This window comes from Archangium minus, assembly GCF_044360475.1.
Lineage (GTDB): Bacteria > Myxococcota > Myxococcia > Myxococcales > Myxococcaceae > Archangium > Archangium minus.
The window spans coordinates 12,042,433-12,153,050 of the sequence record NZ_CP043494.1 but is presented as its reverse complement, the minus strand read 5'-3'; the positions used below and the strand labels follow the sequence as shown (position 1 = coordinate 12,153,050).

Genomic DNA, 110,618 nt, shown 5'->3' with positions numbered 1-110,618 from the left:
GGCCGGAGCGCCGCGGAGGTGCTCGGCGAGGCCCTGGAGTGGTTGGACCTGGCGCAGCGCCAGTGCGGTGAGTGCTCCGCGCCGCTATGGGACTGAGCCGCGTTTCTTGGGCACCACGTGCACGGGGGCCTCGATGAGCCGGGGCTCGGTGGCCTTGGGATCATCGGGATCATAGGCCGGCGCGAAGGGGCCGGCGTGCGTCTCCTTCCACTTGCGAGGCACGCGCTCGAGGCCCACGGGGAACACGGTGAGCTGCCCGTCCTTGTCGATGCGCAGCCGCAGGAAGTTCTTCCAGTCGGGGATGGCCAGCGAGATGAAGGCCTCGTTGGAGTGGGCCTGGAAGCCGTTGACGCTCACCGTCAGGTACAGGCCCATGATGAAGGGCCCGACGAGGAAGCCACCCACGAAGGTGAAGAGGGCGCCCAGCAGGAACTTGGCCCACACGTGATGCCATCCGGCCGAGCACAGCGCGACCCCGGGGACCAGCGACGCGTTGCTCTGTATCACCTCGGGACAGAAGCCCATCACGCTGACGGTGAAGTACACCGAGCCCCACGCCAAGAAGAACGCGGCGAGGATGTGAGCCAGGCCGTGCAGTCCGCCAATGAGCAGGCGCCAGCGGCCGAGGGCCTTGTCCGCGAACCCTATGAGCCCTCCGAGGGTGGCCAGCCCCAGCGTCAGCGACCACGGGCGTGTCACCACCGAGGAGGCCACCGCGCCGACGGCCTCCGTGAACTGCGACATTCCGAAGGTGCCAATCTCCGTGTACGTCGCCAGCGCGAGCAGCAGGTAGAGCGCGCCCGTCATGAGCCCGAAGAGCGGGCTGTGGCGGATGAGGAGGAGGTTCTGGCGCGCCAGCTTCCGCGACGTCTTCTCGTCTGGGAAGCATGTCTTCTGCACGTACCCGTCGCGCAGCCGCGGCGCCGCCGGAGCATGGGTGGGCGCGAGGAAGGCTCCGCCGCCGCCCGCGGTGATTTTGTGTCGGCCATCGGGGCCCTCGTGCCGCCGGTAGTGGTGCAGGTCTCCCGCGAGGAAGAGGCAGATGCGCCGGCCGAACACCTTCTCCTGGAGGTACTCGAGGTTGTTCTCCAGGTAGCCGCGGCGCCGCTTGGAGGCGGCGGCGAGAATCCACGCGGGCTCGGCGTTGCAGAGGATGATGCGATCCCCCTGCTTCATGTGCGTGGCCACCTGACGGAAGTACTCGACTTGGGGCACGTCGATGTCGCTGTCGAGCTGCACGTCCGTGCCGATGAGCCACCACCCGTGCGGGAGCTTGAGGGCGAAGTAGCTGCGGCTCTGCCGCGTGCGTCGTCCCGCCACCCAGCGGTTGGCGCAGAACAGCCGCATGAAGGCGGCCAGCCCGTCGTACCAGTCGTGGTTGCCGGGGATGGCGAACAGATCCGGGCTGGGCGCCTTGGTGCGCGCCATGGCCTCCTCGTACGGGAGAATCAGACGCTCCTCGTAGGTGTCGCGGCTGGCTCCCGGGTACACCTGGTCTCCGCCGAGCACGAGGATGCGTCCGCGCTCGAGCGTGTGGGGCTGGTTCTCGGGGTCCTTCACCTCGAGCGAGGGCAGCGCCATCAACCGCGCCACGGCGTAGGTGGAGTTCCACCCGTCACCGGTGTCCGCCACGTAGTCCAGCCAGAAGTCCTCGTTGGGGGACTCCTCCGAGTAGTCGAAGTAGGGCGGCTGCGGGCGCACCACGGCTTCGATGAGCCGGTGGTCCGCGCGAGCACCGAACACGGCGGCCACCAATGCATCGAGGCCTGTGCGGATGAGCATGCCCGGGTGGAGCCAGCGCACCATGTCCGCGTGCTGCTGGGGCTTCGTCGCGGTCCCCGTGTCGCTGGGGCCCACCTCGTGGAGGGCGAAGTCGCGGGCGGGCTCTTCGTGCGTCTGCGGAGATTGCGGCTTCGTCGCGGTGCCAGGCTCGTTCGGTGTCACTGTGCGTGACGGTCTCCCAGCCTCGTGTTCCGGTCAACTCCGCGTACTTCCGTGCTCGCTCTCCGAGTAGGCGAGCAAGCGGATGATTCCGGTTGCTGAGGGGCCTGGGTCGTGGTGCATGGGCGCTCCATGAACGAATTTCCCATCACCGTGCGCTTCCCCATCCATTGGAGTGAGATGGACGCGTACGGTCACGTGAACAACGCGCGCTACTTCACCTGGTTCGAGTCGGCCCGTATCGCCTACATGAATCGGGTAGGGCTGGTGAGCCCGGAGATGCAGAAGCCCGAGGGCGGCGTGGGCCCCATCGTCGCGGCGACGAACGCGGAGTACCTGCGCCCCGTCGTCTTCCCTGCGGACCTGGTGGTGGGCGCGCGCGTCACGCGCATTGGAACTACGAGCATCACCATGGAGTACGCGGTGGAGGATGCTCAGAGTGGCGTGCGCTACGCGCGCGGTGGCGCGGTGCTCGTCACCTTGCAGTACCCCACCTACCAGAAGGTGGCCGTGCCGACGGAGGTGCGCGCCGCCATCGAGGCGCTCGAGGGCCGCATCTTCGAGTGAGGCCAGCGCGGCCCGGGCGGGCTATGGCGAGGGCTGGCTGGAGGCGCGGGGTGTTGGCTCGCACCTCCAGGGCTCCTGGGCGGTCTTGCGATGGCAGGCGAAACCCGGCTCACAGGAGGAGGGATCCTCGGGGGTACAGGCCTCGAGGCATTGGCGCATGTGACAGACGGTGCCGTCGGGACAAACAGGTGTCTGCTCGTCGCAGATCGAGACGCACTCCATCCACACCGTCTCCGGGTGCTCCGGGTACTCGTGGAGCCTGCAGAGTTGTCCCTCGGGGCAGGGGTTCTGTCTGCAGTCCTGCCCATACACCCTGGCGCAGAGGGAGACCTGTCGGCCCTGGGGGCTGGGTCTCCGGACGACGCACTGCTGGTCCTCGGGGCAGCTCCGGCCCTCGCAGGTGGGCTGACAGAGGGGTCCATCCTCCGCGCCTTCATGGCAGAAGAACCCCTCGGGACAGGAGGCGGGGTCATCCAGCTCGCAGGGACGGCCACACCGGAGATGGCAGAGCAGTCCGTCCTCACACGCATAGTCGCGGGTAGAGGAATGCGCCATGCATACCTCGCCCTCCTTGCGCACGCCCACCAATGCGCAGACGCGGAGCGGGTCTCCCCGGGAGGTGGTGGTCTGGGTGCGGCAGACGAACCCCTCACGGCAATGCTGGTCCGTCATGCATCTGCTGTCCGAGCAATAGCGATTCATCGTGTGGGTGCTGAAGAAGCAACGCAGGGGAGGCTCGCAGTCCGCCTCCCTGTCGCATGGGTGCCCGTAGGTGAGCAGACCCCGGCGTTCCTCGGGTGAGAGCATGGGAACGAGGGGCTTGTCCTGGGCGTGTGATACTTCCGCCCTGTGTCCGGACATGGCGATGTGGAGCAGCCCTGCCAATGGCAGGGTCAGGAGGAGCCCCGACGAGGCAGCCAGGAGCGTGTGCCATCTCATTTGAGGAGTCCCCCGGCTCATCGCCTGGCTTCATCAGGTGGGCGACACTCCGTGGGGCAGTGTCGCTGCTTATCGGGATTGCTCGGGTCGTTGCAGAGCTCCATCCACGACTTCTCATCGAGCGAGCACTCCTTCATCGAGTAGTACTCGATCATGTCTTGCTCGAGGGCCCTGTCGATCGTGCCTTCCCTGCCCCATGCATGTGGGCACGCGGTCTCGACGGTGAGCAGCAGCACCAACGCCAGAACTCGTCTCATGTGACCCCCCTGACGATGGGGTCACATCATACGCGTGTCCCTCGTACCCGGCGCTATCCGCGGCGCGCGTCCGCGGGGGCGTTGGGATGGCGCTGGAGCAGCATGCGCAGCTGCGGCTGCCTCCGGACGGCCTCCTGCTTGAGCAGGTGGACGATGAGCGCCGGTGGCGCTGCGCTCCAGCGCGCGATGTTCTGGATGAGCATGGGCGAGCGGTAGGTGCGCCCGCACAGCAGCGCCGCCGTCTTGCCGTCCACCCCCAGCCCCACCAGCGAGGCCAGCACTCGCCCCTCGGTGTTGATGATGAGCTCCACGCGCTCCTCAGCCGGCGCGGTGTTGAAGCGCGTGCGCATCACCTCACGCGCGGTGCGGCGGGTGCCCTCGGGCACGTCCCGGTCCATCGCCACCTTGTACTGCTCCATCAAGCGGCGGCCGCTCCACAGCCGGCGGTAGAGCCCCGAGGGCAGCTGCGGGTTGCGCACCAGCCATCGGCGCACTCCCACATCCGACGCGAAGGCCGCCCGGCCACAGAGCGCCTCCAGTCCCACCGGGTTGTGATGGTGCCTCGCGATGAGCCGCGCGTGCCCCAGGCCCACCCGCATGTTCTCCAGCACGGACTTGATGACCGCCGGCACCGGGTCGAAGCAGAAGGCGGACAGCTCGGGATCCTCGGCGGAGCGCGCGAGGCTTGCTCGCTCGTTCTCCGGGAGAGGGTGCAACCGCCGCTCGAAGATCTGCCTCCAGTTCCCCGCAGCGGCCTCGGCCGAGGCGTCGTCTTCCTCGGGGGCTTCCTCCTCGGGGCTCAGGGGCTCCTCACTGTCGGCCAGGAGCGGTTCGCTGTCCTCCGGGGACTCCTCCGGGGGAGGTGCCGCGCTCCGAGGGGGGGTCGCGGAAGGTGGGGGCGCGGAGGCGCTGGTGGGCGAGGGGAGCACGGCGCCGTGTTCGACGAGGCGCGTCAGAATGGCCTGGATGCGCTCGGGTGGGAGTCCGGTGAGGGCCGTCAGGTGCCGCACCGGCGTGGCGCCGTCCAGACGCGAGAGGACGAAGCCTTCCTCGGGGGTCAGAGGAAGCTTGGCGAGCGCGGTGGCGGAATTGAGCTTGGGCGTCCAGTCGTTCACGATCCGTCCTCCCGCATCCCTACAAAGTTAGGCCGAATGATACCGGAGCATCAAAGACGTGTTGCAAAGGGTTGACGGAAGGGGAGGCTCCGGAAGCACAATTCACCTATGACCGAGCGCATCCCGACCTACGCCGAATTCTGGCCGTATTACCTGCGTGAGCACTCGCTGCCGATCACCCGCTGGCTGCACTTCCTGGGCACCTCGGTGGCAGTGAGCCTGGGGGTCACTTCCGCGCTGACGGGCAACGCGGCGCTGCTGCCGGCCGCGGTGGTGGCGGGCTACGGCTTCGCCTGGGTGAGCCACTTCACCCTCGAGAAGAACCGCCCGGCGACCTTCAAGTACCCGCTGTGGTCGCTCTTCTCCGATTTCCGGATGGCGGGCCTGATGCTCGTCGGCCGCCTGTCCAAGCACCTCGCGCGCGCGGGCGTGCGGGACGAGGACGATCAGTCCGGCGGTCACCTCCGCCCCATCCCCGTGCCTGTGCGCAGCCGCCGCAACGGCCGCTGAGCCACCGTCGGACTTCAGCAGGCGAGCAGGCAGGCGGTCCCCCAGGGATGGGCCGCTCCTGATGGGCGTGTGCCAGCGCGAACCGGTGCTCCTCGCCGTAGCCCGGGACACGCGCCACGCCTGGGTGTACACCGGGGCGCGATGCGAACCCGACTGCTCGCCGCCCTGTGCTTCCTGCTTCCCTCCCTCGCGCTCGCCGGTGATGCCCGGTGCAAGGGCACTCCCAAGGCCCGCGCCGCGCGCTTCTCCGACAAGGCCTTGAAGGGCAAGTCCCCTGCGGAGCGCTACGCCGAATACGTCAAGGCGTGCGCGCTCGACGAGGTGGTGGACATCACCCAGTCGCTGGTGCGCTTCAAGACCGTGAGCAGCGAGCAGCCCGCGGCGAAGAGCCCGGAGGTCGCCGCCATGCGCCGCTTCCTGGAGAAGTGGGCCCGTGAGCACGGCCTTGGCTTCCGCGCGGTGGGCGAGAACGACGTCTTCGAGCTGGCCTGGGGCGAGGGCGAGCCGCGGCTGGGGCTCGTCTTCCACGGCGACGTTGTCCCCGCGCCCGCGCACGAGTGGAAGAAGCCTCCCTTCGAGCCGTACGTCGAGAAGGGCCGCCTGTATGGCCGCGGTGTCGAGGACGACAAGGGGCCGCTGGCCTCCGCCCTCGTGGCCATCTCGCTGGCGAAGGAGCTGGGGTTGAGCCCTCGTCAGGGCAAGGTGCTCGTCATCATCGGCAATGGCGAGGAGAGTGATTGGAGCGGGATGCAGAAGTACGCCGAGACGCAGAAGCCGCACCCCACGCATGTCATCTCGGTGGACTCGGACTTCCCAGTGGTGGCGGCGCAGGGCGGCTTCGTCGCGTGGCAGCTCGAGGCCGAGCTCGGGATAGCGCCCGCGCAGCCCACCGCGGGACGGATGCGCGCCGTGGACGTCACCGCGGGAGAGTTTCTCACGCAGGTGCCTGGCGCTGCCGTGTTGAAGCTGGAGCCCGCGGGCCTGGCGCCGGACAAGGCGCTCGCTGCCGTGAAGGACGCTGTGGCGGCGGTGCACAAGGCGCGTCCCTCTCTCCAGGCGGAGGTGAAGCAGGAGGGCACCCAGGTGGTCCTCACCACTCACGGCAAGGCGGTGCACGCCTCGGTGGCGGAGGAGGGGCACAACGCGATGTGGGACCTGGCCGCTGTGGCCGCGAAGCTGCCCTTGGAGCCCAACGGCATCGAGGCCCTGCTGGGTGTGGTGGCGAGCCGCTTCGATGGGGACCACTGGGGTGAAAAGCTGGGCGTGGCCTACCAGGACACGCTGATGGGCCGGCTCCTTGTCGCGCCCACCGTGCTGCGGGTGAAGGAGGGCAAGGTGAGCCTGAGCATCAACATGCGCCGGCCTCAGGGCAAGGACTCCGCGACCTTCAATGCCTCGCTCGACGAGGCCGCGGCTCTGCTCTCTCGGGACTCCGGCGGACGGGTGAAGGAGCTGAAGGCGGTGAAGGGCGGAGAAGGGGGCCGGTACGTGGGGGACCCGCACGTGGCGGACACCTCGGGGCCGCTCGTCACCACGCTGCTCGACATCTACAAGCGGCACATGAATGAGCCGGAGGCGACGCCCACGTCCGTGCGCGGTGGCACCTACGCGCGGCTCTTTCCGCGTGCCGTCGACTTCGGGCCCGCCTTCCCCGGCGACCTCTACACGGGCCACGCTCCGGACGAGTCCATCTCACTCGACAACCTCGACGCCGTCACCCGCATGGTCGCCGAGGCCCTGCACACCCTGGCCCTCACTCCGCCGGCGAAGTGAGGCCGGGAGGGCGAGGGCGCCGGGCTCAATGCAGGGGCCCGATGGCGTCGCGCGGCAGGCGCACCGTGAAGGTGGTGCCTTCGCCTTGGGTGGAGCGCACCTCCACCTCGCCCCCGTGCGCGCGCGCGATCTGCCGGACGATGTAGAGCCCCAGCCCCACGCTGCGGGTGGCTGCTTTACCGGTGGTGCCTCGGCGAAAAGGTTGGAAGAGCACCGCCTGCAACTCGGGAGGAATGGGCTCGCCTTCGTTGTGCACAGAGAGGCGCACCTCCTCGCTCCCAACGTCGCGCACCTCCACGCGCACGGGACTGTCCGGCCGCCCGTGTTGCAAGGCATTGCCCACCAGGTTGCCCACCACCTGCGCCAGCCGGTCCGGGTCCCACCATCCCCAACCGTCGCCCTGCGCGTCCAGCTCCAGCCGGCGGCCTGGGTGGGCCACCTGGAGTTCCTCCAGCGTGCTCCGGCAGATGTCGTGCAGGTTCGCCCGCTCGCGGTGCACGGGCAGGCCGCCTCCCATGCTGCTGCGTGCGAAGTCGAGGATGTCGCTGAGCATCCGCGCCATCCGCGCCGCGCTGTTGCGGATGCGCTCCACTGCGCGCTGGGAGCTGTCTTCCAGCTCTTCCGTCCGCTGCAGCAGGAAGGCCGAGGCGCTGATGGCGTTGAGCGGGTTGCGCAGGTCATGCCCGAGCACCCCGATGAGCTGCTCGCGTAGCTCACCCGAGCGGCGCAGCTCGGCTTCCACCTCCTTCTGCTTGGTGATGTCCACCACCACGCAGCCCAGCCCCAGCACCTCGCCGCTCTCGGAGCGCACCGGGTAGTAGTTGCCCAGCCAATGGTGCGTGGGACCGGCGCCGTCTTGGTTTTGGCTGATGAACTCGTGGTTGGACACCGGCTGGCCCGTCTCCAGTATCTGGCGCAAGAGGCGTTCATGGCTGTCGGCGAGCTCTCCGGGCAGCACCTCGCGCACCGTCTTCCCCAGGTGGAAGGCCACCGGCTGGCCGTTGATCTTCGCCAGGGTTTCGTTGACGCGGAGGTAGCGCAGCTCCCGGTCCAGGAAGCCAATGCCTACCGGAGACACCTCCAGCAGCGTGTTGAGCTGCGCCAGCGAGCGCTGGGCCTCGTCCCGGGCGAGCCGCTCGCGCTCCGCCAGCCTCGCCTGAACGATGAAGCCGGTGGCGCGGGTCGACATGGCGCGAAAGAGCAGCTTGTCGGACTCGCTGAAGTCGAAGACGGTCCGCGAGCTCATGTGCGCTACGCCAATGAGTGTCTCTCCATGCAGCAGCGGGACGCTGTAGACGGCGCGCAGGCCGAGCTCGCGGGGGAGGTCGTAGCCCAGCCGCGGGTCGGTGGCGCCCGAGCGCACCTCGAGGGGCTTCCGTCCGCTGAGCACCTCACCGGAGAAGCCTCGGTCCATGGGGATGCTGAAGCCTTCGGCCAGAGCCCTCCGCGCCCCGACTCCCTCCGCCGCGCGCATCCGCAGCAGGTCTCCCTCGAGCAGGAGGATCATGGCTCCGTCCACCGCCACCGCCGCCTCCATCAACACGCGCAGCAGCTTGGGCAGGAAGGTGTCCACGTCCTCGCTCTCGAGCGCCGCCTCGGAGACGCGCTCCAGCGCGTGCAGCATCCGTTCACGCACCTGGGCGTAGCGGGTGATGGCGTGGATGACGCCCTGGTCGATGGATTCGTCGAGCAACTCCAGCTCCGCGAGGCTCAGCTCATGGCTCTCTCTCGCCAGCCGCCGGAGGATGCAACCGCGCAGCAGCCTGTACTCGAAAGCCACCTCTTCTGGAGTGTGGCCCTGCTCCAGCCTCTCCAGGGCGTGCTCCCGGGTGATGACCTGGGGAGCCTGCACGCTCTGTTCATCGTGGGCGTTCTCCGCCGCGTCCGCCAGCAGCTCGAGGAAGCCAGGGAGATGGTCTCGCGACAGCACGCCTTCCGGGGGTCGCTCCGGGTCATGCGCGTGCAGGGCGTGCTCCCAGTCGGAGAGGATGTCCTCCCGGTGTAGACGGAGAAGGTCCGCCAGCCGGTGTTCACCCCGCTCCGGCTCGGAGGTCCGGAGCGGTTGAGGTGGATCCTGGTCCCGCATGAGCGCGCTCCCCCGAGGCTGCCCCCCGCCGCCAGCCTCGAGTCTGCTCATGGTGGGCAGCCCCCGCCTCGTACCAGAGATCGTGCACGGAGCATCGGAAGAGCGCCTGGAGTTCCCCTCGTCATGCGACGGAGCCCCCCGACGCTCCTCGCGCAGGCCGTTCCTCCCTAGGGGGCAGGCTTTTTGCCGGCCATCGAGCGCGACATAGCCCCCCGGACGGAAGGGGAAGGGTTAGGTTGGGGGCAAGATGAGCACGCTCCTTCTCTCACGCACCGACGTCATCCGCCACATGGAGGCCCTCACGCTGCTCTCGGAAATGCGCGAGGCCTTCCGCGCGGACGCCGAGCACCGCTCGGTGGAGCCCCAGCGCGCCCGAGCGCCCCTGCACGAGCGCGGCACGGCCATGGTGATTTTCCCCGGCACCCTGCAAGGCATCCCCGCCTATACCGTGAAGGTCCACGCGAAGTTCCCCGGACGGACTCCGGCCATCCAAGGCGTGGTGCAGCTGCATGACCTGGAGACGGGGGCGCTGCTGGCGGTGATGGACTCGGGGCACCTCACGGCGCTGCGCACCGGGGTGGTGGGAGCGCTGGCCGCGGACGTGCTCGCCCGGCAGGACGCCTGTCGCGTGGCGCTGATTGGCGCGGGGGCCCAGGCCTCGATGCAGCTCAAGAGCCTGCGGCTGGTGCGCAGCCTCAACCACGTGCGTGTGTATGACGTGGACGTGGCGCGGGCCGTGGACTTCTCCACCCGCATGTACAAGGCGTTGGATTTGCCGGTGCGGCCCGCCATGTCGGTGGAGGAGGCGGTGGAGGACGCGGACATTGTCATCACGGCCACGCCCTCGCGCGAGCCCTTCCTCTACCCGGGGATGATTCGCGGAGGCACGCACATCACGGCGCTGGGGGCGGATGAGCCGGGTAAGGCCGAGCTCGCCGCCGGGTTGCTGCGCCAGTCCACCTTCTTCTGCGACCACCGCGCGTTGAACGTCGCCATGGGCGCGCCCGCGGGCGTGGGGCTCGGCGATGAGGTCATCCACGCGGAGCTGGGCGAGGTACTCGCCGGGACGAAGAAGGGGCGGACCGACGCGGGGCAGGTCACCCTGTTCGGCGCGGTGGGCCTGCCCTTCCAGGACCTCGTCGCGGCGTGGCACGTCTATCAGGTCGCGCGGACGGACGACACGGTGCAGCGCGTGGACTTCGGGGCCTGACGCCTCGCCACGCGTGCGGACTCAGTGCGTGGTGCGCCGGGCCGTGCGGGAGATCTCCCGAGGCCCGGAGAGCAGGCTGTCTGGACCATGGCGCAGGTGCACCTCGTCCGCGATGATCTCCCGCACGTCATCGAGCGGCACGACGTAGTCCTTGCGCCAGACGAGGAGGCCCTTCTCGACGATGAGCTCCTCGTCGGTCACCTCGACGACATGGCCAAGCTTTTCGCCCCGGTGGGTCCACACCGTCATCCCCTCATGCAGCTCCGAACGTTCCACCATGTGCTCTTCCCTCCTCCACGAGCGGGGCAGCGGGCGGCGGCCCCCGGAATTCAACCTAGGAACGTGGAAGTCGCCTGGCACCGAGCGAGCAGCCAGACAGGGGTGGAGGGTTCGCCGGTGCACGAAGGTGGCGAGCAACCTGGGGACGCTGGTGTCGTCTGCCCTCGCATGCCCATCTTCCTCGGGCCTGGGAGGTGCACATGGTGGGATTCATGGCTTCGAGGACGGGACGCTGGACGCGCATGTTGGCGGGCGCGGCCCTGGTGGTAGGCGGGCTGTCCTCGGGCTCCGGTAAGGGGAAGCTGCTGTCACTGGTGGGGCTGGTGCCCCTGCTCGCCGGAGCGTTCGATGTTTGTCTTTTTGGTCCATTCTTTGGCCTGCCCGTGAAGGGCGAGGCCATTCGTCGCAAGGTGGGGCTCATCGGCGAGGACTCGCTGCTGCCCCACCCGCCGATGGCCCACACGGAGCGTCCGACGCTGCTGCACTAGGAGCGCACGACAAAGGGGATGGAGAGCGTGCCGAACTGCTCTCCGGTACGCGCATCCACCAGGCTCGCCTGGAGGGTGACGTGTCCCTCACGCTCGCTCACGTTCTGGAAGTAGAGGAAGCCGGTGACGGTGCCGCCCGTCTCGAGCGTGCCCTCGGGCAGGGACCTGCGCACCATGTCTCGCGTGGGCAGTGGCTCCGGAGGACGCCAGGCGTAGGGCCCATAGAAGGGGTCATACCAGCCCGGTCCGTACCAACCCGGGCCCCAGCCTGGGCCCCAGCCCCAACGTCCCCAGCCGTACCCGGAGCGGAACGGACTCGGGCCCCAGCCCCACCAGGAGCCGATGCCCACGCCCAGGGCGACGCTGCCCCCTCCTCCCGAGCCGCCCACGGCGGAGAGCCCTTCCTCGCGCAGCTCGAAGGGCGCGAGGGCGGCGTATTCAAAGCGCGAGGCGCCCACCAGCACGAAGTGGTCGTAGTCGATGCGCAGGGCCCGGCCGCTCTGGTTCTCGATGCGGACCTGGACCGGGGTGACGATGTTCTCCAGGTTGGAGGGAGTGCCTCGCCAGGCATCTCCATCCGCCACCAGGCGCACGCCTTCGGCCTCGCTCACGGCCGAGCCCGCCTGGGTGGTGGGAGTCGTTGGAAGAGGTTGTAGGGTCGTCTGGCTCACGCAGCCCGCGGCGAGCAACAGCGCCGCGAGCACGGGCCACGAGGCACGCGTACGCATGGGGGGTCTCCTGCTGGAAAGTTAGGAGGGACCCCGGACGCGTGCGCGAGGGCGGACGGTGACTGCCCGGTGGACGGGCTAGGTGGGCGAGGGCTCGGCGGCGATGGGGCCTCGCCAGGTGGTCCCCAGCAGCGCGTCCCAGTCCTGCGCGCGAGCCCAGTCCTCGAAGGTGTGCCAGCCCACCTCAGGGTAGTCCCGGCGCATCAGCGAGACGTCCACGTGGTAACCCTCGCGCTGGAACCATTCGAACATCAGTCCCATGTCCTCGCTGCGCGAGCGGACAGCCTCCAGCGGAATCTCCTCGTAGCGCAGCTTGTGCCCGCTGACGTAGGAGATGAGGGCGGCCGCCTGTTCGCCTGTCACCTCGTCCGAGGCGATCTCAATGCGCCGGCCGAAGAGCTCCTCGGGCCACTCCATCACGCGAGTGCAGAAGGCGGCGATGTCCGCCACGGGGACCATCTGCAGCCCGCGGTGGGGCGGCAGCGCCATGGAGAGCACGCCCTCGTGCAGGCGCTGGGCAAAGGCGGGCCCGAGGAAGTTCTCCATGAAGAAGACGGGAGCCACGATGGTGTAGGGCAGCCCGCTGTTGCGCAGGTGCTCCTCCACCACGTGCTTCGTCTCGAAGTGGGGGATGCCCGTGTTCTGGTCCGCGCCGGCCACTGAGGAATAGATGAAGTGGCGCACGTGGGCGAGCTTCGCGGCGTCGATGAGGTGGCGGCCGTAGCGCACCTCGCCCTCGAGGCCTCCCGCGTTGAAGGGCGTAGCCATGGCGAACACGGCGTCCACGCCTTGCATGGCGCGCTCAATGCTGTCCGGGTCATCGAAGTCACCGAGGGTGAGCTCCGCGCCGCGTTGCTGCAGGTCCTTCGCCATGGGCGAGTCCGGAGAGCGGACGAAGGCGTGCACGCGGTGACCTCGTTTCAGGAGCAGTCGTGCCAGCGCGCCGCCCTGTTTTCCGGTGGCACCGGTCACCAACACTGTCAGGGGTCGGAACATGCGATTCCTCCGGAGAGATGCTTCTCCCCAAGGTGGGGATGGGCGGCGCGCGGGGCGAGGGTGAGACGACGGTGCTAGCGCTTCTTGCCTGGTCCCTTCTTCTCGGCCTTTCGGGCGGAGACCTCACGTGCGACCCGGAGTGCGCCCGACAAGGCGTCACCAGCCAGCTTCCGAGCCCCCGATAGAGGACGGCCCTTGGCCGCCTCGCGAGCCGCCTCCACCACGCTCGCCACCGCGTCCTGCGCCAGGTCCTTCAAGCCCTCGCGTCCGGACTCCTCCGGCTGGGCGGCGGCAGCGGGCTGCTCCTGAGTCTCCACCTTCTGAGCCTCCATCGGTGGGGCCTCTGCGCCCATGGGCTCCTGCTGGGCCTCGGAGACGCGCATCTGTTCGGCGCGCTCCCGCTCCTCGCGGCGCTTCTGGTACAGCTCGGCCGTCTGTGCATGCTGGCGGCCGTAGTGCAGCTGTCCCTCTTCCGAAGGAGGCACCGAGTGCTTCGCCTGCTCCGCCGGAGGAGTTTGCTCGGCGCCGCCCGGGTTGGTCGTGCTGGGTTCCGGCTTGTCTGCCTTGAAATGATCGAAGCTGTAGGTCCGCATCCCTACCTCCTGAGCTGTCGGCCGGTTGTCCGGCGCGTGTTCGCGGAAGGTAGGGAGCACCCCACAGGGCTGGAACCGTGGTTGGGGGCAGGCGGGGAGGCGAGGCCCACGTCGCCAGGCCGATGGGGCTCACGAGACCCGGGGTTCAGCTCAGATAGGTAGTCGCGAAGTCCTGGACGTCGACGATGGGCTGTCGTCCTGCGAAGCCTCCGTCCATTTCGTGCCAGTGCCGCACGGCCGGCTCGCCAAATCGCCAGCAGAGGTAGACAGGTCGCCCGCCCTTGAGGGCCCGGAAATCCACCAGGCCATCTGCGGCTTTGAGCTCCACGCCCAGGTCCTGGAAGTACTCCAGCTCGGCGCGGATCTGCTCGAGGAGTGCGTCGCGCTCGGCACGCAGGGGCGCGGTGCGCTCCGGCCCGGCCCCGTTCCCTAGGAGAAGCTCCAGCTCGCGGACGGTGGCGTGCGCGCGCTCCACCCACGGGCGCACCTTCTCGAAGGTGCGGGTGAGCAGCGGGATGAGACGGTTGGCCTCTTCCACTCCGAAGTAGCGCATGGCGACCTGGAGCTTATCGCCCGAGGTGCACCTGCGGTGAGTCTCAACGCTTCTTGGTCGGCTTGCGCGTGGTGGCTGTTTTCACGGCGCGCGCCACGGTCTTCTTCGCCGCAGCCGCGGCGCGTGTCACCACCTTGCGTCCGATGGTCCCGACCAGCCCGGTGGCAGACATCGGCTTCCGTGCGGGGGCCCTCGACGTCTCCGCCACCTCCGGCTTCCGGGCAGGGGCCTTGGGTGCTGCCGCCTTGGATGCTGCCGCCTTGGGGGCGGCCGTCTTGGCTGTCGTCTTCCGCGCTGGCGCACGCTGAGTCTTGGCCTTCTTCGCCGCAGGGCTCGCCTGCGCGGGCGTCTTCGCCGCCGAGCGCTTACGCGCCTGAGCCCGAGCCTTGTAGCGCTTCACGGTCTCGGCGTGGGCCTGCCCGTATTCGGTGGGCGCCTTGGGCAGGGAATCCTTCTCCTCATCCTTGGTGAGGGCGATCTTGTGCTCTTCGTTCCCCAGTCGCGGACCGGAGCCTTTGTAGGTCTGCGCGGGCTGCTGTGCCAGGAAGGGTTCGAAACTGTAGGTCCTACCCATGGATCTCTCCGTGCCTGCGTGCCTTGGATGTTTCAAAGGTATAAGGACGCCTGCCGGGTTTCGGAATGGTCCTGGAGACCGGTGCAGGCAGGGGGACGGGTCCTGGCGCACCTACCGGCTTCGGTCTCGGTGCGGACTCCCCGTGCGGCTGTGTGGCGCGGAGATCCACTCCATCCACTCAAACGCAAACACTCCACAGCAGATGAATGGGTTTCCGTGCGGGTCTGAAAACTTCCAGTCACCCCTGTTCACACAGTGAGCGGGGTGCGAATGACCTACCGGGTCGATTTGACCTCCTAGTAAAGCACGAGAAAACGGGAAGCTTGAGAAGCGTTGGATAGAATTCTACGCCTCGCTCCCTCTAGACGCTCGCTCCCCCTCCCGGTGGGGTTGTGTGTGTGTTGACGACTCAAAGCGTGGGTCCGCGCCTTGCACGACACGTGTCGGGTTGGATTCACAGGTCGTCGTTGGGGGAGCGAAAATGAACGACTTTCATCTTCCGAGGTTGTACTGCCCATTTCCGCAAGAGCTGAACCCCCTCATGAATGTCATCGAGGGCGAGGCGCTGGAGCGATGGGCGAAGTACCTGGGGGTGCATGCGAAGCACGCGGTCTTCCGCAAGCTGCAGCGCAGCCACTTCCCCGTGCTGCTGGGTCGGTGCCACCCCGAGGCTTCGAAGGAGGCGATTCGCGGGGCGCTCGACTTCCTCATCTGGAACTTCTCGTGGGATGACCAGGTGGACGTGGGCGAGGTGCCCGCCGAGTGGGTCCGCCAGCAGAGCGAGCTGGCCCTGGCGGTGCTCAAGGGGGCCATTCCCTACAACGACGCGCCGCCGCTGCTCTGGCTCCTGGCGAGCATCCGCGAGCGCATCGCCGAGCGCATGCCGGCGGAGTGGATGGAGCGCTTCATCCAGTCCTGCGCCTGCTACTTCAAGGGCACCATCTGGGAGGCGGAGGTTCGCAGCAACCGCGTCTGTCTGGACGTGGACACGTACATTGAGCTGCGCCGCCTGTCGGTGGGCACGTACATGGGCTTCACCCAGGTGGAGGCCATTGAGGGCTTCCTGCTGCCCGAGGAGGTCCTGTCGCACCCAGCCCTGACGCAGCTCATTGAGACGGCCACGGACATCATCGCCTGGGCCAATGACTTGTTCTCGCTGGCGCAGGACCTGAAGGACGACTTCCACCCCAACCTGGTGTTCTCCCTCCAGAAGCAGTACGGGCTGGAGCTTCAGGCGGCCATCGACAAGGCGGTGGAGATGCACGACGCGGCCGTGCGGCGCTTCATCGAGCAGGAGAAGAACCTGCCCTCGTTCGGCGAGCACGACGCGAACGTGGCCACGCTCGTCACAGGGGTGCGCCGGTGGATTCGCGCCAACGTGGACTGGTCCATCCAGACGGGGCGCTACGAGGAGGGCAGCGAGGTCGAGTCCGCCCCCCAGCGCTCGCGCGTGGCCTGAGCCCCCGCGCGCCGGGCGCGCCTACTCCCAGGAGAAGTCCACCGTGAACTCGGTGAGGCTCGTCTGCCGGCCAATGGCCTGCGCGTTCTTGAGCTGCGCGGCCGAGAGAATCTGCAGCACCGAGCCGGAGAAGTAGGCGACGGGCACGGCGTTGACGTAGGTGAGCCGGCCACTCTTGGGCCCGTTCCACGTCAGCGAGCAGGTGCCGTGGTCCCACGCCGCCTTGTAGGCGCTGGGCATGCTGTCGATGAGCCGCTTGGGATCCTTCCCCACCAGCGACAGCAGCATCTTGCCCGTGGTGGACTCCAGGAAGCGGGGCGCGGCGCGGAAGCCCAGTTGCTGCATCGCGCCATCGAAGCCGTTGTACTTGCCGCTCAGCTCCCGCGCGGCGGCGTAGCTCAGCTTCAACATGGTGGCCACAGGGTAAGAGAAGAAGGCCGTGAAGTTCGTGTTGCCCGCGGCCTCCATGCAGCGCTTCAGGGCGTCCGCGCTCCCCTCTGCCTTCACGAGCTCCAGCGCGGCGACGAAGAGGAACCCTCGCGTGGTGTCCTTGGGTCCAACCACTGCCAGTCGTTGCTCAAGCTCCTTCTGCGAGCCGAGTCCCTGGGCAGACTGCGCCGTCGAAGTGCTGTTCATTGGGGGTTCTCCCACGCGTGTTGCGGTGTTCCTGCATTCTTATCATGGAAGTCATTGTTGTGTGGGCGCCACGATGGGAGAGTGTTCATGGCGCCAACAGTGAAGAATTACAATGACATGCGGTGTCTGATTCTAGAGGTCGAGAAACGTAAGCAAGGCACCCAGGTCCTCGTCAGACATGGCTTCGCGGCTGTAGGGCGGCATGTTTCCACCCACGCCGAAGAAGCGGCCGTGTCGTACCTTCTCGATGAACACCAGCCCCGGGGGCACGTTGGGGAAGAGCGTGCCGTACTCCTGAGAGACCTCGGGGAGGATGGGGGAGAGCTCCGAGGGCCTGCCCTTGCCGGTGTGGGCCTCCCCGTGACAGTCCTGACAGGCGGCGCGGTACACGACCTCGCCTCGCTGGCGGTTCCCCCGGGGGACGTCGGTGATGTCCTTGACGAGGGTGAAGGGCTGCGCGGGCGCGCTCGCGTCCGGGCTGAGGCTCACCAGGTACTCGTAGAGGGCGCGGCTCTTGGGGTCCTCGGGCGCGAGCGGGGTGACGCCGCGCATGAAGGCCGTGTAGCAGAAGTTCACCGCGTCCAGCAGGCGCGTCTCGTAGCCGCCCCACCAGTGAGGACGGGAGGCCACGTTGTGCAGTGAGAGCCCTGAGTACACCTTGTCCGAGGGAGGCGTGGCCGTCGTGGCGTGGCACGTGGCGCACGAGAAGGTGTTGTACTGACTCGTCGAGAGCGTCGGGTCGTTGAACAGCTCCTCGCCGTACTCCGCCGCGGGTGTGGGGCCACAGCCGACTGCGAGCAGCGCTGCGCCCAATCCCAGCCACCTCATGGCGTCCCCCGCAGGATGGCCACCGAGTCCGGGAAGATTCCCACCGTCACCGTCTTCTCCACAGTGCCTGCCTCCAGGTTCAGCACATGCAGCGTGCCCGGGCCCTGGTGGTCGCCCTCGCAGACCGCGAGCGCGTGCTTGCCGTCGGGTGTCAGCTCCACCTGGTGCACGTTGATGCAGCCCTCGGTCGAGAGGTGAATCTCCTGCGTCACCTTGGACGTGGCGGTGTCGATGACGGCCACCGCGTCCACGCTCTGGTAGGGCATGTAGAGCGTGCGGCCATCCGGGCTGACGACGCCAAACATGGGCGAGCCTCGCAGACCGTAGATGGCCCGCTCTGGCACCACCTGGAGGGTCACGGGGTCCAGGTAGTGCACCGTGCGGCTCTTGAGCGAGCTCACCCAGACCGCGCCATCCGTGGGCGACAGGGTGAGCGCGTACGGCTCGTGCTTCGGCGCCAGGGCAGAGCCTGCGTTGGGCATCTTGATGGGGGTGACGAGGTTGTCCTTGTCCAGTTGCACCACGGCGACCTCGTCCGAGATGCAGGCGACATAGGCCCGCGTCCCGTCCGGGGACAGCCGCACCGCATGCGGCGCGGGGCACACTGGCACCATCGCCTTGCGCGTCAGGGTGTCCGCGTCGAGGATGGCCAGGCGGGCGTTCATTTCGCTCTCGGGGCCGCCGCGGCTCGCCACCTCGGTGATCTTCAGCATGTCGAAGTGCGTCTGGTACAGCGTGCGGCCGTCCGCGCTGATGATGAGATCTCCCGGGTTGCGGTCCACGCGCACCGAGCCCACCAGCCGGTTGGTCTTCGCATCCAGCTTGAGGCAGTAGCCATCCGCGGTCCCGCTGCCGTGTGCCCCGTGCGGACCCGAGCCCGCGCCGGGCACGTAGTAGGAGAGGCCCACGTAGTAGTAGTCCCCGCGCGGAGAGATGGCGGAGTGGTGCGGTCCCTCCAGCTCCACGGGGTTGAGCCCCACCGGGAGGCGCGCCAGCTCGCCCCAGCTCGGCGAGAGCATCGTGTCCAGGTCCAGCAGGCTCAGCGTGTCGTCCATGCTGTTGGTGATGATGATGCGCCCGTTGCCCACCGGGGGCAGCTCCGGTCCCGAGGGCCACGGCTGCTCAATGGAGTAGTCGAGCTCCGGCACCTCCGAGCTCGTGCACGCCCCGAGCGCGAGTGGGGCGAGCAGCGTGAGCAGGCGGCGCTTCACTGTGCACCTCGGCGGAACTTGCGCGGCGTGGCGAGGCGGAAGGGGCCCTCGGTGACGCGGTTCTGCACGAGGTAGGCGCTCATCACCTGCACGGAGAGGTCCTTGCCCGCGTGCTTACCCAGCTCGGCCCACGTGTTGGCGTCGAGCTGCCACGACAGCTCCGAGGTCAGCACCTGGGCCACGGGGCACTCGGCGCCGGGAGTGGAGATCTCCACCCAATAGAGGTCACCCGTGTACGGAGGCAGGTGCGCATGGGCCGTGGGGACGAGCAGCTCGCCGAGCCACGCGGTGAAGGAGCGGGAAGGGCGGGGGGCGGCCTGGAAGGCGAGTGCACCCTGGGCGTGAGGACGCGAGAGTGAGGCCTCCAGTGGAGAGGTCCACTGCCAGGTGGGCGGGGCGGAATCGGCCGCGTACACCTCACCCTCGGAGGGCGAGAGGAGGGTGACGGCGCGGGAGGAGTCGATGGGCTTCGTCTTCACATCCACCATGGCGTGCCAGGCCTCGTCGGTGGCCCCGCCGCCATAGAGGGGCTCCGGGCACTCGACGGGGTCCTTCCCACAGGCAGACGTGACCAGGGCGAGGGCGGCTACACAGGCAGTGCTCAGGTGTCTCACGTTCATGTCGTCAGTTCTCCGGGTTGCGCCGCCGCGAGCGGCGGAGGGTAGTGAGCACGAAGAAGGCGGCCGCGGGCACGAGTCCTCCAGTAGACGAGCACCCAGGCTTCTTGGGGGGATCAGTAGGCGTCACGGGGGGAGGCTCGGACGGGCCCGCGTCCGGGGTGCCCGAGTCCGGCGAGCCCGCGTCCGGGGGGGTCCCGCCATCCGTTCCCGGGATGCTCGGGTCGGCGCCGATGTCGGGCTGAGATGCGAACTGGGGCCAGCGCGGCATGCAGATGTCATGCGCCGGAGTTCCAGCGGGGCAAGAGGGGGGCTTGAGGTCGGGCAGGTTGAGGAGGGTCGTGTACGTATTTCCCTCGTCCCGAGTGGTGGCCAGGGCCCAGTCGTGTACCCGGGTGGCGCCGCAGACGAAGAGGACATCGCCTTGGCGCTCCACGCAGGCGTTGCCGTCAGGCAGCGACAGGAGGGTGGCGACGGTGTCTCCCTCGCGCAGGCGGAAGAGGCGCGTGGGGGTGGCGGCCCAGAGGGTCTTCGCATCGGCGGAGACCTCGATGCCCATGAGGTACTCGTCGATGCCGTCGTGTTCCTGGTTCTTCGGGTGGAGGATGGAGCGGAAGGTGTGGCCGCCGTCCCGGCTCTCCAGCACGTACGTCCAGCCCTGCCAGGAGACGCGCGCCCAGAGGTGGTCCGGATCATTGTCGGCCACCCGCAGGACGAAGAAGTCATACGCCCGCGAGGGGCTCGAGTACTCGGGGAAGGGCTGGGGAATTTCCTCCCAGGTCACGCCCTCGTCCGCGCTGCGATAGAGGCGCAGACCCTCGGGGGTGCTGCCGGAGACGTAGAGGCGCCGCGTGTCCGAGGGCGCCACCTTCACGGAGGTGAAGACGGCGTTGTCATTCTTGTCGGGGGTGTTGCTCTGCAGGGTGGTGGGGATGAACGTCTCGCCGCTGTCGTCGCTGCGGTAGAGGCCATTGGGCGAGGCGGCGCGGCCCGTCGACACCCACAGGCGCGAGGGGTTGGACGCCGGGGACGCCAGGCTCATGGGCCACAGGCCCTTGGGCTTGAAGAAGGGGTGCGACTCCCAGGTGCAGCCCCCATTGCGCGAGCGAATGAGGTCCGCGCCAGTGGCCGCGAGCAGGGTGCCGTCGGGCTGCCAGAGGAAGGTCTCGGGGCGCCAGCCGCCGTAGCCCATGGCCTCGGGGCAAACCCAATTCCAGCTCTTGCCGCTGTCACGGGAGACGACCGCGCCGAAGGTGGCGCCGACGAACATGTCCTCGGGGTGGTCGCGGCGGATGCTGACGCTGGTGGTGTCAGGGTACCCCAGGTGCGCGAGAGCGGAGGGGGCGTGTAGCGCGAGTGGCAGCAGCACCCATCCGCGGCAGAGCGAGGTCAGGCGTTTCATGGCGAAGCACTCCGTGGACGGAGACCGCACGATAAACGTCGCAGGGCCCACGGTATACCGGCGTCTCTTTTGGAGGACCCGATATGTGTCCGTCGCTCGCTCGTTGTCCGGGCATGCGCCGGGGCCGGGCGCTGCGGGTCACAGGGAGCGGTATCGTGTACGACCGGAGCCACGAAGGGGGAGCGCACACATGAGAGGAATGTGGAGCACCTGGGCTGTCCTGGTCATGGGAAGCCTGTCGTTGTCGGGTTGCCGCGAAGAGGAGAAACCGACGCCTCCGGTGTCGTCCGAGACGGACTGGGTGGATCCCGGCCGTTACGCCGTGTGCGGACTGTCTTATGACTCCGCGCACACCTGTGGGGATGAGGCGTCCTTCGAGCGCATCGGGTGCGACACGGCCTCATTGGCCAGCCTCCCGCGAGACGGCATCTACACCGTGGTGTACCGGACTGATCACGAGCCGCCGTACATCGACTCGGGCTCCTTCCGCATTTCGGGAGACGGGAGCCTCGACTCCTTCCTGGGAGGAGCGCCGACAGAGCGTCGGGTGGAGGCGGACCGCTTCTTCCTGTCGATCACGCGGAGGCCCTCCTTGAATGTGTCCAGGCGCACCTCGCTGGTGGGCTGCCGCGCCGAGAGCAACCGGCTGTACGGCTGCTACGTCACGTGCCGCAATGGCAGCCTCTCCGGCGTGGGCACCTTCATGGCGGTGAAGTGGGAGCGGCGAGCGGGTGAGGCGGAGTCCTCCGGGTTGCGGCTGGTGTCCGAGTCGTTCGTGGAGCAGGGCAAGCCCGTGGACATCTACGTGACGCAGGGCCATGCGTACGTGGTGTCCACCTCAAAGGGGGACGAGCCGGGGGGCCTCACGGTGTTCGACGTGAGCGACAAGTCAGCCCCGGTGTTGAAGAAGCGGATCAGCCTGCCGACGGATAACTACTGGAATGGGGCGTGGGCGAAGGGGAACGCGCTCTACGTGGCGAGCGCGGACACGGGGGTGGTGGTCTTCGACATCACGAACCCCGCGGAGCCGCAGCAGGTGCGCAGCTTCCCGGGGACGGGGCCGATCGACGTGCACACCGTCTTCGTGGAAGGGGACCGGCTGTACGGCATGTCGCCGAGCCCGCAGCCGAAGACGCTCATCTTCGACATTCAGGAGCCCACCGCGCCGAGGCTGCTGGGCGAGTACGCGGTGCCGGGAGCGGTCGAGAGTCCTTATGAGGTGGGCTACCCGCATGACGCGCTGGCCTTCGAGGGGCGGCTGTACATCAACCACTGGTCGAGCGGGTACCTCATCGTGGACGTGAGGGACCCGGAGCACCCGAAGAGACTGGGCTCGTTCGCCTACGCATACGCAACGAGTCACGCGAACGCAGTGGGGAAGTTCGGGGAGCGGCTCATCGCGTTCGAGGGAGGGGAGAACTGGGGAGCGCACTTGAGGGTGCTGGACGTGACGGACCCGACGAGCCCGAAGCGGATAGGCGAGTACAAGCTGGAAGCGAACGCCTCCATCCACAACATGGTGTTGAAGGGGGAGCGGCTCTACATCGCGCATTACCAGCACGGGGTGAGGGTGCTGGACGTCTCGGAGCCGGAGAACCCGAAGGAGGTGGCGTACTACAACACCTATCGGGAGACGGATCCGGGCCGAGGAGAAAGCTTCTACGACGGGGCGATCGGGATGCGAGTCCCAGGAGACGGGTACATCTACGTCATCGACACATCGAGAGGCCTGCTCATCTTCCCAGAGCCGTGACCCCGCGAATCCCCTCCCTCTCCCTCTGGGAGAGGGTCGGGGTGAGGGTATATCCATCGCTGTGGCCTCACGACCCGTGGACACAAGCGAGCAGAGGACTAGGCTCGGGCGCCCCTGAGAATGGAGGCAGCCAAGATGACCGCGAGCATCATTCCCCCCCGAGCCCTGCGAGCCCTTTTCACCGCGGCGCTCCTGTCGCTCACCGCCTGCAAGCACGGAAGCGACGCCCAAACCCACACCCAGCACGGGCAAGGACACGGGCACGGGCACGGGCAAGGACACGGACACAGACACGGGGAGCACCACGGAGGGATGCCGCACCGCTTCGAGGACGCGGAGGAGTGGGCGAAGCGCTTCGATGACCCGGAGCGAGACGCGTGGCAGAAGCCGGACGAAGTGGTGAGGGCGCTGGAGCTGCCGGCGGACGCGAAGGTAGCGGACATAGGAGCGGGGACGGGCTACTTCGCGGTGAGGCTGGCGCGGGCGGTGCCACAGGGGCGCGTGTACGGCGTGGACATCGAGCCGGACATGGCGCGTTACCTGGGCGAGCGCGCGAAGCGCGAGGGCGTGAACAACCTGGAGCCAGTGCTAGGCGAGCCAGCGGATCCAAAGCTGCCGGAGCCGGTGGACGTGGCGCTCATCGTGGACACGTACCACCACATCAACGACCGGGTGACGTACCTGAAGAAGCTGGGGGAGAAGCTGAGGCCCGGGGGCCGTGTGGTGGTCATCGACTACCGCGAGGACTCGCCGAAGGGGCCGCCGCGGGAGCACAAGCTGACGGCCGAGCAGGTGCGGAAGGAGCTGGAGGCGGCGGGCTACCAGCAGACCGGGACGCACGACTTCCTCCCGGACCAATACTTCCTGGTGTTCGCTCGCCAGGCCTCCTGACGGAGCGCTGTCACATCGCGATGGGGTGAGCGCGCAACCACTCCTGGGCGCGGCGGATGCGCTCGGTGGGGGCGGGCAGCCCCATGCGCTCGAGCAGCTCGCGATAGGGCTCGAGGTCCTCGGCGGTCCACCGCGCCTTGGCCTCGAGGTCCGCGCGAACCACCTGCTCCTCGGCGGAGCGCGCGTGGGGCTCGCTGCGGGAGGTGAGGATCGCGGCGAGCACCATGCGCACCGGCTCCGCTTCGAAGGCCACAGCGGCGTCGGTGTAGAAGTCGAGCGTCATCTGGTTCAGCGACGCATCCTTCGACAGGATGCGCAGCCGATCCAACAGGCTCGCGAGGAACTCCTTGTCCGAGTCCAACGCGGTCCGCACGGCGGCGAGGAAAGAGGACACGGCAGCACTGCGGGCCTGGGCGTCCAGGCTCGGCGACTTCAACGTGCTCAAAGGCTGCCAGAGGACACTGGTGAGCCACACCAGCTCCTCGGGGGCGAAGACGGAGGGCGTGTTGGGCTGACGCATCGCGGCCTCCACCCGCTCCGCGCGCTCGCGAGCCTCCTGGGCGATGCGCGCCGCGAGCCGCGGATCCGACTCCACATACTTCACCAGGGGCTCCATCTCGCCCTCGCCGGCCTTGCGGAGCACCTCGCGTGCCTCATCGGAGAGGTCCGCGCTCTCGGCGAGCGTCCCCAGCTTCGCGGCCAGCTTCTGCCCCTGGCTCGCACCCCACTCGCGGAACTGGACGCCGAACACCACATCCAGCACGGGCCGGTCCTCAGGCTGGAAACGGCCGTTCTTCGGGGTGGAGGAGAGCAGCGCGCCCAGGCACAGCGCTTGACGTTCCTCCGAGGAGAGCCCCGCCGTGGTGGCCCGAGCCAGCAACGTGGCGCGCAGCTTCTCCAGGAACGAGCGCGTCCCCAGCTCGCGCACCGTGCTGAGCCTCAGCATGTGACGCGCCTGGCTGGGGTCGCGCTCAACGGCGGACTCCAGGCGCTCGAGCTCGCGAGACACATGGGTGTCAAAGGCCTCGGCATCGAAGCGCAGGCCCGGGGCGGGGCCCCATTGGGTCAACAGCTCGCCGAGCCTGTCCAGCGTCTCCGAGACGCGCGTCAGGTCCGCCTCGCCGAGCATGTTCATCGCCGCCTGCAGATCATTCGCGAGCGGATGCTGGGGGGGAGCCGAGGGAGCCGCCGCCGCTTCGCGCGCCCGGTCCTCTGCGGCATGACAGGCCTTGTACTTCTTGCCGCTGCCGCAGGGGCAGGGGTCGTTGCGTCCGGGCTTCTCGCGGCTCATGTCCTTCAACCTCTCGAGGAAATGACGAAGCCCGGCACACGGTGGTGCCGGGCCCCATCCTCACCCGAGTCCTCTAGCAGGCTGCGCGCGTCACTGCGAGTAACCCAGCGTCAGGCCAATCACATGGGCCGAGCCGCTGTAGGTACCGGGCAGCTCCTCGGCGGTGCTGCGCTGGTCCTGGAGCATGACGAACTGGTAGCCCAGGTCCGCCCGGAAATTCGAGAGGGCGTAGCCAAGGCCCGCCGAGAAGTTCAGACGGTCGGCGTCCGGCAGGTCCGGCGTGAGCGTCTCCTCGGGGGTGGGGGTTGGGTCGTAGATGAAGCCCAGGCGCAGCGCCAGGGCGTCCGTGGCCTTGTACTCCCCGCCGATGTGGAAGTTCCACCTGTCGCTCCACCGCTTGGGGGCCGGCTCGCTGAGCGCGGGGACTGTCTGGAACTGGAACAAAAGCTCCTGGATGGTGGACCACTCCACCCAGTTGGCATCGAAGGCCAGCGTCAGCCGTTGGGTCGGGGTGAAGGCCAGACCGAGCCCCACCGTGGCTGGCATGGTGACGTCCAGGGTGACGGGTTGATCCACGAGCGACGCGGCAATGGGTGCTGGGAGGCCCGGCGGGACGCCCTCGAAGTCCGCGTCACCCTCCGTGTCCATCCCCACCCGGCTGCGGTATGTGGCGCCGAGGGTGAGCATCCCGGGCACCAGGTCTGCCTGCACGCCCGCGTTGAAGCCGAAGCCCCAGGTGTCGGTCGTCAGCTGCAACGAGCCCTCGGGGATGCCGGCGCCGAAGACGAGCCGGCGCTCGACCTCCACCATGCCGTAGACGATCTGCGCGCCCGCGCCAATCCGCAGCCACTTCACGGGCGCGAAGCCCAGTGTCGGATTGATGTCGAAGGTGGTCACCGACGACGCGATGGCGATCTGCCGCCCCACGAAGTCATCGGGCCACCGGCTGTTGGCACCGAAGGGCGTGAAGACACCCACGCCCGCACCCAACTGCTCGGTGAACTTGTAGACAAAATAGGCGTGCGGCGGAGGGGAGACGGTGTTTTGGCTTTGCTCCGCGCCCCCTTCAGGGGTGAATCCCAGGTTGACGAGGATGAGCGCATCTCCGAGCTGGGCGTCGAGCTTGTTCACGCCCAGGATGCCTGCCGGGTTGTAGAAGATGGCCGAGGAGTCTTTTGCGCTCGCCACCCCCGTCGAGCCCATGCCAGTGGCTCGGCCACTCTGGGTGTCGATGGCGAGGCCCGACGCCTGACTGGCGCCGGCGGCGAGCAGGGTCACTGCCATGAGTGTCTTCTTCATACGCGAGTCCTTATTTCGCGGCGTCTGACTTCAGGGGGTAAGCGTGTGTCTTACCCAGGTGGGCCGCATCCCCGTCGCGCGGGCCATGGCGCGTGTGCTCGCAGACAGAAAGCGTGCGATGCCAGGGGGCCGGGCTCGGTATAGGTTGGGCCCATGAAACGATTTCTCGGTGTGATGACGATGATGGCTGCCGTGGGCATGGCCCAGGCCCAGACGCAGCAGACGAACCCCCATGCACCGCCGGCGGCGCAGCAGGCCCCGCAGGGGGCGGCCGAAGCAGGCGGGCTCACCTGGACGGCGCCCACGGGTTGGGAGTCACAGGGCTCCCGGCCGATGCGCGTGGCCACCTACCGGATTGCTCCCGCGAAGGGGGACTCGGAGGGCGCGGAGCTGGCCGTCTTCTATTTCGGCGCGGGCCAGGGCGGCGCGGTGGACGCCAACGTGAAGCGCTGGCTGGGCCAGTTCCAGAAGGCGGACGGCACCCCCGTGACGGAGAAGGACGCACGCACCAAGAAGGAGACCGTCAACGGCCTCGCCGTCACCACGGTGGATGTGAAGGGCACCTATACCGGCGGTGGACCCATGATGGGCCCCTCCACGCCCAAGCCTGGCTCTCGCCTGCTTGGTGCCATCGTCGAGGGCCCCGAGGGCCCGGTCTTCTTCAAGCTCACCGGCCCCGAGCGCACCGTCGCCAGCGCGGAGAAGAACTTCCGCAAGCTGCTCGAGTCCATGAAGAAGAAGTAACGGAGCACCCATCCAGAGGGCCGCGTCCATCCGTGGACACCCTTGGCTGTCGTGAGGCAGACGTGGCCCTCTTCCGGGTGTTTTTGGATTCACACGCAACCCCGTTCCCTCTGCACGGCGCTCAAGGCAGACACACGTTGAGCGCCGAGCCGGGGCGTGTGCATTCCGACCCATCATTGAGCAATCCCTCGAGAGATCACGCCACCAGGGCTCCCCCTCCCTGTGGACAGGGGAGGTGCGTCGTCATCCCCATGCCCTTGGAAAAAGCCCCATGAGAAGTCCCTCGAAGATGATGTTGGCGATGATGTTGGCCGCGCTCGGTGCCGGGTGTAGCCAGCAACGGCAGGCTCCCGAGGACTCGCGCGCCATGGCGCAGTACTACGCGCAATGGCAGCAGTCGCTTCACGCTCAGTCGAAGAAGGGGGGCGCCAACGCGCAGATGCCGATCGAGCTCTCCGATGAGGTGCAGTACCGCTTCGTGAAGAACCGGCTGAAGGCCGCGGGGCTCAACGCCCAGAATGCCCCTCGGCTCTTCGCTCGCCTGGAGGAAATCCGCAGCCGGGGGAAGCAGGCCGCGGGCGTGTCGGGGTTGGGCGGCACGACGCAGGGAGCGTGGTGCGGGCACATGATTCCGCTCGGTGGCGTTGGCCGCGACGTGGCCCAGGCGCGCTTCCAGGGGACGGGCCTCACCTCGTGCTTCAACGGCTCGGACTATGCCTTCGTGGACCTCAACGCCTTCATCACGGATGGGGCGCGGATGGTCTTCGAGCCGGTGGGCTCCGAGTCTTATGAGGAGTACGGCGGCAAGGTGTTGGAGACGGCGCCGCTGTCCCTCTCCCTGCCCAGGCTGGCAGGCAAGGAGCTGCTCGCTGACTCGCTCGCCATCGCCTTCAACGAGGTGACCGGCCAGGAGCACCTCACCTATACGTCGGTGACGGCCACGCTGCACCCGCCCGTCGGCGAGGGGGACATCCTCGTTGACCACCCGCGCGAGCTACTGGATGAGACGCCGTCGGACCAGGCCATCCGCATCTGCCTGGAGCGCGGGAGTGCGGAAGGCTTCCTGGACTGCGACTACGGCGCGGTGCGTGTCCTGCCGGATGGCGGCTGGAAGCCGTTCGCGGGCGCCGCGACGGGCATTGCCGCGGTGGACGTCGAGGCCTCGAAGGCCTTTGCCCTGGACGGGGGCACGCCGACGTGGATTCCGGACAGGAGCGCGTACTGGGAGCCTGAGGTGAAGCCTTTCGACCCCACGCGCTTCCAGGTCCCCACGCGCGGGAAGTTCGTGCCCCACGTCCTCGAGGAGTGCCAGGTGACGAAGGTGACCAGCAAGGTGGCGGCCATCCTGCTGGACACGGGCGGGCTGTGCGAGGCGGGTGGCACGCCCGGCACCACGGTGGCCCAGGGCGAGCTGCCCTTCAAGCCGTCCACCGCGCCCGGCGAGTTTCCCTTCGACGGCATCATGGACTTCGGCACGGGCAACTGCCTGAACAACGCGCAGAATGTCCGGTTGGAGATTTGGGTCTACGCAGAAGGGACCTGTCCGGACCCCTTTGGCGGCGAGCCCGAGCCCTTCCGCTGCCCCTCGAAGGCGGAGGTGCAGCCGGTGGACTACAAGCGGGGTTGCCTGGCGGAGGGGACACAGGTGACGCGGGCGGACGGGAAGGCCGTGCCGGTGGAGCAGGTGAAGGTGGGCGACACGCTGCTGGCCAACGGCAAGGGATTGGCGCTGACGGTGACGACGGTGCACCGCGGGGGCGAGCGCAAGCCCCTGGTGAAGCTGCGTGACGACCACGGGGGCGAGGTGCAGGTGACGGACACGCACCCCCTGGTGACGGTGGCGCGGGGTGTGGTGCCGGCCGGCGAGCTGAAGGTGGGCGAGGCCGTGCTCACGCGCGCTGGGGCGAGGAAGCTCGTCGCCGTGGAGCGCGTCCCGTACGAGGGGCGTGTCTACAACTTCTCTCTGGGTACGCCCGAGGAGCTGGCCCACGTGGGGCTCGAGTCGAGGTCGCTCTACGCCAATGGCTTCCTGGTGGGGGACAGCCAGCTGCAGGCGGAGCTGGAGAAGCAGAAGCGGCTGGACGCGCGCGAGGTGCTGGCTCGGCTGCATGGCGCCTGGCACGAGGACTTCCGCCTCTCCAGGGCCCGGCTCACGCGGAAGTAGCGCGCGCCGGATAGGGAAAAACTTTACCCAATCCTTTCTACAGACATCCGCTGGGTCGACATCGTGTTCGTCCCGGCGGACGAAAAGGATTGTCTGCTGCTTACGAGATTTCTCAGGGGGATGTCTGTGTTTGGACAGGCGGGGAGAGTCTTTTCTCTTCTTGTCTTCACATCCAGTGAGGAATCCCCACTTTGTTGGACGAACCGGCGACCACTTCCGCTCGCCCCGTGTTCCTCCTTCTCGCGTCGAGAGGAGTCGAGTGTTGTTGTCGTCCCGCAAGGTGGATTTTATGAACGTGCTGTCGAAGGCATCGTCCCGGAGGATTTCGCGTCTTGTCCCAGCCCTGGTGTGCCTGTCGATGTTCGGCACCGGCTGCAGCCAGCAGAAGCTCCCGTCGCGGCAGGAGGTGGATCGACAGGCGTTGGCGGCCGAGTCGCTCCACATGGCCCGGCTCTATGCGCGGTGGCAGCAGGAGGTCCAGGCTCAGGGCAAGGGGGACCGGAAGAACGGTGACGGCAGGCAGATGCCCATCGATCTCTCCGATGACGCTCAGTACAGCTTCGTGAAGAACCGGCTCGAGGCCGCTGGCAACACGCCGGAGAACTCGCCGCAGCTCTTCCGCCGCCTGGAGAAGGCCCGTAAGGACAAGAAGACCGGCACTCCGGGCTCGGCGACCCGCGAGGCCCTGCTCCACTCGACGACCACCGATGAGTCCTCGGAAGGCTCCCGGTGCGGCCACCTGCTGCCGCTCACCGACGTGGCGACCACGGATGCCTCCGTGGCTCGCTTCCAGGCATCCGGCCTCGTGACGTGCTTCAACGGCTCCGACTACTCCTATGCCGACGTCACGGCCTTCGCCACCAACCCCGAGCGCACGCAGTTCCGCGTGCTGGACACCCAGTCCCTCGAGGAGTACGCGGGCGCGGTCCTCGAGACGCCGCCGGTCGACCTCAGCCTGACGGTGGGCACGGGGGAGGAGCTCTTCGTGGACTCGATGGCCGTGGCCTTCGACGAGTCCACCGGCGAGGCGCACCTGTCCTATACGGCGGCCGAGTCATCCATTGTGGCGCTGGGGGCAAGGGACTACAACACCTTGAGCATCACGCACCCGCGTGAGCTGACCGGCAAGCACTACCAGGACAACCCCATCCGCACCTGCCTCGAGCGGGGTTTCCTCTCGGGCTTCCTGGATTGTGATTACACGTCGGGGCACAAGGACCCTGTCACCGGCGTCTTCACGCCGTTCGCCAAGCCCTTCACCGGCATTGCTGCCGTGGACCCCGAGGCGAGCAAGCCCCCCATGGGCGAGTGGATTTCCGCCCAGGGCCAGTACTGGGAGCCCGTCGGTGGTTATGACATCTCACACCTCTATGTGGTGATGAGCGGTGAGTACCTGGTCTCGCTGCCTCCCTATTGCACGGTCGACACTCTCACCAGTGACGTGAACGTCGTCCTGATGGAGCGGGGCGGTAAGTGCACCGCGGGCACGGCCCCGGGCTCCAGCGTGCTCAAGGGGGGCATTCCCTTCCAGACGCCCTTCTTCGACACCTCCACCCCCTTGCTGCTGCACGTGCCCTTCAACGGCGTGGCGGACTTCGGAAAGGACTGTTTGGATCCGTTCCAGAACGCGCGCCTCATGCTGCGCGCCACCGTGAAGGCCACCTGCACCAACCCCATCAACAACAGGGTCACCACCTATACCCGCTCGCGCTTCCAGGACATCGTGAACATCGACTGGCGCAATGCCTGCCTCGCGGAGGGCACGCAGGTGACGACGGCGGACGGGAAGACGGTGCCGGTGGAGCAGGTGAAGCTGGGGGACAAGCTGTTGACGAATGGAAAGGGTGTGGCGCTGACGGTGACAGCGGTGTCGCGCGGCGGCGAGCACAAGCCCCTGGTGAAGCTGAAGGATGAGCACGGGGGCGAGGTGATGGTGACCGAGACCCACCCGATGGTGACGGCGAAGCGCGGTGTGGTGCAGGCCCGGGAGCTGAAGGTGGGCGAGGCTCTGCTCACGCGCACTGGAACGGCGACGCTGGTGGGCGTGGAGCGCGTTCCCTTCTCCGGTCAGGTGTTCAACTTCGCGCTGGGCACGCCGGAGGAACTGGCCAGCGTGGCTCCTGAGGCGCGGACGCTGTACGCCAACGGGTATCTCGTGGGTGACAGTCACATGCAGGCCACGCTGGAGAAGCAGCGCACGCCGGATGCCCGCGAGCTGCTGACGCGGCTCAATGGCGCCTGGCATGAGGACTTCCGGCGGTACCAGGCACGCCGGTAAATCCTCCAGGGTTTCCTTGGTGATTCAAGAAGGGGTCATCCCGGCTGTACGGGGTGGCCCCTTCGCCTTTCTGTGATTGGCAGGCAGCTTGCTACGGACGGGACAGCCTGGATGGCTTTCTTCCTGGAGGTACTCGTGTCGCGCCGGATCGTCGAACCCCAAGTTGTTGCAATGCCTGAGATCATCCTCTATCCGCGGGATACGGTGATGCGCGCGCTCGAGGTGATGCACCGTTATGGCGTGCACCTGTTGCCAGTGGTGGATGAACGACACGGTGAGATCCTCGGACACGTCAGCGAGGAGGAGCTGCACCGCATCTGGTCCACGCTTCCCCTGGCCCGTATGTCTGAAATTCTGACCGCCCGCGCGACGATCGCCTCGGAAGGAATTGCAGGTGAGTCGTCCGCTGATCGCTCCTCACGCCTGAGCTTCGTGCCGGGCGGGCAGGGCACTCGCTCGAACTGGGTGCACTAGCGCCCGTCCGCCACCTCATAGGGTTGGCGGGCAATCGGGTCCAGGTGCTCCCCCCGGTGAGTCCTGTCACCGGAGGGATGCTCCCAGGGAGGGTATGGGTCCCTCCACTTCGCGGCGTGTGCGTGTGGACAACTCCCGGGGTGTATTGCTCAGCCCCAGGTCGAGGCCGTCTCTGGCGCCGAGCACCTCCCTGCTCAGGGAGGACTCTGGGTAAGAAGTTTGCTCATGAGCGGAATGGCGTTGCCTTTCCGTGTCTGGTGAACAGTGATCTCCTCCCAAATGCCTTGTACCAGACGCCTAGCCCCCGGGATCGAGGCCAGAATGCTCGACGCTTGCCAGCCTGTAGCGGGTCGCTCCCACGCCAACCGGTGGGGGCTCGAGGAGGCGTGGCATGAAGGCAGTGGCAATCATCCTCGCCGCGGGGGAGTCCAAGCGGATGGGCTACCCCAAGGCGCTCATCGAGCATGAGGGGGGTAAGAGCTTCCTCCAGTCGCTCGCATCGACGTTTGGCAAGGCCGGCTGCTCGGTCATCGGCATCATCGGCAAGGAGGCCGATGCCGTGAGGGAGCAGCACCCCGCGGTCCACCTGGTAGAGAGCGAGCGCTGGCAGGACGGTCAGCTCGCCTCGGTGAAGGCCGGAGTGGAGGCCGCTTTCGAGGAAGGCGCGGACGTGGTGCTCCTTCACCCCGTGGACATGCCCGCCTTGAGGGCGTCTACCCTCAAGTCGCTCATGAAGGGGCTGGGGGACTCGCTCGAGGCCCTCCGTCCCGAGTTCGAGGGCGCTCCGGGCTACCCCATCATCCTGTCGCGTGCCGCCGCCGAGCGGCTGCGAGACAAGGAGGTCTCGGGCGACACGTCGCTGGAGGGGGCTGTGCGGGGCATGCAGGTGCGCCGCGTCCCGGTGAAGGACCCGGGCGTCGTCGTCAACATCAACACCCCGGAGACGTATGAGCGGCTGTTCGGCTCCGCGCCGCGGCTCGCTCCGCCGCCCAAGCGCCGGGGCAAGAAGGCCGAGTCCACCACGGCGGGAAGCTCGGCTCCGGCCTCGCTGGAGGCTGCGTCCGAAGGCATCTCCGGCAAGTGAGTCCGGAGCTGGCTGGAGACCCTCCCCGCTTTCCTCCGTGGAGGGAGTGGGGAGTGGCTGTCAGATGCTCAGGCCGAGGCCCACGTAGGGCCCGCTGAAGGTGTCGCGGTGCGCCTGGCCGTCGACATGGCCTCGGTCGTCCAGCAACAAGTAGCGCCAGCCGCCGCGCAGCGCCACCACGCCCAGGTGCAGCGCGAGTCCCGCCTGCGAGTCCAGTTGCAGGTAGGGCACCGGCACGAGCTGCGCGCGGGCCTCCACATCCAGTGCTCCGCCCAGGCAGTGTTCGAAGGACAGGCCGAGGCTCGGGCCCACGAAGGTGATGTCCGGCGCCTTCGCCGCCGCCACGCCCAGCTCCCCGCGCAGCCGTCCCCGAGGGCTCGAGTACATCGCCAGGGTCAGGTGCGCCGCGTACAGGTCGATCTCGTCCTCGCCCTCCGTTCCATCATCGGTGGGCAGGGTGAGTGACAGCGCGGAGCCGTTCACGCCCACCACCTTCCCCTCAAGCCCCACGTTCAGCGCGAGCGCGGAGCCCTCCATATCTCCCAGCGACTGTCCCTCGAAGCCCAGCCGGAACAGCACGGGGTTGCGGCTGCCTCCTTGCGGTGCCGGTTGTTGCTGCTGCTGCTCAACCTCCGGCGGCCGGTACGAGTAGGGATACATCGGCGTGTGGCCGTCATCGATGAGGGTGACGGGCGTGCTCTCGTAGGTGGTCGTCTCGTAGGTCCGTACCCTGTCGGCGGTGTCCGCGACGAAGAGGAGGACGTCGAGGAGGGTCGAGACGGTATCCACGGTTCTGGAGACGGACGCGCTGCTCGAGCTACTGGAGCTTGAGCTGCTCGAGCCGCTGTATCCGCCCGAGCCACTGGAGCTGTCATCGTCGTCGTCATCGCTCGAGCCCACCGGCGAGGCGTCGTGGACCTTCCCACTGCCAGAGCTGGAGGACTTGGAGGAGGAACTGGAGCGCTTACCGAAGCGCGCCTCCGCCACACCAGGGTCGAGCAGCAGGCCAGTCGCCAGGGCCGCACACAGCAGTTGCCTCAGGTTGGGCACGAGGAGTCTCCGGGGCGGAAGAGGAGGGTCAGTGGTGGGTGACCCGGCGCTCGGACGGCTGCTCGCTTTATTTATTCAAAGGATTTTCGAAGGCCCGCGTCAGCGGGTGTGACCCGGGCGCTTCTTGGCCAGCCGTTGCTCCGCGGGCGGGGTTGGCGGGGGCGCGGGCTTCAGCGGCGGGGGCGCGGGCATGAGCTGCAGCTCCAGTCTTCGGTTGCGCTCCCGAGACTGCGGTCCGTCATCCAGCACCACCGGGTGGGCGGGCCCGTACCCTGCCGCCACCAGCTTCTCTGGAGTCAGCTTCGTCTTCTCCCCCAGCAGGTGCACGACTGCTACCGCGCGGGACGCCGACAGCTCCCAGCTCGTCGACGCGGAGGTGGACTCGGGTGTCTCCGGCGTTGCGTCGGTGTGCACCGCCACCTGCACCTGGTGTCCCTCTACCGCCAGCTTCGTGCCCACCCGCGTCAGCAGCTCCGTGCCCCCAGGGGTTAGCACTGCCTTGCGCGGCTCGAAGACAAGTCGGTCCGCCAGCTCTACCCGCAGCCGGCCCTCCGACTCCTCCAGGAAGGCCTCGCCTCTTTCCAACTCCGCCTTCAGCAGTTGCTCCAGCTCTGCGCGCACCGCCTCTCGCCGCGCGAGCAGCACATTCTGGTCGCCGGTCCGTTTGTTGAGGGTCGCGTTCTGGCTGGTGAGTCCCTGCTGTTGTTGCTCCAGCAGGCGCAGTCGCCGAATCATGCTGTCGCGCAGCACCTGCAGCTCCGCGACCCGAGCCTCGGACTCGTTGGCCTCGCGCTCGAGTTGCTCCACCCGCGTCAACAGCGAGGAGATGGAGCGCGAGGCCACCCAGCCGCCCAACACCGACACCCCCAGCGAGCCCGCGAGCAACACCCATGGCAACCGCACGCGCCGGCGTTTCTCCGCGTCGCTCGTTGCTCGCTCCATCCGGGCCTCTCCTCGGCGCTCGTGGTTGGTTGGAGCTCAGAACATATTCAGGGCGCTCGGGTAGGTCTCAAGGAGCAAGGGGTGGGCACGTGCGCGTGCCGTTCAGTGCAGCAGGTTCGCCAGCGCCCACGCCACCAGTGCTAGCGGTGTCAGGGAGAGCGCCACGCCCAGTGCGGAGGTGAGCAGTGCCGCGAGCGACCAGCCCACGAGGGTCCACCGGTCCTTCCACGTCGGGGCGGGCACCGGCTTGTCCATTCCGAGCGCGCGCTTCATCTCCTCCACCGTTTGTCCCAGCAGGGCCTCGCCGTACTCGGCGCGGTAGAGGTTGCGCGTGTGCAGGCCCCGCTGGAAGGCCTTCGCCACTCGGCGCGGCATGAAGAACAGCCCTGCGCCCATGCCGGAGAGGTTCAGGAGCCACGCGACCCAGTGGTTCGTGCACCCGCCCGCCACCTCCCAGGCCGAGATTTCGCACTCGCCCGGAAAGTCCGTCCGGTAGCCCGTCAGCACATGGTGCAGGTCATGGAAGCGCAGCGCGCGCACCCGCTCCGCCGAGTTGGGAAACCACACCGGCACCGGGCCCACGTCCACTCGCACCCAGCGCTCGTCGTAGTTGCCTCCCGTCCCGAAACCGTTCTCCTCGAAGTAGCGCTCGCGCGCCTGTCTCAGTGTCAGGGTTGCCTCGTGGCTCATGACTTCCTCCGGTTGCTCTTGGATGTGGGGGGCTCGCCCGGCCCGAAGCCTCGGAGCTGGAGCGCGAGCGCGCGCTCGAGTGCCACCCGCCAGCTCTCCCCGGGACCCAGCGCCCCGGACAGCCAGCCCATCAGCGTCGTGATGTACAGCGCGAAGAGGTTGAACCCGGCCGTCTCCAGGTCCACGTCGGGCGCCACCTCGCCGCGCTCGCGAGCGGTGGCCACCAGCTCCGCCAGCCGGGCCGCGAAGGTCCGCTCCAGCTGGAGCCGCTCGCCCGCGGGAGCCGGCTCCAGGAAGAGCAGCTCCCGGATGAACATGCGCGCCAGCTTTGGCTCCTTCGCGTAGAAGGTGAAGAAGCCCTCGAAGACGTGCAGTAGCTGCTTCAACAGCGGGGCCTCCCGAGGCAGCGTGCGGAAGCGCTCCTCCTGCACCGCCTCGACTCGCTCGGAGAGCACCAGCATCAGCAGCTCCTCCTTGGTGCGCGCGTAGAGGAACAGCGTCCCCGTGCCCACGCCCGCCCGCTCGGCGATCTCCCGCGTCGTCGTCTCCGCGAAGCCCTTCTTCGCGAAGAGCTCCCGCGCTGCTTGCTGGATGCGCTCCAGCTTCTCCTGCTTGTTGCGCTCCCTCAGTCCGGGGGCCTCGGTGGGCTCCGGACGGGCGCGACTCTTTCGAGAAGTGACCATGCTCAAGAATGATCATGCTCAGTTTTTGGTCGCGGCGCAAGGGAATCGTCCCGGGTGGGGCTCGGGGGAGGGGTGCTCAGCCGAGCGGGAGGCGGAGGATGAAGTGCGAGCCCTGGCCGGGCGTGCTCTGCACCGCCAGCTCACCGCCGTGGGCGCGTGCAATCTGCCTGGACACGTAGAGGCCCAGCCCCAGGCTCTCGCGCGAGTGCCGGCCCGAGGCCCGTTGGTAGCGCTCGAAGATGCGTGCCTGGGCCTCCGGGGAGATGCCCGGTCCGTGATCCCGCACCCCGAGCACTGCCTCCTGCTGCTCGAGCGCCACGCTCAGCTCTACCGGTTGGCCGGGGGCGTACTTCATCGCGTTGGAGAGCAGGTTCATCAGCACCTGCTCCACGCGCAGCCGATCCACCTTCGCCACCACCGGTGCGTCCGCGCGCACCACCGGCGTGCACCCGGACTCCGCCAGCTTGTCCTCGAAGCGCAACACCAGACGCTGCACCAGTTCCGAGAGGTCTACCGCCTCCGGCTCCAGCTCCATGCGTCCGGTGGAGATGCGCGACACGTCCAGCAGGTGGCTGACGAGCTGCTCCAGCCGCTCTGTCTGCCGCCGGGCTGTCAGGAGGGATTGCCTCAGCCGCTCCTCGGTGGGTGGGCGCCCCGTGTCCACCGCGCGCTGGAGCGCCGTCAATTGCAGACTCAGCGCGGACAGGGGAGTGCGCAGCTCGTGCGTGGCGATGGCCACGAACTCGTCCCGCGCGGCCACCGCCTGCTCCGCCTGCTGGAAGAGCCGCGCGTTGTCCACCGCCAGCGCCGCGCGCCAGGCTAGATCTTCGAGGAACGCGAGGTCGCGTTCGGTGTAGCGGCGCGCCGGGTCCTGGCTCACCACCGACAGCACCCCCAGCGTGCGCTCCCGGGCGATGAGCGGCACCATCATGACGGAGCGCGGGCGCAGTTGCTCCAGCACGGCCCGGGGCTCGGGGTCCGTGATGCGGTCGTTCATGAAGGTCTCGGGCACCTCGGACATCAGCGCCGCCCGGCCCGACTCCAGGACCTGTCGGATGGGAGAGCCCGGCTGGTTGAGGGTCGAGAAGCGCGAGGACTCATCGAGGAGTCGCTGTTTGCCGGGTTCACGCGACACCGCCGCGACCCGCTCCAGGTGCTGCCCGTCCGCGGAGAGCACGTCCACCAGGCAGTAGTCCGCCATGTGCTCGGCCACCAGCCGCGCGGTGTTCTCCAGCGTGGTGCGCAGGTCCAGCGACGCGGACAGCTGGGCGGTGGCCTCGGCGAGGAAGCGCAGTCCCTCCTCCACCCGCTTCTGCTCGGTGATGTCCAGCACTACCATGCCCACGCCCAGCGTCTCCCCCTTCGCCATCACCGGAAACAAGGAGGTGCGCACCAGGCGTGGCGGGGTGTCGGAGCGCGCAGACACCGTGTCGTCCAAGTTCAGCAGGGGCGCGCCGCGCTCCATCACGGAGCGCAGCATCCGCTCCACGTCACGGGTCTCCGCCAACTCTGGCAGCACTTCGTGCACGCGGCGTCCCAGGTGCTCCTCGGGAGGCTTGCCGTTGATGGTCGCCAGCACCGGGTTGATGTGGACGTAGCGCAGCTCGCGGTCCACGAAGCCCATGCCCACCGGTGAGGCTGCGAGGAAGGACTCCAGCACCGCCAGCGAGGTGTCACGTGCCCTCAGCGCTCCCTGGGTCTCCCGGAGGAGCCGGGCATGCTCCACCACGAAGGCCACGCGCCGGGCGAGCTCCTCGGCGTACCCCAGCTCTCGCTGTGTGTAGTGCCGGCCCGGCGTGGCGTGGATGAAGTTGATCATCCCCACCCGGCGCGCGCCCACCGACAGCGGCACCACCATGCAGGCGCGTGGCCCCATCAGCTCCATGGCCCGCAGGTGCTCGGGCGAGCGCGCGAGCGCGGCCAACGTCTCGTGGGAGAGCTCCGGGATGAGCAGCGAGCGGCCCTCGATGAACACCTTCGCCAGTGGACTCTGGCTGCCCACCTTGGGCGGGAAGTGCATCAGCCCGGGGATCAACGCCTGGTGGTGGGGCTCCCGGGCGGTGGCGGCCAGGCGGTGCAGCTCGCCGTCGTCGCCCACCACGTCAATGAGGCAGAAGTCGGCCAGCTGGCGCGTGGCCAGCCGCGCCATCGCCTGCAGCGTGCTCTCCCAGTCCAGCGACTCCACCAGCAGGCGCGTGGCCTCGGCGAGGAAGGCCTTGGCGTGCTCCGCCTGCCGCCGCGGGGTGATGTCCACCTTCACCGCCACTGCCCCGAGGATGGTGCCCTGCTCGTCTTTCAGGGCCGTGGTGGAGTGCAGCACCGTGCGCCGCACGCCGTCGAAGCCGATAATCTCCACCTCCTCGTTCACCACCGGCTGCCCGTCCCGCAGCGTGCGAGCCAGCGCCCACTCCTGTGGCTTCAGCCGCTGGCTGCTTCCGGGCCAGTAGCCCTCGAAGACGCCGTAGCCTTCCAGGCCCACCTGGGGCAGCGCGCCTCCCCAGATGGTCTCCGCGGCGGGGTTGGCCTCCACGAGCCGACCCTGCGCGTCCACGATGAAGACTCCCACGGGCATCATCCGCAGCAACGCTCGCAGGTGTTCGCGTTCCGCGAGCAGGGCTGATGCTTCCGGAAGACCGGGTAGGTTGGTGTCGGGCATGCCTGCGTGGATTCCCCCCCGCTCACACAATAGTGGCGCGTCCGGAAAAGGCGCGGGGGCGCGGAGCCCTGCGTCGTCCACTGCGCGTTTCTTCCGTCAGCCTGGCGGCGTGTGGCGGGGGCTTCCCACAAAGCGAGAAAGAGGCCGTGCGAGAAGGGGCCCGCAAAAGAAGAGGCGGCGCGCCCGGGGAGGGGATCCGGACGCGCCGCCCCGCCGCCAGCACCCGAAGGTGCCCGGCGGAAGTGCAGCCCTACTGCATGGATGTTCCAGTAGCCTTCCCAGGGGACTACCGGAGCATGTGGCGCCACGTCGCGCCGACACCGTGAGTTCTATCGGGGGGGTCTGACATGCCCGTGGGCCCCAGCGTCTCCCCAACGCCGGGGCCCACGGTTCCTCCGCCGACCGCGACCCTCGTTCTACACGGAGGGTCTGACACGCCTACGCCCCCAGTGGTTCCACCGCCTGGACTGACGCGCTCCGGCTTGATTCCGGTGCTGGAGGGAGCCTAATTCCCACTTCCTGCGACAGAGAGGACTCAGGACGATGGCGATTCGATGCGTGGTGCTGGATTTCGACGGGACCTTCACCGACGTGGCGGCGGAAGGCGCGCCCTTCGTCCAGCACTTCCGCAGGCGCCTGTCCGAGGAGCTCGGCCGGGACGTGATGGAGGCGGGGTGGGCGGAGGTGGAGGCGCAGGTGGTGACCAGCACCGAGGAGCACGGCTGGGAGGTGGGAGGCCGCATCGTGGCGCCGGCCACGGCGGACCCGTACCTGCTGTCCAACTTCGTGGCGCGGCGGCTGTGTGAGCGGCTCGGGGTGCTGCCGGACAAGGTGGAGCGGGCGGCGCTGCTGGACAGGCTCTACCGCGAGGCCTACGCGCAGGTGGGCATGGCCTTCAAGCCCGAGGCGAAGGAGGTGCTGGAGGCGCTGCTCGACACGGGGCTGCCCATCCACGTCGTCACCAACGCGCACACGGACACGGTAGAGGCGAAGCTGACGAAGCTGGCGCCGCGTGGCCGTGAGCGCCTGCAGGTGTCCGGCGATGCGCGCAAGTTCCTCATCGAGTCTCCCGCTGCGCCCGATGCCGTCTTCGACGCCCTGCCCGAGACGATGCGGGTGGAGGGTTCGCTGGTGCGTCCCATCTTCCTGCGCCGCGGCCGTTACTACGAGGCGCTGCGCCGCATCTGGAATGAGACGGACACCTCCCCGGAGACGACGCTGGTGGCCGGCGACATCTTCGAGCTGGACCTGGCGATGCCCGCGGCGCTCGGGGCCAGCGTGCAGTTCGTGGCCCGCACCAACACGCTCGAGTACGAGCGCCAGGCGATCGCCTCGCTCGGGGCGCGCGGCGGTATGGACACGAGCCTGCGCGCCATCCTCCCGCGCCTGCGCGGCTGAGGCGCGTCAGGCGCTGCCCAGGCCCAGCTCGCGCACGCGGCGCTGGAGCGCGCGCTTGGAGACCTCGAGCCGCTGCACCATCTGGTCCAGGTCTCCCTGGCACTCGTGGAAGCAGCGGGAGATCTCCTCCGGGCTGAGGTCCCCGGCGGTGCGCAGCAGGGAGCTCTTCTCGATGAGCATGTAGACGGAGGCGCGGGAGATCCCCAGCCGCTCCGCGGTCGCCTTGAGATCCCAGTCGCTGGCGCGCAGGGCCGTCAGCAACTCCTGCTCCCCGACATCGGAGGGCTTGCGCCGGGTGGGGGACGTCTCCTCGGGGAGCGGTGTGTCCGCGGCGGTGCGCGCGGGGAGCGGGGTCGGAGCGTAGCCAGGGAGGGGGAGGACGGAGGCGTCCAGCTCCTGCTCGAGCCGCGCATCGACACGCAGGCCCGGCAGGCCGCGGCTGCCGATGACGAGCTGCCGGGTGACGTTGCGCAGCTGGCGGATGTTGCCGGGCCAGGCGTAGCGCACCAGGCGAACGGCGAGCGAGGCGGGCAGCCACGGCTCGGTGTGAGGGCCCGCGCCCGACAGCCGCTGCAGCTCGCCCGTGGCCTTCAGCTCTTGGCGGGCGAAGTGGAGGAAGAGCGGGCCGATGTCCTCGCGGCGCTCGCGCAGGGGCGGCACCTGAATTTCAAAACCCGCCAGCCGGTGCAGCAGCGGCGCCTTGAAGACACCCTGACGGATGCGTTCCTCCAGGTTGGCGTCCGTGGCGGTGATGAGCCGCACGTCCACGGGCACTGGCGCGTGACTGCCCACGGGGAACACCTCGCCCGTCTCCAGCACGCGCAGCAGCGCCACCTGCACCTCGGGCGGAGCCTCGCCCACCTCATCCAGGAAGAGGGTGCCCCCGTGGGCGGCGCGGAAGAAGCCCTCGCGATTCTTGGCGGCGCCCGTGTACGCGCCCTTCTGCGCGCCGAAGAGCTCGGCGGAGACCAGCTCCTTGGAGAGGGCGCCCAGGTTGACGCTGATGAAGGGGCCGCCGCGGCGCGGGCTGTTCTGGTGGATGGCGCGCGCCACCAGCTCCTTGCCCGAGCCCGTCTCTCCTCGGACGAGCACCGGCACATCCAGGTCGGCCACGCGGAGGACGTCCTCGCGCACGCGCCGCACGCCCTCGCCCTGACCCACCATGCCCAGGTCCCCCGTGGGAGGCAGCTCGGGCGCGAGCGCCAGGTGGAGCAGCACCACCACGCGCTCGGCGAGCACGATCGGCACACCCGCTGCCACCTCCGCGGGAGTGAACTCTCGGCTTCCTCGGACGGGCTGACCCGCCACCCGCACCGGCGTGCCGTCCTCGGGCGCGAGCAGCCGCAGGCGCCCACGCGTTCCAGGCTCGAACTGCACGGGTTTGCGGCTGAGGAAGGGATCTCCCAGGGGCCGCGCCAGGAGGCTTCCGGGGTGGGAGAACTCGGGGGCATTGCGTGACAGGGACGCCGTCCTGCCCACGGCGGCCAACATCTCGAGCAGCAGGCGCTCTCCGATGCGCTCGGGTTGTGGATGGGAGACGAGTGTCAGGGCCGGCACGGTGCTCTGGGCGGGTCTCTCCCAGCCACGAAAGTGCGTGGCCGTCGTCGCCGAATCGTCGGAAATCTTCTTCTGCATGGAGCGCCCCCTGGGTACGGCGATCAACGTTCGTGAGTCTACACCGCTGGTTGGATGGGCCGAGGCCACCCGCCGGCGAGGGGGCGGGACTGGCCGCTCCCTTGGGAGCCGACCCCCATGCTGATGGACGTCTCCCCTCCAGAGCGCATCCGCACCTACGAAGCGCGCTACACCGTCTACACGGACGTGCCGCCGCCGCCGCCGGAGGTCCTGGCGGAACGTGAAGCGGCCAACAAGCCACCCCCTCCCCGGCCTCCCATTCCGGGCACCGTGGTGATTCCCTCCTCGGAATGGACGGAGGATGTGGAGGGCACCTCCATCACACAGGAGAACTCGTCCACACAGGAGAAGTAGGCTCGGGAAGTCGTAGCCACTCAGTCTCGGGGAGAGTCGATGAGAGGGATGCGAGGGTGGGTGCTCGGGTTGATGCTGCTGCTGGCGGGCTGCAAGACGCCGGGCAGCTACCGCGAGCCTGTCGCCTTGTTCCAACAGGGCAACACCAAGGCCAGCACCGCGCTGGGCCAGTACTACTCGGAGCTCAACCGTTTCGAGCGGGATGTCTACCTCGACGAGCGCCTATACGACCCAGCGCTGGAGGTGCTCGCCGCGGACGCGGCCGGTCAGCCCACGCCGCTGGTGGGGACGCTCTTCTCGCCGGAGTCCATTCAGGCGCGCATGGACGCCATCGCCCTGCTGGGGGTCTACGCCGAGCGCCTGGCCACCCTGGCTGGCGCGGAGAACGCGGGCAAGCTGCCCGAGGGGGCCACCGCCCTGGGGACGCAGCTCGGCTCCCTGGGTCAGCAGTTGCAGACGCTGGCGGGCAAGGGTGACTCCACGGCCAGCAAGTACGTGGAGCCGGTGACGACGCTGGTGGGCGTGGTGGGCTCACTCTTCCTCGAGGCCAGGCAGGGCCAGGCCCTCCAGAAGGGAATCGAGCAGGGCTCGCCGCAGGTAAACGCCATCATTAACCTGCTGGAGAAGGACATGGTGGAGGTGCTCGGGCCCCAGCGGCTCACGGGTGCCAAGCAGGCGCTGGCCTTCCGGGTGATGTACTACAACCTCCAGCGCGGAAAGCTGACGCTCGCCGAGCGCCGCGCCGTGCTGGACGACATCCGTCGCGCCTCCGAGTCCTACGAGGCGCTGGTGGTGGCCAACCCCGTGGAACTGGCCCGCGCCCTGCGTGACGCACACGAGGCCCTGCTGCGCTTCGCCCGCGCGGATCGCAAGCCGGAGTCCTTCGAGGAGCTCTCCGCCGCCATGCAGTCCTTCCGGGGCCGGGTGGAGACCGCCGCCGCCGCTGTCCAGCGCATCCGCGAGCCCCAGAAGGAGTGACGCCATGGTCTTCGACACCCAGACGTTGACCCGTATTGTCGAGCGCAGCTTCGACCTGTCGATGAGTGGCGCCCTTCCGCAGGAGACCCGTGCCGAGTACCTCGCCCACGGCAAGCGGCTGCGCGAACTGCTGATGCGGCTGTTGGGCGCGCGCTTCGACGCGGAGTCGGCCGAGTTCAAACAGGCCACTGACGCCATGCACGAGACCAACCACGCCCTGACCGAGGCGGCCGAGGACCTGCACAAGGTGACCCAGGCGGTGGGCCGGCTGACCGAGCTCGCGGGCTACCTGGATCAGGCGCTCAAGGTGGCCGGGCGGGTCCTCACCTGAAAACACGAAGCCCCGCGTCCCTCAAGAGGGAGCGCGGGGCTCGGGTGAAGCTTCAGTCCGAGGTGACGCGGATCAGATCTTGGCGCCAGCCGTGGGCTGGAACATGTCGTTGAACTCGGCGAGGGCCTTGTTCAGCGCGGCCTTGATCTCATTGGTCAGCTCGCGCTTGGCCGCGATGTCCTTGGCGATCTGCGGGTAGCGGCCGTCGGCGAACTCGATGAACTCGCGCATCCAGCGCACCACGTCGGACACGGGCACCTGGCGGATCCACCCGCGCTTGTTGGCGTCGTCGCGGTTGGTGGCGGCGTAGAGCTGCATGACCTGCTTCTCGACGGGCATGGGCTCGTACTGGCCCTGCTTGAGCACCTCCACGAGGCGGGCGCCGCGCGCCAGCGTCTCCTGGGTGGCCTTGTCGAGGTCCGAGCCGAACTGGGCGAAGGCCGCCAGCTCGCGGTACTGGGCCAGGTCCAGCTTCAGGGTGCCGGCCACCTGCTTCATGGCCTTGATCTGCGCGGCGCTGCCCACGCGAGACACGGAGAGACCGACGTTGATGGCCGGGCGGACGCCGGAGAAGAAGAGGTCCGTCTCGAGGAAGATCTGCCCGTCGGTGATGGAGATGACGTTCGTCGGGATGTAGGCCGACACGTCACCGGCCTGCGTCTCGATGATGGGGAGGGCCGTGAGGGAGCCGGCGCCCTCGGCGTCGGACAGCTTGGCGGCGCGCTCGAGCAGGCGGCTGTGGATGAAGAACACGTCGCCCGGGTAGGCCTCGCGTCCCGGCGGCCGGCGCAGCAGCAGCGACAGCTGGCGGTAGGCCACGGCCTGCTTGGACAGGTCGTCGTACACGATGAGCGAGTGCATCTTGTTGTCGCGGAAGTACTCGCCCATGGCCACGCCGGCGTACGGCGCGAAGAACTGCATCGGCGCGGGGTCCGACGCGTTGGCCGTGACGACCACGGTGTACTCCATGGCGCCGAAGCGGGTGAGCTTCTCCACCACCTGGGCCACGGTGGACTGCTTCTGGCCGATCGCCACGTACACGCAGAAGACGTTCAGGCCCTTCTGGTTGATGATGGCGTCCACGGCGACGGCCGTCTTGCCCGTCTGGCGGTCACCGATGATGAGCTCGCGCTGGCCGCGGCCGATCGGCACCAGGGCGTCCAGGGCCTTGATGCCCGTCTGCAGGGGCTCGTGCACGCTCTTGCGCTTCACGATGCCGGGGGCCTTCACCTCCAGCTTGCGCACCTCGGTGGCCTGGATGGGGCCCTTGCCGTCCACCGGCTCGCCCAGCGCGTTCACCACGCGGCCCAGCAGGCCCTTGCCCACGGGAACCGAGGCGATGGTGCCGGTGCGCTTGACCAGGTCACCCTCACGGATGTCCTTGAAGTCACCCATGATGGCGACGCCGACGTTGTCCTCCTCGAGGTTGAGCACCAGGCCCTTCACCCCGTTGGTGAACTCCACCAGCTCGCCGGCCAGCACGCCCTCGAGCCCGTAGATGCGGGCGATACCGTCGCCCACGGAGAGCACGGTACCGGTCTCGGCGACGGTGACCTTCTTGCCGTAGTCCTTGATCTGCTCCCGGATGATTCTGCTGATCTCGTCGGCGCGGATTTCCATCTTGCGTCCTTGCACAGGGGCGGCCGGTGGGAATGCCGCCAGAGAAACTTGAATTGGCCGGGCCCCCTTACCACGCGCACCCCCCCACCGCAACGCGCAAGGGCGCCCAGAGGCACGCAGTGTCATCGGCGCTGTAAGGGGCACTAGGGGGAGGGATTTCCCTCTAAGCGCCCGGAGCATGCCGGGGCAGCCACACGATGAAGCGCGTCCCCAACCCGACGCCTGACTCCACCGAGATGCGGCCCGCATGGGCCACGACGATCTGCCGGGCGATATATAGGCCCAGCCCCAGGCCATCGCCACTGGCGCGCTTGCCACGCTTGAAGGGCTCGAACAGGGTCGCTCGCTCCTCCAGCGGGACGGGCGGCCCCTCGTTCCGTATCGTGAGGGTGATGCCATCAGCCGACCCGGACACCTTCACCTCCACCGGGGTGTCCGCGGGGCTGTGTTGCACCGCATTGCCCACCAGGTTGTCCAGCAGCTGACCCAGCCGCGACTCGTCCCAGCTTCCCCGGACGTCGCCCTCCACCTTGGAGACGACGAGCCGGGTAGGGTGCGACACCTGGAACTCCTCCACCACCCGCTCCACCAGCTTCTCCAGGGAGAGGGGCGTGGGGCGCACAGGAAGGCCTCCGGCCAGCCGCGCGCGCGTGTAGTCCAGCAGCTCACGGATCATCCGCTCCATGCGCCGAGCGGCGGTGTCCACGTGCATCACTTGGCGAGCCTGGGTCTCCGTGAGCCCGCCCGCGCGCTGGAGCGCCCCCACGCTGAGCTGGATGGCATAGAGCGGGGAGCGCAGGTCGTGCCCCACCACGCCCAGGAGCTGCTCCCGGAAGGCGTCAGCGCGGGCTGTCGCCTCCTCGGTGGCCTTGCGGGCGCTGATGTCCCACACGGCGGTCATCCGCACGTTTCGTCCGGCGTACTCCACCATCCGTCCCAACACCTCTAGGAAGAGCCGCTTGCCGTCGGAGCGCAGCCCCGTCAGCTCATAGGGAGACTCCACCTGCCGGGACGTGGCTTGCTGGACCGCTTCGCGCGACTCGGGTGCGACCCAGCGCGTGATCGGCTGACCCACCATCTCCTCGGGCGTACTGGCAAACAGGCTGGCCAGCGAGCGGCTGGCCTCGAGGATGATGCCTGCCTCATGAAGGAAGAAGCCATCGCAGGACACGGCTACGAGGCCTCGCAGCCGCTCCTCGCTCTCGCGCAGGGCCAGCTCCTGCGTCACGCGCTCCGTCTCGTCCTCTAACGTCAGACTGACGCCCGAGCGCATCCCGCCCGAAGAGGCTGGAAGCACTGACACGCGGAAGTGGCGCACGCTGCTGCCCAGCGAGCCCCCAAACACCCCCGACACCCGCCCGCCCAACACCGTCTCGCCCGCGAGGGCCCGGCTCAGCAGGGGGGCCAGCGCCGACGCGAGTCCGGGCCAGACTTCTCCCGTCGTGCGGCCGTCATACGAGGTGCCAGGCACCCCGCTCAGCGTGATGAGCGCGTTGTTGACGAAACGAAAGCGCAGCTCCCTGTCGAGGAAGGCCAGTCCAAGGCCTGGTGCCTGGAGCAGTGCCCCAAAGCAGTGCAAGGCCTCCTCGGGCAGAGAGGGGACCGGACTGACTGCGTGAGGGCGGTTGAGGACTGGCTGCGCCATGGATGGAAGAAGGCACGGGAGAGAACCCGTGCGGTCACCATACCCGTTCCATGGCCTGCTGGGAATACCGGGCTTGCCGGGAAGTGGGGAGGACCCGACAACACTGCTTCCTCCCGAGTAGGACAGCCGAGCAGGCTAGCGCTGCTTGAGCTCGCGGCGCATCTGCTCAAGCTGGGTGCGCAGGGTGCCGTCGTAGAGGGTGCTGCCCACCTGGGCGGACACGCCACCGAGGACGGTGGGGTCCACGCGCGCCTCCAGCACGACGTTGCGCTGGGTGAGCGTCTTGAGGGTGCCGGCGAGCTGCTGGAGGGTGTCCGCGGGGAGGGGCACCGCGCTGGTGACGTGGCCGCGCAGACGTCCAGCCTGGGCATCCGCCATGTCACGGTAGAGGCGGGCGATGTCCGGCAGGTAGATGAGCCGGTTGCGATCCACCAGCAGGCGCAGGGTGTTGCCCAGCACGGGCTCCACCGGGCCGAGCGCCTTGAGGAGCGCCTCCATCACGCGGGTGCGCTGCTCGCGGGAGTAGGCGGGGTTGAGCAGCACGTCCTCCAGCTCGCGGTTCTGCGCGAGCGCACCGGAGAAGGTCGAGAGCTGCTCGGACACGGCGTCGGCGCGGCCAGTCTCAGTGGCGACGTCGAGGAGCGCGCGGGCGTAACGGCGGGCGATGGACACGTTCACCATGACGCGGCGGCGCTTAGCACGCCCCCCGTCCAGGGGCAATGCTGGGAGTGTACCCTGTGCGGGGTCTCCAATAAGTTCCCCTGGGGTTGTTCTCCGGGAGAGGAGTGAAGGGGGCCTCTGGAATCGTGCATCTCCGGCGTATCATGGGAACACGGGCCTCCGCTTGCAGCCCCCGGACTCCGGCCCCTCCTTCAATGCGCGACCCCGTCATCGGCATCGACCTGGGCACCACCAACAGCGCCGTGGCCTCCGTGGAGGAGGGGCGGCCCCGCATCATCCCCTCGCGCTCGGGAGGGCGGCTGACGCCCTCCGTAGTGGGACTCACCCCCAAGACAGCCGAGCGCTTAGTAGGCGCCAAGGCTCAGGCGCTCGCCGAGGAGCACCCCGAGTGCGTGGTGTGGGCCACTAAGCGTTTCATCGGGCGGCGCTTCACCCCGGAGCTCGTGCAGGCGGCCAAGGCGGTGGTTCCCTACCCGCTGGCAGGCGGCAACACCGGGGACGTGCGCGTGAAGATGGCGGGGCGCACCGTGCCTGTCACCCAGGTGGCGGCCATGATTCTGGGCGAGCTGAAGCTGGACGCCGAGGCGTACTTCGGTCGCGCGGTGAACAAGTGCGTCATCACCGTCCCGGCCAACTTCGATGACGGCCAGCGCCAGGCCACGCGCGAGGCGGCCACCATCGCCGGGCTGGACGCCATCCGCCTCATCAACGAGCCCACTGCCGCGGCGCTCGCCTACGGGTTGTCGCGCGGCTTCCAGGGCCACGCGCTCGTGTTCGACCTGGGCGGCGGCACCTTCGATGTCACCGTCTTGGAGATAACGGATGGCGTCTACGAGGTGAAGGCCACGGGGGGAGACCCGTCGCTGGGCGGCGAGGACTTCGACCTGAAGATTGTCGACTGGCTGCTGGCGCAGGTGGACGACAACCACCGTGAGCTGGTGCACCGCGACGCGGTGTCCATGCGCAAGCTGAAGGTGGCCGCGGAGCAGGCCAAGCGCGAGCTGACGGATTACGAGGAGACGCTCATCTCGCTGGCGGGCCTGGGGGACCACACCCAGCCGGCGCGCAAGCTGACGGGCCTGGAGACGGCGCTCACGCGCGACTTCTTCGAGCAGCTGTGCGAGTCGTTGTCCAAGCGCTGCATCGCCGTCTGCGAGTCGGTGATGAAGGACGCGGGGATGGATCCACGCTCGGTGGACACGGTGCTGCTGGTGGGTGGCATGACGCGCGTGCCCCTCATTCGCCGGCTGGTGGGGGACTTCTTCGGCAAGAAGCCCTCCACGGAGGTGAACCCGGACGAGGCCGTGGCGTTGGGCGCGGCCATCCACGCGGATGAGCTGGCGCGTCAGTCAGGCGCGGCGCTGCTGCTGGACGTGGTGGGCAGCTCGCTGGGCGTGGGCGTGATGGGCGGGCGGGTGAAACACCTCATCCCCCGCAACAGCGCGGTGCCCGTGGTGGCCAAGGACGTCTTCCATCCGAGCACCCATGGGCAGACGGAGGCGCGCATCCCCATCTACCAGGGCGAGAGCGAGCTGCAGGACGAGAACCGCAAGCTGGGCGAGGTGGTGCTGCGCGACCTTGAAGTGGGCTCGCGCGGGGACACGCCGCTGGAGGTGACGTTCGAGCTGTCGAACGAGGGTACGTTGTCGGTCCGTGCCACGGACCTCAAGACGGGGCTGAGCGAGGCGGTGCGGCTGGAGGCACGTCCAAACCTGCCGGGACAGGAGGCCGAGCGGCTCGTGAAGGAGCAGGCCTCGTACGCGCAGAGGCAGGCGCAGGCGGACGCGAAGAAGACGGAGGAGACGTTCCGCAAGCTGCTGGAGCGCGGCGAGAAGCTGGCGAAGGTGTTGCAGCGCACCGCGGAGGAGAACCCCAGCGATCAGGCGGACGCGGCGATGGTCAACGTGAGATCGCTGCTGGCGTCCGGTCACGCCGCCCTGGAGGCCCGCGATGCCGAGCAGTGCGCCCAGGTGGCGCGCCAGCTCACGCAGCTTCTGTCGGGCCGCTGACGACGCACCCACGGAAAACAGAGGGGCCTCGACTTTTCGAGACACTTCTCGCCCGCCGCGCGCCTCCAACTCCTTGGAATCCCGAGCGTCTGGTGGTGCTCCTGCTTCTGGCACACGGGTGGCACTGCCCGCGCCGCGGCCGGAAGATGATCCAAGGAGTCAGGGATATGCGGAAGAACCACGGTGGGTTGGCGCTCGCACTGCTGGGACTGATGGGGTGCTCTGACAAGAGCGACATCCCCGAGAACCAGCCGGTGCAGATGCAGGCACGGATGGAGGCCTTCGGCAGTTGCGAGGCGCTCGAGTCCTATATCGAGGATGCCGCGGTGCTCGACATGCGCACCTCGATGGAGCGCTCCAAGCCGTCCTATTGGAAGGGGCGGGGCGGGGGTTGGTGGGGGGGCGACCCCATGCCGGTGGATAATGCGGCCCCCCCGGGGGCACCCGCGGAAGGCGGGGGCTCGTCCGGGCCGAACAACCACACGGGCACCAACAACCAGGTGGCCGGCGTGGACGAGGCCGACTTCGTGAAGAACGATGGCACGCGCATCTTCGTCCTCTCCGGGCAGAAGCTGTACGCGCATCGCTCCTGGCCGGCCGAGTCGCTGCGCGCGGAGTCCTCGCTGCAACTCGAGGGCTGGCCTCGGCAGATGTTCCTGCGTGGCGACAGGGTGATCGTCTTCTCCGAGGTGTACCAGCCCCTTCCGGGGACGAGCGGAGGTGGGTGCTCGTACCTGGGGCCCTGCTACTCCTCTTCTTCCAGTATCGCCTTCACCAAGGTGACGACGGTGGACGTGTCCAACCTGGCCGCGCCCCAGGTGACCGGCGAGCTGTTCCTGCCAGGCGGCTACCACGACGCACGGCTCGCGGGCAGCTCGGCGCGGCTGGTGTTGCGCGATGCCTTCCATTGGCCCGCCGGCCTGCGCTGGTGGCCTGACTACTCGCAGGAGCTCTGGGAGGACCAGGAGCGGCTGGAGAAGGAGATCGACAAGCTCATGGCGAGCAACGAGCAGCTCATCCGCTCGAGCTCCCTGTCGAACTGGTTGCCCGAGGGTCGGTACAAGCGTCCGGATGGCTCCGAGGCGACGGTGGGCCACGACTGCCGGAGCTTCCACAAGACGAACGCGCCCACCCGGCTGGGCTTCGTCACCGTGGCTTCGCTCGACCTGGATGCGCAGGTGGCGCAGTTCCCGGGCCGCACCACGCTGGTGACCGAGCCGGGCGAGGTGTACGCCACCGAGAGCGCGCTCTACCTGGCGGCGCGCCACTGGTGGTGGTGGCCCGAGGTGGGGCAGTCGGATTACACCTACGTGCACAAGCTCGACCTGACCCAGCCGCACCGCGCCACGTACGTGGCCAGCGGCACGGTGGAGGGCACCCTGCTGAACCAGTTCAGCATGGACGAGCACCAGGGGGTGCTGCGCGTGGCCACCACCCTCTCTTCGCTGGTGGCGGAGCCGGGGAATAACTGGGGGCGCATCGAGACGAGCAACCGCCTGTCCACCTACCGCGAGGAGAATGGCCAGCTGAAGCTGCTGGGGCAGAGCGAGGAACTGGCCAAGGGCGAGCGCATCTACAGCGCGCGTTTCCTCGGCAACAAGGGCTACGTGGTGACGTTCCGCCAGGTGGATCCGCTCTTCACCTTCGATCTGTCCGACCCGGCGCACCCGCGCAAGGTGGGCGAGCTCAAGGTGCCGGGCTTCTCCTCGTACATCCACCCGCTGGGGGACAACCACCTGCTGACCGTGGGGGTGCACATGGCGGAGAACGGCGACTGGCGGTCGCGCGCCATCAAGCTGTCCCTCTTCGATGTGTCGGACCTGGCCAACCCGCGCGAGGCCTTCACGCAGGTGGTGGGCACGTCCTCCGGCTTCAGCGAGTCGCTCTATGACCACAAGGCCTTCAACTACTTCCCGGCCAAAGGCACGTTGGCCATCCCCTTCGCGGACTGGACGCAGCAGTACTACAACGGGGACTACTGGAACGGCTTCGTGAGCGAGCTGCGCGTCTTCCACGTGGACCCGGCCACCGGCTTCACCCCCGTGGGCGCGATCTCCATGAAGGACGTGTTCCAGACGGTCAATTACAACCAGTGGAGCTATAGCTACGTGCCGTACGTGCGCCGCAGCGTGATGGCGGATGACTACGTGTACGCCATCACCGATGCCGGCGTGCGCGTGTCACACGTGAGCAACCTCTCCCAGCCCCTGGCCACCTCGCGCTTCGCTCCCATCACCTACCCGTGACGCGGCGCACCTTCTCAGGCGTGGACTGACGAAGGCGCATGGCCGGTCGCTTGGCGCATGAGCGGCCGGCTGATGGGTCAGGGGAGCGGGGGTTGGGGCGTCGGGGGAGACGACTCGGCATTCGCCGTGGAAACCCGCTATAGGGCACCGCTCCCATGTCCGCCTCAATCCCCAGCCGTCGCGAAGAGTTCCGAGAGCTTTGGAAGCTCGCCCTGCCCATCGCCATCGCCCAGGCGGGCCAGTCCCTCATGAGCTTCGTGGACACGGCGGTGGTGAGCCGGGCGGGCACCGAGGCGCTGGCGGCGGTGGGCCTGTCCACCGCCGTCTTCTTCGCCATCAGCAGCTTCGCCATGGGGCTGATGATGGGCGTGGACCCCCTGGTGTCTCAGGCCTTTGGGGCGGGCAACGCATCGCGTGCGCGGGCGCTCCTCTGGCAGGGCAGCTATCTGGCCGTCATCGTGGGCCTGGTGCTGGCGGTGCCGCTGATGGTGGTGCCGAGGCTGCTGCCCTATTTCGGGGTGGAGTTCGCCGAGCGGTCCCAGTTCCAGGACTACCTCGACTGGCGGGCGCCGAGCCTGCCCTTGATGCTGCTCTTCATCAATACGCGCTCCTATCTCCAGTCGGCGGCGCTCACTCGCCCGCTGGTGGTGGCCACCGTGGTGGCCAATGTCTTCAACCTGGGCGCGGACATCCTCTTCGTCTTTGGAGGAGAGGTGCTGCCGGAGTGGTGTGGGCCGCTGCGCCTCATCCCGGCCATGGGGGTGAAGGGCTCGGCTATCGCGACGCTGCTGTGCTGCATCTTGCAGTGGGCCCTCGTCGCGTGGGCCGTGCGCCAGGTGCCGGTGCCTGGGGGAATCCCCTCGGTGCGGCCGGTGCGCTCCGACATCCTCCAGGCGCTGCGGGTCGGTGTGCCCATCGGCCTGCACATCGCGGCGGAGGTGGGCGTCTTCTCGCTCGCCGGAGTGCTGGCGCGATGGCTGGGTCCGGAGAGCATGAGCGCGCACCAGATTGCCATCTCCTTTGGCAGCCTCTCCTTCACGGTGGCCGTGGGCATCGGCAATGCGGGCAGTGTGCGGGTGGGGTGGGCCGTGGGCTCGCGCAACACTCCGCGGGCGCGGCTGAGCGGGTTGATGGCCTTCGTCTCGGGCGCGGGCTTCATGTCGCTGAGCGCGCTCATGTTCGCACTATTTCCCCGGCAACTGGCGGAGCTCATGGGCACGCCGGCCGAGGTGATGCCCCTGGTGGTGCCGTTGTTGATGGTGTGCGCCGTCTTCCAGATTTCCGACGGCATCCAGGGCGTGGGCGCGGGCGTGCTGCGCGGGGCGGGGGATACGCGCTTCACCTTCTACGCCAACATGGTGGGGCACTACGGGGTGGGCCTGCCCGTGGCGCTGCTGCTGGGCTTCGGGTTGAAGCTCGGCGTGTTCGGCATCTGGTGGGGCCTGTGCGCGGGGCTCACCGCCGTGGCGCTCGCGCTCTTCTGGCGCTTCTATCGCCAGAGCGCGGGCACCTTCCAGCCCTTGGAGGCGTAATGCTCCGAGCGCTGCTGCTCGGACTTCTGTTGGCGGTGGGGGCCGTACCCCGTCCGGTCTGGGCCACATCGCCTTCTTCGGTGGTTTCCCCGGTGCAGGCCAGCCTGCTTGCTGCGGACTCCATCCGATTCAAACTGCTGGCGTACCTGGCGCGTGGTGACATCGTCGGCGCCATTGCGTTGTACGAGGCCGAAACGGGACAACCGGCGCCTGCGTGGTTGATGGACCTGCAAGGGGCCTACAGCGTCGCGAATCAGGCAGCCGGCAAGTGCCAGCAGGTGGCTCGTATCATCTACACCGCCTTCAGCAAGCTTGGCCAGACGCCGCAGTACATCGCGTTCAAGGCCAATCAGCGTGAGCAGTACATGGTCTTTGAGCTGGCGAATGGAAAGGACGCTCCCGTTACACGCAGTGGCTACCATGTGGCTGTCAAGGTTGGGGACGTGATCCATGACGCCTATACAGGGCCGCTTGGGATGACGCTTTCCGATTATCTGTCCCGGCTGCATGCTCGCCAAGGAGTTGCTTGGGAGATGGTGTCTACGCCATGAGTGACGGCAACGCTTCGGAGGGGCAGGCTCCTCGCCCCGCTGTGTACCTGCTCGATTATTTGATGCGCATGCGGCAGGACAATCTGAGAAGGCAATTACTGCTGAACATGGGCGACATCGACATCACCCGGATGGTGGCCTTCGTCGATGGCTACCGCGCCTGTCAGTTCGCCAACGGCCTCGAGGATGTGGAGTACGGTCTCTTCTGCGACTGGCTCCGCGACGTGAAGCAAGAGTTCCCCACGGACGGCTGGGCCGCCAAGTACCTCCGGGATTGTGATGGCGACCACGAGTGTGCCATCCGGAAGTTCTTCGACTTCATCGCAGAGTTCGTCGCCCTGCGCGAGCGTGAGCGGCAGGGCAGCTGAGTCCTCACCACGGCAGGTAGTGTTGAATCATCTGCCGCCACACCGGCCAGTCGTGCGTGCCTCCCCACCAGATGGCCAGGTGGTTGCCGATGTCCTTCGACCACAGCAGCTTCGAGAGGTTCTCGTTCGACGGCCGGCAGAAGTCGTGCTCGCCCACCGCCAGCACCATCTCCACCCGCCTCAGCGCCGTGAGCTGCGCCGTGTCGCTCACCCCCGGCAGCCACTGCATGCACGAGTGGTAGTACACGCTCTCGTCCTGGTGGCCGTCGAGGAAGTCCTCCGCCTCGAACTTGCCTCCCATCGACAGCAGGCGCCGGAAGGTGTTCGGGTGCCGCAGCCCAATGTTGTACGTGTGGAAGCCGCCGAAGCTGCATCCTCCCAGCGTCAGCCGGCCCCCCGTGCTGCGTGACATCAGCAGCGGCACCACCTCGTGTACCAGGTACTGCTCGTACGCGTCGTGCCTCGCCACGCGCTCATGCGGGTGGATGGACGTGTTGAACCAGCTCTCCTCGTCCACCGAGTCCGGGCACACCACGATGTAGCGCCCCGCCTGGATGCGATCCGCGAGCGCCCCGATGAGCCCGAAGTCCTCCGCCTGGTAGAAACGGCCCTTGCTGGTGGGCAGCAGCAACACCGGTTCCCCGGAGTGTCCGAAGAGCAGGACCTCCATGTCCCGGCCCAGGCGCGAGCTGTACCAGCGATGGTATTCGCGATTCATGGCCCCACCTTACCTTCCGTCCACGGGCCGCAAGCGGATTCCCACCCCGAGGCACGGGGTGTCGCGCGACAGTGAACAGCTGGTGGGGAACCCACCCGCTCAGAAGCGCAGCGTGGGGCCCAACAGGATGGAGTGCAGGGGCTCGGCGCACTTCTCGAGCGTGTCTGATTCGATGCTGTCCACGCGCACGTCGCACCACTGCCAGGCCGTGGAGACCGTGAGGCCCAGGTGGTCTCCAAACCACGCGTCCACGCCGAGCCGCAGCGCCGTGCTCAGCCCGTCATGCAGCATCCGCCGCGGTGAGCCCTCCTGCTCCGCGGGCAGCGTCAGCGGCGTTGAGCGGCTCTGCGCCACGCGCAGCCCGACCCACGGGTTCACCCCACTGTCCCGCAGGAAACGCAGCCGCAGCTCCAGTCCCAGCGAGCGGTAATCCAATTGCAGCTGTTGCTCCTGAACGCTCCGCGCGCTCCACGTCTCGGCACCCTCACCCACCACCCCCAGCGACAGCCCGAAGGGAGTCTCGACTCCCAGGTAGGCCTGGAGCCCACCTCCCATGGCCCTGATTCCCGAGGTGTGATCGATGATGAAGCCGGTGCTGGCCGCGGCATAACCCCGCCACCCTCCGGCTGCCGATGTTCCCGACCACAACGCCACCACCAGGCTTCCGAGGCTCGCAACGCGTCGCATGAGGCGCCGGAGCTTAGCCCAGACCCGCCCCATCAGGTCTACCCGCACAATGTGTACGTTGGGCGGCGGGCATTCGGCGGGGCGGAGAGCCGAGTAGAGTCCACCTTATGTCTCTCTCCTTCGATGTGGCTGCTGGCTCCGTGCGCGACGCCCTCTCTGACGCCGGACGCGGCTTGGTGGAGCGTGAGGCCCTGGTGGAGCTGGTGGCGCTGTGCGCCGTGGCCGGCGAGCACCTGCTCGTGGTTGGTCCGCCGGGTACCGCCAAGAGCGAGGCCGTGCGCCGCACCGCGCGGGCGCTCGGGGGCACTTACTTCGAGTACCTCCTGGGTCGCTTCACCGAGCCCTCCGAGATTTTCGGCCCGGTGGATCTCCGCAAGCTGCGCGAGGGCCTGGTGGAGACGGAGACGGCCGGCATGCTGCCGGAGGCCGAGGTGGCCTTCCTCGACGAGGTGTTCCTCGGCTCCACTGCCATCCTCAACACGCTGCTGGGCCTGCTCAACGAGCGCGTCTTTCACCGCGGCCACACCCGCATGCGCTGCCCCCTGCGCGTGTGCGTGGGCGCCTCCAATGCTCTGCCCGACGACGAGGCGCTCGCCGCCTTCGCCGACCGCTTCCTCGCGCGCACCTTCGTGGAGTCCGTGCCCGATCCGCGGCTGGAGGACCTGCTCGCCGGCGGCGCCTCGCTGTGGAAGGCGGAGGAGGCGCGCACCGCGTCCTTGGAGGCCCTGGATGTGCTCGCCCAGGCGGCGCGTGAGGCGGACCTCGGGCCGGTGCGTCCCCACCTGGCCCACGCGCTGCGCACCCTGCGGAGCGCCGGCATCGGCCTGAGCGATCGGCGCATGGTGAAGGTGCAGCGCCTGGTGTCCGCCGCCGCCGCGCTCGCCGGGCGCCGCGTTCCGGGTGTGGCCGACCTGTGGCCGCTCATCTACGCCGTGCCTACCCGCGAGGCCCAGGCGCTCGCGCGTGACGTGCTGCGCGAGCTGCTGGCTCACTCGGAGAACCCCGCCCTGGCCGCCGCCGCCCTCGAGGCCAGCGCCGGGCCTCTCGCCCGGGCCCAGAAGATTGCCCAGGCCGGGCGCCTCGCGCTCGCCGAGCGGCCCAAGGATGCCGATACCGAGGCCCTCTCCTCCTGGCGGCTGAAGCTGGAGGGCGTGGCGCGCGAGATGGACGCGGGCTTCGCCCCCGAGGCCCTGCCCGAGGAGCTGCGCACCGTGCGCGAGGAGCTCCGCGCGGCGCTCCTGTCCTCGGCCCCAGTCGAGACCGCGTCCGAGGCCGCCTAGGCGCGCACCCATGGAGTCTCAGGAACGACAGCCGGTGGCGTGGAGGCCTCGGAGCCAGCCGCTGCCCGCGCTCGCGGTGGCGGGCGTGGGGCCGGTGGCGCTCGCGCTCGCGCGCCGGGTGCTGACGGCGGAGGACGCGGTGCTTGCCCGGTGGAGTGGCGTGGCCGGGCCGGGCGTGCTGGTGCTGCTGGGAGACACGGAGTCGCTCCCGTGGGTGGATGGCGTCGTCTACCTCGGGCGAGACGCGGCGGCGCCCTCGCTGCTGCTGCCGTGCACGCTCGCACCGGAGGTGGCTCCCTCGCTGCTCGAGCGAGCACTCATCTCTCGGGCTCAGGTGGGGACTCCGCTCGCTGTGCTGCCTCGCGCGGGGCGCCTCGTGCCCGTGGGCGCGGCGCGTCCCGTCTCCCGCGTCACCCTGGGCTCGTGGTTGGCCAGGCAGGAGCGCCCATGAGCACGCTGCCCGAGGCGCTGCGTCCCTGGGCCGCGCAGCTCTCCCTCTTCCCGGAGGACCTCGCGCTCAGCGTGGGCGCCCACGTGGCGCGGCTGGCCGCGGCGCTCGGGCCTCTGCGCGCGCGCAACGAGAGGGAGGGCGGTGAGCCCCAGGGTTATGACGGCCTCTCCCGGCGCGGCTCTCCCGAGCGGCTGCTCATGAGCGAGTGGCTCATGGCCCTGGAGGCCCCAGACGAGTTCGTGCGCCGCGCGGCTTTTGGTGAGCAGGCCTACCTCCGAGTCGCGTACCGTCAGCCCCAGGGCGGGCGCCGCACCGTCGCCCTGCTGGATGCCGGGCCGGAGCAGTTTGGCCCGCCTCGCATCGCGCACCTGGCGCTGCTGGTGGTGCTCGCCCGGCGTGCCGAAGCCGTGGGCGCGAGCTTCGCCTGGGGCGTGCTCCAGTCCGATCCCCGGCAGAAGCCTTTCTCTTCCGTCGACGCCGCCTCCGTCGGTCAGTGGCTGAGGGCTGTCAGCGCTGTGCCTCCCACGGAGGCTCGGCTCGCCGAGTGGCGTGAGGCGCTCGAGGTGGGGCACGCGCCCGACGACGTGTGGCTGGTGGGCGGTGCGCGGTTGTCACGGCTCCCGGGCTCCGAGCGCCTGTCGCGTGTGCTCGTGGACGAGGTGGTGGCTCCCGGCGCGAGGCGGCTCTCGGTGGAGGTGCGGCCCGCGTCCCGGCCCGCGCGTCAGGTGGTGTTGGAGCTGCCGCCTGTGCCCCAGTGCGTGAGGCTGCTGCGCGATCCCTTCGAGGCGGCCGTCGCTGCTCCCGTGCTGGACACGGGCACTCGTGCCATGGGCGCCATCCGCTTCTCCGCGGATGGGTTGCGGCTGATGCTGGTGTCCTCGGATGGCAGCGTCGCGGCACAGGCTCTCCCCCATTCGCCTCGCGCCACCACGCCCAAGCCCAAGCAGTACCCTCCCGTGCCTGGCGAGCCCCTGGTGGCCGTGGGCTGGCGCCGCAGCGGAGGGTTGATCTCCGTGACGCTGCGCGAGCGCTCCCTGTGCGTGTATGGCGCCTTGAAGGGCTACAAAGGTCGCGGCGTGACCTTCCCCCTGCCGGATGGGATGGCTCCACCCCGGTTGCAATGCCATGCCGGCGGGTTCCCCTTGGTGCTGACGCAGCCGCATCAGGACCGAGAGGTCGTGCTCCTGCTGGATGCCGCGGGCGTGCTCTACCAGCTCGATGGGGAGGCAGGGCGGGGCCGTACTGTCTCCATCCTCGACGAGGGTGTGACCGCGCTCGCCGAGCGCCGGGGTGCCCTCTTCTACGTGGCCAACCACAAGCCAGAGCCAACGACTGGGCACTCGCTGCAACTCGGGTTCTGGTCGCCGGAGAAGGCCTGGCTGCGGCCGTTGGAGGTGGGGGGTGATGGCGCCGCCTGGTTTGGCCATGTGAATGAAGCCGTCGAGGGCGAGGCGGGCCCGCTCTTGGTGCGCCCCCGCGGGAGCGGTCGCTTGCTGCTGATGCAGAAGCTGAGGTGCCTGGGTGAGCAAGACAAGAGCCCCTGGCGCACGGAATTCCTCACCCGGTTGGTGAACGTGGTGGGACCAGGCCCCTGTCTGCCGGGCTCGATGCGCTCGCTCGGACTGGTGATGTTGGAGGAGGACGCGCGCACCTTCTCCCTGGTGGCCGAGAATGGCACCGCCGAGAGACTGGTGTCGGCTCCGGCCCGGGTCGTCACCGCGTCCGTCAGTCACGCCCAGCCCGTGCTGGCCTGGCTCACGGAGACGGGAGAGGTGGGGGTGTGGAACTTCCAGTTCCGAGCCCTCGTCTTCCGCTCCACTTGGGGAGGAAGGTCATGAGCCTCGCGAGAGCGCAGCGGCCTCGCGCCCATGTCCACCGGGGCTCCGTGGACGTGGAGGCGCTCTGGTTCGACCCTGTGCTGCTGGGCGAGGCCGAGGTGCGCCGTCGTGTGCTGGCGGGTTGGTCGCCGGGAGCGGGCGTCTACGCGCTCGCCGGAGGCTTCCTGCTGCGACTGCCGGCACCGCGCCGGATGGAGTGCGCCGGAGCGCCAGGCCTGCCTTTCACGCTGGAGGGCGGCGTCCTGCTCTCCGCGCCCTTGTCGGCTTCCGAGCGCGAGCGACTCGCGCCTCCCCCGGGGGTTGCCGTGCTGGTGCGAGCGGGGACGGCGCGGGTGTATCCACTCGAGTCGTCGTCGCGGGTGGACATCTCGGCCTGGCTTGATGTGTCCGGCTGGGACGTGGTGCCCGTGGAGGGACTGGGCGCGCCGCCGCCACCCGTGGCTTCGCTCGAGCCCCTTGCTGCTCCTACACGCGCCACCTTCGGGGTCGCCGCTCTCGACCCGGAGGCCGAGGCGATGCGGGCGCGCATGGAGGGCCGCTCCGTCCCGGTGCCCGTCGCTCGTGCTCCGAGGCTGCTCGACCGGCTCCGAGCGTGGTGGCGTGGAGAGACGCAGCGGCCTGGCGCGGCAACTGTGGAGGCCAGGGGGGCTGCACGTGCTTCGCTCCTAAGTCGGCTCGGCGCGTGGTTGCGCGGGACGGGTGGTACGAGTGGTACGAGCTCCGCTCGCAGGACGCCGAGCCCCGCGACACAGCCATCGCGCTCGGGACCGGGACTCCTCTCCAAGCTTGCCGGATGGCTCGCGACCTCCACGCCGCTGGGCTCGCTGCTGGGCCGGCGCAAGGCGGAGTATGTGCGGCGGCTCTTTGAGCTCCTCGACGGGGGCAAGCTGGACGAGGCGCTGCGCTATGCGATTCCCCTGTCGAAGGGAGGCCTGACGGAGCAGGCGAGGCTGTCGCTCGGGTTGCCCGGCCCTCGGGAGCAGCTCGCCATCCGGCCACGCAATGGAGGCGTGACCAGCGTCTTCGGGGGTGGCGCGGAGGTGTACGACGCGCTCCGCGAGCGCTACCGCGAGGCCTTCCGGAAGCTGGCGCGCGAGGGCCGCATTGAAGAGGCGGCCTTCGTGCTCGCCGAGCTGCTGCACGAGGACGAGGAGGCTGTCTCCTTCCTGGAGCGCCACGGGCGGTTGCAGCTGGCGGCGGAGCTGGCCGAGGGGCGCAAGCTGGCGCCAGGGTTGGTGGTGCGGCAGTGGTTGTTGGCGAAAGACGTGCAGCGGGCGGTGGAGATTGCCCGGCGCTCGGGGGCCTTCGCGGAGGCGGTGTTGCGGCTGGAGCGCTCGCACCCTGCCGAGGCGCGTGTGCTGCGGCTCCTCTGGGGCGAGGTGCTGGCCCTGTCGGGAGACTACGCACGGGCGGTGGAGGTGGTGTGGCCGCTGGAGGATGCGCGGCAGCTCACTCGGACGTGGCTTGAGCGGGGTGTGGAGGCGGGAGGCGTCAGTGGGGCGCGGCTGCTGGCTCGCATGGCCCTGGCCTTCCCCGAGCGCTTCGAGGAGACCCGGGCCCGGGTGCTCGCGCTGCTCGACACGGAGGAGGCCGATGGCGCCGAGGCACGTCAGGCCTTCACGGAGGCACTGGCGCGCGAGGTGGAGCCGCGGAAGGAGGGCGTGGAGGTGGGCGTGGAGGTGGGCGTCGCGCTCCTGCGTCCGGCGGTGCGCGCGGTGCTGCGAGACCGAGCGGCCGGCTACCTCCCCTCGAAAGCCTGGGACATCCGGGCCCTGGTTCAGCTGACGGGAGACCCGGTGTTGAAGGCGGACCTGCCGCCATTGCCACGACAGCCCGAGCGAAGGGACTTCCTGTCCGAGGGGATGCCGAAGAGCCATGTCTACGGCGCGGGAGAGGGCGGGCCCTGGAGCATCCACGACGCGGTGCCCCTGTCCGGAGGGCGGATGTTGGTGGCGCTCGGCGAGGCGGGGGCCCGGCTCGTCACGATGGACGGCCGGTGCGTGGCGCACTTCGACGTGCCTGCCTTCTCTCTGGTGCTCTCGGTGCACGAGGACCGGGCGCTGGCGCTCGCGCCGCGAGGAGGGTTGAAGCGTCTCTCCCGGTTGGACCTGGCGCGGCGCCGGGCCGAGCCGTGGTGTGACCTGCGAGCGGATGCCTTCGCCCCGGTGTACGACGGGAGCCTGTGGTTCCTCGCCGTGGAGGACACGGTGATGGCGGTGGATGCGCTCGCCGCGGAGCCTCGGGCGCTGTGGCGGGTGCCACAGGTGGGCGGGCGGGTGCTAGCGGTGGCGGTGGGGCCTTCCGAGATGAGCTTCGCCACCCATACCGGGGAGGCGGAGATTGAGCGCTGGAGCTACTCCTTGCCGGACCCCACGTTGCGCTCGCGCCAGACGCTGCCTGGAGGGAAGGTGGAGGAGGTGCGGTCTCTCTCGTTGAGGAGGGATGGCGACCTGGCGGTGCTCGCTCCGGACGGGATGCGATGGGTGGGTCCTTCCGCGGGGCGTCTGGTGCCGCTGCCCACACCTACCGAGCGGGTGCCGAGGGAACTGGTGCTCGGTGGGGCCTGGATGGCGGCGGTGGATCACTCGCCGATCTGCGATCAGGTGTGGCTGATGGAACGGGGGCGGGGCAGGGAGCTCGTGCATTTCGTCTTCACGGGCGAGCACTCGGTGTCCGTGCGCTTCCTGAACGAGGAACTGCTGATCTTCGACACGGCAGGCCGGCTGACCCGGGTGGACCTGACGCGAGGCGCGGTGCGACGGGTGGTGCTGCGCTGAGCGTGGGCGCCGTGCTGGACGTTACTTTGTACTCAGCGCGACGAACTCGGCGACGAAGTCGAGGTACTTGCGGATGGCCTGCTCGTGATTTCCCCCACAGTCGCGGAGGTACTTGGCGGCCCAGCCCTCCGGAGGGAACTCGTGCTTCACGTCGCGAAGCCAATCTCGGAAGCGTCCGTACTCCACGTCATCGATGCCATTGACGACCTGGCAGGCGTGGTACCCGGTGACGAACCCGAGCAGGCGATCGACATCGGGTTCGCCGAGGTGCATCCCGAACCTCCCGGCGATCATGTCCCTCCGGATGAGGATCAGGTAGTCCAACAGCCTCACGTGCCCGCTCCGCGAAGCGTTCTCGGTCGAATCATTTCCTGTCCTCATGGGGTGGTCACCACGTTCCATACAACGCCCGCGGGGGCGTGGAGCCGGCTGAGGTAGTCCTCCAACTTCATTCCGAGAGGCCCCGTGTAGGCGTCGTAGACCTTGCCTTCGAGCATGACAGCGACGTGGTATCCGTTGGATGTCACCGTGGGTGACTTGCCGCTCACGAGGTCAAACGTCATGAAGTCGTACCTCTCCTTGGCTCTGAGGGCGACGTACTGAGGATTCTGGCCCAATCGAAGGAATGCGGTGTGGATGGTGCGCGCTACTTCCTGGCACTTGTTGATGGCCTGGCTCGACACGGCAAAGGCCACCTGCAGGTCCTGCAGCCACGACGGTGGCACACGGCCCGTATGGGCCTCGTACAGGGCCATGGCGCCAGCGATGTCACCTCGAGCGAGACAGGCCAGAAGCTTGAGCCGGGTGGATTCAGCGACAGCCATCAGGTGAGTGGGTGGCAGCGTTGGCGGTCCGGCCAATGCTGATCCGGGCCCTCCCAATACGATGGCGGTCACCAGCAAGAGCCAGCGCAACATCCTCAAGCGCCTGTTCATGCGTGACTCCTGCCCCTTGTACGGGGCGTGCGAGTCCCGAGCATACGACTGGCGCTCATCTGTCCTTTCCTCCGTAATCCTCCGTGCCCACAAGGAGACAGATGTCGAAGGCGGGGGGTTCTCGGTTTCTTGCGGCTCCCTGTACGCATGACCAGCTTGGGGTCATGGCTCTCCAGTTCACACTCTCGCAGCAGGTGGCGCGCCTCCTGTCGCGCTGTCCTTCCGGCGTGAGGGGACTCGTTCTCCGTGAGCTGTCCCAGCGGCTCGTGGGCTCCCGGCCTCCGCTCCGCATGGGCCTCGAAGTCGGCGTGGTGCGGCTGCCCTCCGGCTTCCAGGTCAGCTATCGGCTGGACCGCTCGCGGGAACAGGTGGAGATGCTCGATCTGTCCGGTGAGCTCCGCCTCTCCACCGCGCCCGCTCCGCTCTAACTCCGCCGCGTGGCTGCCTTGAGGTAGGCCCTCAACGCGTTGAGGTCCACCGGCTTGGGCACGGCGCCCAGGATGCCCTCGGGCAGGGACTGGGACTCACCCGCGCCGGACACCACCACCACCGCCATCGAGCGCAGCACCGGGTCCTCGCGCACGTGGCGCATCAGCTCCCAGCCGCTCATCACCGGCATCATCAAATCCAGCAGCATCACCGTCGGGCAGGGGGCGCCCCTCAGCCGTTCGAGTGCCTCCAGGCCGTTGGCCGCCACATCGACCTCGTAGCCAAGCGCTTCGAGGAACTCGGCGAGCAACTCCCTGCTGTCCGCATGGTCCTCCACCACGAGGACGCGGTGACGCCCTTCTCTCATCGTCCTCCTGGCCCTTCCCTCTCCGAGGGCGCGCCATAGCACGACGGGCTCTACTGTCCTGGAGGACAGGTACGGCGGTTCGGGTGAAGGGTTGGCTCGTGGACCGATGTGGGGCCGCGGGATGGGCAAAAGACGCCCGGGAGGGGGGGTTGGACCTGGAATCGTTCGGAGTGGGACATCCGGGGTACTCGGGAAAGGCAAGAACCGGGTCCCATGTCCCACGCAGGACGTGAATGGTCATCTCGTCACCTGTCGCCTCTGGCGCGGGAGACGACCTGAAGCGTTCGGTTCACCTCTGGAACTCCATGCCGGTGCGCACCGCGTGCACGCCACCCGTTCCCCTCGTTGCGCCGAGCACTCTTAGGGTCCCAGGTTTCTCCGACTACCCATCCTGTCCTGTCGCGGGTCGCTGTCCGGCTCTAAGCAGATGGCCTGATGGGTCGCCTCACCGAGAGCCAGAGAACCACCATGGGACAACCGTCGACCGGCAAGCTCGCAGCAAACGTTGGCGAGATCGCGCGTGAGGCGCGGCAGCGGGCGGGGCTGACCCAGGCGGACGTGGCGGAGCGGGTGGGGCTGGCGACCGAGGTGTACGGCCGGTTGGAGCGCGGGCGGATGTTGCCCAGTGTGCCTTCGCTGCGACGGCTGTGCATCGCGCTGCGCACGCCTTCGGATATCTTCCTGGGCCTCAACACCGGCGAGGTGCCCACGTGGGTGGCTGAGTCCGCCCCCTCCGAGGAGTACGACGAAGTCCCCGAGCTGCGTCGCCTCATGCGCACCTTGCGCAAACTGGATGCTGCGCAGCTCAAGCTGATTGGTCTGGTGGCAGCAGCGTTGCAGAAGCGCTAGCGGGCAGGCGAGCCCCTCCGTGGTAGCCAGGGCTTGTCTTGGTTCTGGGGGGCTGGCGTCATCATCCCCCCTCCCTGCATGGACGGGTGCGCATGGTGAACGAGCTGACGCGGTTGAACGCGTGGTGGGGACCGCGGGTGGCCCTGGGCCTGCTGGTGCTGGCCGGGTTGCTCCCCCTCACTGCGGCGCGAGCGCAGGCGCCCACCACTCCTCCCGGTCTCCAGAATCTTCCGGACGCGCCCCTCGCTGGCGCTCCCGATGCGGGCCTGGTGCAGACGGAGGTGGACCTTCAGCGCTCCGACGGAGGCTTCGCCCTGGACGGGGCAGGGGCGGGCGACGGGGGCACACAGCCGCGCTTTGAGGCGCCCCAGTTGATGGCGGACTCGCCTGCGCGCTACCCCGAGGCGCTCGCTGCGCAGCCGGTAGCGGGCACCGTGCGGTTGGAGCTGCTGGTGGACGAGCAGGGAGAGGTGGCCGAGGTCCGGCTGCTCCAGGCCCTGCACCCGTTGTTGGATGAGGCCGCGCTCCATGCCGCGCCCGGGCTGCGCTTCTCTCCCGCGAAGGTGGACGGCGTGCCGGTGCAGGTGCGGCTCCAGTTCGAGTACCGCTTCGAGGCGCCCCAGCAGGTGGTGGCCACGGAGGACCCGGCCTCGCGGCCCATCACGCTGCGTGGCCTGGTACGGGCCAAGGGGAACCGCCAGCCGCTGGTGGGCGCGGTGCTGGTGTCGGACGCGGCGCAGGACCTGGCCGTGGAGACAGGGCCGGATGGGCGCTTCGAGGCGAGGCTGCCCCCGGGCACCCAGTGGGTGCGCGTCTCCGCTCCCGGTCACAAGCCCAACGCCTTCCGCGAGGAGGTCCGCCAGGGGGAGACGCTCGAGGTGGTGTACGGCCTGGAGCCGCTGGTGGTGAACCCGTACGAGACGGTGGTGCGCGGCGATCGCGAGCGCACGGAGGTGTCCCGCGTCACGCTGCACGACGCGGAGCTGCGGGAGATTCCCGGCACGATGGGGGACCCCTTCCGAGTGATGATGCTGATGCCCGGTGTGAACAGCATGCTCTCGGGCGTCTCGTACCCGGTGGTACGTGGCAGCCAGCCGGCCTCCACTGGCTACTTCCTCGACGGCATCCGCGTCCCCATCCTCTTCCACCTCTTCCTCGGGCCCGCGGTCATCCACCCGGACTTCATCGACACCATCGACTTCTACGCGGGCAACCCGTCTACCCAGTACGGGCGGCTCACGGGCGGCGCGGTGGAGGGCCGGCTGACCCGCCCGCGCGATGACCGGGTTCATGGCAGCGCCTACGCGGACTTCATCAACGCGGGTCTCTTCATCGAGTACCCCTTCCAGTCCACGGGCACCAACGTCTCGGTGGCGGGCCGCCTGTCGTATACGCCGTGGTTGATCGCCCTCGCGGCGAACGCGCTGCAACCGCCCGGCGCGAGCGACTCGAAGCTGGTGCTGGACTTCTATGACTACCAGGCCCGCGTCGAGCAGGAGGTGGGGCCGGGCCGGCTGCGCCTCTTCGCCTTCGGCTCCTCGGACACCTTCGGCACGCAGGCAACGAGCGACTCCGGCACCACCGCGCTGCAGGCCGTCCTCTTCCACCGGTTGGATCTGCGCTACCGCCACCCCGTGGGAGGCGGCGAGCTGGAGGCGGGCGTCACGGTGGGGTTGGACCGCTTCGCCATTGGCAGCGAGAGCGCGCGTGATGGGGGCACCACCATCCACATCGACCAGCCCAACGTCATCGCGCGGATGGGCTACGAGCGGAAGCTGGGCGAGGGCCTCTCCCTGCGTGGCGGCCTGGACGTGGACCACAAGCGCGCGCTGGTGGCCCTCAACCAGAGCTCTCGCCCAGAGGGGGGCGGCCCGCTTGAGAGGGTGAGCCTCGAGTTGCCGGTGGCGCTCGCCACCTTCAGCGGGCTGTGGGCGGAGCTGCTGTGGGACAAGCACCCGGCGTGGAAGGTGGTGCCCGGCGTGCGCGTGGACAACTATCACCTGGCCGGCGGCATCAATAAGCTCGCGGTGGAGCCGCGTCTCTCCGTGCGCCGGAAGATGAGCGAGCAGCTCACGCTCAAGGGCGGCGTGGGCCTCTACCACCAGCCGCCCACCACGCTCATCAGCCTGCCCATCGTCGACATCGCGGCACTGAGCCAGGGACTACAGCGGGCCCTGCAGATCTCCGCGGGTGCGGAGTACAAGGACCTATGGGGCTTCGACGTGAGCCTCGAGGGCTACGTCAACCCGATGCTGCGCACGGTGGAGCTGACGCCCTTCAACACGGAGGAGCCGCCCATCGTCGTCGATCCGCCGGGCGGGCCCGTGGAGCCCGGGAGACCGAGGGGCGGAAGTCTCGTGCGGGGGATGCGTCAGGACGAGGAGCCCATCCCCGACTTCGAGTTGCCGAACCTGCGCAGCCACGGCATGTCATACGGGCTGGAGCTGCTCATTCGCCGCCCGTTGGGCGGCAACTGGTTCGGCTGGCTGTCCTACTCCTTGCAGCGCAGCACGCGCTTCACACGCTTCACGCGCTACGAGAACGGCCAGCCGGTAGGCGAGGCCGAGGCATACCTGCCCTACGTGTTCGACCAGACGCATGTCGCCAACCTGGTGCTCAGCTACAAGTTCTCCAACAACATCACCCTGGGCGGTGTGCTGCACTTCAACACCGGCCGTCCGGAGTCGGGCAACCTCACCAGCCGCACGATGGTGGAGGGCACGGACGGCAACGGGCGGCCGGGATGGATCGCCGTGGGCCGAGACCAGGCGGACCGGCTGCCGTCCTTCTTCCGCTTCGATCTGCGGCTGTCCAAGGCGTGGGCCTATGAGACCTTCACGCTCGAGGCCTACCTGGACATGCTCAACGTGACGATCAGCCAGGAGGTGGTCAGCTTCGACTACATGGGTGGCGGGAACATTCCCCTGGAGAAGAAGCCCACGGGTCTGCCCATCGTGCTGCCCATCCTCGGCCTCAAGGGTCGGTACTGAGGAGACGGGACTACATGGGGCTCCGAGCAGGATGGGCGTGTCTCTGGCTCTTGGGATGCGCGAGCAGTCCAGGCCTGGGGAGCGGCGGTCCGGACAATTACGGCTACAACCCCGAGGGAAAGGTATGGGTGCGTGGCCCTTGGGATGAAATCAGGTCATCCCCTAATGCCGACGAGGTCATCGATCAGCTGTGTCCTGCTGTGATGAAGCTGCCTCGTGTCCAACGGCGGGAGTATGGTCAGGAGTACTGCGGAGCCATCTACTCACTGGGAGATGGCATCTATTACGCCAGCCATCCATCCCCCCTTGGCTCAGCGGTGTTGATCAACCCGACGAAGCGGAAGATGTGCAGACCCCCTCGGTATGTGGAGGACCCGCGCGGACACGTCTCAGTGCTTGCTGATTTTCATAGCCACCCCTGGCCTTACTCCCGAATGTCCGAGGAGGACATGCTGGAGAAGAACCAGCTCTGGTCCATTCGACTCCAGTTTGACACCACGTGCCGTGTCATGAAGCTCATTCCCTACCTGGGAGTGGCGCGTCCGGGTGAGGTGTACGAGCGGCGGGGAGGGGAATGGGTGCTCATCGGGATCATCAAGCCCGAGAACAAGGCCACCGGAGTGGTGAGCCCTCCTGGCGGATAGTTGCCACAGTGGAGACTTCCATGAAGCGCTCGATGCTGCTCTTCCTCCTCGTGTTTCTCCCCGCCTGCACGTTCTTCCAGCAGTTCGGCCGCTATCGCCCCGAGCATGCTCCTGCTGAGGAGGCGGCGCGGGTGCAGTTCCCGTTCATCATTCCGGAGGAGTCTCGCTTGAATGTACCGGGTGTCACAGCCACGGCGATTCAGCTTGCCATGGATGACTTTCGTCCTCGGAACACCCGGCCGCATTCCGGGGCCACTCCGGAAGAGGCGTGCCTGTATCGACGTGAGTCCTTCAACGTCTCCGCCTTTCCAGGACCCGAGGGAGTCGTGTTCGTCCGCTTCGTTCTCGACCCCGAGGCTTGTTCTCTGAGCGATCCCATTCTGGACGTAGGCGCAACCTATGCAGTGGATGTTCGTGGGTGGCGCATCCTGGCCGTGGATTACTGAGCGGGTGATCTGGCACGGGTCTGGAATCGAGCACCTGTGTGTGTCCCAGGGTCTATTGTCCGGGGGGTCATGGCCGGCACCTGGGAGGTCATGGCATACTTCCCATCCGCGCCTGCCTCCCGGAAGTCTCTGCCCCTCGGGAGTGAAGGTGCCGGGGGGAACACATGGCTTCATCCTGGTATCCAGGGCCCGAGCTCGCATGGCAGCTCCATGCTGGGTGTCCGGATGCGTGCATCCTCTTCGAGTCCGTGCGGGATGACACCGGCACCCTGCTCGACTTTCAGTGGACGGCGTTCAATCCGGCGGCCGAGCCGTTCGTGGAGGGTCAAGGTCGCGCGCTCTCGGCCTGGCGCGGGGTGGAGGGCCTGCCCGAGCGGGGCATCCTGGGTGGGGTGGTGGAGGGGGGCACTCCGCTCACCTTCGAGCTGCACGGCCAGGTCGCAGGCGCGGAGCGTTGGTTCCGGGCCCGCGCGGTGAAGCAGGGTGACGGCTTCGCGCTGTGGCTCTCCGACATCACCGAGTCCCACGCTCAGCTGCGCTCGCTGAGAGAGGAGCTGGAGCGGGAGCGGGCCGCGCGGGCGCGGGAGGAGCACCTGCGGCTGGCGCTGGAGACTGCACGGATGGTGACGTGGGAGTGGTCGTCGGCGCGGCGCACCCTCCTCTGGTCCTCCAACGCGGATGTCTTCTTCGGCTGGCCTCTGGGCAGCGTCGCCGACACACCGGAGCGCTTCCTGGACGGAGTGCTCCCCGAGGAGCGCTCCCTGGTGGCCGAGGCCCTCGAGCAGGGACTTCGCGCGGAGGGTCCCTACACCTTCCAGTTCCGTGGGCGGTGGGCGGACGGCACGGTGCGCTGCTACGAGGTGGTGGGGCAGACCCTGCGCGAGGAAGGCCAGCCCATGCGGATGCTCGGCGTGGTGATGGACTGCACCGAGCGCGCGCGGGCGCAGGCGGCGCTGCGCGAGGCCGAGGAGCGCTACCGGCTGGCCTCCTGGGCCACCAATGATCTGCTCTGGGACTGGAACCCCTCCACCGGCCACATCCACTGGGGCGAGGCCAGCCACACGGTTCTGGGCTACCTGCCCGAGGAGATGGGCGGCATCCACTGGTGGACGGAGCAGGTCCACCCGGACGATCGGGAGATGGTGCTGCGCAACCTCGAGCACGCGGTGGAGTCGGGCGGGGACTCGTGGGTGGGCGAGTACCGCTTCCGGCGCAAGGACGGCACGTACGCGCACGTGCTGGACCGGGGGCTGCTGGCCCGCGATGCGAAGGGGCATACGGTGCGGATGATCGGCTCGATCATGGACATCACCGAGCGCAGGCGTGCGGTGGAGCGGATGGAGGAGGAGGCGCGGTTCCGCGAGCGCTTCATCGGGATTCTGGGGCATGACCTGCGCAACCCGCTCAACGCCATCACGCTGTCGGCGCGGGCGTTGCTGCGGCGTGGCCTGTCTCCGCCCTATCAGCAGCTGGCCCAGCGAATCGAGACGAGTGCGGCGCGCATGGGGAACATGATCTCGGACATCCTGGACCTGACGCGGGTGCGGCTGTCCGGGGGGATTCCCCTCAACCTGGCCCCGACGAGCCTGCCGCTGGTGTGCCAGCAGGTGGTGGAGGAATTAACGGTGGCGTACCCGGAGCGCGGCATCGTCCTGGAGTCCGAGGGCGAGGGGGAGGGCATCTGGGATCCGGAGCGGCTGGCGCAGGTGGTGAGCAACCTGGTGAGCAACGCGCTGGAGCACGGAACGAACGAGGGTCCCATCTTCGTGCGGTGCACGGGTGATGTGCAGCGGCAGGTGCTGGAGATCTCCAACCCAGGGGCACCCATCCCGAGCCACCAGCTGGCCACGCTGTTCGATCCATTTCGTCAGGTGGGCGTGATGAGGAGCGGGCGGGGCAGCGGGCTGGGGCTGGGGCTGTTCATCGTGCGAGAGCTCGTCGAGGCGCATGGAGGCCAGGTGACGGTGCGCTCCGACGAGAACAACGGGACGACGTTCAAGGTCCTCCTGCCCCGGGACGCGCGCCAGTCAGCCCGAGTCAGAAGCCAGGCCGCGGGAGCAGAGCACACCGCCTGACGCCGAGACGCTCCCTCTCCCCCTGGGAGAGGGTTGGGGTGAGGGTCTTCCCTCTCGAGACCCCTCGTGAACCCCACTGCATGCGTAGCGTGTAAGCCAGGGACTTCAAGCCAAGAACCAGGAGTCCCGCGCCTCCCCGGAATGGGGGAAGGGAGGACATCATGGGTGCCCTGGCTCTGCTCGGCCGGCTGCTCTTCTCCACCATCTTCATCTTCAGTGGCATCAACCACCTGGCCAACGGCGAGGCGATGATGGGCTACGTGAGGAGCGCGGGCCTTCCGTTCCCAGCGCTTGCCATCTACGGCTCGGGGGTGGTGCTGCTCGTGGGTGGGGTGTGCATCCTGTTTGGCGTCTTCGCCCGCATCGCGGCGGTGGCCATCGCCGTCTTCCTCGTCGCAGCGGCGCTCACCATGCACAGGTTCTGGGGCCTGCCCCCTCAAGAGGCCGCGATGCAGATGACCCACTTCTGGAAGAACATCTCCATGGCGGGAGGGGCGCTGCTGCTCGTGTACTTCGGACCCGGCCCCTTCAGCGTGAGGGAGCGCTCGCGGGTGCTCCAGGAGCGGCGAGCCCGGCACCTGCCACCGATCTTGCGCCCGCGCCCACAACCGTGAGCGGGAATGCTCCGGACGGACGGGAGGGGGTCCTTTCTTGGGCCTCTGCCGAACAGGCATAATCACCGCGAATGGCGGAATCAGAGAGCAGCGCAGGGCAAGGTGGGGTTGCCAGTGAGCAGCCGCTTCACTCCCATTCTCCGAGCGTGACCGCATGCGTGCACGGCTGCAGGGGCTTCCCCTGGAATTCGTGGCCCGCGTGCGAGGGCTCGCTGCCGTGGGCCAGCAGCGTCCGATGACTCCGTAACGGAAAGGCGCTTCTCATGTCGAAGCAGAGCCTCGGTCCCGCGTGTGCCACGAGACGGCGGGGCTCGTCAGGTCCACTGCGGTGGGGAGGCTCAGGTGCCCTGGCCCTTATCGTCCTCGTCCTCCATGTCGCGTGTGTCACCCGAGCTCCGATGGGCAGCCGAGTGGGAGGGGACGGCCCTCTGCCGCTGACTTCGCCGCCTGCTCCTTCAGTGCAGGCATCCCGCCGGGCAGTCCCCCAGCTCGAGCCGGTAGTCGTCGTAGATGTGGACGTGCTTGAACCCGACGGCTCCACACGGGCGGTGGCTATCACGGGGGCTGAATTCCGGCGGGCGGTGCAGCAACTCGGTGATGGGCTGCGAATGGAGGGGACGCCGCAAGAGGCCGCACAGCGGTTGTTCCAGTCCATGCCAGAGGAGGAACTGCTCGCTGAGGTGTATCGCGGTCGGGTCTACAAGCTGGTTCCTCTGAACGACAAGGGCCCGCTCATTCCCCAGGCGGAGGCGACGCTTCGGGCCCGATACCTGGGTTGGTGCGAGAGGCACGGTGGTGGTGATTGCCTGGGCCTCCTCGCTGACGGGCCCTATTTGCGCACGGATGATCAGCGTACGCTCCCTCTCGCTCTGGCCTTCGGCTCCGTCCTGGAGGAGGCGCGGGATGCCTTGGGGCGGGAGTTAAGCCCCCAAGCGGTGCTCTCGTCGCTGGTGTGGGCTGCTGGGATGTACCTCGCGCTCTGGCTGGTGCCCGAGCCCATCCTCAAAACGGCAGCCGCGGCGCTGTCGGTGCTGCTGGTGGCATGGCTGGGCGTGGATGCTGTGTGGGGGCTTGTGGACGGGTGGACCGCCATGGCGCACCGGGCCTACGAGGCCACCACGTTCGCGGAGTTGCGCGAAGCGGGGGAGGTGTTCGGGCGGCGAATTGGCACAGACGCGGCTCGGGCGCTGGTTTTGGCTGTGGCGGCCTTGAGCGGACGCACGCTGGGAGATGCTGCTGCGCGAATTCGTTCATTGCCCAGATACGGCTTGATGCAGGCGCAGTGGAAGGCCCAGGGCTTCCGGGGGTCGGTGTCGGAGGCCGTGGAGCAGGTGGTGGCGGTGGAGACGGTGGCCTTGTCAGACCGTGCCCTCGCTGTCCTCACGTCATCACAGGGCCCTCTGGCCGGGGCGATGCTCAGCCAGAGCAGTTCGGCCGTCGCTTTTCAAGGCCACTCGGGGACCATCGCGATTCGCCATCGGGGAGGTAACCAGCAGGTCATCCTCAGCAACGGCCAGAGGTGGCACCTGCCACGTGGGAAGTGGCTTGGCGACATCCCGGCGGAGGACAAGCTGGGGGACGAGTTACAAGCCGCGGTCCAGCGGATCGCAAGACAATGGGGGCCTCATCTGCTCTCCCCGGATGAGCGCAAGGTGATCGAGAAGGTACGCAAAGCGGGGAACTCCCGGAGTGTGGCTCATCTGGAGGGGCTGGCCCGGGGGCGCTGGGTGCATCGACAAATGAAGGAAGAGTTTGGGCACCTGTTCTGGAACCATCGAGGGGTCGACGTGGTGGATCCCAGGCCAGGGGGACATCAATACGAGCTGCTGTCTGGGACAGACGAGAATTTTGGAGTGCACGGTCGCCGGATGGCCGGAGAGCTCTTCCGGATGATCTTCTTCTGAGGTGCGTGGGAATGAGGCTCGGCAACATCATCTACGAGGAGCGCGAGATGGAGGACGCGCGTCTGGAGCTGAAGGCCGAGGCGGATCGTCTCCTCTATCTCGGGCCAAATCTGACGCTTCGGCGATGCACGGTCGTGGTGCGCGTGCCCGCCAGTAAGCTGTTCATCCGGTCAGCAACCTTCATCGACTGCAACATCGAGTTGAAGCAGGAATTGAAGCGCTTCTCCTGGACGGGGGCGGCACTGAGGGGCTGTCGATTCATGGGCCGCATGGTGGGCTGCGACTTCGGCGCATGGCCCGGTCAGGGGAAAGGGTGGGAGCACGGGGCGGTGGAAGGCTGTGACTTCTCGGAAGCCCGCCTAGACCTCTGCCGCTTCCAGAGTTGTGACCCTCGTACTTTGCTCCTCCCGCGCTGGCCCTGCTTCACCATTCTTGATCCTCTCGGACGAGGTCGTGAGCTTACGAGCGTCTCGTGGCCTGGAAGCTTCAGCCCGGTGACGCTGGAGGGCCCCTACAAGGAACTGCCCACCACGGTGGCCTTGTCGTTCTACGCGCCCGCCGAAGCGAAGCGCTGCGGGACGACTGAGGAGGAACTCAAGGCGGCCATCCGGAGGTTCGACTTCATCGTCCATTGAGTGGTGCACAGCTGCTCAGAGGGTGCTTCATGCCGGCTGGCCGGCCAGGGTGAGGAGTGGCCGACCGGTCAAAAGCCCGGGTTCTCTCCCGGGCGGGGACATTGTGGGTCGCTCCGCGCGTCCGGGTGTGTTAGCCCCTCACGTGTGAGCACCTTCAAGTCCCTCGGCCTCTCTCCTGAATCGCTCGATGCGGTGCGGCGCGCCCGCTTCGCCTCTCCCACCCCGATCCAGGCCCAGGCCATCCCGCCGGCGCTCGCCGGGCGGGACGTCATCGGTTGTGCTGTCACGGGCACGGGCAAGACCGCCGCCTACCTGTTGCCCCTGGTCGAGCGTCTGGCCGGTCAACCGGGCCCGGCTGGGTTGGTGCTCGCCCCCACGCGCGAGCTGGTGCAGCAGATCGCCGACGAGGCCGCCTTCTTCGGCGAGCCGCGCGGTGTCTCCCGCGCGGTGGTCATCGGCGGCACCGACATGGCCGCTCAGGTGGAGGCACTTCGCCAGCGTCCCTCGCTGATTCTCGCCACTCCGGGCCGACTGGCTGACCTGTTGAAGGCGGGCGCGGCGAACCTCTCCACGGTGCGCATGCTCGTGCTGGACGAGGCGGACCGGATGCTGGAGATGGGCTTCGTGCCCGAGCTGGAGCAGATCCTCGCCGCGCTGCCTCGCGGGCGCCAGACGCTCCTCTTCTCCGCCACCCTGGGCCACAACGTGACGCGCTTCGCCCAGGAGGTGCTGCGCAAACCCGTTCGGGTGGAGGTCACTCCGAGCGGGACTCCCGCCGCTCGCGCCGTGCAGCGGCTGTACGAGGTCGACGCGCAGGAGAAGTACCCACTGTTGCTCAGCCTGCTCGCCAGAGATCAACTGAGCACGCTCGTCTTCACCCGCACCAGGGAGCGCGCCGAGAAGGTGCAGGAGGTTCTCAAGCGCGCGGGCTACAAGACCGCTGCCATCCACGCCGACCGCACGCCGGGACAGCGGCGCCAGGCGCTCGAGGGCTTCCGGCGAGGCCAGTACCGCTGCCTGGTGGCCACCGACATCGCGTCGCGCGGGCTGGACGTGGATGACATTGGCCACGTCATCAACTTCGACCTGCCCCACTCCCCGGAGGACTATGTCCACCGGATCGGCCGCACGGCGCGCGCTGGCGCGAGTGGGCGCGCCTCGACCTTCGTCACCGAGCGCGACGAGGAGACCGTGCGCGCCATCGAGCGCATCACCCGCATGAGCCTGCCGCGTGTCGAGGTGCCGCGGGAGGACTCTGTCTTCCTCGAGGAGCTGCAGTCGTTCCGAGAAGGGCAGGATGGAGCCGACCTGATGGGATTCGACGACGAGTGGGAGGCTCCGGCGCCGCGCGAGTCCGGTGGGAGCAAGGCCCGCGGCGGAGCAGGCCCTTCGCGCGAGTCCGGTGGGAGCAAGGCCCGCGGCGGAGCGAGCCCTTCGCGTGAGGGCAAGCAGGAGCGTCGCGGCGGGGACAGCAGCCGCCGTGCGGCACCGAGTCGCGGTGGAGGTTCCGCTCGCAGCACGACGCCTCGCCGCGGGAAGGCGGAGGCCCCGCGCGGGGAGCGCGCGATGCCTGCGCGCCGGGGTGAAGGTGGGCGTGGCCGGGACACCGCCCGTGGCGCGAGGGATGCGGAGCCGCGTGGGAGGAACACCGGCCAGGGCAGGCGCGGCCCCCGGGGTGCGGAGCGTCCGGGAGGCAAGGTGGGAGGGCGTAAGGGCGGTCCTCCACGCGGGGCGGGTCCCTCCTCGCGAGGCCGTGGCGGTGGAGGACGGCGCAGCCGGTAGACAGAGTGCGCAAGTCTTTGTCGACGCCAGGACACCGCCTGCGTCGATAGGGAGATGCCCGGGCGTGGGCTGTCTCCCATGACACAGACCCCGGCCGATGAGGCGCGTTTCTCTCGGTGGCGTGCCCAACGGGCCGTGTGAGTGCTTTACGATCCTCTCATGCTGCGAGAATGGGTAACGGGTGGAGGCGGGTTCCGCGCCATCCCGAGACTCATCGGTTGCAATAAGGGGGGATCGCTCCATGAACAGGGTTCAACTCCTCACCGAGGCCGGGCCTGGTGTTGAGCGTGTGGCTCTCGATGATTCCATGCGCCGCAGCCTGTCCCTCTGGGCTGTCCTCTCCATGGGCCTCTTCGAGGGCATCCTGCTCTCGGACGCCTGGGGCAACTGGGAGACCGTGGCGGCGCTCTGCGCGCTCAGCGTCCTGCGCAGTGGGGTCATCATGCTGGGCGCCTCCTGGTTGAAACGGCCGGAGCGCCGCGTGCTCGGGACCTGGCTCCTGCTGGTGGGCAACCTGCTCATCAGCACGGCCGTGTCCGAGCTCCTTCAGTGGAACCTGCTGGCCTGGTTCAACGTGCTCTTTCAGGTGCTCTTCCTCAACGGGCTCGCGGAGTCGGTGGGGCGCTCTTCCATGCAGCGGTTCGGGCTCGGCGCCTACCTGACGGTTTCGGCCGTGCTGGCCCTGCGCGAGGGGAGCGAGCTCTCGACTATTGGCCTGTTCTGTCTCATGAGCTGCGTTCTCTATATCGCGGTGGAGGTGCGCTGCCGGATGCTCGTCTCGGCGCTGGAGGCCTCACGTGAGGGCCATCGTCAGCTCCAGCGGATGCAGGCCCAGCTCGTGGCGCAGGAGAAGCTGTCCAGCTTGGGGGTGCTGGCGGCGGGTGTGGCGCATGAAATCAACAACCCCATGGCCTTCGTGACCAGCAACGTCCGGTTGCTCGCCAAGGACCTGGAGGCGCAGCCCCACCTCCCCGAGGTGCTGCGCGAGTACGTGGACGACGTGCTGCCGGCGACCCTCGAGGGCATCCGCCGCGTCAACTCCATCGTGGCGGACCTCCGACGCTTTGCCCACGAGGACCCGGGAGCGCCCACCCCGTTTGATCTCAACAACGAGGTCACCCTGGCGCTGCGCCTCGCCCAGAGCGCGCTGAAGGGCCGGGGCGAGCTGCGGGTGAGCCTCGGCGAGCTCCCTGTTGTCGTGGGTCAGGCCCGGCAGATTGGCCAGGTGCTGGGGAACCTCATCGTCAACGCCGCGCAGGCCCTGCCCGCTCGGGACGGCGTGGTGGAGGTGAGCACCCACGCCGGACCGGACGAGGTGCTCGTGCGGGTGCGCGACAACGGGGTGGGCATGTCCGCCGAGGTGCGGGACAAGCTGTTCCAGCCGTTCTTCACGACGAAGCCCGTGGGCGAGGGGACTGGCCTGGGCCTCGCCGTTGCCTACGGCATCATCACCGGGCACGGGGGCCGCATCGAGGTCGAGTCGGAGCCCGGAAGGGGCTCGTGCTTCACGGTCCGGCTGCCGGTCGCCGCGGCGGAGGTGCAGGTGGTTCCTGCCTCCGCCTCGAGCCACGCACTGGATGTGTACGGGACAGCAGCGGCTCAGTGAGAGGCCGCCGCCTCCACGTGGTGCAGCGTGAAGAAGGCCACCTCGGGATAGGTGCCGCGCCGCAGGTACGGCCCGCCGAAGCCGAAGCCCAGCCCCATGTTCACGTAGAGCTGGTTGCCGCGCACATGGTAGTGGCCCTGGATGTAGGGCTGGCCCGCGCGCCGGAAGATGGCCTCGGTGAGGCCGCGCACCACGAACTGGCCTCCGTGCGTGTGTCCGGAGAACTGCACCAGGTTGCTGTGTGGCGGCAGCTTGTCGATGGTGGGCGGCGCATGGGTGAGCACCAGGCGGGTGCCCGACTCGGGCGCGCCCCGGAAGGTGGTCTCCACGTCATCGCGGCCGGTGCGCCCGTCGTCGATGCCCAGCACCGTCACCGGCGCCCCGCGCACGTGCACCTGGCGGTGCTCGTTCTGCAGCACCGTGTAGCCCAGGCGCTCGAAGCCGGTGCGCAGGTAGTGCGCGTCCACCCAGTGGTCATGGTTGCCCAGCACCGCGAACACCGGGCTGGAGAAGCCCGCCAGCAGCTCGATGACGCGCGGCAGCGGCTTGGGGCTGTGCGTGACGTAGTCGCCCGTGAGGAACACCAGGTCCGGGTTGCGCGCGTTCACCTCGGCCACCGCCCGGCGGATGCGCACCGCCGAGGTCGCCTGGCCCACGTGGATGTCCGACAGGTGCGCGATGCGCAGCCCGTCGTGCTCCCGGTGCATCCCCGGCACGTGCAGCACGTTCTCCGACAGCGTGAAGTGGTCCCTCCAACGCAGCCGCGCCTCCGGCCTCAGCGGATCCGGCCCCACGGCCCTCAGCTCGTTCCGCTTCATGTGGTTCCGGTGCGGCCCATGAGCGGGAGCGGAAACCGCCTCGGCGGTCTGGGTGGCGGAACGTCGGCGGGCGAGTCTCAGGGGCATGAGTATCCTTCCGTCGGGCGGAGACGGTTCGCATTGTAGTGGACACTGCCCGGGGGCGACGAGCGCGCGGTTTGTGTCCGCCCGCCCGGTCTCCAGACGGTGTCAGCGGGCGGAAGGTAAAGGCCGAAATGTCACAAAAAATTCCGGGCCGCCGGAGCTTGGCCCGGCGGCCCGGTGTGCTGACAGCGCTGTGTGTGATGGGGTGCTCTTCTTGTTGGCCAGGGGGGCGGAGACCCTCACCCCGGCCCTCTCCCAGAGGGAGAGGGAGGGCGGCGGCGCTCAGTGGCCCCGGATGACCGTGAGGCCCCCGTTGGTGAGCACGTAGAGCATCCCCGGGTTCACCGTGGGGTCATACAGGAGCTGCTCCACCACCGTGCCGTCCACGCCGGCCACGTGCGTCAGCTTCTTCTGCGCGTCCAGCTTCCAGAGCCCGAAGCCCACCGTGCCGATGAAGAGCGAGCCGTCATTCGTGGCCGCCAGCGACGTGAGCTGATCCGTCGGCAGCCCCGTCACCTTGACGCCATGGGCCTCGGAGCGCCGCGAGATGATCATCTGCCACAGGCCGTAGTCCTTGCTCGCCACGTAGTAGAGCCCATCCGCGGTCTGCTGGATGCCGCGCCAGTAGTCCTTCTCCTCCACGATGTTGACCTCGGGGATGAAGGAGTTGAGCTTCTCCGGGTTGAGCGTCTCGTCGACCTTGTCCCAGTCCGCCAGGTTCGCCGAGGGCGTCACCACGCCCACGTTCCAATCGTTGCCGATGAGCACGTCGCCGTTGCGGCCGATGCCCAGCGCGTACGTGTAGCCGGCCATCTGGCTCTTGCTGCCGTCCGGCTTGGTCTCGAACCACACCGGGTGCCGGTGGCTGTTGTAGGTGAGCCCCTGGATGCGCGTCACGCCGTGGTTGGTGCCGATGTAGACCTCGCCCTTGTGTTGGCCGTGCATCACCTTCACGCAGCTGAGCACCGAGCGGTCTTCATCGAAGTGGTGGTCATTCGTGTTGCGGATGCCGATGTCCTGCGGCCCGTTGCTGCGCGCCGAGCGGCTCAGGTGCGCCTCCAGCTTCACGCTGCCGTCCGCCTGCAACTGCACCACGTCCAGGTCGCCCTTCTGGTACTCCTGGTAGCGCACGGGATTGAAGCGCGTCGGGTCCGGGTCGTTGTAGAGGGGGAAGTTGCTGCCGTCCGGGCTGTAGATGAAGGCGCTGTCCAGCTCATAGGTGTAGTAGCCCACGTAGGCGCGGCCCGCGCTGCCACCGCAGATGACGGTGGAGCCGATGGCCAGCTTGTCGGCCCCGAAGCCCGGTGCCGCCTGGCCCACGCCGCTCGTCCACTTCGGCCCGCTGTCCCCGGGACGCAGCACGCCGATGCGGGCACCATCCAGCAACCAGATGTTGTACGCGTCGTCCACGCCCATGGCCCGCACGTTGCCGAGGCCGTAGCGGCTCGAGTAATTCACCAGCGGCTCGTTCGGCCACGGCCCCGGCGTCACCACCGGTGTCGGCTCAGTCGGGTCCGTGGGCTCGGGGTCCGTGGGGCTCGGCGGCTCCGGCTCCGCCACGATCGGCGGAGGTGGCTCCTCGACCACTGGCGGAGTCGGCTCCTCGGTCTGTGACGGGTCCTCGTCCAGTCCTTGTGGCCGCGTATCGTCCGTCGCGCTGCCGCAGCCCCACGCCATCACTGCTCCCACCGCCCACGCCCCCAACAGTCTGCGCATGTCCTTCCGTGCCTCCTCGGGCTCCTGCTCGAATCGCTCGAATGAAGAGCAAGGGTCATACCCGCGAGGGTGGGTCGGTCGAGGGAGCGCGAGGGAGGGAAGCTGCGCCACGGAGGGAAGCGGGGTTCACTTCGTGTTCCCTTGCGGCGCCGGAGGTTGGGCGGAAAAGGACCGGGCCCGTTCCCCCGAGAGGGAAACGGGCCCGGCTCCTCCAATCACGTGTGACGACGAGGGCACTGGCTGGGTGCCCCGTTTTCCCTCGTGGGTACCTACTTGCTCTGGGCGCCCTTCTTGGGGCTCGTGGCGTTGATCTCCACCGCCACCGCCTCATCCTCCACGAGCTGGAAGCTGGCGCGCACCTGAGCGCCCTCGGGGATATCGCCCACCGCCACCTTCTTGCCGTCCAGCATCACCTGGGTCTGGTCCCGCACGTCCAGGTCCACGTCCGGCAGGTTCTGGTTCTGGCGCGAAAGGGTGATCTCATCCCTGTCCGAGCCCTTCTTCAAGGTGCCATTGAGCTTGAAGGCGTGCGCCTTGTTCATCAGGGCGGCATCGCTCGACTTCTGGGTGCCACTCGCCTGCTGCTGATTGGCCTGCTTCTGGGCCTTGGAGCCGCTCAGGCCCGGCAGCACGTCGGTGGCTTCGACGCCCGTCTCGATGCGGCTGGTGTCGTTGCGCTGGTTCTCCTGCTGGGCCTTCGGGTCCTCGTTCGACTGCGCGAGGGCGGCCGTGCCCAGGGTGAGGACCAACGTGGCCAAGAGCTTCTTCATGATGACCCCTCCATGCATACCCGTGTGGGATACCTGCCGGGGAACGGTGGTACCCACAGGGGGCGACGCCAACCGGAGGCAGTCCGGGGGCGGGAATGCCGTCCGGAGAGCGGGCAAGCGAGCAGGGCTTGAAGGGGGGACCTGGCTGCCTAGACGCAGTGGTCACACAGGCCGCGCAGCTGGATGTCCACCGAGCGCGCGCTCACGGCCTTGGGGGCTCCCTTGGCGGGGGTGATGCGGACGGACTCGGCGGGCAGACAGGCCACGGTGCCACAGTCGGTACACGTAAAGTGCGGGTGGGTGCCCTGGTGCGACTTCTCCTCACGCTTGAGCTCGAAGCGCCAGACGTGGTCTCCCAGGTCCGCGCGCACCACCAGTCCGGCCTCGGTGAGGTCCGTGAGATTGCGATAGATGGTGACGCGGTCGTAGCCTTCCTCGCTCAGGGCCTCCACCAGATCCGCGTGACTCAGCGGAGCCGTTGCGGTCTCCAGCTCTCGCAGCACTGCCACTCGGGGTGAAGTGCTGCGCAGCCCCGCGGTACGGAGGCGATCCTGGTAATCGGCGAGCTTCGGCTGGGGTGCGTTCTTCCTTGCAGCCATCTCCTTCCGCATAACCCAACTCCTTAAAAGTTGCATCTCACTTGCTCAATCAAGCTGCGACACCCAGCTTCGAAGGGATACCGGAGACGACTCCGGCCAGTCAGGGGAACGCTGGGCAGCTCCCCTGACCCCGAGCGCTTCGCAATTCCATCACAATTGCAGGAAGGTTGCATTGAATGATGGAGGGAGTGCGTCCGGAAGGACACCCGACCCGGAGCGTTGGTCTGTTGACCCCGGGAGTGGGTGGGGGGCCACCGCCTGCCTGTCCGAAAAAGTACCCCACTGGACCGGTTCCGGCTTGCGAGCGGGGCCCGGAGCGTCGGACGCTCGGGGTTGCAGCCAGCCGTGGAGGGCGGGACACGTGCTACGGGTACTTGTACTCGAGGACGATGAAGACCTGAGGTCCATCCTCTGTGAGCTGTTGTCGCTGTCTGGAGCAGATGCGTGCGTGAGCGCCGGCTCCCTGGCGGAGCTGCGGCGCAAGGCGGACGAGGTGCTCGGGTGCGGGCTGGCCCTCTTGGACATCAACCTGGGGGAGGGGGTGCCCAGTGGGCTGGAGGCGTACCGCTGGTTGAAGGACAACGGCTTCTCGGGGAGGACCGTCTTCCTGACCGGCCATGCCCGCTCCCATCCCCTGGTGCGCCAGGCCCTGGAGTTGACCCAGGTCCAGGTGTTGTCCAAGCCCATCCCCGCCAAGGTCCTCTTGGAGCTGGTGGGGGGGAGTTCCCATGGAACCGGCACCTAGGGCGCGAGTGCCAGCGGGGGTGGAGCAGGAGCTGTGGGCGCGGGCCTGGCGCGGCGCCGTGGTCGGCTCCGTCCTGGTGGCGCTGACGGAGCTGGCCTACGCCTTCATCGACGCCCGGGTCTTCCAGGGCACCACCTTGCCGGTGCTGCGTGCGCTGCATGTGCTCTGGGCGCTGCTGTTGCTGGGCGTGCTGCTCGTGTTCCGCCAGCGGTTGCGCACGGACCTGGTCGAGGCCTGCTTCGCGGGCGCGGTGCTGCCCTTCCTCCCCGTCTTCGCGATGGCCGAGCACGCCATGACGGACTCGGGGCTCGTCTGGGTGCCCATGACGGGCCACCGGCTGGTGATGCTGGCCCTGGGCGTGCTCGCGCCCACCGGACTGTGGCTCGGAGGCGGGTTGATTGCCGCCTTCGCCCTGGAGACGGTGGTGCTCTGGTACGCGCTGGGGTTGGGCCAGCACCCGGGGGTGCGCGCGCCGTGGGAGCCGTGGGTGACGCTCGTCTACGGAGGTGTGGCGCTGGCCATGCTGGCCTACCGGGTGCGCAGCCACACCATTGAGCTGAAGCTGCGCGAGGCGCGCACGGAGGCCGAGGCACTGGAGCGGCTGGCTCGGCTCTTCCTCGTGGTGCGCGACGCCACCAACACCCCCCTGCAGACGCTGGAGCTGAGCCTCGCCCTCCTGCGCAAGAACAACCCCGAGTGCTCGCCCAGGACGCTCGCCACCATGGAACGGGCCATGGAGCGGCTGCGCGCCTTGTTCCAGCGCCTGGGCATCGCGGACCCGCTGGTGGTGTGGCGCGAGGGCGACGAGTCCTTCGATGCCGACGTCATGCTCCGGCACCTGGAGGAGGAGCTCGTGCGCGAAATCGAGCGGCGGCGCCACGGAGCTGCGTCCGGCTCGCGACGCCCAGCGGACAGTCGCCTCTTGTCAACCCTGCTCTCCGTCACCACCTTCGGGCCCGCGACCCCACACGAAAGGACATCGGATGCCAGAGAAGCAGACCCTCCAGCGTGCGCGGCAGGCGAAGCGCGCGGGAAAGCGCCCGACGACGCAGGCCAGTGAGTTCGTCCGTGAGGAGATGCACCACCTGAAGGAGGGCAAGCACGGGAAGGAGTCGCGTGAGCAGGCCATCGCCATCGGCCTGTCCAAGGCGCGTCGGGCTGGCGTGGCGCTGCCGGCACCGAAGTCCGGTCAGGCCAGGCGCAAGACGCGCCAGAGCGCCCAGAGTGCGCTGCGTCTCGGACAGCGGGAAGGTGAGCTGAGCGAGACCAAGAGCGCCTCGCCGCGTCGCCGCACCCCCACCGCTCGGGGCGCCAAGACGGGTCCCCGCGCTGCTGCCGCCGGCCGTACCAGCCGCAAGAAGACGGCCTCGCGCGCTGCGGGCACCTCCCGTCGGGGTTCCTCGACGGCGCGGAGCCGCTCTTCGTCTCGGACGAAGAAGTAACCCGCTCCACCCCGCGAGGGAGCTCTACGCGTGGAGCTCCTCGTAGGGCTCGTTGCGGGGCTTCTCCTCCCGCAGCGCTGCCGCCCTCCTGGCGGCTTTCCGGCGCGCACGCAGGCTCCACCAGACCGAGAGCCCAATGCACACCACGATGATGGCCACCGAGAGCAGGGGGGGCACGTGGACCCAGTCGGAGGCAATCATCTTGAACCCGGCGAACGCGAGCACCGCCGCAAGCCCCCAGTGCAGGTAGCGCAGCTCGTGCACCGTCTTCGCCAGCGCGATGTAGAGCGCGCGCAGTCCGAGGATGGCGAAGACGTTCGAGGAGTAGACCACGAATACGTTGCGGCTCACCGACAGCGCCGCGGGCACCGAGTCGATGGCGAAGGCGATGTCCGACAGCTCGATGGACAGCAGCGCGATGAGCAGCGGCGTTGCCTGCATCCGGCCCTCCACGCGCTTGAAGAACTTCGAGCCCTCGAACTGCGTCGTCACCGGCAGGCGCTTCTCCAACCACCTCACGGCCTTGTTGTCCGACTCTTCCGACGGATGGCGGCGCGCCACGCGGAAGGCACCGGCAATCAAGATGGCGCCGAAGACATAGACGACCCAGTGCCAGCGTTCGATGGCCTGCAGCCCCAGGGTGATGAACAGGGCCCGGAAGACGAGCGCTCCGAAGATGCCCCAGAAGAGCACCCGACGCTGCTTGTCCTCGGGCACGTTCAGGCTGGCGAAGATGACGAGGAAGACGAACAGGTTGTCCAGGCTGAGGCTCTTCTCGATGAGGTAGGCGCCGAGGTACTCATGCGCCGCGGTAACTCCGTGCCTCGCCCAGACGAAACCTCCGAAGGCCAGCCCCACCAGAATCCAGGCGATGCTCCAGGCATACGCCGCCTTCTTCGTCTCACCATGCTTGTGCCGGTGGGCCAGCAGGTCGACGAGGATCATCGCCAGCACGACCACCCCAAAGATTCCCCACTCCCACGGCGAGACCGGGTTGGAATTCATGCACGGAAGCTGACAATCCAGCGCCTCATCCACAACCTGGGCTCTTCCATCCTCCAAGAACGTGCGGTGGGAGCGGTGCTCGTCCGCTCGTACCCCCTTCAGTCTTCCACCAGACGTTTGCTGGCTCGTCAGTCGCTGGGTTCTGGATCCACGAAGGCTCCGAACGCTCAAGAGCAGAAGAACTCGGAAGGCCTTCCCTCTCCGGCCGGGGGAAGGGACTGCTCAAGGAGGAGCACCATGAATACGACCGGGAAGCCGCCGTATCAGCCGTGGTTGGAGTCCTTCGCCTCCGCACAGGGCGTCATGGCGGGCACCGTCCACCTGCGGCGTGGCGAGGCCCTGGAGTTGGTGGCCACACTCAACATCCCGCCCCCCGTGGTGGACGCCGTGCGCGTCATCCCCCAAGGCAAGGGCATGGTGGGACTCGCCTTCGCCACCCGGCGGCCGGTGCAGATGAGCGACATCCAGGCGGATGACAGCGGCCGCGTCTTGCAGAGGGCTCGGGCCGCTCATGCCTCGGTGGCCCTGCCCGTGCTCGACGCGGCCGGCGAAGTGCATGCCGTGGTGGGCCTCGCCTTCCTGTTCGAGGGCAGGCTCTCCGCCGAGGTGACGAGCGCGCTGATGGACGCCATCGTCACACTGCCTCCCGGCGACCTCTAGAGCACCACCGGCTCCAGCGGCTCGGCCAGCGTCAGGCCCATCACCCGCGAGTAGAAGGACAGCTCGGCCTCCAGCGCCTTCTTGAGGTCCGCGTGGGTGGGCGCGTGGGGCTCGCTGTCCAGCGTCAGCAGCGCCGCGGGCACACCATTGGCGCGCAGCTTGCGCACCATCTCCTCCGTCTCGCGCAGCGGCACCCGCGGGTCCTGCCGGCCCTGGATGAAGAGCAGGGGGCTGCGCTTGATGTTGTCGATGTGGAAGAGGGGCGAGCGGTCCTGCAGGAGCTGCCTGGACTCGGGCAGGGGCCCAAGCACCTGGTCCACGTAGTGGGCCTCGAACTTGTCCGACTGCTCCGGCAGCGACTCCAGGTTGGCGAGGCCGCCGAGGCTGGTGCCGCAGCGCAGGATGTCGCGGAAGGCCAGCAGGGACAGCGTGGTGTAGCCGCCCGTGCCGCTGCCGCGCGCCACCAGCCGCTTCGCGTCCACCTTGCCCTCCTGCACCAGCCGCAGCGCGGCGTTGGCGCAGTCATCCACGTCCATCACGCCCCAGTTGCCGTACAGCGACAGGCGGTACTCGCGGCCGTAGCCGGTGCTGCCCCGGTAGTTGACGTCCACCACCGCGAAGCCCCGGCTGGTGAAGTACTGGATGGTCCAGTCCAGCTTCGTCGAGGCCGAGCCCGTGGGGCCGCCATGGTTCACGATGAGCAGGGGCGGCTTCTCGCCCGCGGCCGCGGCGTAGTCCGGATTCTTGGGCGGGTAGTACCAGGCGTGGGCCTCGCCCAGCTCCGTGGTGGGGAAGTGCAGCGGCTCGCAGCGCGACAGGTAGGGCGTCAGCTCCTGGGGCAGACGGCTGGAGGCCTTGAGCACCTGCGGCTTGCAGGACTCCATGTCCAGGCGCACCACGGAGGCGGGCTGCTCCGGTCCGCCGCCCACGAAGTACGCCATGGCGAAGCCGCCGCGCACCTGGGCGATGTCCGTGAAGGGCGTGGGCAGCTCGGCGAACTGGCCGAGCACCACGTCCAGCCGCCCCAGCTTCCACTGGCCCTGCTCGTTGAAGGCACACACCACGTGCCGCGGCGAGATGAAGGCGTAGGTGGACATGCCCAGGCTCCACTGGGCCGCGCCGAACTCGGCCCGGCTCTCCAGGACCGGCACCACGCTGCGCCCCTGCAACCGGTAGAGGTTCCACCAGTTGTTGCGGTCGCTCACGAAGTACAGCTCGCCCTGGGGGGACCACTCAGGCTGGAAGATGGACTCGGTGGTGCCGCCGGCCACCAGCCGCGGGTGGTGCAGCGCGCCGTCCTCGTCCACGTCCGCGACCCACAGCTCGCAGCCGTCCCATGGCATGCAGGGGTAGTCCCAGGCGAGCCAGGCCAGGCGCCGGCCATTGGGGCTCATCACGGGCGAGGAGTAGAAGTCGCGTCCCTCCGCCAGCACCGTCTGCTTCTGCCCGTCGATGTCCACCGCCACCAGCGTGACGCGCGGCTGGCCGTCCTTGAGGTTGCGCCAGTCCTCGCGCACGCACAGCACGCGGTTGCGCGAGCGGTCGATGACCAGGTCCCCATAGCGGTGCTTGCCGCCTGTGTCCGGCGTGATGGGCACCGGCGTGCGGCCCGGGTTCACCCGGTACAGCCGCTGATCCCCATGCGTCCCGGTGCTGGCGTGGTTGACGAAGACCACCAGCCCCTCGGACACCGTGAAGGAGCCACCCCCCTGGCCGTACACCAGGCTGCGCGAGCTGTACGTCGGCCGGCCCTCGCCCGGCGGAGGGAGGATGTCCGTGAGGGCTCCATCCGCGGTGCGCCGCACGATGGCGTGCCGTCCCCGCTCTCCGGGGCGGACCTCCAGCCAGTACACATCCTCGCCATCGACGGCGATCTCTCCCAGCGAGAGCGTCTGGGTGGCGATCATGTCGGCGGAGATGGGGGACTTCCATGAACCGTAGGCAGCCTCCCGACTTGCGAGCGTCATGAGCAGGCCTTTCCTTGGAGAGCGAGTGTGGAGTGGGCTCCGTGTCTAACACGCCAGAACGACGCGTCGTGCCGGGGGCGGCGGACCGCCCTCGGGAGGGAGTGTTGCATGTTGCTCGACAGTTGCCGAGCCTGCTTGCTCAGGGGGCTTGACGGACGTTGTCGCGAATCCACTGGAGGTAGGGCGCGTGGCCCTCGGGGATGTCCACCCGCAGCACCTCGGGGCACTGGTAGGGGTGGACGGCCACCACGCGCTCGCGCAGCGCCTCGAAGAGGGGGGCGCGCGTCTTGAGGATGAGCAGCACCTCGGGCTCGTCGTGCACCTTGCCCTCCCACCGGTAGATGGAGCGCAGGCCGGGCACGATGTTGCCGCACGCGGCGAGTCCCTCCTCCACCAGCAAGCGGGCGAGCTCCGCGGCCTTGTCGGCCGTGGGCGCGGTCACGAAGACGACGATGGCATCGGTCATGGCTCCCCGCATACCCGCACGCGCGCGGACGCGGAAGAGCGGACCCTCCGCCGTGCCGCTCGGAGAAGTTGTCATGACCTTGGAAGTTCACTACTTTCAAGGTCATGCATAACGGGTTTGAAATCATCGTGGACCGCGATGTGTCGGCGGCGGAGGCGCCTCGGCTCGCCGCGCGGATTCGGGGCTGGCTCATCGAGCGGAGCATCATCACGGCCACTCCGCCGGGGTGCGGCTTCCTGCCTCCGTGGCTCCACCGACCTGGCCCTGCGTACGCCGCCACCCTGAGGGAGCCGAGCTCCCACGGGAGCACAGGAGTCCGAGGGGTGTACTTCAAGGTCAAGCGGGCCGTGACCTGGGATGCCCATCACCGACTGACCTGCCGTGCCTGCAAGGTCCAGTTCGAGCCAGAGGGCGAGGGCTGGGGGCGATGGCGCGAGGCCGCGGAAGCGTGGCTCCTCGGGGATGACTCCGTTCACTACGTGTGTCCGCATTGCGGCGTGTCGGAGCGGTTGGTGGAGTGGGAGGGAGAGGCCCCGTGGGGCTTCGGTCACCTGGGCGTTGCGTTCTGGGGTTGGGCGCCCCTGTCGGAGCGCTTCATCCGGGAGGTGGCGACGCAGCTGGGTCACCGGACCGTCGTCGCGCGCGGGTGGTTGTAGCGGCCCTCGTCTCCCGTGCGCGCAAGGACCTTCTAATTCCTCACATGGCCTACATTTCCACGTGTGGGATCCTGTCCGGGTGGATCATTCCCAATACACGACATGGAATGTTTTTCATGTCTTGAACAGGTCTCTCGCGGGCTGTGGACTGTCAGGCAACAGGCCGCTGGTAGGGCCATGTCCGACCGTGCTCGAGGGTGATTCTCCGTCGGATGGCGGACGGTTCATCTGCCTGTCTTTGCGGGAGAAATAGAAGCCATCAGCCCGCGTGGACGGGCAAGTGTTCGCTAACTTCCAGGGATGAGGCTTAGAACTTGGGCGCCGCAAGCAGGCAGGCCTGGTTTCCCGTATTCCCTTTCATCTGAGTTTCGCGCGGTGCTCCCTGATTCCTTGCACCCGTCAAGGAATGGGGGAGACAGGGGGAGCGGCGGGGGCAGACCGGGTCGAAACCATCTCAATCAGATGATGGGGGGAGCGTTCCATGTCACTCGCCACGCATGTGCTGGCTCAGCAGTCGGGAGTGTCTGCACAGCAGTCCCGGAAGGTGCTGCTCGTCGATCAGGCCAAGGAGTTGCGGTTGCACCTGACAGCCCTGCTGCGCGCCGCGGGGTGCGAGGTGGTGTCGGTGGACAACCTGCTGGCGGCCCGTGTCGAGCTGGGCCGGTGCCGGCCGCTGATGGTGATGGTGGACTGGCGGGTGCTGTCGGCGGACGGCGGGCCTGGCTGCGCGGCGCTGCGCAGCCACCCGCTGCATGGAGACGTGCCCATCCTCGTCGTTGTGGGGGACGGCACGCCGGCGGAGTTGCTCGAGGCCTGCGTGCAGGGCGGGGCGGAGGACTGCATGCTCGGCCCTGTTCGCATCATCGAGCTGCAGGCGCGCATCGACGTGCTGCGTGACAAGGTGCCCGGGCCCCCGCACCGGCTGATGGAGCGCCGCACCCCGCGCACCGTGCTGCTGGTGGGCGAGGCGGCGAACACGCGCGAGGGTCTGGGCGCCCACCTGGAGGCGTGTGGTCACCACCTGCTGTACGCCCCCTCCGCCGAGCGCGCCATGGCGCTGGTGGCCGAGTACGGCGAGCCCATCCACTTGCTGCTCGTGCGCACCCCCGTCACCTCGGCGGAGGAGATGATGCGGGTGGAGCGCCTGCGCACGGGGACGCGCCTGGGGCGAGTGCACACCGTGGTGGTGACAGACGGTGACGTGACCGAGGCGCCCATGCTCGGGCAGGTCTGGTTGAGCGCGCGCACCCTGGCGCCTCGGCACCTGCTGGCTCGCATCAACGGTCTCCTGCTTCGCAACGCCGTGGGGCTCCAGGTGGACGAGCGCGTGCCCTTCGTGTGCCCCGTGGAGTTTCGCGAGCTGGGCGGCGCCTCCTGGTCCTCCTGCTACTCCAGCGCGCTCAGTCCGGGGGCCCTCTTCGTGCGCACCCTGGTGCCCGCTCGTGTCGGTGCCGCGCTCGAGCTGCGCATTCACTTGTCCACCACGCGCGAGGTGCTCGAGGGCCCTGGCCTCGTCTCCTGGTCCAATCCCTATGCCTCTCGCCGCACCGCCTCGTATCCGCTCGGCATGGGCATCCAGTTCCTGGGCATGAGCCCCCGCCGCTTGATGCAGCTGCGCGAGCTCATCGGCGGCAGCAGCCTCGTCTGAGTCCCGCTTCCCCCCCGCTGCCTTCATCTCCCTTTCGGAGGAATTTGTCATGCCCAGGAAGAAGATCCTCCTCGTCGACGACTCGAGCACCGTGTTGTTGCTGCATCGGATGATGCTGTCCCACTGCGGCTATGAGCTGCTCACCGCGCGTGACGGCCAGGAGGCGCTCGACAAGGCCTCCAGCGAGCATCCGGACCTCATCTTCCTGGATGTGCTCATGCCGCGCATGGATGGCTTCCAGGCGTGCCGGGCCCTGCGCTCGCGCTCGGAGACGAAGGACGTCCCCATCATCCTGGTGACGACCCGCGGCGAGCCCCACTACGTGCGTCAGGGCTTCGAGAGCGGGTGCACGGACTACATCACCAAGCCCTTCGATGGGGAGGAGCTGTTGGCCAAGGTGCGCAGCCACCTGGAAGAGGCACGGCGCGCATGAGGGAGCAGCTTCGCTGGGAGAACGAGATGCTGCGCGAGGAGCTGGCCTCCCTGCGCACGCAGAACGAACAACTGAGGCTCTCGCTCGCACGGCATCAAGAGGACGAGCAGTGGAGGGACCAGCGCCAGACGTTGGTGGAGGCGGAGCTGGCCCACCTGGTGCGCCTGCGCGTGGCCTCCCAGCGGCTGCACGAGTCGCTCAATCCCCTGGAGCTGTTGGAGATTCTCCAGGACCTGCTCGTCAACCTGGTGGGCTCGGAGGCGCTGGGCATCTTCGAGCTGGAGCCGAGGAGCCCGGAGCTGGTGCTGCGTGTCTCGCTGGGCATCGACGCGGACCGCTTCCGCCGGCTGCCGCTGGGGGATGACCCCGTAGGCCAGGCGGCGCGTACCGGGACGTGCTGGCTGGGGGACCTGATGGAGGAGTCGAGCGCCCAGAGCCAGACGGAGGGGCCACGCGCGTGCGTGCCCCTGAAGCTGGGCGACCACGTCTTGGGAATGATGGTGCTGTTCGGGCTGCTGCCCCACAAACCCCGCCTCGAGCCCGAGGACCGCGAGCTGCTGGAGCTGCTCGCGACGCAAGGGGCGAGGGCCTTGTACTGCGCGCGCGGCATCGCCGCCGGCACGCCGTCCTGAGTGGGCGGCGATTTCTAGAGAGGGGGAGACCTTTGGAACTGGATCGCGAGCGGCTGCTCGCTACCTTCGCGGAGGAGTCGGGAGAGCTCCTCACCGAAATGGAGGAGACTCTCGTCTCGCTGGAGGAGCACCCAGACGAGGAGCGGCTGAGGTCCATCTTCCGGGGCGCGCACACGGTGAAGGGGGCGGCGGGCGCGCTGGGCCTCTCCGGAATGACGGACGTGGCGCACGTGCTGGAGGACGTGCTGGAGACGCTGCTGGAGCGGCGGCTGCCGGTGTCCGACGAGCATGTGACGTTGCTGCTCGCGACGGTGGACCGGCTGCGGGAGTTGTTGCAGGCGGTGCTGGCGGGACAGGAGCGGCCGGCGGAGGAGGATTCGGGGCTGGTGGAGCGGCTGCGGGCCTGCTGCGAGGCGTTGCGTCAGCAGGAGTCTCCCCGGGTGGTGTACGCCGTGCCGGCGGAGGAGTCGGTGGTGGAGGTGGGAGGGCGGCGCGGGCGCACGCTGCGCGTGGATGTGGAGAAGCTGGACCGCATCGCCATCCTGACGGGAGAGCTGGCCATCGCGCGCACGCAGTTGGCGCAGGTGCTGGCTACGGGCACCGCCGAGGAGGCCCTGGAGCTGCACCGCGAGGCGGACCGCCTCCACGAGGAGCTGCAGGAAGAGGTGATGCGGGTGCGGATGGTGCCGGTGGGCCCGCTCTTCCGGCAGCACCTGCGCACGGTGCGCGACCTGACGCGGGTGGAGCGCAAGTGGGCGCGGCTGGTGTTGGAGGGCGAGGACGTGGAGGTGGACACCGCGCTGGTGGAGGGCCTGCGCGAGCCCCTGCTGCACCTGGTGCGCAACGCGGTGGACCACGGCCTGGAGATGCCGGAGGAGCGGCGGGCGGCGGGGAAGGAGGCGTGCGGCACGCTGGTGCTGCGGGCCTTCCATGAGCCGGGCTCGCTGGTGGTGGAGTTGTCTGACGACGGTCGGGGTCTGCACTACGCGCGGCTGCGGGAGAAGGCGCGCGAGCTGGGGATGGAGCCCGAGCGGATGACGGCGGAGGAGTTGGAGGAGCTCGTCTTCCTGCCGGGGCTGTCCACGGCGGAGGCGGTGACGGAGGTCTCCGGGCGCGGGGTGGGCATGGACGTGGTGCGCCGGAGCGTGGAGACGCTGCGGGGCCTGGTGACGTTGCGCAGTGAGGAGGGGAAGGGCACCACGGTGACGCTGCGCGTGCCGCTGACGTTGGCCACCATTCAGGGCTTCTCGGTGGGCGTGGGCGAGGAGACGTATGTGTTGCCGCTGGCGGCGGTGCGCGAGTGCCTGGAGCTGCCCGCGGAGCGCAACGGGCAGTCCGGGGCCGGCGTGTTGAGCCTGCGAGGCCGTTCGCTGCCCTACCTGCGGCTGCGCGAGGTGCTGGGGGTGCAGGGCCCCGCGCCTGCTCGGGAGAGCGTCGTCGTGTTGGGCCACGGTGGGAGCCGGGCGGGGCTGGTGGTGGACGCGCTGTATGGCGAAGGCCAATGCGTCCTCAAGCCGCTGGGCCGGCTCTTCCGCCATCTGCCCGGTGTGTCCGGCTCCACCATTCTCGGCAGCGGTCGCGTGGGGCTCGTCCTGGACGTTCCGACTCTGCTGCGCATCGCCATCCGTCAGCGGGCCGCCATGGGCTGAAGCCTTGGCATCCCGCTCCCTCCAACCTCTCGAAGGACACCCATGCTGCTCAAGAACTTCACCATCTCCCGGAAGCTGCAGCTCGGATTTGGATTCCTCGTCATGTTGCTCGCCGCCGTCATCTGGGCGTCCTACATCTTCTTCCAGATGTTGGTGACCAATGACGGGTACTACCGCTCCCATGATGTGCGGCTGGAGTTGAACGTCATCAGCATCAACGTGATGGATATGAAGCACCGGGCGCTGCTGTACGCCTTCACGGGCAACGAGGACATTATCGAGCTGGTGCCCCAGCGTCAGGCCGCGTTCCTCGATTCCCATGCCCGGCTGAAGACGCTGACGGCCAAATTCCCGCGTGAGCAGGAGTTGCTGCAACAGCTCGTGGACCAGTATCAGCAGAAGCTCCTCCCCCACATCGAGCATGAGATGGCGCTGCGCCGGGATGTGGACGCAGGCCGTATCCCCCTGGAGCAACTCGTCGAGTACGTGAAGGAGGGCAGGGGAGCAAAGAGCCTGGAGAGCATGTCCGGCGTGTCGGAGCTCCTCCGGCAGGAAGTGCTGGAGCAGCGCCGCCGTCTCATGGAGGAGACCGACGCGCAGACGCGGTCTGTCACCCGGATGCTGGTGACGGGAGGCCTGGTGGGGCCGGTGCTGGCGGTACTGCTGGCGTGGCTGTTGTCGCGCAGCATCGTTCGGCCACTGCAGGAGGCGGTGGGACTCACCGGCAAGTTGGCCTCGGGAGATCTCACCACCCACATCGAGGTGAGTGGCCGCGACGAGGCGGCGCGGATCATGGACGGGATGAGGGAGATGGTGCAGCGCTTCGGCAGTGTGCTGGGCGAGGTGCGGGGAGCGGTGGGCTCGCTGTCGGGAGCCTCGGGGCAGGTGGCGGCGGCGGCGCAGGCACTGTCACAGGGCACCAGCACGCAGGCGGCGTCGGTGGAAGAGACGACGACGAGCCTGGAGCAGCTGAGCGCGTCCATCAGCCAGAACGCGGAGACGAGCAAGCAGTTGGAAGCGATGGCGATGAAGGGCGCGGCGGACGCGGAGGAGAGCGGGCTGGCGGTGAACGAGACGGTGGAGGCGATGGCGGCAATCGCCGAGCGAATCTCCATCGTGGAGGAGATTGCGTACCAGACGAACCTGCTGGCGTTGAACGCGGCGGTGGAGGCGGCGAGGGCGGGGGAGCACGGGAGAGGGTTCGCGGTGGTGGCGTCGGAGGTGAGGAAGCTGGCGGAGAGGAGCCAGAAGGCGGCCAAGGAGATAGGGAGTCTGGCGGGAAGCAGCGTGAAGGTGGCGGAGCGCTCGGGGCTGTTGCTCAAGGAGTTGGTGCCGTCGATTCGAAAGACGGCGGAGCTGGTGCAGCAGGTGGCGGCGGTGTCGAGGGAGCAGGCCAGCGGAGTGGTGCAGATGAACCGGGCGATGGTGCAGGTGGACCAGGTGACACAGCGAAACGCATCGGCGGCGGAGGAGCTGTCGTCGACGGCGGAGGAGCTGGCGGCCCAGGCCGAGTCGCTGCAGCAGATGATGACGTTCTTCCGAGTGGTGGAGGCGGGGCGGGCGGTGCAGGGGATGGTGCAGCCGGTGCGCTCGCTGAGGCCTCCACCGGTACACCTTCCCATTCACCCACCCGCGCAGGGGCTGAAGGCGGTGGCGCAGGCGCTGCCGATGCAGTTGCCGACGGCCTCATTCCCATCGGTGCCCGAGCGCGCGTCGTCTAGCTCGGACCACGACTTCAAGCGCTTCTAGGGGAGCTCCATGTTCGAACACGTCAGCATCACTCGGAAGCTACAGCTCGGATTCGGCACGCTCGTCACCCTGCTCGCCACCGTTGCCTGGGGGACCTTCGTTCTCTTCGTGGCCCTGGTGGACTCGGCCGAGAGCACCTACCGCTCCTACAGTGGCCTTTTGGAAGTCCGGAACATGGGGATCGCGCTGATCGATCTCGAGGCCCGGTTGCAAGGCTTCGCGCTCACCAGCGACGAGGCCTACATCGAGTTCGTGCCTCAACGGAAGTCCGAGTTCCTCGCCAGCTACACCAAGGTGAAGGAGCTGACCCAGGACAGCCCCCGCCAGCAGGAACTGCTGCAACAACTGCTGGACCACTATGAACAGAGATTCCTCCCCTACGCCGAGCGCCAGATAGCGATGCGCCGGGACGTGGACTCCGGACGCGTGCCCATGGAGCAGCTCGTGGCGTACGTCAAGGATGCTCAGGGACAGAAGCTCCTGCTGGCCATGCGGGGCCTGGCGAATGAAATCCGCCATGAGGCGCAACTCCAGAATGACCATCGGAACGAGACCGCCGGGAGGGGAGTGGACCTGGTGAAGCTCATGTTGGTGGGAGGCGGCATGTTGGGGCCGGTGCTGGCGGTACTGCTGGCGTGGCTGTTGTCGCGCAGCATCGTCCGGCCACTGCAGGAGGCGGTGGGGCTCACCGGCAAGTTGGCTTCGGGAGATCTCACCACCCACATCGAGGTGAGGGGTCGCGACGAGACGGCTCGGATGATGGAGGGGATGAGGGAGATGGTGCAGCGCTTCGGCAGCGTGCTGGGCGAGGTGCGGGGAGCGGTGGGCTCGCTGTCGGGAGCCTCGGGGCAGGTGGCGGCGGCGGCGCAGGCACTGTCACAGGGCACCAGCACGCAGGCGGCGTCGGTGGAAGAGACGACGACGAGCCTGGAGCAGCTGAGCGCGTCCATCAGCCAGAACGCGGAGACGAGCAAGCTGCTGGAGGCGATGGCGGTGAGGGGAGCGGCGGACGCGGAGGAGAGTGGGCTGGCGGTGAACGAGACGGTGGAGGCGATGGCGGCAATCGCCGAGCGAATCTCCATCGTGGAGGAGATTGCGTACCAGACGAACCTGCTGGCGTTGAACGCGGCGGTGGAGGCGGCGAGGGCGGGGAGCACGGGAGAGGGTTCGCGGTGGTGGCGTCGGAGGTGAGGAAGCTGGCGGAGAGGAGCCAGAAGGCGGCCAAGGAGATAGGGAGTCTGGCGGGAAGCAGCGTGAAGGTGGCGGAGCGCTCGGGGCTGTTGCTCAAGGAGCTGGTGCCGTCGATTCGAAAGACGGCGGAGCTGGTGCAGCAGGTGGCGGCGGTGTCGAGGGAGCAGGCCAGCGGAGTGGTGCAGATGAACCGGGCGATGGTGCAGGTGGACCAGGTGACACAGCGAAACGCGTCGGCGGCGGAGGAGCTGTCGTCGACGGCGGAGGAGCTGGCGGCCCAGGCCGAGTCGTTGCAGCAGATGATGACGTTCTTCCGGGTGACGGAGACAGGGCGGGCGGTGCAGGGAATGGTGCCGCCCGTGCACTTGTCGAGGCCCGCATCGACACCCCCTCCGGTGCACTCTCCCGCGCAAGGTGTGAGGGCCGTGGCACCCGTGCTGCCGATGCAGATGTCGCCCTCATCGGGTCACGACTTCAAACGTTTCTAGGATGAAGAACCTCCCCCCCATGAGCACGAATACAAATTCCCTCTCCGAGGTCACCCGTCCGGCGCAGTATCTGGGTTTCTCATTGGCCGGCGAGACGTATGCCATCGAGCTGCTGCGCATCCGGGAGATCATCGAGCACGTCCCCATTACGCGAGTGCCTGGGATGCCTTCCGCGGTGCTGGGCGTCATCAACCTGCGGGGCCGGGTGGTGCCCGTGGTGGACCTGGCGGTGAAGATGGGACTGGAGCCTCGCCCCATCACGCGCTGGACGTGCTTCGTCATCGTCGAGGCCGTGATGGACGGCGAGCGCACCACGTTGGGCCTGCTGGCCGACTCGGTCAGTGAGGTGATTGACCTGGGGCCGGACGATGTCGAGCCGCCACCTGCCTTCGGTACACGCACGCCCGTGGACTACCTGCGAGGCATGGGTCGGCAGGAGCAGCGCTTCATCCTCCTGCTGGATTTGGACCGGATGCTGTCCGCAGAGGAGCTGCTGGGGCTGGTGGGCAACGCGGCCAGTGGGGGCGCATGAGAGCGGGGACCCCCTCGGAGACAGTCCTGGGCGTGGGTCCGCTCCCGCTGACGGAGCGGGAGTTCTCCCTCTTCCAGGCGTTGGTGGAGCGGGAGGCGGGCATCCACCTGGGCCCCTCGAAGCAGGCGCTGCTGGTGGGGCGGTTGTCTCGGCGGGTGCGAGCGTTGGGGCTGACGTCCTTCGGTGCCTACTACCGGTTCGTCTGCATGCGCGGCAACGAGGCGGAGCGGGTGCGGATGTTGGACTGCCTTTGCACCAACGAGACGCACTTCTTCCGTGAGCCGGGGCAGTTCGAGTTCCTGCGGCAGCGCGTCTTCCCGGAGTGGACGCGGCGGGCGGCGCAGGGGTTGATGGCCCGGCACGTGCGAGTGTGGAGCGCGGGGTGCTCGACGGGAGAGGAGCCCTATTCGCTGGCAATGACGTTGCTCTCGCACTTTCCCCCGGGCTCGGGGTGGGAGTTGGAGGTGCTGGCGACGGACCTGTCCACCTGGGCGCTGGAGCGGGCGAAGCAGGGCCTCTGGTCGGTGGAGCGGGCCGCGGGCATTCCTCGGCCCCTGCTGCGGACCTTCATGCTCAAAGGGGTGCGCAGCCAGGAGGGGTGGATGAAGGCAAGCGCGGAGCTACGGGCGGTGCTGCGCTTCGCGCGCGTCAACCTGAACGACGAGCGCGGTTGGCCGGAGGGGCCTTTCGAGCTCGTCTTCTGCCGCAACGTGCTCATCTACTTCGGGGCCCAGGCCCGGGCGCAGGTGTTGAGCTCGCTGCTGCGCCGGCTGCCGCCAACGGGCTACCTCTTCCTGGGGCACGCCGAGAGCCTCACGGGCAGCGCCGAGCCTGCTCGCTGCGTGGCTCCCAACATCTACTGTGCGAAGTCCCCGCAGCCGGCAAGCGGTGGCGGCCCTACTTGATGCGCTCCAGCGCGAGGTCGAACAGCGCTGTCTCCAGCCGCTCCGCGTCCTTCTCCGCGAGCCCCTGGATGGCGAACGAGACGCGGTGGGTGCCAATCTTGCGCTGTGAGGACACCAGCTTCGCGCGGCCCGTCACCGGCTCCAGGTTGCCTGGCAGGCGGAGCGTGAAGCCCGGCTCCTCCGACTCGAGGGGCGGCTTGTGCAGCATCACGGAGAAGCCCCCCACCGACACATCCAGCGTGAGGGTCCGCATCGGCCCGGAGGCGAAGCTCAGGTCCACCTGAAGCCCCTGCGCGATGCGGAACGTCCGGCGCGCCGACATCCCGGGTGGAAGGCGCATGCCCTGGGCCGCCGTCAGCGCTCGCGCGAACTGCTCCCTCGCGGCCAGGTAGCGCCGTCTCTCGTCCTCTGGCAGCGACCCCTTGCGCGCACGCGAATGGAGCGCCCGGAACTGCTCTACCCACAGATTGGCGCTCATCACGTCTTCCCGTGGCGTTGGGTCGGGCGCGGGCCCTTACGGGGCGGTGATGCCCACCCGCTCGAGCGCGAAGTCGATGAGGAAGCCCTCCAGCAGCTCGCACTCGCGCTCGGTCAAATCCAGGAAGGCGAACGAGGCGCGGTGCTTGTCCGCCCTCTGGAACTGGGACACCACGCGCACCCGGCCCGCCAGCGTCGAGCCGTCCGGCAGGTACAGCAGCGCGCTCGGCCGCTCCTTCACGTCCACCGCGTGCGGCAGCATCACCGAGAAGCCACCCGCCGAGATGTCCAACGTGTTCGTCCACACGTTGCCGTAGGCCATCTGCAGCTCCACCGGCAGCTGGTGCGCCACGCGGTAGTGCCGCCGGGCCTCGGCCCCGTCGAGCATCAGTCCCTGGGCGTTCAACAGGGCCCGCGCAAACTGCTCGCGCGCTGCCAGGTAGGCCGGCCGCTCGGTCTCACCCAGCTTCCCCTGCCGCGCCTTCGTGTGGAGCGCGCGGAACTCGTCGATGAACTGGATCACGCCCATGGTGTTACTCCTGTCTGCTCGTTCTTACTGAGATTTTCGCACTCCCGCCATCAGGGAGTGGGTGTCAACCCCAGGTTACGCGCGGCCTCGCGGAAGGTTTCCACTGCGGGCGTGGCTTGACGCGTCAACTCCGCACTGCTCCGGTCCACGCGGAACAGCCCGAAGCGCGGCTCGTAGCCCTCCGCCCACTCGAAGTTGTCGAGCAGGCTCCAGTGGAAATAGCCCTTCACCGGAACCCCCTCGGCCACCGCCCGCTCCACCGCGTACAGGTGGCTGCGCAGGTAGTAGGGACGGCGCTCCCCGGTCCGGTCATCCATGCCGTTCTCCGTCACCACCAGTGGCAGCCCCAGCGCCTTGTACCTCTTGAGGAAGAGGTAGAGGCCTTCCGGGTAGAGCTCCCATCCCAAGTCGTTGGTGTCGTACCTCGTGGGTACGTACTTGTGGGAGAAGGAGGGCGAGGTGTCCTGCCTGACATGGTCCCGCGTGTAGTAATTGATGCCGAGGTAATCGCTGGATCCTCTCAGGTCCGCGATGTCTCGCTCGAGAGAGATGGAGCCAGGCACGAAGAGCGAGAGGTGACCGGTGCGCAGGGCGTGGGTGATGCTCTCGTTGAAGAAGTCATCCGTGAGGCCGGCGATGGCCATGTCCGCGGAGGAGCCGCTGGCGGCCTGGAAGACGCGCACATGGTGCACCAGGCCGATGAGCGTGGCCTTGCCGTCTCCGTCCGCGTCCACCGTGTCGTGGGTGCGCAGCTGGCGCGCGGCGCGGGCGTGGGCCTCCAGGAGGTTGGCGATGACATGCGCCGTGGCCACGGTGTCCTGCTTCCCCGGTGGCCAGACGCCGTCCATGTAGCCGAACACCGCCTGCACGTTGGGTTCGTTGATGGTGCACCACCAGTCCACGTCGGCGCCGAGCAGCTCCGCCACCTTGCCCGAGAAGCGCTCGAAGGCGTCCAGGTTGGCGGGGTTCTCCCAGCCGCCCGAGGCGGCCACCCAGGTGGGAAGCGTGAAGTGGTGGAGCGTCACCATGGGCTCAATGCCCTGCGCGCGCAGCGTGTGGGCCCACTGACGGTAGCGCTCGGCGGCCTCGGTGTTCCACGCACCCGGAGTGGGCTCCAGGCGGCTCCACTCGATGCCGAAGCGGTAGGCGTTGGAGCCCAGCCGCTTCATCAAGGCGATGTCCTCATCGAAGCGGTTCCACGAGTCCGCGGCCGGGCCTGACACGCTCCGGTCCCGGATGTGGGGCGTGCCATCCGGGTAGCTGCTGCGCTCCCAGGCGGCCCAGTCGTTCTCGTTGCCGCCCTCGATTTGATGGGAGGACGTGGAGGTGCCGAGCAGGAAGTCGCGGGGCAGGCCCTTGCCGATGGGCGTGGCGTTCACCGTCGCCGGATCGAAGGAGGGCCGCTCCGTGCAGCCCGTGAGCAGGGCGAAGCCGAGGAAGAGGGCGCGGGGACTCATGGCCGGGTTCCTGGGGAAGAGGGGCGGGCGGTGAGGCCCACGGTGAGCATCGCGGATTGGGCGCTGGCGAGGCGGAAGGCGAAGCCCTCCACGCGCAGACTCAGGGTGGTGGAGAGGGGAAGGCTCGCCCAGGCGCGGGCACCCAGGGGAAGTACGTATGCGAGGCCAAGGCCTTTCCAGGAAGCGCCGAGGTGGGCGGGGACGAGGCCGTGCAGGTCGAGCAGGCCCGCGTGCAGGTCCACGGGGCCCACGCGGTAGAGGGCCTTGATGGAGGGGAGCACCTGGAGGACGGGGCGCGCGGAGTAGGCGATGCCGAGCACGGGGCCACCGATGAGGCTCCAGCGCTCGCCGGTGTAGCCGACGCGGGCGGTGAGGGTGAGGCTGGCGCCCGCGCCACCGCGCTGCAGGGGCACGAGGGAGAGGACGCCGCCATCGAGGGTCAGGCCTTCGAGCAGGACGTGGCCCGAGGCGGCTTGCGCGGCGAAGGGCTCCATCGTGGCGCCGCCTGCGTGCGTGTAGCCGCCAGAGAGAGCGCCGAGGTCCACGTGCAGCTCAGAGCCGGGGAGGGCTCGCGCTGGCGTGGTGGGGAGCGGGGTGGTGCCTTCCTGTTGCGCGTGCGCGGGCTCGGCCACGGAGAACGCGAGGAGGGCGAAAAGGAGGGAGCGCATGGACGCACGCACGATAACCGGGCGGACGGGGCCGCCGGAACCCGGGGCACGCGGTTTCTCCGCGGGGAGGTTCTCGCCTTTCCTGAACGACCAGGAAAGTTATCCTCGCTCATTAAGGAGCAGACGCACTTCTTGGATAAAGTCTGAGAATCCGATGTCACATCCCAGTCTCGATGAGATGATGGCCTGGATGCGCGCGGCTCGGGAGGTTGGCTCCGCTCGCGAGGCGAGTCCGGAGCAGCTCCAGCAGCTTCGTGCTCTCGCTCGGGCTTGTCCCGCCTTTACTCCCAACTTGTTGGAGCTCGCGCGACTGTTGCGGCTGACCGATGAGCCCGGAGTCGCTTCGGAACAGGCGCTCGCGGAGATTCAGCGCTTGCTGGAGGATGCTGTTCAGGCTTCGGCCCGGAGCGCTCCGGCGCTGCTGGAGCTTGCCCACTTCATGTATGTCTTTCGCAACTCGTCGGAGCTGGCGGAGACGCTCTTCGAGGAGAGTGCGGCGAGTGCCTTGCGCGCGCTCGAGAACTCATGGGCGGGGCTCATCGACTTTTGGGTTACCGAGCGGAGGACGGACATGCTGGAGAAGGCCCTGAAGCTCGGTGCGTTGGCGGAGCGCGTCTTCCCATCGTCTTCCCGCATCCTGAACGTCGTGGACGATGCGAGGGAGAAGGCCCTCCGCGCGGGTCTCCTCCCTCGGGACGAAGGTTGATTCCTCTATACCCTCACCCCGACCCTCTCCCAGAGGGAGAGGGAGGAGGTGCGCGTTACACGGCGGACTGGGCGTCCCGTCGGGTGCTCTTGTCGTGCATCGGCAGCGTGAAGGTGAAGGTGCTGCCCTGGCCTCGCTCGCTCCGCGCCCAGATGCGGCCCCCGTGCGCCTCCACGATACCCTTGGCGATCGTCAGCCCCAGGCCCGTGCCCCGGCTCTCCGCGTCCTTCGCCTGCCAGTAGCGCTCGAAGACGTGCGGCAGTGCCTCGGCCGGGATGCCCATGCCTGTGTCCTTCACCCACAGCTGCACCTCGTCCCGGAGCACCCGCGCCCCCACCGTCAGCTGCCCACCATCGGGTGTGAACTTCACCCCGTTGCCCAGCAGGTTGCCGAACACCTGCAACACCCGCGTCCGGTCGCACTTCACCCGCACGTCCTCGTCCGGCAGCTCCGCCGCTACCCGCAGCCCCCGCGCCTCCGCTAGTGGACGCACGCTCTCCAGCGCCTCCATCAGCAGCGACGCCACGTCCTGCTCCGACGGCTCCAACGGCAGTCCGCCCGCTTCGATCCGGCCCCAGTCCAACAGGTCCGAGATGAGCCGACCCATCCGGTCCGCCGCCGCCTGGATGCGGCCCGCCTGCTTCTGCACCTGCTCGCTGCCCGGCTTCCCCTGTGAGCCCCGCAGCAGCAGCGCCGACGCCAGCTGCACCACGCCCAGCGGGTTCTTCAAGTCGTGCGACACCACCGCCAACAGGTCCTCGCGCGCCCGCGTCGCTCGCCGTGACTCGCCAAAGAGCCGCGCGTTGTCGATGGCCAGGCTGGCCCGCACGCACAGGTCCTCCGCCAGCGCCAGGTCACTCGGGCCGTAGCGCCGCCCCGAGGCTCCCGAGACGAACGTCACCGCCCCCAGCGTGTGCCCCCGCGCCTTCAGCGGGATGATCATGTACGAGCGCGCCTGCAGCCGGCTGAGCAGCGCCGGGTGCTCGGGCTCGGAGGCCGCGGCGCGCAGCAGGGAGTCCGTCACCGCGGGGACCAGCTCGGGCTCTCCCGTGTGCAGCACCCGCAGCACGCCCACGGGCGCCTCGCGCCGCTCGAAGCGCTTGGGCAACGCGTTCGCCTGCTCCGTCTGGGTCGGGTCCAGGTGCGCTACCGCCACGCGCGACACCCACGGGCCCTGCTCCACCGCGTCCACCAGACACCAGTCCGCCAGGTCCGGCACCGCCAGGTGGGCCAGCAGCGTGTACATGCCCTGCGGATCCGGCGGATGGGCGAAGAGCGTCGTCATCGCCTGGTAGAGGAAGGACTGTCGGCGCTCGGCGGCTTCCACCTCGGCGCGCGAGGCCTGTTCCAGCGCCAGGGCGCGCGAATACACAGCCTCCGCTTCGGTGAGCGGACGCACCGTCACCAACATGCGCACGGGGCCCTGTCCGTCAGTCACCGGGGTGAAGCAGAAGGTATGGGGACGGGCTCCGGTCTGGCTCGGCCAGGTGGCCTGCACCGAATGCGGTGCGCCGGTGGCCAGCGCCACGGCTCTCCCAGACTCCAGCAGGGTCACCTCTTCAGGGCCGAGCGCCAACCGGGCCCATGGCTGGCCCGCGAGCAGCTCAGGGGGCATCCCCAGGACGCTTGCGCCCACTGCGCTGCAGGCCAACAGACGGCCCGCCTCGTCCAGGAGGTAGGACGGTTCCGGCAGGGCCTTGAACGCCATCTCAAATCCGGACGCGGGCAGACTCATGGTGTCGCCACAACGGGCGTAGGGGCTCTCCTCTTCATTTCATTTCACCCAGGCTCCGTCCAGCCTGATTGGCGGGCACTCCGGCGACCGTCGAACGGAAGATAAAGCGGGCACGTACGGCGTGCCCGTCCCTTTTATGCTCGCTCGCCCTCCAGGCCGGCAAGCTCCCGGAAGCGCCGGGAGAAGTCACCTAGTGGGAGGATCTCATCGGCCACTCCGGCGGCCACCGCCACTCCAGGCATCCCATAGACGACACTGGTGGCTTCGTCCTGGGCCATGACCCAGCCCCCGGCTTCATGCACCTCCCGCAAACCGTCTAGACCGTCCTGCCCCATCCCGGTGAGGACCGCGGCGGCCATCGAGGGGCCGAAGACCCGGCTCGCCGAGCGGAAGAGCCAGGAGCCGGAGGGCCGGAAGCCACCTACCGGTGCCGCGTTGGACACCTCCACGCGCCTGTCCTCTCGCACCCCGAGGTGACGATCGTCTGGGGCGATGTAGACGACGCCCGGACGCAGGGTCTCGCCATCCTCGGCCACCTTCACCTCCAACGGACACACGCTTTCCAACCACGTGGCCAGTCCGCGGGCAAAGCCCAGGGCGATGTGCTGCACCACGAGGATGGGCAGCGGGTAGCCGGCAGGTAGCTCCGAGAGGATGCGGTGCAGTGCCGCGGGGCCTCCCGTGGAGGCGGCGATGGCGAGCAGCGCGGGCTTGCTCCGGCGAGCCTGTGCCACCGGAGGCATCGGCGTGAGCGGGGCCTCGCGCGTGGGCCAGTGCCGGACCACCTTCACCTCGGCCATGGCCTTCACTGTGTCTCGCAGCCGGCGGGCCTCGTCCTCGAAGTCCGGCGCCTGCGGGCCCACCAGCTTCTGCAGCACCGCCAGCGCCCCGGAGCGCAGCGCGGCCATGGACGTCTGGATGTCTCGCTCCACCAGTGTGGACACCACCACCACCGGTGTGGGTACCTCCGTCATGATGCGCTTGGTGGCCTCCAGTCCATCCATGTTCGGCATCTGGATGTCCATGGTGATGAGGTCCGGCCGCAGGCGGCGCGTGAGCTCCAGCGCCTCCACGCCGTCCTTCGCCTCGCCCACCACCTCGAAGGCGGGGTCGGCGCGCAGGATTTCCACCAGCAGTCGCCGGGCGGTGGGGGAGTCTTCTGCGACGAGGACGCGGAGCTTGTCGGGCTTCATAGGAGCTGCCTCAGGGTCTCCAGTAGTTGGGTCTGATCAAATGCGCTCTTGACCAGGTAGGCGCTGGCGCCCACCTGAAGGCCCCGTGCCTTGTCCTCAGGCTTGGAGCGCGCGGTGACGAGTACCACGGGCAGCCGATTGAAGCGGGGTGAACCGCGCACCGCCTCGGTGAGGGCGAAGCCGTCCATGCGCGGCATCTCCACGTCCGAGACGATGGCCTCGGCTCCCTCCGCTTGCAGCCGCTCCCAGGCCTCCTGCCCGTCCACGCAGGACAGTACGTCGTAGCCGGCCGCCTCGAGGATGCTCTGCTCCAGGGCGCGGGTGGTCATCGAGTCGTCGGCGAGGAGGACGCGCCTGCGGGCCTTCTTCTCGACAGGCGTGGGGAAGAGGCCCGTGGGAGCGGTACGGCCCTCGGCGGCGCGCACCAACGAGGGGGCATTGAGCAACGGGGCCATGCGCCCGTCCGGCAGCACCGCCATCCCCGTGACGTGGCGCGCGCGGCGGATGCGCGGACCCAGGCCGCGGATGAGCACCTCCTGCTCGGCCACCACCTCGTCCACCACCAGCACGGCGCGCAGCTCGCCCGCGCTCAGCACCATGGCCCCGGGGTGCGCGCGCGGGACACTGGCGGGCAGGCCGAGCACCGTGCTCAGCGTGGCCAGGGGCACCAGGGCCTGGGGGGCCGTCCACAACTGGCGTCCCTCCACCACCCGGACGTCTCCGGGCTCCAGGCGCAACAGCCGCTCCACACTCTCCCCCGCGACCGCGAAGGTCTGCCCTCCCGCCGTGACCAACAGCACCCGCAGCGTGCTGAGCGTGAGGGGCACGTCCAGGACGAAGCGCGTACCCTGGCCTGGTTCGAAGGACACGTCCACGCTGCCGCGCATGGCCTCCACCTGCGCGCGCACCACGTCCAGCCCCACTCCGCGGCCGGACACGGACGTCACCGAATCCGCGGTGGACAGGCCGGACATGAAGATGAGCCGCACGTCCCCGGCATCCTCCAGCACGGGCAGCCCCCGGGCTCGCCCTCGCGCGCGAATGCTGGCCAGGTCCAACCCCCGCCCGTCGTCCTCCACCATCACCTGCACGCGGCCCCCGCGCAGCCGCGCGGACAGCGTCACCCGGCCCTCCTCGGGCTTGCCCGCCTTGCGTCGCTCCTCCGGCGTCTCCACCCCGTGCGCCACCGCGTTGCGCACCAGGTGCAGCAGGGGCTCGCGCAGGCCTTGCAGCAGCGAGCGGTCCAACTCCAGCGCGCCGCCCCGCATCTCGAACCTCACCTCCTTGCCCGCGGCGTGCGCCAAGTCTCTCGCGGTGCGCTCCAGTCCCGCGCAGCCCTCGGCGAAGGACAGGGTGCGCGCGCGCCGCACCTCCTCGTCCAGGCCGCTCGTGGCCTGCAGCAGCGTCCGCCGGTCCGCCGCGAGCTCTCGGCCGAGCTGCGCCAGCCGCGTCTCCAGCCGTCGCACCGCTGCTTCTTCCGCGCCCTTCAGCTGGAGGCGGAGCTGGTGCAGCTCCTCGCGCACCGACTCCATCACCTCCACCCGTCCCTCCATGCGCAGGCCGGCCACGCGCAGCTCGCCGCTCCGGGCCAGCAATGCGTCCAGCTTCTGGGCGGACACGCGCACCGGCAGTCCTTCCGCTCCGGGGGCGGGGACTTCCGTGGGAGGCGCAGGAGGGGGGAGCTCGGGCTGGGAAGCGCGCACGGGCTCTGGCGGCGTGGGCCGGATGGACTCGGGGGCACGCGCCGCCTCCTCCAGCCGGGGCAGCAGGGCCTCCAGCGGCGAGCCCTTCATGTCCTGCTTTTGCGCCAACCGCCGTCCCGCGTCGTCCAGCGCGTCCGCGGCGGTGAAGCACAGCTCCATCAGCTCCGGGGGCGCGCGGTGCAGGCGCTGCACCGCTGCCAGCACCTCCTCCAACCGGTGGCAGGCCATCTCGATGACGCCCACGCTCACCGCCCGCGAGGCCCCCTTCACGCTGTGCACCGTGCGCAGCAGTGACGTCATCAGCTCGCCGAAGCGCGAGGGCACGGGGTTCTTCTCCAGCGCGAGCAGGTCCCGGTTGAGCGCGGCCACGTGCTCCTCGAGCTCCTCGAGGAACGTGGCCATCAACGCCTGGGCGAGCCTGTCCCGGTCCATCGTCATGCCGCGCGTCCGTACTCGCTGAGCAGGCCCTTGAGCTTCTGGCCCATGACGTTGAGCTCCTGTATCGCGCGCTCCGTCTGCCGGGTGCTGGTGAGCGTCTGCTGGGTGGCCTGGCTCACGTCGCGCATGGCCTGACGTATCTGCCCGATGCCAGTGGCCTGCTGGCTGGCCGAGGCCGAAATCTGCGCCGCGGTGAGCGAGGCCTGGGAGAGCAGCTCGCTGAGTGTCTGGATATGGGTGCCCGCCTGCGTCACGACCCGGGTGGCCGAGGCCACGCTCTTGGTGCCCTCCTCCGTCGTCATCACCGCGCCCTGGGTGGCCTTCTGGATTTGCCCCAGAATCTGCCGCACCTGGTTGGTGGCCTTCTTGGACTGATCCGCCAGGGACTTCACCTCGGCGGCCACGACGGCGAAGCCCCGGCCGTGCTCGCCGGCGCGGCTGGCCTCGATGGAGGCGTTGAGCGCCAGCATGTGGGTCTGCTCGGAGATGTCGTTGACGGTGGTGATGATGTCGCCGATGGCCTGCGCCTGCTCGGCCAGGGCGAGGATGCGCGAGGCGATGGACTCCACCTGCTCGCGCACGGCGCTCATGGATGCGACGGCCTCCTCCACCGCGCGCCGGCCGCTCTTGCCCACCTCCTCCGAGTGGCGCGCCGACTCGCTCACCGCCCGCGCCCGGCCCGCGGCCTCGTCCGACGTCTGGGCGATCTCCTCGATGGTGCTCACCGTCTGCGCCACCGCGCTGCCCTGCTCCTGGGCGCCGGCCACCTGCTCCGTGGTGCTGGCGAGGACCTCCGCGGTGGTGCCCGCGAGCTGGTTGACGAACTCGGCCACCGTCCGCAGGGTGTGCTCGCGCTCCTCGGCTTGCTTCCCCAACAGCGCCTCCGCCTGCTGGCGGCGCTCGGCCATGGCGTTGAAGGCACGTGCCAGCTCTCCCGTCTCGTCCTGGTGGTGCACGTCAATGCGGTGGGCGAAGTTGCCGCGGCCGATCTGCTCGGCGCCCTTCACCAGCTTGTCGAGGGGCTCGGTGATACCGCGGGTGACGCGGTAGCTGCCCAGGACGACGATGAGGAAGCCCAGCAACGTGCCCAGCCCCAGCACCACCAGAATGCGCTCGGAGGTGTTTCGGGCCTCATGCTCGGCGTTCTTCCACCGCTGGTTCTCGACCTCGAGCATCTCGTCGAGCCCCTGGCGGATTTGTTCCATGAGCTGCTTGCCCCGGGACTGCTGGAAGCGGGTCACCGCCGCGGGCAGGTTCTGCTCCCGCCGGATGCGGAGGATGGTCTCCAGCTCGGAGAGCCTGTCGCGGATGAGGGGCTCGAGGCGGGCCAGCCGTGCTTGCTGATCCGGCTCGTCCTCCAGGGTCCGGCGCAGGGCATCCATGTCCGTGTTCAGCTCCTGGAGGGCCTTCTGGTAGGGCTCCAGGTAGCTCTCCTCACCGGTGAGGAGGAAGCCGCGCTGACCGCTCTCGGCGTTCACGAGGATCGAGCGCACCTCGCGGATGGCGCGGCCCTGGTCTCGGCTCTCCACCAGGTTCTCGGTGGTCTCGGTGAGCTGCCGCGCGCCCTGGAAGGCCACCAGTGCCACGGCGAGCAGCACCAGCAGGGACAAGCCGAAGCCCAGGGCGATCTTCTTCCCGATACTCATGCGATCCTTTCCTCGGAGAGGTCGAAGAAGAGGCGACCATCCCCCAGCAGGGCCTCTCCCTCCAGCACGATGATTCCGTCCCTGCTGATGCCGGACACGAGCGTCCGCTCCCGCGTGTCGAGCACGGGCGGTGGGGGCAGGAGCGTGTCACGCGAGAGGATGAGCACCTCCTCCACCGCATCGGCGCGCAGGCCCAGCTCCGGCCGGCCCGAGCCCACCACCAGGACGGGCCCGTGGGTGGTGGGGGCGGCCCGTCCAAAGAGCGGTGAGATCTCCACCACGGCGAGCACCTCGCCATGCAGCAGGGTGAGGCCGCGCAGCAGGTCCGGCGCGCCGGGCAGGGGGACGAGCTGCTCTGGGACGCGCAGCACCTCGAGGACGAAGCGTGTCTCCAGTGCGTAGTCCTGCTCGCCCGAGCGGAAGTGCACCAGCTCCAGCAGGGGGCCCGCCCGGGCCTGGCGATGGAGCGGCCGAGACAGGGCCCGTGCGCGCTCCTCGAGCAGTGCCGCTTCTCGCTCGGGATCAACCCGGGTGGCGGCCCGGGTCTCGGCGGCGAGCTGGGCCAGCTTCCTGTAGGCGGCGGCCCAATCCAACCCGCCTCCCTTCGCGTCATCGCCTCCTGTCATCCACGCGTCTCCTCATGGGCTTCCAACCGGGTGCGCTCGTCGCGGGCCACCTGTGCCAGCCTGCCAGCGCGTTCGCCGTCAGCCAGAAATACCGGAGTGTCCGGAGGCAGCGTGGCGCAAAGTGACTCAGCGGTACGGAAGGCGCGCCGGGCCCCCTCTGTGTCTTTCTGTCGCCGGAGGATGTGGCCCAACATGAGGTGGGCCACGGCCAGCGAGGGCTCAAGGTAGAGCGCCTGTCGCACGGCGCGCTCGGACTCCTGCAGGCGGCCGAGCCCCAGCAGCAACATCGCCTCCAGGTAGCGCAACTCCACGGCGAGCGGGTGACGCTCGGCGGCCTCGGCACAGGCGCGCACGGCGGCCAGTGGATCCAAGTTCGCCAGGGCTCGCACCGCCACCGCCGCGGCACCCGGCTCTTCCACGAGTGCCCCCGCCAGCCGCGCCGCCTCGTGCCAGTCTCCTCGGGCGAGGGCCTGCTTTGCTCCCTCGAGGCCCTCGGGCTCGGCCGGGAGGGCTGGCGTGACGGGCACGGGCGGTGGGGGCGGGAGCACGGCGGGGGGCCGTGGCGCGGGCGTCGGCTCGAGGCGGAGGGGCTCGAGGGGAGTTGGCGCGGGGGCCGGGAAGCGGCGCAGGGAGTGGAGCCGCGTGGTGTCGCCCGGGGTAGGCCGGTGGTACGCGATGCCCCAGTCGGTGACGAGGGTCTCGAAGGGGGCGTACTCGCCCAGCGGCGGATCCGAGGGGCCGGTGATGAGGACGCCGCCCTCCGCGAGCGCGGCATGGAGCCTCCGCGCCACCGCCTCGATGGTGCCGCGGTTGAAGTAGATGAGGACGTTGCGGCAGAAGATGAGGTCCAGGCCCCAGATGCCGTGGGCTGGGGAGGGCCAGGAGTCCTCGGCGAGGTTGAGGTAGCCGAAGTGGACGCGGTCACGCACCTCGGGAGCGAGGGTGTAGCGCTTGCCCTCCGGGTGGAGGAAGGGCCGCATGCGGCCGGCGTCGGTGCCGCGCAGGGACCAGTCGCCATAGCTGGCCACGCTGGCCCGGGCGAGGGCTGCGCGTGACACGTCCGTGCCCCGCACCTCCATGCGCTCCCCGTAGCCCTCCTCCATGAGGAGCACCGCCAGGGAGTAGGGCTCCTCGCCCGAGGCGCAGCCGGCGCTCCACGCGCGGACCACATGCCCCTCGCCTCGGAGCCGGCGCAGGTTCGGGAGCACCTCGTGGCGCACGAAGTCGAAGTGCTCCGGGTTGCGGAAGAAGTACGTCTCTCCGATGGTGAGCTCCACCAGCAGGTCATCCAGCGCCGCGGGGTCTGTCTCAAGCCGCGTGCGGTAGGCGTCAAAGTTGTTGGACAGCCCCAGGCGAGCCATGGCCCGGTCGATGCCCTCCACGGCGGCTGGAGGGCAGCTCGGTGGCAGCAGCCCCGCGCGCGCGGCGACGAGGTCGAGGACCAGGACGTAGCCGGGATGGCGCCAGTTCCAGGGGGCGTCGCTGCTCACCGCGAGACTCCCTCTCGTGCGAGCGCCTCCTCCAGCTCCAGCGCCTCCGCCTCGGAGAGGAAGGTGCGCAGGTCATGGAGGAGGACAAGCCCATCAGGCAGCTTGAGGGCACCGGCCACATAGCCTACGCCCGGCAGCTCACGGGGGGTTGAGTCGAGGCTGCCCGGCTCCAGGGCGAGCAGGCCCTCGGCCCGGTCCACCCGAAGCGCGACCCGGCGGGCGCCCGCCTGGGCCACCACGAGGTGGTCCGAAGAAGACAGCGGGCGGGCAGGCAGGCGAAAGCGCCGGCGCATGTCCAGGACGGGGAGGAGCTCGCCTCGCAGGTCCAGCAGCCCCTCTACCACGACGGGCGCCCGAGGCAGGGGAGTGAGGCGTACGGCTCGGATGAGCTCGCGTACATCCTCCATGGGCAGCGCGTAGCGTTGCCCCTCTAGCGTGAAGAGAAGGACCTCGCGAGGCGTCGGCGTCACCATGCGTCTCCCTAAGGTGTGCAGTGTAGGACCGAGCGGCTCGTCCTGGTTGCTCGCGTGGAGGGTAGCGTGGAGTCCTGGCAGATGCTGGACGTCGTGCGGTGCCGGCTCCACCCTGCTCCGTGATGCGCTCCTGGGCGGGTTCCACCGGCCGAGGTGACCTCTGCGGTTGCACGCCTGGTCGGTGCG

The 110,618-nt window shown here is 68.6% G+C and carries 101 protein-coding genes and 1 pseudogene (1 of these 102 running past the window's edge); 52 read left to right on the top strand and 50 right to left on the bottom strand.

Annotated features, from left to right (window positions below; genetic code table 11):
* Positions 1 to 96 carry the 3' portion of a hypothetical protein gene (locus F0U60_RS49940; protein ID WP_395811513.1) on the top strand. 366 nt of this gene lie to the left of the window's left edge, so only the last 96 of its 462 coding nucleotides appear in the window; its start codon lies beyond the left edge, outside the window; the stop codon is at positions 94 to 96.
* Here the strand turns inward: F0U60_RS49940 and F0U60_RS49935 are convergent.
* Positions 85 to 1,806: a metallophosphoesterase gene (locus tag F0U60_RS49935; protein WP_395825790.1), complete on the bottom strand. Its 1,722-nt coding sequence runs from the start codon at positions 1,804 to 1,806 to the stop codon at positions 85 to 87. The genes F0U60_RS49940 and F0U60_RS49935 overlap by 12 nt on opposite strands.
* A gap of 267 nt (positions 1,807 to 2,073) precedes the next feature.
* Here F0U60_RS49935 and F0U60_RS49930 point away from each other — a divergent pair, with 267 nt between their 5' ends.
* Complete coding sequence (locus F0U60_RS49930; protein WP_395811511.1) at positions 2,074 to 2,508, top strand: acyl-CoA thioesterase; 435 nt, start codon at positions 2,074 to 2,076, stop codon at positions 2,506 to 2,508.
* Positions 2,509 to 2,529: 21 nt separating this feature from the next.
* Here the strand turns inward: F0U60_RS49930 and F0U60_RS49925 are convergent, their stop codons facing one another.
* The 3 genes from F0U60_RS49925 to F0U60_RS49915 all read right to left on the bottom strand — a co-directional run bounded on the left by F0U60_RS49925 (position 2,530) and on the right by F0U60_RS49915 (position 4,819).
* Complete coding sequence (locus F0U60_RS49925) at positions 2,530 to 3,180, bottom strand: hypothetical protein (RefSeq protein WP_395811509.1); 651 nt, start codon at positions 3,178 to 3,180, stop codon at positions 2,530 to 2,532.
* A gap of 284 nt (positions 3,181 to 3,464) precedes the next feature.
* Positions 3,465 to 3,704, bottom strand: coding sequence for a hypothetical protein (locus F0U60_RS49920; protein ID WP_395811507.1), 240 nt, complete (start codon positions 3,702 to 3,704; stop codon positions 3,465 to 3,467).
* A gap of 53 nt (positions 3,705 to 3,757) precedes the next feature.
* Complete coding sequence (locus F0U60_RS49915; protein ID WP_395811505.1) at positions 3,758 to 4,819, bottom strand: hypothetical protein; 1,062 nt, start codon at positions 4,817 to 4,819, stop codon at positions 3,758 to 3,760.
* 108 nt (positions 4,820 to 4,927) lie between these two features.
* Here F0U60_RS49915 and F0U60_RS49910 point away from each other — a divergent pair, with 108 nt between their 5' ends.
* Positions 4,928 to 5,329 (top strand): Mpo1-like protein, encoded by a 402-nt coding sequence (locus F0U60_RS49910; protein WP_395811502.1) that lies wholly within the window; start codon positions 4,928 to 4,930, stop codon positions 5,327 to 5,329.
* A gap of 141 nt (positions 5,330 to 5,470) precedes the next feature.
* The gene (locus F0U60_RS49905; protein ID WP_395811500.1) at positions 5,471 to 7,102 is read left to right on the top strand and encodes a Sapep family Mn(2+)-dependent dipeptidase; all 1,632 of its coding nucleotides are present in this window, start codon (positions 5,471 to 5,473) and stop codon (positions 7,100 to 7,102) included.
* A gap of 25 nt (positions 7,103 to 7,127) precedes the next feature.
* Here F0U60_RS49905 and F0U60_RS49900 read toward each other — a convergent pair whose 3' ends face one another.
* Positions 7,128 to 9,239 (bottom strand): ATP-binding protein, encoded by a 2,112-nt coding sequence (locus F0U60_RS49900; RefSeq protein WP_395811498.1) that lies wholly within the window; start codon positions 9,237 to 9,239, stop codon positions 7,128 to 7,130.
* Between the two features lie 196 nt (positions 9,240 to 9,435).
* Between F0U60_RS49900 and F0U60_RS49895 the strand changes: the two genes are divergently transcribed.
* The gene (locus F0U60_RS49895; RefSeq protein ID WP_395811496.1) at positions 9,436 to 10,398 is read left to right on the top strand and encodes an ornithine cyclodeaminase family protein; all 963 of its coding nucleotides are present in this window, start codon (positions 9,436 to 9,438) and stop codon (positions 10,396 to 10,398) included.
* A 21-nt stretch (positions 10,399 to 10,419) separates the two neighbouring features.
* Here F0U60_RS49895 and F0U60_RS49890 read toward each other — a convergent pair whose 3' ends face one another.
* Positions 10,420 to 10,677 carry a hypothetical protein gene (locus F0U60_RS49890; protein ID WP_395811494.1) on the bottom strand — a complete coding sequence of 86 codons (258 nt, stop codon included), beginning with the start codon at positions 10,675 to 10,677 and terminating at the stop codon, positions 10,420 to 10,422.
* A 212-nt stretch (positions 10,678 to 10,889) separates the two neighbouring features.
* Here F0U60_RS49890 and F0U60_RS49885 point away from each other — a divergent pair, with 212 nt between their 5' ends.
* Entirely contained in the window at positions 10,890 to 11,165 is a 276-nt protein-coding gene (locus F0U60_RS49885; RefSeq protein WP_395811492.1) for a YgaP-like transmembrane domain, read from the top strand.
* On the opposite strand, the gene F0U60_RS49880 is transcribed toward F0U60_RS49885, so the two are convergent.
* The 5 genes from F0U60_RS49880 to F0U60_RS49860 form a co-directional block, all read right to left on the bottom strand.
* Complete coding sequence (locus tag F0U60_RS49880) at positions 11,162 to 11,893, bottom strand: hypothetical protein (protein ID WP_395811490.1); 732 nt, start codon at positions 11,891 to 11,893, stop codon at positions 11,162 to 11,164. The two genes, F0U60_RS49885 and F0U60_RS49880, sit on opposite strands and share 4 nt — an antisense overlap.
* A 78-nt stretch (positions 11,894 to 11,971) precedes the next feature.
* Positions 11,972 to 12,889 (bottom strand): NmrA/HSCARG family protein, encoded by a 918-nt coding sequence (locus F0U60_RS49875; protein WP_395811487.1) that lies wholly within the window; start codon positions 12,887 to 12,889, stop codon positions 11,972 to 11,974.
* 74 nt (positions 12,890 to 12,963) lie between these two features.
* Entirely contained in the window at positions 12,964 to 13,482 is a 519-nt protein-coding gene (locus F0U60_RS49870; protein WP_395811485.1) for a hypothetical protein, read from the bottom strand.
* 145 nt (positions 13,483 to 13,627) lie between these two features.
* Entirely contained in the window at positions 13,628 to 14,035 is a 408-nt protein-coding gene (locus tag F0U60_RS49865) for a DUF2203 domain-containing protein (RefSeq protein ID WP_395811483.1), read from the bottom strand.
* Between the two features lie 43 nt (positions 14,036 to 14,078).
* Positions 14,079 to 14,609, bottom strand: a complete 531-nt coding sequence (locus F0U60_RS49860; protein ID WP_395811481.1) for a hypothetical protein — start codon at positions 14,607 to 14,609, stop codon at positions 14,079 to 14,081.
* 541 nt (positions 14,610 to 15,150) lie between these two features.
* Between F0U60_RS49860 and F0U60_RS49855 the strand changes: the two genes are divergently transcribed.
* On the top strand, positions 15,151 to 16,068 hold the full coding sequence (locus F0U60_RS49855) for a hypothetical protein (RefSeq protein ID WP_395811479.1): 918 nt from the start codon (positions 15,151 to 15,153) through the stop codon (positions 16,066 to 16,068).
* 21 nt (positions 16,069 to 16,089) lie between these two features.
* On the opposite strand, the gene F0U60_RS49850 is transcribed toward F0U60_RS49855, so the two are convergent.
* The 5 genes from F0U60_RS49850 to F0U60_RS49830 form a co-directional block, all read right to left on the bottom strand.
* Positions 16,090 to 16,704 carry a TIGR02265 family protein gene (locus tag F0U60_RS49850; RefSeq protein WP_395811477.1) on the bottom strand — a complete coding sequence of 205 codons (615 nt, stop codon included), beginning with the start codon at positions 16,702 to 16,704 and terminating at the stop codon, positions 16,090 to 16,092.
* Between the two features lie 132 nt (positions 16,705 to 16,836).
* On the bottom strand, positions 16,837 to 17,532 hold the full coding sequence (locus tag F0U60_RS49845; protein WP_395811475.1) for a c-type cytochrome: 696 nt from the start codon (positions 17,530 to 17,532) through the stop codon (positions 16,837 to 16,839).
* Entirely contained in the window at positions 17,529 to 18,731 is a 1,203-nt protein-coding gene (locus tag F0U60_RS49840; protein ID WP_395825788.1) for a YncE family protein, read from the bottom strand. The genes F0U60_RS49845 and F0U60_RS49840 overlap by 4 nt, the downstream gene beginning before the upstream one ends.
* An 8-nt stretch (positions 18,732 to 18,739) precedes the next feature.
* Positions 18,740 to 19,363 carry a hypothetical protein gene (locus tag F0U60_RS49835; protein ID WP_395811473.1) on the bottom strand — a complete coding sequence of 208 codons (624 nt, stop codon included), beginning with the start codon at positions 19,361 to 19,363 and terminating at the stop codon, positions 18,740 to 18,742.
* A 4-nt stretch (positions 19,364 to 19,367) separates the two neighbouring features.
* Positions 19,368 to 20,762, bottom strand: a complete 1,395-nt coding sequence (locus F0U60_RS49830) for a WD40/YVTN/BNR-like repeat-containing protein (protein ID WP_395811471.1) — start codon at positions 20,760 to 20,762, stop codon at positions 19,368 to 19,370.
* 190 nt (positions 20,763 to 20,952) lie between these two features.
* Between F0U60_RS49830 and F0U60_RS49825 the strand changes: the two genes are divergently transcribed.
* Positions 20,953 to 22,515 (top strand): LVIVD repeat-containing protein, encoded by a 1,563-nt coding sequence (locus F0U60_RS49825; protein ID WP_395811469.1) that lies wholly within the window; start codon positions 20,953 to 20,955, stop codon positions 22,513 to 22,515.
* A 135-nt stretch (positions 22,516 to 22,650) separates the two neighbouring features.
* On the top strand, positions 22,651 to 23,406 hold the full coding sequence (locus F0U60_RS49820; RefSeq protein WP_395811467.1) for a class I SAM-dependent methyltransferase: 756 nt from the start codon (positions 22,651 to 22,653) through the stop codon (positions 23,404 to 23,406).
* A gap of 10 nt (positions 23,407 to 23,416) precedes the next feature.
* Here the strand turns inward: F0U60_RS49820 and F0U60_RS49815 are convergent, their stop codons facing one another.
* Together F0U60_RS49815 and F0U60_RS49810 are read right to left on the bottom strand one after the other, a co-directional pair.
* Positions 23,417 to 24,697, bottom strand: a complete 1,281-nt coding sequence (locus F0U60_RS49815) for a YecA family protein (RefSeq protein WP_395811465.1) — start codon at positions 24,695 to 24,697, stop codon at positions 23,417 to 23,419.
* Between the two features lie 90 nt (positions 24,698 to 24,787).
* Positions 24,788 to 25,996, bottom strand: coding sequence for an OmpP1/FadL family transporter (locus tag F0U60_RS49810; RefSeq protein ID WP_395811463.1), 1,209 nt, complete (start codon positions 25,994 to 25,996; stop codon positions 24,788 to 24,790).
* Positions 25,997 to 26,149: 153 nt separating this feature from the next.
* On the opposite strand from F0U60_RS49810, the gene F0U60_RS49805 reads away from it, so the two are divergent.
* The 5 genes from F0U60_RS49805 to F0U60_RS49785 all read left to right on the top strand — a co-directional run bounded on the left by F0U60_RS49805 (position 26,150) and on the right by F0U60_RS49785 (position 32,740).
* Entirely contained in the window at positions 26,150 to 26,740 is a 591-nt protein-coding gene (locus tag F0U60_RS49805; protein WP_395811461.1) for a hypothetical protein, read from the top strand.
* Between the two features lie 271 nt (positions 26,741 to 27,011).
* Positions 27,012 to 28,904 carry a Hint domain-containing protein gene (locus tag F0U60_RS49800; RefSeq protein ID WP_395811459.1) on the top strand — a complete coding sequence of 631 codons (1,893 nt, stop codon included), beginning with the start codon at positions 27,012 to 27,014 and terminating at the stop codon, positions 28,902 to 28,904.
* A gap of 289 nt (positions 28,905 to 29,193) precedes the next feature.
* A complete protein-coding gene (locus F0U60_RS49795; RefSeq protein WP_395811457.1) occupies positions 29,194 to 31,182 on the top strand; it encodes a Hint domain-containing protein in 1,989 nt (662 codons plus the stop codon).
* Positions 31,183 to 31,293: 111 nt separating this feature from the next.
* Complete coding sequence (locus F0U60_RS49790; RefSeq protein WP_395811455.1) at positions 31,294 to 31,656, top strand: CBS domain-containing protein; 363 nt, start codon at positions 31,294 to 31,296, stop codon at positions 31,654 to 31,656.
* A 391-nt stretch (positions 31,657 to 32,047) separates the two neighbouring features.
* On the top strand, positions 32,048 to 32,740 hold the full coding sequence (locus F0U60_RS49785) for an NTP transferase domain-containing protein (protein ID WP_395811453.1): 693 nt from the start codon (positions 32,048 to 32,050) through the stop codon (positions 32,738 to 32,740).
* Between the two features lie 60 nt (positions 32,741 to 32,800).
* Here the strand turns inward: F0U60_RS49785 and F0U60_RS49780 are convergent, their stop codons facing one another.
* The 5 genes from F0U60_RS49780 to F0U60_RS49760 all read right to left on the bottom strand — a co-directional run bounded on the left by F0U60_RS49780 (position 32,801) and on the right by F0U60_RS49760 (position 38,761).
* A complete protein-coding gene (locus tag F0U60_RS49780; protein WP_395811451.1) occupies positions 32,801 to 33,790 on the bottom strand; it encodes a hypothetical protein in 990 nt (329 codons plus the stop codon).
* A 99-nt stretch (positions 33,791 to 33,889) separates the two neighbouring features.
* A complete protein-coding gene (locus F0U60_RS49775) occupies positions 33,890 to 34,732 on the bottom strand; it encodes an OmpA family protein (protein ID WP_395811449.1) in 843 nt (280 codons plus the stop codon).
* 102 nt (positions 34,733 to 34,834) lie between these two features.
* On the bottom strand, positions 34,835 to 35,422 hold the full coding sequence (locus F0U60_RS49770; RefSeq protein ID WP_395811447.1) for a hypothetical protein: 588 nt from the start codon (positions 35,420 to 35,422) through the stop codon (positions 34,835 to 34,837).
* Positions 35,419 to 36,105, bottom strand: a complete 687-nt coding sequence (locus F0U60_RS49765) for a TetR/AcrR family transcriptional regulator (protein ID WP_395811445.1) — start codon at positions 36,103 to 36,105, stop codon at positions 35,419 to 35,421. Before F0U60_RS49765 ends, F0U60_RS49770 begins: the two co-directional genes overlap by 4 nt.
* A gap of 76 nt (positions 36,106 to 36,181) precedes the next feature.
* Positions 36,182 to 38,761: a PAS domain-containing protein gene (locus F0U60_RS49760; RefSeq protein WP_395811443.1), complete on the bottom strand. Its 2,580-nt coding sequence runs from the start codon at positions 38,759 to 38,761 to the stop codon at positions 36,182 to 36,184.
* A 543-nt stretch (positions 38,762 to 39,304) separates the two neighbouring features.
* On the opposite strand from F0U60_RS49760, the gene F0U60_RS49755 reads away from it, so the two are divergent.
* Positions 39,305 to 40,159, top strand: a complete 855-nt coding sequence (locus tag F0U60_RS49755) for an HAD family hydrolase (protein ID WP_395811441.1) — start codon at positions 39,305 to 39,307, stop codon at positions 40,157 to 40,159.
* A 6-nt stretch (positions 40,160 to 40,165) separates the two neighbouring features.
* Here the strand turns inward: F0U60_RS49755 and F0U60_RS49750 are convergent, their stop codons facing one another.
* The gene (locus F0U60_RS49750) at positions 40,166 to 41,794 is read right to left on the bottom strand and encodes a sigma 54-interacting transcriptional regulator (protein WP_395811439.1); all 1,629 of its coding nucleotides are present in this window, start codon (positions 41,792 to 41,794) and stop codon (positions 40,166 to 40,168) included.
* 117 nt (positions 41,795 to 41,911) lie between these two features.
* Between F0U60_RS49750 and F0U60_RS49745 the strand changes: the two genes are divergently transcribed.
* From F0U60_RS49745 to F0U60_RS49735, 3 genes are read left to right on the top strand one after another with little or no spacing between them, the layout of a single operon-like run.
* Positions 41,912 to 42,148 carry a hypothetical protein gene (locus tag F0U60_RS49745; protein WP_395811437.1) on the top strand — a complete coding sequence of 79 codons (237 nt, stop codon included), beginning with the start codon at positions 41,912 to 41,914 and terminating at the stop codon, positions 42,146 to 42,148.
* Positions 42,149 to 42,187: 39 nt separating this feature from the next.
* Positions 42,188 to 43,126: a hypothetical protein gene (locus F0U60_RS49740; RefSeq protein ID WP_395811435.1), complete on the top strand. Its 939-nt coding sequence runs from the start codon at positions 42,188 to 42,190 to the stop codon at positions 43,124 to 43,126.
* A 4-nt stretch (positions 43,127 to 43,130) separates the two neighbouring features.
* A complete protein-coding gene (locus F0U60_RS49735) occupies positions 43,131 to 43,457 on the top strand; it encodes a hypothetical protein (protein WP_395811433.1) in 327 nt (108 codons plus the stop codon).
* 72 nt (positions 43,458 to 43,529) lie between these two features.
* On the opposite strand, the gene atpA is transcribed toward F0U60_RS49735, so the two are convergent.
* From atpA to atpH, 3 genes are all read right to left on the bottom strand, one after another.
* Entirely contained in the window at positions 43,530 to 45,077 is a 1,548-nt protein-coding gene (gene atpA / locus F0U60_RS49730; RefSeq protein ID WP_395811431.1) for a F0F1 ATP synthase subunit alpha, read from the bottom strand.
* 163 nt (positions 45,078 to 45,240) lie between these two features.
* The gene (locus tag F0U60_RS49725) at positions 45,241 to 46,656 is read right to left on the bottom strand and encodes an ATP-binding protein (RefSeq protein WP_395811429.1); all 1,416 of its coding nucleotides are present in this window, start codon (positions 46,654 to 46,656) and stop codon (positions 45,241 to 45,243) included.
* Between the two features lie 201 nt (positions 46,657 to 46,857).
* Positions 46,858 to 47,403 (bottom strand): ATP synthase F1 subunit delta, encoded by a 546-nt coding sequence (gene atpH / locus F0U60_RS49720; RefSeq protein WP_395811427.1) that lies wholly within the window; start codon positions 47,401 to 47,403, stop codon positions 46,858 to 46,860.
* A 194-nt stretch (positions 47,404 to 47,597) separates the two neighbouring features.
* On the opposite strand from atpH, the gene F0U60_RS49715 reads away from it, so the two are divergent.
* The 5 genes from F0U60_RS49715 (at position 47,598) to F0U60_RS49695 (ending at position 54,109) form a co-directional block, all read left to right on the top strand.
* Entirely contained in the window at positions 47,598 to 49,412 is a 1,815-nt protein-coding gene (locus F0U60_RS49715; RefSeq protein ID WP_395811425.1) for an Hsp70 family protein, read from the top strand.
* A gap of 167 nt (positions 49,413 to 49,579) precedes the next feature.
* A complete protein-coding gene (locus F0U60_RS49710; protein ID WP_395811423.1) occupies positions 49,580 to 51,658 on the top strand; it encodes a beta-propeller domain-containing protein in 2,079 nt (692 codons plus the stop codon).
* Between the two features lie 155 nt (positions 51,659 to 51,813).
* On the top strand, positions 51,814 to 53,190 hold the full coding sequence (locus F0U60_RS49705; protein WP_395811421.1) for an MATE family efflux transporter: 1,377 nt from the start codon (positions 51,814 to 51,816) through the stop codon (positions 53,188 to 53,190).
* Positions 53,190 to 53,741, top strand: coding sequence for a hypothetical protein (locus F0U60_RS49700; protein ID WP_395811419.1), 552 nt, complete (start codon positions 53,190 to 53,192; stop codon positions 53,739 to 53,741). Before F0U60_RS49705 ends, F0U60_RS49700 begins: the two co-directional genes overlap by 1 nt.
* Entirely contained in the window at positions 53,738 to 54,109 is a 372-nt protein-coding gene (locus F0U60_RS49695) for a hypothetical protein (RefSeq protein ID WP_395811417.1), read from the top strand. The genes F0U60_RS49700 and F0U60_RS49695 overlap by 4 nt, the downstream gene beginning before the upstream one ends.
* Positions 54,110 to 54,113: 4 nt before the next feature.
* Here F0U60_RS49695 and F0U60_RS49690 read toward each other — a convergent pair whose 3' ends face one another.
* Together F0U60_RS49690 and F0U60_RS49685 are read right to left on the bottom strand one after the other, a co-directional pair.
* Positions 54,114 to 54,827 (bottom strand): esterase family protein, encoded by a 714-nt coding sequence (locus tag F0U60_RS49690; RefSeq protein WP_395811415.1) that lies wholly within the window; start codon positions 54,825 to 54,827, stop codon positions 54,114 to 54,116.
* 99 nt (positions 54,828 to 54,926) lie between these two features.
* Positions 54,927 to 55,514: a hypothetical protein gene (locus tag F0U60_RS49685; protein ID WP_395811413.1), complete on the bottom strand. Its 588-nt coding sequence runs from the start codon at positions 55,512 to 55,514 to the stop codon at positions 54,927 to 54,929.
* 107 nt (positions 55,515 to 55,621) lie between these two features.
* Between F0U60_RS49685 and F0U60_RS49680 the strand changes: the two genes are divergently transcribed.
* From F0U60_RS49680 to F0U60_RS49665, 4 genes are read left to right on the top strand one after another with little or no spacing between them, the layout of a single operon-like run.
* Positions 55,622 to 56,794 carry an AAA family ATPase gene (locus F0U60_RS49680; protein WP_395811411.1) on the top strand — a complete coding sequence of 391 codons (1,173 nt, stop codon included), beginning with the start codon at positions 55,622 to 55,624 and terminating at the stop codon, positions 56,792 to 56,794.
* Positions 56,795 to 56,804: 10 nt separating this feature from the next.
* Positions 56,805 to 57,245 carry a hypothetical protein gene (locus F0U60_RS49675; protein WP_395811409.1) on the top strand — a complete coding sequence of 147 codons (441 nt, stop codon included), beginning with the start codon at positions 56,805 to 56,807 and terminating at the stop codon, positions 57,243 to 57,245.
* The gene (locus tag F0U60_RS49670; RefSeq protein ID WP_395811407.1) at positions 57,242 to 59,083 is read left to right on the top strand and encodes a hypothetical protein; all 1,842 of its coding nucleotides are present in this window, start codon (positions 57,242 to 57,244) and stop codon (positions 59,081 to 59,083) included. The genes F0U60_RS49675 and F0U60_RS49670 overlap by 4 nt, the downstream gene beginning before the upstream one ends.
* Complete coding sequence (locus tag F0U60_RS49665) at positions 59,080 to 61,860, top strand: bpX6 domain-containing protein (RefSeq protein ID WP_395811405.1); 2,781 nt, start codon at positions 59,080 to 59,082, stop codon at positions 61,858 to 61,860. Before F0U60_RS49670 ends, F0U60_RS49665 begins: the two co-directional genes overlap by 4 nt.
* Before the next feature lie 21 nt (positions 61,861 to 61,881).
* Here the strand turns inward: F0U60_RS49665 and F0U60_RS49660 are convergent, their stop codons facing one another.
* Positions 61,882 to 62,241 carry a hypothetical protein gene (locus tag F0U60_RS49660; protein ID WP_395811403.1) on the bottom strand — a complete coding sequence of 120 codons (360 nt, stop codon included), beginning with the start codon at positions 62,239 to 62,241 and terminating at the stop codon, positions 61,882 to 61,884.
* On the bottom strand, positions 62,238 to 62,795 hold the full coding sequence (locus tag F0U60_RS49655) for a papain fold toxin domain-containing protein (protein WP_395811401.1): 558 nt from the start codon (positions 62,793 to 62,795) through the stop codon (positions 62,238 to 62,240). The genes F0U60_RS49660 and F0U60_RS49655 overlap by 4 nt, the downstream gene beginning before the upstream one ends.
* A 164-nt stretch (positions 62,796 to 62,959) precedes the next feature.
* On the opposite strand from F0U60_RS49655, the gene F0U60_RS49650 reads away from it, so the two are divergent.
* Positions 62,960 to 63,223: a hypothetical protein gene (locus tag F0U60_RS49650; protein ID WP_395811399.1), complete on the top strand. Its 264-nt coding sequence runs from the start codon at positions 62,960 to 62,962 to the stop codon at positions 63,221 to 63,223.
* Here F0U60_RS49650 and F0U60_RS49645 read toward each other — a convergent pair.
* Positions 63,220 to 63,591 (bottom strand): response regulator, encoded by a 372-nt coding sequence (locus F0U60_RS49645; protein ID WP_395811397.1) that lies wholly within the window; start codon positions 63,589 to 63,591, stop codon positions 63,220 to 63,222. The genes F0U60_RS49650 and F0U60_RS49645 overlap by 4 nt on opposite strands.
* A 468-nt stretch (positions 63,592 to 64,059) precedes the next feature.
* On the opposite strand from F0U60_RS49645, the gene F0U60_RS49640 reads away from it, so the two are divergent.
* The 10 genes from F0U60_RS49640 to F0U60_RS49595 all read left to right on the top strand — a co-directional run bounded on the left by F0U60_RS49640 (position 64,060) and on the right by F0U60_RS49595 (position 77,136).
* The gene (locus F0U60_RS49640) at positions 64,060 to 64,440 is read left to right on the top strand and encodes a multiprotein-bridging factor 1 family protein (protein WP_395811395.1); all 381 of its coding nucleotides are present in this window, start codon (positions 64,060 to 64,062) and stop codon (positions 64,438 to 64,440) included.
* Between the two features lie 92 nt (positions 64,441 to 64,532).
* Complete coding sequence (locus tag F0U60_RS49635) at positions 64,533 to 67,430, top strand: TonB family protein (RefSeq protein WP_395811393.1); 2,898 nt, start codon at positions 64,533 to 64,535, stop codon at positions 67,428 to 67,430.
* 449 nt (positions 67,431 to 67,879) lie between these two features.
* Positions 67,880 to 68,074, top strand: coding sequence for a hypothetical protein (locus tag F0U60_RS49630; protein WP_395811391.1), 195 nt, complete (start codon positions 67,880 to 67,882; stop codon positions 68,072 to 68,074).
* A 32-nt stretch (positions 68,075 to 68,106) separates the two neighbouring features.
* Positions 68,107 to 68,520 (top strand): hypothetical protein, encoded by a 414-nt coding sequence (locus F0U60_RS49625; RefSeq protein WP_395811389.1) that lies wholly within the window; start codon positions 68,107 to 68,109, stop codon positions 68,518 to 68,520.
* 164 nt (positions 68,521 to 68,684) lie between these two features.
* On the top strand, positions 68,685 to 70,595 hold the full coding sequence (locus F0U60_RS49620; protein ID WP_395811387.1) for a PAS domain-containing protein: 1,911 nt from the start codon (positions 68,685 to 68,687) through the stop codon (positions 70,593 to 70,595).
* Positions 70,596 to 70,756: 161 nt separating this feature from the next.
* Entirely contained in the window at positions 70,757 to 71,209 is a 453-nt protein-coding gene (locus tag F0U60_RS49615) for a DoxX family protein (protein WP_395811385.1), read from the top strand.
* Between the two features lie 518 nt (positions 71,210 to 71,727).
* Entirely contained in the window at positions 71,728 to 73,113 is a 1,386-nt protein-coding gene (locus F0U60_RS49610; protein WP_395811383.1) for a hypothetical protein, read from the top strand.
* A gap of 11 nt (positions 73,114 to 73,124) precedes the next feature.
* Positions 73,125 to 73,748, top strand: a complete 624-nt coding sequence (locus F0U60_RS49605) for a hypothetical protein (protein WP_395811381.1) — start codon at positions 73,125 to 73,127, stop codon at positions 73,746 to 73,748.
* Positions 73,749 to 73,892: 144 nt separating this feature from the next.
* Positions 73,893 to 75,530 (top strand): DEAD/DEAH box helicase, encoded by a 1,638-nt coding sequence (locus F0U60_RS49600; protein WP_395811379.1) that lies wholly within the window; start codon positions 73,893 to 73,895, stop codon positions 75,528 to 75,530.
* 241 nt (positions 75,531 to 75,771) lie between these two features.
* Positions 75,772 to 77,136 carry a sensor histidine kinase gene (locus F0U60_RS49595; protein ID WP_395811377.1) on the top strand — a complete coding sequence of 455 codons (1,365 nt, stop codon included), beginning with the start codon at positions 75,772 to 75,774 and terminating at the stop codon, positions 77,134 to 77,136.
* Here F0U60_RS49595 and F0U60_RS49590 read toward each other — a convergent pair.
* From F0U60_RS49590 to F0U60_RS49575, 4 genes are all read right to left on the bottom strand, one after another.
* Positions 77,130 to 78,041 carry a metallophosphoesterase gene (locus F0U60_RS49590; protein ID WP_395811375.1) on the bottom strand — a complete coding sequence of 304 codons (912 nt, stop codon included), beginning with the start codon at positions 78,039 to 78,041 and terminating at the stop codon, positions 77,130 to 77,132. The genes F0U60_RS49595 and F0U60_RS49590 overlap by 7 nt on opposite strands.
* Before the next feature lie 279 nt (positions 78,042 to 78,320).
* Entirely contained in the window at positions 78,321 to 79,754 is a 1,434-nt protein-coding gene (locus F0U60_RS49585) for a hypothetical protein (RefSeq protein ID WP_395811373.1), read from the bottom strand.
* A gap of 269 nt (positions 79,755 to 80,023) precedes the next feature.
* A complete protein-coding gene (locus F0U60_RS49580) occupies positions 80,024 to 80,524 on the bottom strand; it encodes a hypothetical protein (protein ID WP_395811370.1) in 501 nt (166 codons plus the stop codon).
* Between the two features lie 149 nt (positions 80,525 to 80,673).
* A complete protein-coding gene (locus tag F0U60_RS49575; RefSeq protein WP_395825785.1) occupies positions 80,674 to 81,123 on the bottom strand; it encodes a Fur family transcriptional regulator in 450 nt (149 codons plus the stop codon).
* Positions 81,124 to 81,484: 361 nt separating this feature from the next.
* On the opposite strand from F0U60_RS49575, the gene F0U60_RS49570 reads away from it, so the two are divergent.
* From F0U60_RS49570 to F0U60_RS49560, 3 genes are read left to right on the top strand one after another with little or no spacing between them, the layout of a single operon-like run.
* On the top strand, positions 81,485 to 81,868 hold the full coding sequence (locus F0U60_RS49570; protein ID WP_395811368.1) for a response regulator: 384 nt from the start codon (positions 81,485 to 81,487) through the stop codon (positions 81,866 to 81,868).
* Positions 81,852 to 82,928 carry a hypothetical protein gene (locus tag F0U60_RS49565; RefSeq protein ID WP_395811366.1) on the top strand — a complete coding sequence of 359 codons (1,077 nt, stop codon included), beginning with the start codon at positions 81,852 to 81,854 and terminating at the stop codon, positions 82,926 to 82,928. The genes F0U60_RS49570 and F0U60_RS49565 overlap by 17 nt, the downstream gene beginning before the upstream one ends.
* On the top strand, positions 82,852 to 83,310 hold the full coding sequence (locus tag F0U60_RS49560) for a DUF6496 domain-containing protein (protein ID WP_395811364.1): 459 nt from the start codon (positions 82,852 to 82,854) through the stop codon (positions 83,308 to 83,310). Before F0U60_RS49565 ends, F0U60_RS49560 begins: the two co-directional genes overlap by 77 nt.
* Before the next feature lie 24 nt (positions 83,311 to 83,334).
* On the opposite strand, the gene F0U60_RS49555 is transcribed toward F0U60_RS49560, so the two are convergent.
* Complete coding sequence (locus F0U60_RS49555; RefSeq protein WP_395811362.1) at positions 83,335 to 84,315, bottom strand: TerC/Alx family metal homeostasis membrane protein; 981 nt, start codon at positions 84,313 to 84,315, stop codon at positions 83,335 to 83,337.
* Positions 84,316 to 84,552: 237 nt separating this feature from the next.
* On the opposite strand from F0U60_RS49555, the gene F0U60_RS49550 reads away from it, so the two are divergent.
* Positions 84,553 to 84,975 carry a GAF domain-containing protein gene (locus F0U60_RS49550; RefSeq protein WP_395811360.1) on the top strand — a complete coding sequence of 141 codons (423 nt, stop codon included), beginning with the start codon at positions 84,553 to 84,555 and terminating at the stop codon, positions 84,973 to 84,975.
* On the opposite strand, the gene F0U60_RS49545 is transcribed toward F0U60_RS49550, so the two are convergent.
* Both F0U60_RS49545 and cutA read right to left on the bottom strand, forming a co-directional pair.
* Positions 84,972 to 86,942, bottom strand: a complete 1,971-nt coding sequence (locus F0U60_RS49545) for a S9 family peptidase (protein ID WP_395811358.1) — start codon at positions 86,940 to 86,942, stop codon at positions 84,972 to 84,974. The genes F0U60_RS49550 and F0U60_RS49545 overlap by 4 nt on opposite strands.
* A gap of 139 nt (positions 86,943 to 87,081) precedes the next feature.
* Entirely contained in the window at positions 87,082 to 87,408 is a 327-nt protein-coding gene (gene cutA, locus F0U60_RS49540) for a divalent-cation tolerance protein CutA (protein WP_395825781.1), read from the bottom strand.
* Positions 87,409 to 87,512: 104 nt separating this feature from the next.
* On the opposite strand from cutA, the gene F0U60_RS49535 reads away from it, so the two are divergent.
* From F0U60_RS49535 to F0U60_RS49495, 9 genes and pseudogenes are all read left to right on the top strand, one after another.
* On the top strand, positions 87,513 to 88,064 hold the full coding sequence (locus F0U60_RS49535) for a hypothetical protein (protein WP_395811356.1): 552 nt from the start codon (positions 87,513 to 87,515) through the stop codon (positions 88,062 to 88,064).
* A 481-nt stretch (positions 88,065 to 88,545) separates the two neighbouring features.
* Complete coding sequence (locus tag F0U60_RS49530; protein WP_395811354.1) at positions 88,546 to 89,712, top strand: response regulator; 1,167 nt, start codon at positions 88,546 to 88,548, stop codon at positions 89,710 to 89,712.
* 49 nt (positions 89,713 to 89,761) lie between these two features.
* On the top strand, positions 89,762 to 90,145 hold the full coding sequence (locus F0U60_RS49525; protein WP_395811352.1) for a PleD family two-component system response regulator: 384 nt from the start codon (positions 89,762 to 89,764) through the stop codon (positions 90,143 to 90,145).
* Positions 90,142 to 90,777, top strand: a complete 636-nt coding sequence (locus F0U60_RS49520; RefSeq protein ID WP_395811350.1) for a GAF domain-containing protein — start codon at positions 90,142 to 90,144, stop codon at positions 90,775 to 90,777. Before F0U60_RS49525 ends, F0U60_RS49520 begins: the two co-directional genes overlap by 4 nt.
* Before the next feature lie 32 nt (positions 90,778 to 90,809).
* Entirely contained in the window at positions 90,810 to 92,426 is a 1,617-nt protein-coding gene (locus F0U60_RS49515) for a chemotaxis protein CheA (protein ID WP_395811348.1), read from the top strand.
* A 42-nt stretch (positions 92,427 to 92,468) separates the two neighbouring features.
* The gene (locus F0U60_RS49510) at positions 92,469 to 94,175 is read left to right on the top strand and encodes a methyl-accepting chemotaxis protein (protein ID WP_395811346.1); all 1,707 of its coding nucleotides are present in this window, start codon (positions 92,469 to 92,471) and stop codon (positions 94,173 to 94,175) included.
* A 9-nt stretch (positions 94,176 to 94,184) separates the two neighbouring features.
* Positions 94,185 to 95,854: pseudogene (locus F0U60_RS49505) on the top strand (methyl-accepting chemotaxis protein).
* 19 nt (positions 95,855 to 95,873) lie between these two features.
* Entirely contained in the window at positions 95,874 to 96,386 is a 513-nt protein-coding gene (locus F0U60_RS49500; RefSeq protein WP_395811344.1) for a chemotaxis protein CheW, read from the top strand.
* Positions 96,383 to 97,291, top strand: coding sequence for a CheR family methyltransferase (locus F0U60_RS49495; protein ID WP_395811342.1), 909 nt, complete (start codon positions 96,383 to 96,385; stop codon positions 97,289 to 97,291). The genes F0U60_RS49500 and F0U60_RS49495 overlap by 4 nt, the downstream gene beginning before the upstream one ends.
* Here the strand turns inward: F0U60_RS49495 and F0U60_RS49490 are convergent.
* The 4 genes from F0U60_RS49490 to F0U60_RS49475 are packed head-to-tail and all read right to left on the bottom strand — an operon-like array spanning position 97,284 to position 100,422.
* On the bottom strand, positions 97,284 to 97,769 hold the full coding sequence (locus F0U60_RS49490) for a PilZ domain-containing protein (RefSeq protein WP_395811340.1): 486 nt from the start codon (positions 97,767 to 97,769) through the stop codon (positions 97,284 to 97,286). The two genes, F0U60_RS49495 and F0U60_RS49490, sit on opposite strands and share 8 nt — an antisense overlap.
* A 36-nt stretch (positions 97,770 to 97,805) precedes the next feature.
* Complete coding sequence (locus F0U60_RS49485) at positions 97,806 to 98,297, bottom strand: PilZ domain-containing protein (protein WP_203408683.1); 492 nt, start codon at positions 98,295 to 98,297, stop codon at positions 97,806 to 97,808.
* A 50-nt stretch (positions 98,298 to 98,347) separates the two neighbouring features.
* Complete coding sequence (locus tag F0U60_RS49480) at positions 98,348 to 99,754, bottom strand: glycoside hydrolase family 1 protein (RefSeq protein WP_395811338.1); 1,407 nt, start codon at positions 99,752 to 99,754, stop codon at positions 98,348 to 98,350.
* Positions 99,751 to 100,422 carry a hypothetical protein gene (locus tag F0U60_RS49475; protein ID WP_395811336.1) on the bottom strand — a complete coding sequence of 224 codons (672 nt, stop codon included), beginning with the start codon at positions 100,420 to 100,422 and terminating at the stop codon, positions 99,751 to 99,753. Before F0U60_RS49475 ends, F0U60_RS49480 begins: the two co-directional genes overlap by 4 nt.
* Before the next feature lie 154 nt (positions 100,423 to 100,576).
* Between F0U60_RS49475 and F0U60_RS49470 the strand changes: the two genes are divergently transcribed.
* Positions 100,577 to 101,128 carry a hypothetical protein gene (locus tag F0U60_RS49470; RefSeq protein ID WP_395811334.1) on the top strand — a complete coding sequence of 184 codons (552 nt, stop codon included), beginning with the start codon at positions 100,577 to 100,579 and terminating at the stop codon, positions 101,126 to 101,128.
* A 55-nt stretch (positions 101,129 to 101,183) separates the two neighbouring features.
* Here the strand turns inward: F0U60_RS49470 and F0U60_RS49465 are convergent, their stop codons facing one another.
* The 7 genes from F0U60_RS49465 to F0U60_RS49435 form a co-directional block, all read right to left on the bottom strand.
* Positions 101,184 to 102,863 carry an ATP-binding protein gene (locus F0U60_RS49465; protein WP_395811332.1) on the bottom strand — a complete coding sequence of 560 codons (1,680 nt, stop codon included), beginning with the start codon at positions 102,861 to 102,863 and terminating at the stop codon, positions 101,184 to 101,186.
* A gap of 134 nt (positions 102,864 to 102,997) precedes the next feature.
* The gene (gene cheB, locus F0U60_RS49460; protein ID WP_395811330.1) at positions 102,998 to 104,056 is read right to left on the bottom strand and encodes a chemotaxis-specific protein-glutamate methyltransferase CheB; all 1,059 of its coding nucleotides are present in this window, start codon (positions 104,054 to 104,056) and stop codon (positions 102,998 to 103,000) included.
* Positions 104,053 to 106,191: a response regulator gene (locus F0U60_RS49455; protein WP_395825778.1), complete on the bottom strand. Its 2,139-nt coding sequence runs from the start codon at positions 106,189 to 106,191 to the stop codon at positions 104,053 to 104,055. Before F0U60_RS49455 ends, cheB begins: the two co-directional genes overlap by 4 nt.
* A gap of 2 nt (positions 106,192 to 106,193) precedes the next feature.
* Positions 106,194 to 107,843 (bottom strand): methyl-accepting chemotaxis protein, encoded by a 1,650-nt coding sequence (locus tag F0U60_RS49450; protein ID WP_395811328.1) that lies wholly within the window; start codon positions 107,841 to 107,843, stop codon positions 106,194 to 106,196.
* Complete coding sequence (locus tag F0U60_RS49445; protein WP_395811326.1) at positions 107,840 to 108,469, bottom strand: chemotaxis protein CheW; 630 nt, start codon at positions 108,467 to 108,469, stop codon at positions 107,840 to 107,842. The genes F0U60_RS49450 and F0U60_RS49445 overlap by 4 nt, the downstream gene beginning before the upstream one ends.
* Entirely contained in the window at positions 108,466 to 109,959 is a 1,494-nt protein-coding gene (locus tag F0U60_RS49440) for a CheR family methyltransferase (protein WP_395811324.1), read from the bottom strand. The genes F0U60_RS49445 and F0U60_RS49440 overlap by 4 nt, the downstream gene beginning before the upstream one ends.
* A complete protein-coding gene (locus tag F0U60_RS49435; protein WP_395811322.1) occupies positions 109,956 to 110,432 on the bottom strand; it encodes a chemotaxis protein CheW in 477 nt (158 codons plus the stop codon). The genes F0U60_RS49440 and F0U60_RS49435 overlap by 4 nt, the downstream gene beginning before the upstream one ends.
* Between the last annotated feature and the right edge of the window lie 186 nt (positions 110,433 to 110,618).

What these genes read in the sequence shown, in the direction of transcription:
- F0U60_RS49845 (WP_395811475.1), bottom strand. Translation starts at nt 17,532, where the DNA reads ATGAGGTGGCTGGGATTGGGCGCAGCGCTGCTCGCAGTCGGCTGTGGC.
- F0U60_RS49800 (WP_395811459.1), top strand. Translation starts at nt 27,012, where the DNA reads ATGAGAAGTCCCTCGAAGATGATGTTGGCGATGATGTTGGCCGCGCTC.
- F0U60_RS49435 (WP_395811322.1), bottom strand. Translation starts at nt 110,432, where the DNA reads ATGGTGACGCCGACGCCTCGCGAGGTCCTTCTCTTCACGCTAGAGGGG.
- F0U60_RS49775 (WP_395811449.1), bottom strand. Translation starts at nt 34,732, where the DNA reads ATGGAGCGAGCAACGAGCGACGCGGAGAAACGCCGGCGCGTGCGGTTG.
- F0U60_RS49520 (WP_395811350.1), top strand. Translation starts at nt 90,142, where the DNA reads ATGAGGGAGCAGCTTCGCTGGGAGAACGAGATGCTGCGCGAGGAGCTG.
- F0U60_RS49620 (WP_395811387.1), top strand. Translation starts at nt 68,685, where the DNA reads ATGGCTTCATCCTGGTATCCAGGGCCCGAGCTCGCATGGCAGCTCCAT.
- F0U60_RS49830 (WP_395811471.1), bottom strand. Translation starts at nt 20,762, where the DNA reads ATGAAACGCCTGACCTCGCTCTGCCGCGGATGGGTGCTGCTGCCACTC.
- F0U60_RS49875 (WP_395811487.1), bottom strand. Translation starts at nt 12,889, where the DNA reads ATGTTCCGACCCCTGACAGTGTTGGTGACCGGTGCCACCGGAAAACAG.
- F0U60_RS49880 (WP_395811490.1), bottom strand. Translation starts at nt 11,893, where the DNA reads ATGCGTACGCGTGCCTCGTGGCCCGTGCTCGCGGCGCTGTTGCTCGCC.
- F0U60_RS49560 (WP_395811364.1), top strand. Translation starts at nt 82,852, where the DNA reads ATGCCAGAGAAGCAGACCCTCCAGCGTGCGCGGCAGGCGAAGCGCGCG.
- F0U60_RS49890 (WP_395811494.1), bottom strand. Translation starts at nt 10,677, where the DNA reads ATGGTGGAACGTTCGGAGCTGCATGAGGGGATGACGGTGTGGACCCAC.
- F0U60_RS49900 (WP_395811498.1), bottom strand. Translation starts at nt 9,239, where the DNA reads ATGAGCAGACTCGAGGCTGGCGGCGGGGGGCAGCCTCGGGGGAGCGCG.
- F0U60_RS49865 (WP_395811483.1), bottom strand. Translation starts at nt 14,035, where the DNA reads ATGCGCTACTTCGGAGTGGAAGAGGCCAACCGTCTCATCCCGCTGCTC.
- F0U60_RS49715 (WP_395811425.1), top strand. Translation starts at nt 47,598, where the DNA reads ATGCGCGACCCCGTCATCGGCATCGACCTGGGCACCACCAACAGCGCC.
- F0U60_RS49935 (WP_395825790.1), bottom strand. Translation starts at nt 1,806, where the DNA reads ATGGTGCGCTGGCTCCACCCGGGCATGCTCATCCGCACAGGCCTCGAT.
- F0U60_RS49760 (WP_395811443.1), bottom strand. Translation starts at nt 38,761, where the DNA reads ATGCCCGACACCAACCTACCCGGTCTTCCGGAAGCATCAGCCCTGCTC.
- F0U60_RS49535 (WP_395811356.1), top strand. Translation starts at nt 87,513, where the DNA reads ATGCATAACGGGTTTGAAATCATCGTGGACCGCGATGTGTCGGCGGCG.
- F0U60_RS49820 (WP_395811467.1), top strand. Translation starts at nt 22,651, where the DNA reads ATGACCGCGAGCATCATTCCCCCCCGAGCCCTGCGAGCCCTTTTCACC.
- F0U60_RS49465 (WP_395811332.1), bottom strand. Translation starts at nt 102,863, where the DNA reads ATGAGTCTGCCCGCGTCCGGATTTGAGATGGCGTTCAAGGCCCTGCCG.
- F0U60_RS49595 (WP_395811377.1), top strand. Translation starts at nt 75,772, where the DNA reads ATGAACAGGGTTCAACTCCTCACCGAGGCCGGGCCTGGTGTTGAGCGT.
- F0U60_RS49630 (WP_395811391.1), top strand. Translation starts at nt 67,880, where the DNA reads ATGCTGGAGAAGAACCAGCTCTGGTCCATTCGACTCCAGTTTGACACC.
- F0U60_RS49490 (WP_395811340.1), bottom strand. Translation starts at nt 97,769, where the DNA reads ATGAGCGCCAATCTGTGGGTAGAGCAGTTCCGGGCGCTCCATTCGCGT.
- F0U60_RS49530 (WP_395811354.1), top strand. Translation starts at nt 88,546, where the DNA reads ATGTCACTCGCCACGCATGTGCTGGCTCAGCAGTCGGGAGTGTCTGCA.
- F0U60_RS49660 (WP_395811403.1), bottom strand. Translation starts at nt 62,241, where the DNA reads ATGAGGACAGGAAATGATTCGACCGAGAACGCTTCGCGGAGCGGGCAC.
- F0U60_RS49645 (WP_395811397.1), bottom strand. Translation starts at nt 63,591, where the DNA reads ATGAGAGAAGGGCGTCACCGCGTCCTCGTGGTGGAGGACCATGCGGAC.
- F0U60_RS49735 (WP_395811433.1), top strand. Translation starts at nt 43,131, where the DNA reads ATGGTCTTCGACACCCAGACGTTGACCCGTATTGTCGAGCGCAGCTTC.
- F0U60_RS49545 (WP_395811358.1), bottom strand. Translation starts at nt 86,942, where the DNA reads ATGACGCTCGCAAGTCGGGAGGCTGCCTACGGTTCATGGAAGTCCCCC.
- F0U60_RS49895 (WP_395811496.1), top strand. Translation starts at nt 9,436, where the DNA reads ATGAGCACGCTCCTTCTCTCACGCACCGACGTCATCCGCCACATGGAG.
- F0U60_RS49785 (WP_395811453.1), top strand. Translation starts at nt 32,048, where the DNA reads ATGAAGGCAGTGGCAATCATCCTCGCCGCGGGGGAGTCCAAGCGGATG.
- F0U60_RS49740 (WP_395811435.1), top strand. Translation starts at nt 42,188, where the DNA reads ATGAGAGGGATGCGAGGGTGGGTGCTCGGGTTGATGCTGCTGCTGGCG.
- F0U60_RS49575 (WP_395825785.1), bottom strand. Translation starts at nt 81,123, where the DNA reads ATGGCTGCAAGGAAGAACGCACCCCAGCCGAAGCTCGCCGATTACCAG.
- F0U60_RS49920 (WP_395811507.1), bottom strand. Translation starts at nt 3,704, where the DNA reads ATGAGACGAGTTCTGGCGTTGGTGCTGCTGCTCACCGTCGAGACCGCG.
- F0U60_RS49475 (WP_395811336.1), bottom strand. Translation starts at nt 100,422, where the DNA reads ATGCGCTCCCTCCTTTTCGCCCTCCTCGCGTTCTCCGTGGCCGAGCCC.
- F0U60_RS49665 (WP_395811405.1), top strand. Translation starts at nt 59,080, where the DNA reads ATGAGCCTCGCGAGAGCGCAGCGGCCTCGCGCCCATGTCCACCGGGGC.
- F0U60_RS49835 (WP_395811473.1), bottom strand. Translation starts at nt 19,363, where the DNA reads ATGAACGTGAGACACCTGAGCACTGCCTGTGTAGCCGCCCTCGCCCTG.
- F0U60_RS49625 (WP_395811389.1), top strand. Translation starts at nt 68,107, where the DNA reads ATGCTGCTCTTCCTCCTCGTGTTTCTCCCCGCCTGCACGTTCTTCCAG.
- cutA (WP_395825781.1), bottom strand. Translation starts at nt 87,408, where the DNA reads ATGACCGATGCCATCGTCGTCTTCGTGACCGCGCCCACGGCCGACAAG.
- F0U60_RS49810 (WP_395811463.1), bottom strand. Translation starts at nt 25,996, where the DNA reads ATGAAGAAGACACTCATGGCAGTGACCCTGCTCGCCGCCGGCGCCAGT.
- F0U60_RS49910 (WP_395811502.1), top strand. Translation starts at nt 4,928, where the DNA reads ATGACCGAGCGCATCCCGACCTACGCCGAATTCTGGCCGTATTACCTG.
- F0U60_RS49825 (WP_395811469.1), top strand. Translation starts at nt 20,953, where the DNA reads ATGAGAGGAATGTGGAGCACCTGGGCTGTCCTGGTCATGGGAAGCCTG.
- atpH (WP_395811427.1), bottom strand. Translation starts at nt 47,403, where the DNA reads ATGGTGAACGTGTCCATCGCCCGCCGTTACGCCCGCGCGCTCCTCGAC.
- F0U60_RS49850 (WP_395811477.1), bottom strand. Translation starts at nt 16,704, where the DNA reads ATGAACAGCACTTCGACGGCGCAGTCTGCCCAGGGACTCGGCTCGCAG.
- F0U60_RS49885 (WP_395811492.1), top strand. Translation starts at nt 10,890, where the DNA reads ATGGCTTCGAGGACGGGACGCTGGACGCGCATGTTGGCGGGCGCGGCC.
- F0U60_RS49870 (WP_395811485.1), bottom strand. Translation starts at nt 13,482, where the DNA reads ATGCGGACCTACAGCTTCGATCATTTCAAGGCAGACAAGCCGGAACCC.
- F0U60_RS49700 (WP_395811419.1), top strand. Translation starts at nt 53,190, where the DNA reads ATGCTCCGAGCGCTGCTGCTCGGACTTCTGTTGGCGGTGGGGGCCGTA.
- F0U60_RS49795 (WP_395811457.1), top strand. Translation starts at nt 29,194, where the DNA reads ATGAACGTGCTGTCGAAGGCATCGTCCCGGAGGATTTCGCGTCTTGTC.
- F0U60_RS49745 (WP_395811437.1), top strand. Translation starts at nt 41,912, where the DNA reads ATGCTGATGGACGTCTCCCCTCCAGAGCGCATCCGCACCTACGAAGCG.
- F0U60_RS49930 (WP_395811511.1), top strand. Translation starts at nt 2,074, where the DNA reads ATGAACGAATTTCCCATCACCGTGCGCTTCCCCATCCATTGGAGTGAG.
- F0U60_RS49495 (WP_395811342.1), top strand. Translation starts at nt 96,383, where the DNA reads ATGAGAGCGGGGACCCCCTCGGAGACAGTCCTGGGCGTGGGTCCGCTC.
- F0U60_RS49510 (WP_395811346.1), top strand. Translation starts at nt 92,469, where the DNA reads ATGCTGCTCAAGAACTTCACCATCTCCCGGAAGCTGCAGCTCGGATTT.
- F0U60_RS49565 (WP_395811366.1), top strand. Translation starts at nt 81,852, where the DNA reads ATGGAACCGGCACCTAGGGCGCGAGTGCCAGCGGGGGTGGAGCAGGAG.
- F0U60_RS49790 (WP_395811455.1), top strand. Translation starts at nt 31,294, where the DNA reads ATGGCTTTCTTCCTGGAGGTACTCGTGTCGCGCCGGATCGTCGAACCC.
- F0U60_RS49590 (WP_395811375.1), bottom strand. Translation starts at nt 78,041, where the DNA reads ATGCCCCTGAGACTCGCCCGCCGACGTTCCGCCACCCAGACCGCCGAG.
- cheB (WP_395811330.1), bottom strand. Translation starts at nt 104,056, where the DNA reads ATGAAGCCCGACAAGCTCCGCGTCCTCGTCGCAGAAGACTCCCCCACC.
- F0U60_RS49805 (WP_395811461.1), top strand. Translation starts at nt 26,150, where the DNA reads ATGAAACGATTTCTCGGTGTGATGACGATGATGGCTGCCGTGGGCATG.
- F0U60_RS49755 (WP_395811441.1), top strand. Translation starts at nt 39,305, where the DNA reads ATGGCGATTCGATGCGTGGTGCTGGATTTCGACGGGACCTTCACCGAC.
- F0U60_RS49765 (WP_395811445.1), bottom strand. Translation starts at nt 36,105, where the DNA reads ATGGTCACTTCTCGAAAGAGTCGCGCCCGTCCGGAGCCCACCGAGGCC.
- F0U60_RS49445 (WP_395811326.1), bottom strand. Translation starts at nt 108,469, where the DNA reads ATGACAGGAGGCGATGACGCGAAGGGAGGCGGGTTGGATTGGGCCGCC.
- F0U60_RS49905 (WP_395811500.1), top strand. Translation starts at nt 5,471, where the DNA reads ATGCGAACCCGACTGCTCGCCGCCCTGTGCTTCCTGCTTCCCTCCCTC.
- F0U60_RS49710 (WP_395811423.1), top strand. Translation starts at nt 49,580, where the DNA reads ATGCGGAAGAACCACGGTGGGTTGGCGCTCGCACTGCTGGGACTGATG.
- F0U60_RS49815 (WP_395811465.1), bottom strand. Translation starts at nt 24,697, where the DNA reads ATGAGCCGCGAGAAGCCCGGACGCAACGACCCCTGCCCCTGCGGCAGC.
- F0U60_RS49605 (WP_395811381.1), top strand. Translation starts at nt 73,125, where the DNA reads ATGAGGCTCGGCAACATCATCTACGAGGAGCGCGAGATGGAGGACGCG.
- F0U60_RS49450 (WP_395811328.1), bottom strand. Translation starts at nt 107,843, where the DNA reads ATGAGTATCGGGAAGAAGATCGCCCTGGGCTTCGGCTTGTCCCTGCTG.
- F0U60_RS49635 (WP_395811393.1), top strand. Translation starts at nt 64,533, where the DNA reads ATGGTGAACGAGCTGACGCGGTTGAACGCGTGGTGGGGACCGCGGGTG.
- F0U60_RS49585 (WP_395811373.1), bottom strand. Translation starts at nt 79,754, where the DNA reads ATGCGCAGACTGTTGGGGGCGTGGGCGGTGGGAGCAGTGATGGCGTGG.
- F0U60_RS49675 (WP_395811409.1), top strand. Translation starts at nt 56,805, where the DNA reads ATGGAGTCTCAGGAACGACAGCCGGTGGCGTGGAGGCCTCGGAGCCAG.
- atpA (WP_395811431.1), bottom strand. Translation starts at nt 45,077, where the DNA reads ATGGAAATCCGCGCCGACGAGATCAGCAGAATCATCCGGGAGCAGATC.
- F0U60_RS49860 (WP_395811481.1), bottom strand. Translation starts at nt 14,609, where the DNA reads ATGGGTAGGACCTACAGTTTCGAACCCTTCCTGGCACAGCAGCCCGCG.
- F0U60_RS49690 (WP_395811415.1), bottom strand. Translation starts at nt 54,827, where the DNA reads ATGAATCGCGAATACCATCGCTGGTACAGCTCGCGCCTGGGCCGGGAC.
- F0U60_RS49680 (WP_395811411.1), top strand. Translation starts at nt 55,622, where the DNA reads ATGTCTCTCTCCTTCGATGTGGCTGCTGGCTCCGTGCGCGACGCCCTC.
- F0U60_RS49670 (WP_395811407.1), top strand. Translation starts at nt 57,242, where the DNA reads ATGAGCACGCTGCCCGAGGCGCTGCGTCCCTGGGCCGCGCAGCTCTCC.
- F0U60_RS49470 (WP_395811334.1), top strand. Translation starts at nt 100,577, where the DNA reads ATGTCACATCCCAGTCTCGATGAGATGATGGCCTGGATGCGCGCGGCT.
- F0U60_RS49650 (WP_395811399.1), top strand. Translation starts at nt 62,960, where the DNA reads ATGGCTCTCCAGTTCACACTCTCGCAGCAGGTGGCGCGCCTCCTGTCG.
- F0U60_RS49925 (WP_395811509.1), bottom strand. Translation starts at nt 3,180, where the DNA reads ATGACGGACCAGCATTGCCGTGAGGGGTTCGTCTGCCGCACCCAGACC.
- F0U60_RS49640 (WP_395811395.1), top strand. Translation starts at nt 64,060, where the DNA reads ATGGGACAACCGTCGACCGGCAAGCTCGCAGCAAACGTTGGCGAGATC.
- F0U60_RS49685 (WP_395811413.1), bottom strand. Translation starts at nt 55,514, where the DNA reads ATGCGACGCGTTGCGAGCCTCGGAAGCCTGGTGGTGGCGTTGTGGTCG.
- F0U60_RS49695 (WP_395811417.1), top strand. Translation starts at nt 53,738, where the DNA reads ATGAGTGACGGCAACGCTTCGGAGGGGCAGGCTCCTCGCCCCGCTGTG.
- F0U60_RS49480 (WP_395811338.1), bottom strand. Translation starts at nt 99,754, where the DNA reads ATGAGTCCCCGCGCCCTCTTCCTCGGCTTCGCCCTGCTCACGGGCTGC.
- F0U60_RS49550 (WP_395811360.1), top strand. Translation starts at nt 84,553, where the DNA reads ATGAATACGACCGGGAAGCCGCCGTATCAGCCGTGGTTGGAGTCCTTC.
- F0U60_RS49855 (WP_395811479.1), top strand. Translation starts at nt 15,151, where the DNA reads ATGAATGTCATCGAGGGCGAGGCGCTGGAGCGATGGGCGAAGTACCTG.
- F0U60_RS49655 (WP_395811401.1), bottom strand. Translation starts at nt 62,795, where the DNA reads ATGAACAGGCGCTTGAGGATGTTGCGCTGGCTCTTGCTGGTGACCGCC.
- F0U60_RS49485 (WP_203408683.1), bottom strand. Translation starts at nt 98,297, where the DNA reads ATGGGCGTGATCCAGTTCATCGACGAGTTCCGCGCGCTCCACACGAAG.
- F0U60_RS49750 (WP_395811439.1), bottom strand. Translation starts at nt 41,794, where the DNA reads ATGCAGAAGAAGATTTCCGACGATTCGGCGACGACGGCCACGCACTTT.
- F0U60_RS49705 (WP_395811421.1), top strand. Translation starts at nt 51,814, where the DNA reads ATGTCCGCCTCAATCCCCAGCCGTCGCGAAGAGTTCCGAGAGCTTTGG.
- F0U60_RS49770 (WP_395811447.1), bottom strand. Translation starts at nt 35,422, where the DNA reads ATGAGCCACGAGGCAACCCTGACACTGAGACAGGCGCGCGAGCGCTAC.
- F0U60_RS49500 (WP_395811344.1), top strand. Translation starts at nt 95,874, where the DNA reads ATGAGCACGAATACAAATTCCCTCTCCGAGGTCACCCGTCCGGCGCAG.
- F0U60_RS49555 (WP_395811362.1), bottom strand. Translation starts at nt 84,315, where the DNA reads ATGAATTCCAACCCGGTCTCGCCGTGGGAGTGGGGAATCTTTGGGGTG.
- F0U60_RS49525 (WP_395811352.1), top strand. Translation starts at nt 89,762, where the DNA reads ATGCCCAGGAAGAAGATCCTCCTCGTCGACGACTCGAGCACCGTGTTG.
- F0U60_RS49455 (WP_395825778.1), bottom strand. Translation starts at nt 106,191, where the DNA reads ATGGACCGGGACAGGCTCGCCCAGGCGTTGATGGCCACGTTCCTCGAG.
- F0U60_RS49615 (WP_395811385.1), top strand. Translation starts at nt 70,757, where the DNA reads ATGGGTGCCCTGGCTCTGCTCGGCCGGCTGCTCTTCTCCACCATCTTC.
- F0U60_RS49580 (WP_395811370.1), bottom strand. Translation starts at nt 80,524, where the DNA reads ATGAAGAAGCTCTTGGCCACGTTGGTCCTCACCCTGGGCACGGCCGCC.